Source organism: Klebsiella sp. K5-204, from assembly GCF_030128585.1.
GTDB classification, from domain to species: Bacteria; Pseudomonadota; Gammaproteobacteria; order Enterobacterales; family Enterobacteriaceae; genus Klebsiella; species Klebsiella quasipneumoniae.
In genome coordinates, this window is sequence record NZ_JAKUZS010000005.1 from 169917 (window position 1) to 284567 (window position 114651).

General features: G+C 58.2%; 109 protein-coding genes, 1 other RNA gene, 1 pseudogene and 1 other annotated feature (2 of these 112 running past the window's edge). Of the genes and pseudogenes, 56 read left to right on the plus strand and 55 right to left on the minus strand.

Annotation, left to right across the window (positions count from 1 at the left end; genetic code table 11):
* On the plus strand, positions 1-282 hold the 3' portion of the coding sequence (locus tag MKR05_RS14695; RefSeq protein WP_016160371.1) for a VOC family protein. 84 nt of this gene lie to the left of the window's left edge; only the last 282 of its 366 coding nucleotides appear in the window; its start codon lies beyond the left edge, outside the window; its stop codon occupies positions 280-282.
* 24 nt (positions 283-306) lie between these two features.
* On the plus strand, positions 307-1002 hold the full coding sequence (locus tag MKR05_RS14700) for a YafY family protein (protein WP_060591746.1): 696 nt from the start codon (positions 307-309) through the stop codon (positions 1000-1002).
* A 42-nt stretch (positions 1003-1044) separates the two neighbouring features.
* Here MKR05_RS14700 and MKR05_RS14705 read toward each other — a convergent pair whose 3' ends face one another.
* Both MKR05_RS14705 and MKR05_RS14710 read right to left on the minus strand, forming a co-directional pair.
* Positions 1045-1929, minus strand: a complete 885-nt coding sequence (locus MKR05_RS14705) for a nucleoside-specific channel-forming protein Tsx (protein WP_004204836.1) — start codon at positions 1927-1929, stop codon at positions 1045-1047.
* A 300-nt stretch (positions 1930-2229) separates the two neighbouring features.
* Complete coding sequence (locus MKR05_RS14710) at positions 2230-2769, minus strand: DUF3251 domain-containing protein (protein ID WP_023288595.1); 540 nt, start codon at positions 2767-2769, stop codon at positions 2230-2232.
* Between the two features lie 147 nt (positions 2770-2916).
* Here MKR05_RS14710 and nrdR point away from each other — a divergent pair, with 147 nt between their 5' ends.
* From nrdR to pgpA, 6 genes are all read left to right on the plus strand, one after another.
* Entirely contained in the window at positions 2917-3366 is a 450-nt protein-coding gene (gene nrdR / locus MKR05_RS14715) for a transcriptional regulator NrdR (RefSeq protein WP_002890417.1), read from the plus strand.
* Between the two features lie 3 nt (positions 3367-3369).
* The gene (ribD, locus tag MKR05_RS14720) at positions 3370-4473 is read left to right on the plus strand and encodes a bifunctional diaminohydroxyphosphoribosylaminopyrimidine deaminase/5-amino-6-(5-phosphoribosylamino)uracil reductase RibD (RefSeq protein WP_072413915.1); all 1104 of its coding nucleotides are present in this window, start codon (positions 3370-3372) and stop codon (positions 4471-4473) included.
* 87 nt (positions 4474-4560) lie between these two features.
* Complete coding sequence (ribE, locus tag MKR05_RS14725) at positions 4561-5031, plus strand: 6,7-dimethyl-8-ribityllumazine synthase (protein ID WP_001021161.1); 471 nt, start codon at positions 4561-4563, stop codon at positions 5029-5031.
* Positions 5032-5050: 19 nt separating this feature from the next.
* Positions 5051-5470, plus strand: a complete 420-nt coding sequence (gene nusB / locus MKR05_RS14730; RefSeq protein WP_284118276.1) for a transcription antitermination factor NusB — start codon at positions 5051-5053, stop codon at positions 5468-5470.
* Positions 5471-5541: 71 nt separating this feature from the next.
* Positions 5542-6513 (plus strand): thiamine-phosphate kinase, encoded by a 972-nt coding sequence (gene thiL / locus MKR05_RS14735; protein ID WP_023288597.1) that lies wholly within the window; start codon positions 5542-5544, stop codon positions 6511-6513.
* Positions 6506-7009: a phosphatidylglycerophosphatase A gene (pgpA, locus tag MKR05_RS14740; RefSeq protein ID WP_082225973.1), complete on the plus strand. Its 504-nt coding sequence runs from the start codon at positions 6506-6508 to the stop codon at positions 7007-7009. Before thiL ends, pgpA begins: the two co-directional genes overlap by 8 nt.
* 45 nt (positions 7010-7054) lie before the next feature.
* Here pgpA and MKR05_RS14745 read toward each other — a convergent pair whose 3' ends face one another.
* From MKR05_RS14745 to xseB, 4 genes are read right to left on the minus strand one after another with little or no spacing between them, the layout of a single operon-like run.
* Positions 7055-8029 (minus strand): aldo/keto reductase, encoded by a 975-nt coding sequence (locus MKR05_RS14745; protein WP_023288598.1) that lies wholly within the window; start codon positions 8027-8029, stop codon positions 7055-7057.
* A 60-nt stretch (positions 8030-8089) separates the two neighbouring features.
* Positions 8090-9952 carry a 1-deoxy-D-xylulose-5-phosphate synthase gene (dxs, locus tag MKR05_RS14750; protein ID WP_284118277.1) on the minus strand — a complete coding sequence of 621 codons (1863 nt, stop codon included), beginning with the start codon at positions 9950-9952 and terminating at the stop codon, positions 8090-8092.
* A gap of 18 nt (positions 9953-9970) precedes the next feature.
* A complete protein-coding gene (gene ispA / locus MKR05_RS14755) occupies positions 9971-10870 on the minus strand; it encodes a (2E,6E)-farnesyl diphosphate synthase (protein ID WP_004204826.1) in 900 nt (299 codons plus the stop codon).
* Positions 10871-11113, minus strand: coding sequence for an exodeoxyribonuclease VII small subunit (gene xseB, locus MKR05_RS14760; protein ID WP_004204824.1), 243 nt, complete (start codon positions 11111-11113; stop codon positions 10871-10873).
* A gap of 181 nt (positions 11114-11294) precedes the next feature.
* On the opposite strand from xseB, the gene thiI reads away from it, so the two are divergent.
* Positions 11295-12743, plus strand: a complete 1449-nt coding sequence (thiI, locus tag MKR05_RS14765) for a tRNA uracil 4-sulfurtransferase ThiI (RefSeq protein ID WP_004151340.1) — start codon at positions 11295-11297, stop codon at positions 12741-12743.
* A 66-nt stretch (positions 12744-12809) separates the two neighbouring features.
* On the opposite strand, the gene MKR05_RS14770 is transcribed toward thiI, so the two are convergent.
* Genes MKR05_RS14770 through panE form a run of 3 tightly spaced genes read right to left on the minus strand, consistent with a single transcriptional unit; the run spans position 12810 to position 14805 of the window.
* Positions 12810-13286: an SRPBCC family protein gene (locus MKR05_RS14770; RefSeq protein WP_060591754.1), complete on the minus strand. Its 477-nt coding sequence runs from the start codon at positions 13284-13286 to the stop codon at positions 12810-12812.
* Positions 13287-13337: 51 nt separating this feature from the next.
* Positions 13338-13931, minus strand: a complete 594-nt coding sequence (gene yajL / locus MKR05_RS14775; protein WP_023288601.1) for a protein deglycase YajL — start codon at positions 13929-13931, stop codon at positions 13338-13340.
* Positions 13894-14805, minus strand: a complete 912-nt coding sequence (gene panE, locus MKR05_RS14780) for a 2-dehydropantoate 2-reductase (protein ID WP_023288602.1) — start codon at positions 14803-14805, stop codon at positions 13894-13896. Before panE ends, yajL begins: the two co-directional genes overlap by 38 nt.
* Before the next feature lie 218 nt (positions 14806-15023).
* On the opposite strand from panE, the gene MKR05_RS14785 reads away from it, so the two are divergent.
* Complete coding sequence (locus MKR05_RS14785; protein WP_002891465.1) at positions 15024-15515, plus strand: YajQ family cyclic di-GMP-binding protein; 492 nt, start codon at positions 15024-15026, stop codon at positions 15513-15515.
* Between the two features lie 43 nt (positions 15516-15558).
* Here the strand turns inward: MKR05_RS14785 and MKR05_RS14790 are convergent, their stop codons facing one another.
* The 8 genes from MKR05_RS14790 to MKR05_RS14825 all read right to left on the minus strand — a co-directional run bounded on the left by MKR05_RS14790 (position 15559) and on the right by MKR05_RS14825 (position 25374).
* Positions 15559-16923 (minus strand): MFS transporter, encoded by a 1365-nt coding sequence (locus tag MKR05_RS14790; protein WP_238875296.1) that lies wholly within the window; start codon positions 16921-16923, stop codon positions 15559-15561.
* Positions 16924-17082: 159 nt separating this feature from the next.
* On the minus strand, positions 17083-18261 hold the full coding sequence (locus MKR05_RS14795; protein ID WP_023288604.1) for a Gfo/Idh/MocA family protein: 1179 nt from the start codon (positions 18259-18261) through the stop codon (positions 17083-17085).
* Between the two features lie 333 nt (positions 18262-18594).
* Positions 18595-19956 carry an aromatic acid/H+ symport family MFS transporter gene (locus MKR05_RS14800; protein ID WP_017898923.1) on the minus strand — a complete coding sequence of 454 codons (1362 nt, stop codon included), beginning with the start codon at positions 19954-19956 and terminating at the stop codon, positions 18595-18597.
* 10 nt (positions 19957-19966) lie between these two features.
* On the minus strand, positions 19967-20785 hold the full coding sequence (locus MKR05_RS14805; RefSeq protein WP_064155200.1) for a sugar phosphate isomerase/epimerase: 819 nt from the start codon (positions 20783-20785) through the stop codon (positions 19967-19969).
* A 58-nt stretch (positions 20786-20843) separates the two neighbouring features.
* Positions 20844-22535, minus strand: coding sequence for an FAD-dependent oxidoreductase (locus tag MKR05_RS14810; RefSeq protein ID WP_238875294.1), 1692 nt, complete (start codon positions 22533-22535; stop codon positions 20844-20846).
* A gap of 10 nt (positions 22536-22545) precedes the next feature.
* Complete coding sequence (locus MKR05_RS14815) at positions 22546-22866, minus strand: NIPSNAP family protein (RefSeq protein WP_004204812.1); 321 nt, start codon at positions 22864-22866, stop codon at positions 22546-22548.
* Between the two features lie 13 nt (positions 22867-22879).
* A complete protein-coding gene (locus MKR05_RS14820) occupies positions 22880-24556 on the minus strand; it encodes an FAD-dependent oxidoreductase (protein WP_064157829.1) in 1677 nt (558 codons plus the stop codon).
* On the minus strand, positions 24553-25374 hold the full coding sequence (locus tag MKR05_RS14825; RefSeq protein ID WP_044521259.1) for a shikimate dehydrogenase: 822 nt from the start codon (positions 25372-25374) through the stop codon (positions 24553-24555). The genes MKR05_RS14820 and MKR05_RS14825 overlap by 4 nt, the downstream gene beginning before the upstream one ends.
* 152 nt (positions 25375-25526) lie before the next feature.
* Between MKR05_RS14825 and MKR05_RS14830 the strand changes: the two genes are divergently transcribed.
* Entirely contained in the window at positions 25527-26285 is a 759-nt protein-coding gene (locus MKR05_RS14830; protein ID WP_023288610.1) for an IclR family transcriptional regulator C-terminal domain-containing protein, read from the plus strand.
* Between the two features lie 38 nt (positions 26286-26323).
* On the opposite strand, the gene MKR05_RS14835 is transcribed toward MKR05_RS14830, so the two are convergent.
* The 8 genes from MKR05_RS14835 to MKR05_RS14870 all read right to left on the minus strand — a co-directional run bounded on the left by MKR05_RS14835 (position 26324) and on the right by MKR05_RS14870 (position 34267).
* Complete coding sequence (locus MKR05_RS14835) at positions 26324-26656, minus strand: hypothetical protein (RefSeq protein WP_049013793.1); 333 nt, start codon at positions 26654-26656, stop codon at positions 26324-26326.
* A 249-nt stretch (positions 26657-26905) separates the two neighbouring features.
* Positions 26906-27793: a heme o synthase gene (gene cyoE, locus MKR05_RS14840; RefSeq protein WP_002891629.1), complete on the minus strand. Its 888-nt coding sequence runs from the start codon at positions 27791-27793 to the stop codon at positions 26906-26908.
* An 11-nt stretch (positions 27794-27804) separates the two neighbouring features.
* A complete protein-coding gene (locus tag MKR05_RS14845) occupies positions 27805-28134 on the minus strand; it encodes a cytochrome o ubiquinol oxidase subunit IV (protein ID WP_002891634.1) in 330 nt (109 codons plus the stop codon).
* Positions 28134-28745, minus strand: a complete 612-nt coding sequence (locus tag MKR05_RS14850) for a cytochrome o ubiquinol oxidase subunit III (RefSeq protein ID WP_002891635.1) — start codon at positions 28743-28745, stop codon at positions 28134-28136. Before MKR05_RS14850 ends, MKR05_RS14845 begins: the two co-directional genes overlap by 1 nt.
* The gene (gene cyoB / locus MKR05_RS14855; protein WP_004204804.1) at positions 28735-30726 is read right to left on the minus strand and encodes a cytochrome o ubiquinol oxidase subunit I; all 1992 of its coding nucleotides are present in this window, start codon (positions 30724-30726) and stop codon (positions 28735-28737) included. Before cyoB ends, MKR05_RS14850 begins: the two co-directional genes overlap by 11 nt.
* 19 nt (positions 30727-30745) lie before the next feature.
* A complete protein-coding gene (gene cyoA, locus MKR05_RS14860; protein ID WP_004204802.1) occupies positions 30746-31690 on the minus strand; it encodes a cytochrome o ubiquinol oxidase subunit II in 945 nt (314 codons plus the stop codon).
* Between the two features lie 479 nt (positions 31691-32169).
* Positions 32170-33645 carry a muropeptide MFS transporter AmpG gene (gene ampG / locus MKR05_RS14865; RefSeq protein WP_032453853.1) on the minus strand — a complete coding sequence of 492 codons (1476 nt, stop codon included), beginning with the start codon at positions 33643-33645 and terminating at the stop codon, positions 32170-32172.
* 43 nt (positions 33646-33688) lie between these two features.
* The gene (locus MKR05_RS14870) at positions 33689-34267 is read right to left on the minus strand and encodes a lipoprotein (RefSeq protein WP_004204800.1); all 579 of its coding nucleotides are present in this window, start codon (positions 34265-34267) and stop codon (positions 33689-33691) included.
* Positions 34268-34569: 302 nt separating this feature from the next.
* On the opposite strand from MKR05_RS14870, the gene bolA reads away from it, so the two are divergent.
* The 9 genes from bolA to MKR05_RS14915 all read left to right on the plus strand — a co-directional run bounded on the left by bolA (position 34570) and on the right by MKR05_RS14915 (position 45142).
* Positions 34570-34887, plus strand: coding sequence for a transcriptional regulator BolA (gene bolA, locus MKR05_RS14875; protein ID WP_002891649.1), 318 nt, complete (start codon positions 34570-34572; stop codon positions 34885-34887).
* Between the two features lie 345 nt (positions 34888-35232).
* Positions 35233-36531 carry a trigger factor gene (gene tig, locus MKR05_RS14880; protein WP_023288613.1) on the plus strand — a complete coding sequence of 433 codons (1299 nt, stop codon included), beginning with the start codon at positions 35233-35235 and terminating at the stop codon, positions 36529-36531.
* A gap of 309 nt (positions 36532-36840) precedes the next feature.
* Entirely contained in the window at positions 36841-37464 is a 624-nt protein-coding gene (clpP, locus tag MKR05_RS14885; protein WP_002891804.1) for an ATP-dependent Clp endopeptidase proteolytic subunit ClpP, read from the plus strand.
* A gap of 249 nt (positions 37465-37713) precedes the next feature.
* Positions 37714-38988: an ATP-dependent protease ATP-binding subunit ClpX gene (clpX, locus tag MKR05_RS14890; protein ID WP_002891807.1), complete on the plus strand. Its 1275-nt coding sequence runs from the start codon at positions 37714-37716 to the stop codon at positions 38986-38988.
* Between the two features lie 183 nt (positions 38989-39171).
* Positions 39172-41526: an endopeptidase La gene (gene lon / locus MKR05_RS14895; RefSeq protein WP_023288614.1), complete on the plus strand. Its 2355-nt coding sequence runs from the start codon at positions 39172-39174 to the stop codon at positions 41524-41526.
* 209 nt (positions 41527-41735) lie between these two features.
* A complete protein-coding gene (hupB, locus tag MKR05_RS14900; protein WP_002444653.1) occupies positions 41736-42008 on the plus strand; it encodes a nucleoid-associated protein HU-beta in 273 nt (90 codons plus the stop codon).
* 214 nt (positions 42009-42222) lie between these two features.
* Entirely contained in the window at positions 42223-44097 is a 1875-nt protein-coding gene (gene ppiD / locus MKR05_RS14905; protein WP_032453854.1) for a peptidylprolyl isomerase, read from the plus strand.
* A gap of 148 nt (positions 44098-44245) precedes the next feature.
* Positions 44246-44629 (plus strand): helix-hairpin-helix domain-containing protein, encoded by a 384-nt coding sequence (locus MKR05_RS14910; RefSeq protein ID WP_087824775.1) that lies wholly within the window; start codon positions 44246-44248, stop codon positions 44627-44629.
* Between the two features lie 111 nt (positions 44630-44740).
* Positions 44741-45142: a YbgC/FadM family acyl-CoA thioesterase gene (locus MKR05_RS14915; RefSeq protein ID WP_023288617.1), complete on the plus strand. Its 402-nt coding sequence runs from the start codon at positions 44741-44743 to the stop codon at positions 45140-45142.
* Positions 45143-45270: 128 nt separating this feature from the next.
* On the opposite strand, the gene queC is transcribed toward MKR05_RS14915, so the two are convergent.
* On the minus strand, positions 45271-45972 hold the full coding sequence (queC, locus tag MKR05_RS14920; protein WP_032421067.1) for a 7-cyano-7-deazaguanine synthase QueC: 702 nt from the start codon (positions 45970-45972) through the stop codon (positions 45271-45273).
* Between the two features lie 66 nt (positions 45973-46038).
* Positions 46039-47736, minus strand: coding sequence for an SgrR family transcriptional regulator (locus tag MKR05_RS14925; protein ID WP_048296861.1), 1698 nt, complete (start codon positions 47734-47736; stop codon positions 46039-46041).
* A 127-nt stretch (positions 47737-47863) separates the two neighbouring features.
* Here MKR05_RS14925 and cof point away from each other — a divergent pair, with 127 nt between their 5' ends.
* The gene (cof, locus tag MKR05_RS14930; protein WP_044521268.1) at positions 47864-48682 is read left to right on the plus strand and encodes an HMP-PP phosphatase; all 819 of its coding nucleotides are present in this window, start codon (positions 47864-47866) and stop codon (positions 48680-48682) included.
* 44 nt (positions 48683-48726) lie between these two features.
* Here cof and MKR05_RS14935 read toward each other — a convergent pair whose 3' ends face one another.
* Positions 48727-49779 carry a PLP-dependent cysteine synthase family protein gene (locus MKR05_RS14935; RefSeq protein ID WP_117133904.1) on the minus strand — a complete coding sequence of 351 codons (1053 nt, stop codon included), beginning with the start codon at positions 49777-49779 and terminating at the stop codon, positions 48727-48729.
* Positions 49780-49894: 115 nt separating this feature from the next.
* On the opposite strand from MKR05_RS14935, the gene MKR05_RS14940 reads away from it, so the two are divergent.
* The 5 genes from MKR05_RS14940 (at position 49895) to amtB (ending at position 55842) form a co-directional block, all read left to right on the plus strand.
* The gene (locus tag MKR05_RS14940; RefSeq protein ID WP_004204786.1) at positions 49895-50353 is read left to right on the plus strand and encodes an Lrp/AsnC family transcriptional regulator; all 459 of its coding nucleotides are present in this window, start codon (positions 49895-49897) and stop codon (positions 50351-50353) included.
* Positions 50354-50396: 43 nt separating this feature from the next.
* Positions 50397-52169, plus strand: a complete 1773-nt coding sequence (locus MKR05_RS14945) for a SmdA family multidrug ABC transporter permease/ATP-binding protein (RefSeq protein WP_238875293.1) — start codon at positions 50397-50399, stop codon at positions 52167-52169.
* A complete protein-coding gene (locus tag MKR05_RS14950; protein WP_023288623.1) occupies positions 52162-53940 on the plus strand; it encodes a SmdB family multidrug efflux ABC transporter permease/ATP-binding protein in 1779 nt (592 codons plus the stop codon). Before MKR05_RS14945 ends, MKR05_RS14950 begins: the two co-directional genes overlap by 8 nt.
* Before the next feature lie 243 nt (positions 53941-54183).
* Entirely contained in the window at positions 54184-54522 is a 339-nt protein-coding gene (gene glnK, locus MKR05_RS14955) for a P-II family nitrogen regulator (protein WP_002891893.1), read from the plus strand.
* A 33-nt stretch (positions 54523-54555) separates the two neighbouring features.
* Positions 54556-55842: an ammonium transporter AmtB gene (gene amtB, locus MKR05_RS14960; protein ID WP_004204781.1), complete on the plus strand. Its 1287-nt coding sequence runs from the start codon at positions 54556-54558 to the stop codon at positions 55840-55842.
* Positions 55843-55892: 50 nt separating this feature from the next.
* On the opposite strand, the gene tesB is transcribed toward amtB, so the two are convergent.
* Positions 55893-56756 carry an acyl-CoA thioesterase II gene (gene tesB, locus MKR05_RS14965; RefSeq protein WP_032453859.1) on the minus strand — a complete coding sequence of 288 codons (864 nt, stop codon included), beginning with the start codon at positions 56754-56756 and terminating at the stop codon, positions 55893-55895.
* Between the two features lie 216 nt (positions 56757-56972).
* On the opposite strand from tesB, the gene MKR05_RS14970 reads away from it, so the two are divergent.
* Positions 56973-57464 carry a YbaY family lipoprotein gene (locus MKR05_RS14970; RefSeq protein WP_023288625.1) on the plus strand — a complete coding sequence of 164 codons (492 nt, stop codon included), beginning with the start codon at positions 56973-56975 and terminating at the stop codon, positions 57462-57464.
* A 37-nt stretch (positions 57465-57501) separates the two neighbouring features.
* Here MKR05_RS14970 and MKR05_RS14975 read toward each other — a convergent pair whose 3' ends face one another.
* Positions 57502-57813, minus strand: a complete 312-nt coding sequence (locus MKR05_RS14975) for an MGMT family protein (RefSeq protein WP_023288626.1) — start codon at positions 57811-57813, stop codon at positions 57502-57504.
* A gap of 65 nt (positions 57814-57878) precedes the next feature.
* Positions 57879-58286: a hypothetical protein gene (locus tag MKR05_RS14980; RefSeq protein WP_017898905.1), complete on the minus strand. Its 408-nt coding sequence runs from the start codon at positions 58284-58286 to the stop codon at positions 57879-57881.
* Between the two features lie 241 nt (positions 58287-58527).
* On the opposite strand from MKR05_RS14980, the gene ffs reads away from it, so the two are divergent.
* The 3 genes from ffs to MKR05_RS14995 all read left to right on the plus strand — a co-directional run bounded on the left by ffs (position 58528) and on the right by MKR05_RS14995 (position 59402).
* Positions 58528-58624: signal recognition particle sRNA small type (gene ffs, locus MKR05_RS14985), an RNA gene on the plus strand.
* A 308-nt stretch (positions 58625-58932) separates the two neighbouring features.
* The gene (locus MKR05_RS14990; RefSeq protein WP_023288627.1) at positions 58933-59190 is read left to right on the plus strand and encodes a hypothetical protein; all 258 of its coding nucleotides are present in this window, start codon (positions 58933-58935) and stop codon (positions 59188-59190) included.
* Entirely contained in the window at positions 59187-59402 is a 216-nt protein-coding gene (locus MKR05_RS14995) for a hypothetical protein (RefSeq protein WP_004142688.1), read from the plus strand. Before MKR05_RS14990 ends, MKR05_RS14995 begins: the two co-directional genes overlap by 4 nt.
* Positions 59403-59536: 134 nt before the next feature.
* Here the strand turns inward: MKR05_RS14995 and MKR05_RS15000 are convergent, their stop codons facing one another.
* Positions 59537-60964, minus strand: coding sequence for a PLP-dependent aminotransferase family protein (locus tag MKR05_RS15000; protein WP_044521273.1), 1428 nt, complete (start codon positions 60962-60964; stop codon positions 59537-59539).
* Positions 60965-61052: 88 nt separating this feature from the next.
* Here MKR05_RS15000 and MKR05_RS15005 point away from each other — a divergent pair, with 88 nt between their 5' ends.
* Complete coding sequence (locus MKR05_RS15005) at positions 61053-61667, plus strand: YitT family protein (protein WP_032453862.1); 615 nt, start codon at positions 61053-61055, stop codon at positions 61665-61667.
* A 44-nt stretch (positions 61668-61711) separates the two neighbouring features.
* Here MKR05_RS15005 and MKR05_RS15010 read toward each other — a convergent pair whose 3' ends face one another.
* Positions 61712-62548 (minus strand): nickel/cobalt efflux protein RcnA, encoded by an 837-nt coding sequence (locus tag MKR05_RS15010; RefSeq protein WP_044521274.1) that lies wholly within the window; start codon positions 62546-62548, stop codon positions 61712-61714.
* Between the two features lie 164 nt (positions 62549-62712).
* On the opposite strand from MKR05_RS15010, the gene MKR05_RS15015 reads away from it, so the two are divergent.
* Positions 62713-62985, plus strand: coding sequence for a metal-sensing transcriptional repressor (locus tag MKR05_RS15015; protein ID WP_004204767.1), 273 nt, complete (start codon positions 62713-62715; stop codon positions 62983-62985).
* A gap of 62 nt (positions 62986-63047) precedes the next feature.
* On the opposite strand, the gene MKR05_RS15020 is transcribed toward MKR05_RS15015, so the two are convergent.
* Both MKR05_RS15020 and MKR05_RS15025 read right to left on the minus strand, forming a co-directional pair.
* Complete coding sequence (locus MKR05_RS15020; protein WP_284118281.1) at positions 63048-64607, minus strand: EAL domain-containing protein; 1560 nt, start codon at positions 64605-64607, stop codon at positions 63048-63050.
* Between the two features lie 235 nt (positions 64608-64842).
* Entirely contained in the window at positions 64843-65952 is a 1110-nt protein-coding gene (locus tag MKR05_RS15025) for an ABC transporter ATP-binding protein (RefSeq protein WP_023288632.1), read from the minus strand.
* A gap of 354 nt (positions 65953-66306) precedes the next feature.
* Between MKR05_RS15025 and MKR05_RS15030 the strand changes: the two genes are divergently transcribed.
* The 6 genes from MKR05_RS15030 (at position 66307) to MKR05_RS15055 (ending at position 73445) form a co-directional block, all read left to right on the plus strand.
* On the plus strand, positions 66307-67539 hold the full coding sequence (locus MKR05_RS15030; protein WP_044521281.1) for a maltodextrin ABC transporter substrate-binding protein: 1233 nt from the start codon (positions 66307-66309) through the stop codon (positions 67537-67539).
* A 62-nt stretch (positions 67540-67601) separates the two neighbouring features.
* Entirely contained in the window at positions 67602-68909 is a 1308-nt protein-coding gene (locus MKR05_RS15035; protein ID WP_017898898.1) for a carbohydrate ABC transporter permease, read from the plus strand.
* Positions 68910-68919: 10 nt separating this feature from the next.
* The gene (locus tag MKR05_RS15040; protein WP_004204761.1) at positions 68920-69771 is read left to right on the plus strand and encodes a sugar ABC transporter permease; all 852 of its coding nucleotides are present in this window, start codon (positions 68920-68922) and stop codon (positions 69769-69771) included.
* Between the two features lie 4 nt (positions 69772-69775).
* A complete protein-coding gene (locus tag MKR05_RS15045) occupies positions 69776-70978 on the plus strand; it encodes an arabinogalactan endo-beta-1,4-galactanase (RefSeq protein ID WP_044521284.1) in 1203 nt (400 codons plus the stop codon).
* Positions 70979-71008: 30 nt separating this feature from the next.
* Complete coding sequence (locus MKR05_RS15050) at positions 71009-73066, plus strand: beta-galactosidase (protein ID WP_131096093.1); 2058 nt, start codon at positions 71009-71011, stop codon at positions 73064-73066.
* A 64-nt stretch (positions 73067-73130) separates the two neighbouring features.
* The gene (locus MKR05_RS15055) at positions 73131-73445 is read left to right on the plus strand and encodes a glucose PTS transporter subunit EIIB (protein ID WP_023288637.1); all 315 of its coding nucleotides are present in this window, start codon (positions 73131-73133) and stop codon (positions 73443-73445) included.
* Between the two features lie 136 nt (positions 73446-73581).
* On the opposite strand, the gene MKR05_RS15060 is transcribed toward MKR05_RS15055, so the two are convergent.
* Entirely contained in the window at positions 73582-74853 is a 1272-nt protein-coding gene (locus tag MKR05_RS15060; protein ID WP_023288638.1) for a maltoporin, read from the minus strand.
* A 270-nt stretch (positions 74854-75123) separates the two neighbouring features.
* On the opposite strand from MKR05_RS15060, the gene MKR05_RS15065 reads away from it, so the two are divergent.
* The 3 genes from MKR05_RS15065 to ykgO all read left to right on the plus strand — a co-directional run bounded on the left by MKR05_RS15065 (position 75124) and on the right by ykgO (position 76714).
* A complete protein-coding gene (locus MKR05_RS15065) occupies positions 75124-76194 on the plus strand; it encodes a LacI family DNA-binding transcriptional regulator (RefSeq protein WP_023288639.1) in 1071 nt (356 codons plus the stop codon).
* A gap of 116 nt (positions 76195-76310) precedes the next feature.
* Entirely contained in the window at positions 76311-76574 is a 264-nt protein-coding gene (locus MKR05_RS15070; protein WP_004204754.1) for a type B 50S ribosomal protein L31, read from the plus strand.
* The gene (gene ykgO / locus MKR05_RS15075) at positions 76574-76714 is read left to right on the plus strand and encodes a type B 50S ribosomal protein L36 (RefSeq protein WP_002892018.1); all 141 of its coding nucleotides are present in this window, start codon (positions 76574-76576) and stop codon (positions 76712-76714) included. The genes MKR05_RS15070 and ykgO overlap by 1 nt, the downstream gene beginning before the upstream one ends.
* Here ykgO and MKR05_RS15080 read toward each other — a convergent pair.
* Positions 76711-77409 carry a GNAT family N-acetyltransferase gene (locus MKR05_RS15080; RefSeq protein ID WP_117128677.1) on the minus strand — a complete coding sequence of 233 codons (699 nt, stop codon included), beginning with the start codon at positions 77407-77409 and terminating at the stop codon, positions 76711-76713. The genes ykgO and MKR05_RS15080 overlap by 4 nt on opposite strands.
* Before the next feature lie 100 nt (positions 77410-77509).
* Here MKR05_RS15080 and MKR05_RS15085 point away from each other — a divergent pair.
* A pseudogene (locus MKR05_RS15085) lies at positions 77510-78967 on the plus strand (PLP-dependent aminotransferase family protein).
* On the opposite strand, the gene MKR05_RS15090 reads toward MKR05_RS15085, so the two are convergent.
* Positions 78936-79406, minus strand: coding sequence for a YlaC family protein (locus tag MKR05_RS15090; RefSeq protein ID WP_064155186.1), 471 nt, complete (start codon positions 79404-79406; stop codon positions 78936-78938). The pseudogene MKR05_RS15085 and the gene MKR05_RS15090 overlap by 32 nt on opposite strands.
* A gap of 33 nt (positions 79407-79439) precedes the next feature.
* On the opposite strand from MKR05_RS15090, the gene MKR05_RS15095 reads away from it, so the two are divergent.
* Entirely contained in the window at positions 79440-79571 is a 132-nt protein-coding gene (locus MKR05_RS15095) for a hypothetical protein (RefSeq protein ID WP_162543094.1), read from the plus strand.
* On the opposite strand, the gene maa is transcribed toward MKR05_RS15095, so the two are convergent.
* The 5 genes from maa to acrA form a co-directional block, all read right to left on the minus strand.
* Positions 79543-80109 carry a maltose O-acetyltransferase gene (gene maa, locus MKR05_RS15100; protein WP_023288643.1) on the minus strand — a complete coding sequence of 189 codons (567 nt, stop codon included), beginning with the start codon at positions 80107-80109 and terminating at the stop codon, positions 79543-79545. The two genes, MKR05_RS15095 and maa, sit on opposite strands and share 29 nt — an antisense overlap.
* A gap of 158 nt (positions 80110-80267) precedes the next feature.
* The gene (locus MKR05_RS15105) at positions 80268-80486 is read right to left on the minus strand and encodes an HHA domain-containing protein (RefSeq protein WP_002892050.1); all 219 of its coding nucleotides are present in this window, start codon (positions 80484-80486) and stop codon (positions 80268-80270) included.
* 26 nt (positions 80487-80512) lie between these two features.
* A complete protein-coding gene (tomB, locus tag MKR05_RS15110) occupies positions 80513-80887 on the minus strand; it encodes an Hha toxicity modulator TomB (protein WP_002892066.1) in 375 nt (124 codons plus the stop codon).
* Between the two features lie 484 nt (positions 80888-81371).
* Entirely contained in the window at positions 81372-84518 is a 3147-nt protein-coding gene (gene acrB / locus MKR05_RS15115; RefSeq protein ID WP_023288644.1) for a multidrug efflux RND transporter permease subunit AcrB, read from the minus strand.
* A 22-nt stretch (positions 84519-84540) separates the two neighbouring features.
* Positions 84541-85734 (minus strand): multidrug efflux RND transporter periplasmic adaptor subunit AcrA, encoded by a 1194-nt coding sequence (gene acrA / locus MKR05_RS15120; RefSeq protein WP_023288645.1) that lies wholly within the window; start codon positions 85732-85734, stop codon positions 84541-84543.
* 142 nt (positions 85735-85876) lie between these two features.
* Here acrA and acrR point away from each other — a divergent pair, with 142 nt between their 5' ends.
* On the plus strand, positions 85877-86527 hold the full coding sequence (gene acrR, locus MKR05_RS15125; RefSeq protein ID WP_023288646.1) for a multidrug efflux transporter transcriptional repressor AcrR: 651 nt from the start codon (positions 85877-85879) through the stop codon (positions 86525-86527).
* 129 nt (positions 86528-86656) lie between these two features.
* A complete protein-coding gene (gene mscK / locus MKR05_RS15130; RefSeq protein WP_044521298.1) occupies positions 86657-90004 on the plus strand; it encodes a mechanosensitive channel MscK in 3348 nt (1115 codons plus the stop codon).
* Between the two features lie 35 nt (positions 90005-90039).
* On the opposite strand, the gene MKR05_RS15135 is transcribed toward mscK, so the two are convergent.
* The 3 genes from MKR05_RS15135 to priC all read right to left on the minus strand — a co-directional run bounded on the left by MKR05_RS15135 (position 90040) and on the right by priC (position 91720).
* The gene (locus MKR05_RS15135; protein ID WP_032454012.1) at positions 90040-90939 is read right to left on the minus strand and encodes an Rpn family recombination-promoting nuclease/putative transposase; all 900 of its coding nucleotides are present in this window, start codon (positions 90937-90939) and stop codon (positions 90040-90042) included.
* Between the two features lie 67 nt (positions 90940-91006).
* Positions 91007-91180, minus strand: coding sequence for a pleiotropic regulatory protein RsmS (rsmS, locus tag MKR05_RS15140; RefSeq protein WP_044521303.1), 174 nt, complete (start codon positions 91178-91180; stop codon positions 91007-91009).
* A gap of 12 nt (positions 91181-91192) precedes the next feature.
* A complete protein-coding gene (priC, locus tag MKR05_RS15145) occupies positions 91193-91720 on the minus strand; it encodes a primosomal replication protein N'' (RefSeq protein WP_065812397.1) in 528 nt (175 codons plus the stop codon).
* A gap of 69 nt (positions 91721-91789) precedes the next feature.
* On the opposite strand from priC, the gene MKR05_RS15150 reads away from it, so the two are divergent.
* The 9 genes from MKR05_RS15150 to MKR05_RS15190 all read left to right on the plus strand — a co-directional run bounded on the left by MKR05_RS15150 (position 91790) and on the right by MKR05_RS15190 (position 101176).
* Positions 91790-92167 carry a DUF454 family protein gene (locus MKR05_RS15150; RefSeq protein WP_087824766.1) on the plus strand — a complete coding sequence of 126 codons (378 nt, stop codon included), beginning with the start codon at positions 91790-91792 and terminating at the stop codon, positions 92165-92167.
* A 150-nt stretch (positions 92168-92317) separates the two neighbouring features.
* Positions 92318-92869: an adenine phosphoribosyltransferase gene (gene apt / locus MKR05_RS15155; RefSeq protein ID WP_023288650.1), complete on the plus strand. Its 552-nt coding sequence runs from the start codon at positions 92318-92320 to the stop codon at positions 92867-92869.
* 92 nt (positions 92870-92961) lie between these two features.
* Positions 92962-94869, plus strand: coding sequence for a DNA polymerase III subunit gamma/tau (gene dnaX, locus MKR05_RS15160; protein ID WP_101866625.1), 1908 nt, complete (start codon positions 92962-92964; stop codon positions 94867-94869).
* Positions 94202-94266, plus strand: a sequence feature (DnaX frameshifting element). Its footprint overlaps the gene before it by 65 nt.
* A 57-nt stretch (positions 94870-94926) precedes the next feature.
* Positions 94927-95259, plus strand: a complete 333-nt coding sequence (locus MKR05_RS15165; protein ID WP_008805448.1) for a YbaB/EbfC family nucleoid-associated protein — start codon at positions 94927-94929, stop codon at positions 95257-95259.
* The gene (gene recR / locus MKR05_RS15170; RefSeq protein ID WP_002892177.1) at positions 95259-95864 is read left to right on the plus strand and encodes a recombination mediator RecR; all 606 of its coding nucleotides are present in this window, start codon (positions 95259-95261) and stop codon (positions 95862-95864) included. Before MKR05_RS15165 ends, recR begins: the two co-directional genes overlap by 1 nt.
* Before the next feature lie 111 nt (positions 95865-95975).
* A complete protein-coding gene (gene htpG / locus MKR05_RS15175; protein WP_023288652.1) occupies positions 95976-97850 on the plus strand; it encodes a molecular chaperone HtpG in 1875 nt (624 codons plus the stop codon).
* Positions 97851-98072: 222 nt separating this feature from the next.
* On the plus strand, positions 98073-98717 hold the full coding sequence (gene adk, locus MKR05_RS15180) for an adenylate kinase (RefSeq protein ID WP_002892184.1): 645 nt from the start codon (positions 98073-98075) through the stop codon (positions 98715-98717).
* A gap of 128 nt (positions 98718-98845) precedes the next feature.
* The gene (gene hemH, locus MKR05_RS15185; protein ID WP_023288653.1) at positions 98846-99808 is read left to right on the plus strand and encodes a ferrochelatase; all 963 of its coding nucleotides are present in this window, start codon (positions 98846-98848) and stop codon (positions 99806-99808) included.
* Positions 99809-99871: 63 nt separating this feature from the next.
* A complete protein-coding gene (locus MKR05_RS15190; protein WP_032454205.1) occupies positions 99872-101176 on the plus strand; it encodes an inosine/guanosine kinase in 1305 nt (434 codons plus the stop codon).
* A gap of 34 nt (positions 101177-101210) precedes the next feature.
* Here the strand turns inward: MKR05_RS15190 and ybaL are convergent, their stop codons facing one another.
* Positions 101211-102887 carry a YbaL family putative K(+) efflux transporter gene (gene ybaL / locus MKR05_RS15195; protein ID WP_023288655.1) on the minus strand — a complete coding sequence of 559 codons (1677 nt, stop codon included), beginning with the start codon at positions 102885-102887 and terminating at the stop codon, positions 101211-101213.
* A gap of 225 nt (positions 102888-103112) precedes the next feature.
* Positions 103113-104333 (minus strand): MFS transporter, encoded by a 1221-nt coding sequence (locus tag MKR05_RS15200; RefSeq protein ID WP_023288656.1) that lies wholly within the window; start codon positions 104331-104333, stop codon positions 103113-103115.
* Between the two features lie 369 nt (positions 104334-104702).
* Between MKR05_RS15200 and ushA the strand changes: the two genes are divergently transcribed.
* Entirely contained in the window at positions 104703-106355 is a 1653-nt protein-coding gene (gene ushA / locus MKR05_RS15205; protein WP_049014633.1) for a bifunctional UDP-sugar hydrolase/5'-nucleotidase UshA, read from the plus strand.
* A gap of 87 nt (positions 106356-106442) precedes the next feature.
* Here ushA and ybaK read toward each other — a convergent pair whose 3' ends face one another.
* The 3 genes from ybaK to copA all read right to left on the minus strand — a co-directional run bounded on the left by ybaK (position 106443) and on the right by copA (position 110550).
* Positions 106443-106922 carry a Cys-tRNA(Pro)/Cys-tRNA(Cys) deacylase YbaK gene (ybaK, locus tag MKR05_RS15210; RefSeq protein WP_004204728.1) on the minus strand — a complete coding sequence of 160 codons (480 nt, stop codon included), beginning with the start codon at positions 106920-106922 and terminating at the stop codon, positions 106443-106445.
* Between the two features lie 201 nt (positions 106923-107123).
* Positions 107124-107918, minus strand: a complete 795-nt coding sequence (locus MKR05_RS15215; protein WP_023288658.1) for a TraB/GumN family protein — start codon at positions 107916-107918, stop codon at positions 107124-107126.
* 130 nt (positions 107919-108048) lie between these two features.
* Positions 108049-110550 carry a copper-exporting P-type ATPase CopA gene (gene copA / locus MKR05_RS15220; RefSeq protein ID WP_023288659.1) on the minus strand — a complete coding sequence of 834 codons (2502 nt, stop codon included), beginning with the start codon at positions 110548-110550 and terminating at the stop codon, positions 108049-108051.
* A 106-nt stretch (positions 110551-110656) separates the two neighbouring features.
* Between copA and cueR the strand changes: the two genes are divergently transcribed.
* Positions 110657-111067 (plus strand): Cu(I)-responsive transcriptional regulator, encoded by a 411-nt coding sequence (gene cueR / locus MKR05_RS15225; protein ID WP_004204725.1) that lies wholly within the window; start codon positions 110657-110659, stop codon positions 111065-111067.
* On the opposite strand, the gene MKR05_RS15230 is transcribed toward cueR, so the two are convergent.
* The 4 genes in view from MKR05_RS15230 to MKR05_RS15245 are tightly spaced (at most 21 nt apart) and all read right to left on the minus strand, a layout consistent with a single transcriptional unit that may run on beyond the window.
* Positions 111064-111780, minus strand: coding sequence for a DUF3142 domain-containing protein (locus MKR05_RS15230; RefSeq protein WP_087824763.1), 717 nt, complete (start codon positions 111778-111780; stop codon positions 111064-111066). The genes cueR and MKR05_RS15230 overlap by 4 nt on opposite strands.
* The gene (locus MKR05_RS15235; RefSeq protein ID WP_087824762.1) at positions 111750-113918 is read right to left on the minus strand and encodes a hypothetical protein; all 2169 of its coding nucleotides are present in this window, start codon (positions 113916-113918) and stop codon (positions 111750-111752) included. Before MKR05_RS15235 ends, MKR05_RS15230 begins: the two co-directional genes overlap by 31 nt.
* A gap of 21 nt (positions 113919-113939) precedes the next feature.
* Positions 113940-114398 carry an NfeD family protein gene (locus MKR05_RS15240; protein ID WP_048334208.1) on the minus strand — a complete coding sequence of 153 codons (459 nt, stop codon included), beginning with the start codon at positions 114396-114398 and terminating at the stop codon, positions 113940-113942.
* Positions 114395-114651: the 3' portion of an SPFH domain-containing protein gene (locus MKR05_RS15245; protein WP_004204723.1), read on the minus strand. Its footprint extends 661 nt past the window's final position; only the last 257 of its 918 coding nucleotides appear in the window; its start codon lies off the right edge, out of view; its stop codon occupies positions 114395-114397. Before MKR05_RS15245 ends, MKR05_RS15240 begins: the two co-directional genes overlap by 4 nt.

Below are 114651 nucleotides of genomic sequence, written 5' to 3' on the forward strand. Positions count from 1 at the left end.
ACGCTGCGTCGCGAAACCATGGACTGCGCCGAGCTGGCGGTGTTCCCGCATCAGGATCCGGCCCCCGGCGGCGCGCTGGCCAAATTTGAGGGTATCGCGCCCTCTGCGCAGGGCGCTATTATTTACCTGCATACAGACCATCTTGCCGCCACCCTCGACCGCGTTGCCTCGGCGGGTGGGGCATGTGTTTTCGGGCCGCTGACGCTGCCGAATGATATTGGCACCATCGCGCTGTTTACTGACAGCGAGGGCAACCGCGTCGGCCTGCACCAACCGGCTTAACCTGAACTTTTTGTGAAGTGAGACATGACCCGACGCGCCGACCGTTTATTTCAGATTGTGCAGATCCTGCGCGGCAGGCGGCTCACCACCGCCGCGCTGCTGGCGGAGCGGCTGGGCGTGTCGGAGCGCACCGTGTATCGCGATATTCGCGATCTCTCCCTCTCCGGCGTGCCGGTGGAGGGCGAGGCGGGGAGCGGTTATCGCCTGCTGGCGGGCTACGATCTGCCGCCGCTAATGCTGACCACCAAAGAATCCGAAGCGCTGATCGCCGCGATCCGGCTGCTGAAAACCTGGGGCGGCGAGGCGCTGTCGCAATCGCTGGAGTCTGCCCAGGAGAAGATGCTGGCGATCCTGCCGGAGGCGCGCCGGCGCCAGGCGGAGCAGACCCGCCTGTTTGCCCCCGATCTTGGCGCCCATCGCTATGCCAAAACCTTCTTTGACGTCATTCATCAGGCGGTCTCCGGCCAGCAGGTGCTGGCGCTGCGCTATCAGGATGAGTCCGGTCGGGTGACCGAGCGCGACGTGCTGCCGCTGGGGCTGTTTTTCTGGGGGGAGCGCTGGCTGCTGGTGGCCTGGTGCGAGCTGCGCAATGATTATCGCAACTTTCGCCTCGACCGCTGTCTGACGGTCAGGGCGACCGAGCGTCGATTCAGCGAGTGCGCCGACCGCTCGTTAAGCGATTTTCTGCGCAAGGTCCGCTGCGACGTGTGGGAGAAATAAAAACGCCCGGGTGGCCCGGGCGCTGTCCTGCCGTTTCAGCAATCAGAAGTTGTAACCAACCACAAAGTAACCACCCCAACCGGTTGAGCGGACGCTGAAATCGCCATCGCCGAAGTTCAGTTTGGCATCGTCAGCCCACTGGCCGCCGTTATGGAAGTAACGGGCCACCACCGAGTAGTGCCAGTGCGCGTAGTTCAGCGCCAGGATATGGCTGGAGGCGATGGAGTTGCTGGTGCGCGCGTGCTTCCCGTTCAGATCGTAGAAGTTGTCATCGCCGAGGTCAGAGCCCCAGTCAAAGTTGGTGAAGCCGATGTAGCTCAGCGAACCGCCCCACAGGTCGGTCAGCGGCACAAAGTATTTCACTTTGAAGCGGTAGCCGTCCCACTCGTTTTCGTTGGACGCGCCGTAGTTCTGCCACTGGTATTTGGCGTAGACGTTCAGCGACAGGCTCATCGGCAGGCCGGTGTCGATATCGGTACCCAGACCCATATACCAGGTGCTCTGCTCCTGGGAGTCATTGCGGCCCATATCGTAGATATAGTTGTTCGCGAAATACCACTCTTTGAACGGCCCGAAGCTCAGGTCGGTGTTGGTCAGCTTATCGATAGAGAAGCGCGGTTCGATCTCCATAAACAGCGGGGAGCCGTTGTTCCAGATACCTTTTGCCGTGCTGTTGCCGCCGAAGAATACCGGGGCATCGATATAACCGTAGAAATCAAACCAGTCTTTTTTGGCGAACGCTTCGTATTCCAGGTAGGTATCGTTACGGATCTGCGGTCCAAAACGGGTGTGGTAGCTGCCCACCACGTTAACACTCTGGTGCCACCAGTCAGACAGATACTGCGGTTTGTCGTTTTCTGCCGCGCCCGCGGTAAAAGAAGTGGAGAGCGCCACAACCGCACCCGCTGCCAGTAATGTTTTTTTCATAGTAATGCCACTGTTTAAATTGAGCCTGAAGGCGTTAAAAGAAGTGCCGAAGCGTTTCTAAATATTTCGTGTTTCTGTGGGGGTCTATTATAGGAATCATTGCTCACAAAAATACGTGTTGTTTCACATAACCAGAACATGCGTAATCGATTGCGTTCACGATTCTATGCATTTCTTGACAAAATGCTACTGAAAATCGCGATGCAGAACGATTTCTAATGAACTCTTGCGAAAAGTTGTAAGTGGATAAGAATAACGGGACAGGACGTCGCCGGGCAGGGGGAAGCCCGGCGGCAAGGCTTACTGCGCGGCGGCTGGCTGGATATCGTGGACGCGAATAAAACCGACTTTGTCCGGCGTCACGTTCAGGCGCAGCGGGATATCGACATCGCTGGGGGCGAGAATGCTGGCCGGGGCGCTGATCAATTGATCCTGAACATTCACTTCCTGGTAGCTGTGGGTAGTACCGGTGATCTGTCCGGAGGCGACGGTGGCGGTAAAGGCCGGCAGCGGATCGTTGGATTCGCCCTGAATACGTAAGGTCAGGCGTGACCCGTCGCCATCCGGCGTAATGCTCGCCACCGACATGCGCAGGGTGCCGATCTGGCTCTCCAGCCGCGCCGGGGTTTTCGCCTCCGGCAGCAGATAGACGCCGCGGGTGGATTTCGCGTTCAGCGCGTTTTGCTGGGTAATTTTGATCGTTTGCTGATTGAGCTGGGTCATCTCCTGGCTCAGCGTACTCACGCTCTGGTGCATCTGGCGGATTTCGCTTTGCTGGGCGCAGGCGGTCAGGGTAAACAGGCTGCCCGCGATGGCGAGTTTCAGGTAACGTCTTGTCATGGTCAGGATTCCGTTTGCAGAGGATGCTTAATGGTAGCCAAACCGCCTGACTCTCCCATAGATCCTTTGTCTCAAAAGCTCTTTCTTTGTAGTCAGGTCACTTCGCGGTAAACTACCCTTCAGTTTAACTACCTGTCAGGACGCGCTATGCATTGCCCTTTCTGTTTCGCCGTGGATACCAAAGTGATCGACTCTCGTCTGGTAGGGGAAGGCTCTTCCGTGCGTCGCCGTCGGCAGTGTCTGGTCTGTAATGAGCGCTTTACCACCTTCGAAGTGGCGGAGCTGGTCATGCCGCGGGTGGTGAAGAGTAACGATGTGCGTGAACCCTTCAACGAAGACAAGCTGCGCAGTGGGATGCTGAAAGCGCTGGAGAAACGTCCGGTCAGCGCCGATGACGTCGAAATGGCGGTCAACCATATCAAAACCCATCTGCGCGGCACCGGCGAGCGCGAAGTGGCCAGCAAAATGATCGGCAACCTGGTGATGGAGCAGCTGAAAAAACTGGATAAAGTCGCCTATATTCGCTTCGCGTCGGTCTATCGCAGCTTCGAAGATATCAAAGAATTCGGCGAAGAGATCGCCCGCTTACAGGACTAAGCCATGCAGGACGAAATGTACATGGCGCGTGCGCTCAAGCTCGCCGCCCGCGGTCGTTTTACCACCCATCCTAACCCTAACGTTGGCTGCGTCATTGTTAAAGACGGCGAGATCGTCGGCGAAGGGTTCCACTATCGCGCCGGCGAGCCGCATGCCGAAGTGCACGCCCTGCGGATGGCCGGGGAAAAGGCGCGCGGCGCCACCGCCTACGTCACCCTCGAGCCCTGCAGCCACCACGGTCGTACGCCGCCGTGCTGCGACGCCCTGATTGCCGCCGGCGTCAGCCGCGTGGTCGCCGCGATGCAGGATCCGAACCCGCAGGTGGCGGGGCGCGGCCTGTACCGTCTGCAGCAGGCCGGTATTGACGTCAGCCACGGGCTGATGATGAACGAGGCGGAAGCGCTGAATAAGGGCTTCCTGAAGCGGATGCGCACCGGTTTTCCCTGGGTCCAGCTCAAGCTGGGCGCCTCGCTGGACGGCCGCACGGCGATGGCCAGCGGCGAAAGCCAGTGGATCACCTCCCCGCAGGCGCGACGCGACGTGCAGCGTTTGCGCGCCCAGAGCCATGCTATCCTGACCAGCAGCGCCACCGTGCTGGCGGACGATCCGGCGCTGACAGTGCGCTGGCAGGAGCTGAGCGCCGATACCCAGGCGCTGTATCCCGAAGCGAATTTGCGCCAGCCGCTGCGCGTCGTTATCGACAGCCAGAACCGCGTCACGCCCGAGCATCGTATTGTGCAGCAGGCGGGGGAAACGCTGTTTGCCCGCCTGAGCGCCGATGAGCGCCAGTGGCCGGACAGCGTGCGCACGCTGCTGGTTCCGGAACATAACGGCCATCTCGATCTGGTGCTGCTGATGATGCTGCTCGGCAAACAGCAGATCAACAGCGTCTGGGTGGAGGCGGGGGCCATGCTTGCCGGGGCGCTGCTGCAGGCGGGCCTGGTCGACGAGCTTATCGTCTATATTGCGCCTAAACTGTTAGGCAATGCGGCGCGTGGATTATGCGCGCTGCCGGGGCTTGAAGAACTGAGCCAGGCGCCCCATTTCAAATTCAATGAGATACGTCAGGTTGGCCCGGATGTCTGCCTGCATTTAACCACTGCGTGAGGCTTTCCTGATTATTAGGAAGCAGCGCTCAGAATAATATGATAAAATCCGCCCCCCTTGCGGGGCACATGAACCCGAAGGAAGAGTATGAACATTATTGAAGCTAACGTTGCTACCCCGGACGCTCGCGTCGCCATCACCATTGCGCGTTTCAACAACTTTATCAATGACAGCCTGCTGGAAGGTGCGATTGACGCCCTGAAACGCATTGGTCAGGTAAAAGATGAAAACATCACCGTTGTTTGGGTTCCAGGCGCGTACGAGCTGCCGCTGGCGGCTGGCGCACTGGCGAAAACCGGTAAATATGACGCGGTGATTGCGCTGGGTACGGTGATTCGCGGCGGTACCGCCCACTTTGAATATGTGGCTGGCGGTGCCAGCAATGGCCTGGCGCACGTCGCTCAGGACAGCGAAATCCCGGTAGCCTTTGGTGTTCTGACCACTGAAAGTATTGAACAAGCCATCGAGCGCGCTGGCACCAAAGCCGGTAACAAAGGCGCAGAAGCTGCGCTGACCGCGCTGGAAATGATTAACGTATTGAAAGCCATCAAGGCCTGATTTTTGTAAGGGGAATTCCGTGAAACCTGCTGCTCGTCGCCGCGCCCGTGAGTGTGCCGTTCAGGCGCTCTACTCCTGGCAGTTGTCCCACAACGACATCGTTGATGTCGAATACCAGTTCCTGGCGGAACAGGACGTAAAAGATGTTGATGTTCTGTATTTCCGCGAACTGCTGTCCGGAGTGGCGACTAACAGCGCGTACCTCGACGGCCTGATGAAGCCCTACCTGTCCCGTCAGCTGGAAGAGCTGGGTCAGGTGGAAAAAGCGGTGCTGCGTATCGCGCTGTTTGAGCTATCCAAACGTGATGACGTACCGTATAAAGTGGCCATCAATGAAGCTATCGAACTGGCGAAAACCTTCGGCGCTGAAGATAGCCACAAGTTCGTCAACGGCGTGCTGGACAAAGCGGCTCCGGTAATTCGTCCCCACAAGAAGTAAACTGCAGGCCGGGTTTTGCGAGGGTCGCCTCGCAACCCGGCCTTATTTATTATTTTGCTGAGGCATAACGTATGGCATGTGGCGAATTCTCCCTGATTGCCCGTTATTTTGATCGCGTTAAAAGCGCTCGTCTTGATGTCGAAACCGGTATCGGCGACGACTGCGCTCTCCTGAATATTCCCGAGAAAAAAACGCTGGCAATCAGCACCGACACTCTGGTGGCGGGCAATCACTTCTTACCCGATATCGACCCGGCCGACCTCGCCTATAAAGCGCTGGCGGTAAACCTGAGCGACCTCGCGGCGATGGGCGCGGAGCCGGCGTGGCTCACCCTGGCGCTGACCTTGCCGGAGGTGGATGAAGCCTGGCTGGAAGCCTTCAGCGACAGCCTGTTTGTCCAGCTTGACTACTACGATATGCAGCTGATTGGCGGCGACACCACCCGCGGCCCGCTCGCCATGACCCTGGGTATCCACGGCTTTGTGCCGCCAGGGCGCGCCATGAAACGTTCAGGCGCGAAGCCGGGAGACTGGATCTATGTCACCGGCACCCCGGGGGACAGCGCCGCCGGCCTGGCGCTGTTGCAGAACCGTCTGACGGTGGATGCGCCGACGGATGCCGATTACCTGCTGGCCCGTCACCTGCGTCCGATGCCCCGCGTGCTGCAGGGCCAGGCGCTGCGCGACCTGGCGACGTCGGCCATCGATCTCTCCGACGGCCTGATCTCCGATCTGGGTCATATTCTCAAAGCCAGCGACTGCGGCGCGCGCATCGATCTTGATGCCATGCCGTACTCCGACGCCATGCTGCGCCAGGTTGAGCCCGAGCAGGCGCTGCGCTGGGCGCTCGCCGGTGGAGAAGATTACGAACTGTGCTTTACCGTACCGGAACTGAACCGCGGGGCGTTGGACGTGGCCCTTGGCCATCTAGGCGCGCGTTTTACCTGTATCGGACAGATTGCGCCGGAGAGCGAAGGTTTGCAGTTTATCCGTGACGGTAAGCCGGTCACGCTTGATTTAAAGGGATACGATCACTTTGCGTAGTCGAGACGAGGCGCTTAGCCGCCTGAGTATGCGTAATCCGTGGCATCTGCTGGCGACCGGCTTTGGCAGCGGCTTAAGCCCGGTGGTGCCGGGGACGATGGGCTCGCTGGCGGCGATCCCGTTCTGGTATCTGATGACTTTTCTCCCCTGGCAGCTCTACTCGCTGGTGGTGATGATGAGCATCTGTATCGGAGTCTATCTGTGCCATCGTACGGCCAAAGATATGGGCACCCATGACCACGGCAGCATCGTCTGGGACGAGTTCGTCGGGATGTGGATCACCCTGATGGCGCTGCCGACCCTGGACTGGCAGTGGGTGGCCGCCGGCTTCGCCATTTTCCGTATCTTCGATATGTGGAAACCGTGGCCGATTCGCTGGTTTGACCGCAATATTCACGGCGGAATGGGGATCATGGTGGACGATATCGTCGCCGGCGTGATCTCCGCCGGCGTGCTGTATGTTATTGGCCATCACTGGCCGATCGGTCTGCTTTGACCGCTGCTCCCCGGCAGCGCCATGCTGTCGGGGAAATCACGCCCGTCATTTAAATCCCACCACCGGATGCGGCTGATAGGGCGCCTCCAGTTTGTCGATCTGTTCCGAAGATAGCGTCAAATCCACCGCCTGCAGCAGGTCATCGAGCTGCTCCTGACGCGACGGACCGATAATCGGCGCGGCGACGCCGGGCTTGCTTAATAGCCAGGCGAGGGCGACCTGTGCGCGACTGGCGTCGAGCTCTTCCGCCACGTCCGCGAGATTCCCGGCGATCTGCGCGTCGTTCTCTTCGCTGGTGCTGTAAAGCGATTTGCCGAACTCATCCGAGACCAGCCGGGCGGTGGTCTCACCCCATGGGCGGGTCAGCCTGCCGCGCGCCAGCGGGCTCCACGGGATCACCGCCACGCCGTTACGCTGGCACAGGGGCAGCATCTCATTCTCTTCTTCCCGGTAAATCAGGTTGTAGTGATCCTGCATGGTGACGAAGCGCGCCCAGCCGTTCTGCTGCTGAAGCGCCAGCGCCTGGGCAAACTGCCGGGCATGCATGGACGAGGCGCCGATATAGCGCGCTTTGCCGGCTTTCACCACCTCGTCCAGCGCTTCGAGCGTCTCTTCAATCGGGGTGCTGTAGTCCCAGCGGTGGATCTGCAGCAGGTCGACATAGTCCATCCCGAGACGGCGCAGGCTGTCGTCGATGGAGCGCAGGATCTGCGCCCGGGAAAGCCCTTCCGCCAGATCGCCGACCTGATGATAGACCTTGGTGGCGACAATCACCTCATCGCGGCGGGCAAAGTCGCGCAGGGCGCGGCCGACGATCTCTTCGCTGCTGCCGTCGGAGTAGCTGTTGGCGGTATCGAAGAAGTTGATGCCGCCTTCAATGGCGTGCTGAATGAGCGGGCGACTGCTCTCTTCCGGAAGCGTCCAGGCGTGCCTGCCGCGGTCCGGCTCGCCGAAGGTCATGCAGCCGAGGCAGAGTCGGGAAACACGTAAGGCAGTATCGCCGAGGGGGATATAGTGCATAGTGCGCTCCTGCTATTCATCAAGGGTATCCCTTAAGCATAGCAGGAGCGGGAGGGGCGATTATGCCAGCCAGTCGAGGATTTTGGCTTCAATGCCGGCGGCATCAAGGCCGAGGTCGGCGCGGATCTCTTCCTGAGTGCCCTGCGGAATAAAGACATCCGGCAGGCCAATATTGAGTACCGGTACCGCCCGGCGATGGGCCATCAGCACTTCATTCACGCCGCTGCCGGCGCCGCCCATAATGGCGTTCTCTTCCAGCGTCACCAGAACGTCGTGCTCGCCTGCCAGCTGCAGGATCAGCGCGGTATCCAGCGGCTTCACAAAGCGCATATCCACCAGGGTGGCGTTGAGTTTGTCCGCCACCGCCGCGGCTTCCGGCAGCAGGGTGCCGAAGTTAAGGATCGCGACCTTCTCGCCCTGGCGCTTCACGACCCCTTTGCCGATCGGCAGCGATGCCAGCGGCTCCAGCGTCGCGCCGGTGCCGCTGCCGCGCGGATAGCGCACCGCGCAGGGTCCGTCGCTGTAGTGGTAGCCGGTGTGCAGCATCTGGCGGCATTCATTTTCATCGCTCGGCGTCATCACCACCATATCCGGAATACAGCGCAGGAAGGAGAGATCGAACGCCCCCTGATGCGTCTGGCCGTCTGCGCCGACAATCCCGGCGCGGTCGATGGCAAACAGCACCGGCAGCTTCTGAATAGCCACATCGTGGATCACCTGATCGTAGGCTCGTTGCAGGAACGTGGAGTAGATGGCGACGACGGGCTTGTAGTCGCCAATCGCCAGTCCGGCGGCGAAAGTGACCGCATGCTGCTCGGCGATGGCGACGTCAAAGTACTGATCGGGGAATTTCTTCGAAAATTCCACCATCCCTGAACCTTCGCGCATCGCCGGGGTGATGGCCATCAGCTTGCTGTCTTTGGCCGCCGTTTCGCACAGCCAGTCGCCGAAGATTTTCGAGTAGGAGGGGAGACCGCCGCTGCTTTTGGGCAGCACACCGCTGGTATGGTCGAACTTCGGCACCGCGTGGAAAGTGATCGGGTCTTTCTCGGCGGGCTCATAGCCGCGGCCTTTTTTGGTCATAATATGCAGGAACTGCGGCCCCTTCAGGTCGCGCATGTTCTTCAGAGTGCTGACCAGACCGAGCACATCGTGGCCATCCACCGGGCCGATATAGTTAAAGCCCAGCTCTTCAAACAGCGTCCCAGGCACCACCATGCCTTTGATATGCTCTTCGGTCCGCTTAAGCAGCTCTTTAATCGGCGGTACGCCGGAGAAGACCTTTTTGCCGCCTTCGCGCAGGGTGGAGTAGAGCTTACCGGAGAGCAGCTGCGCCAGATGATTGTTCAGCGCGCCGACGTTCTCGGAGATCGACATTTCATTGTCATTCAGCACCACCAGCAGATCGGGTTTGATATCCCCGGCGTGGTTCATCGCCTCAAACGCCATGCCGGCGGTGATCGCCCCGTCGCCAATCACGCACACCGCGCGCCGCTGCTTATCCTCTTTCACGGCGGCGATAGCCACCCCGATGCCAGCGGAAATGGAGGTGGAGGAGTGACCGACGCTCAGTACGTCGTACTCGCTCTCACCGCGCCACGGGAAGGGGTGCAGGCCGCCTTTCTGGCGAATGGTGCCGATTTTGTCGCGGCGGCCGGTCAGAATTTTATGCGGGTAGGCCTGGTGGCCGACGTCCCAGATCAGGCGATCGAAGGGCGTGTTATAGACGTAGTGCAGCGCCACGGTCAGTTCCACGGTGCCGAGGCCAGAGGCAAAGTGACCGCTGGAGCGGCTGACGCTGTCCAGCAGGTAGCGCCGCAGCTCATCACACAGCTTCGGCAGGCTCTCTTTTGGCAACAGGCGCAACTCCTGGGTGGAATCTACCAGCGCCAGGGTCGGGTATTTGGCAATATCAAAACTCATCAGAGACTCATTTATTGTTTATTTATCGCGCTGAATAATGTAATTCGCGAGCGCTTCCAGTGCCGAAGTATCCAGAGATTGTGCGGCCAGTTCATCTAACGACCGGCGGGCATCAGCGATCAGGTCGTGCGCTTTCTTCCGGGCTTGCTCAAGGCCCAGGAGGGCGGGATAGGTGCTTTTACCCAATTGCTGGTCGGCACCCTGACGTTTGCCAAGGGTCGCAGTATCCCCTACCACGTCGAGAATGTCATCCTGGACCTGGAAGGCCAGGCCGATATTTTCCGCATAGCGATCCAGCGCGGGAAGGGCGGCGCGCCCACGTTCGCCGGCGCTCAGCGCCCCCATGCGGACGGCGGCGCGGATCAGCGCGCCCGTTTTGTGGCGGTGGATACGCTCCAGCGCCTGCAGATTCACCTGCTGTCCTTCCGCCTGCAGATCCAGCGCCTGGCCGCCGCACATGCCCGCCACGCCGCTGGCCTGCGCCAGTTCGGAAACCATCGCCAGACGATCCCGGTCAGGGACGTCCGTCATCGGCGCATCACTGAGTATAGAAAACGCCAGCGTTTGCAGGGCATCTCCCGCAAGAATTGCGTTGGCTTCGCCAAATTTAATATGGCAGGTCGGCAGTCCGCGACGCAGATCGTCATCATCCATCGCCGGCAAATCATCATGCATCAGGGAATAAGCATGAATGCATTCGACCGCGGCGGCAGGGGCGTCCAGCGTGGTGCGGCTCACGCCGAACATCTCGCCGGTAGCGTAGACAAGGAAGGGACGCAGGCGTTTACCGCCTAAGAGTGCGCCATAATGCATCGCTTCCACCAGCGGAGTGTTCTGAAAGGGCTGCGGCGCGATAAAACGGCGCAGCGCCTCGTTAGCCTGTTCCACACAGGCCTGCAATTGTTGCGGGAAATCCATTTATTCAGCGTCCGGCGTAAAAGGCGTGGTCGGGGAATCTTCACTATCCGCCAGCAGGATCTGCACGCGCTGTTCGGCCTGCTGTAGCTGGCTTTGCCCCTGGCGGGCCAGCTGGACCCCGCGCTCAAATTCGCTGAGCGCTTCTTCTAACGGCAAATCGCCGCTTTCCAGACGGTTAACGATCTGCTCCAGTTCGCCCAGCGCAGTTTCAAAGCTGGCCGGGGCCTCATTTTTCTTTGGCATAGTGAATGTAGACTCTTGTTATGTCGCGACGGCAATACCGGGTATGGTAACGAAGTCACGCGTGTAAGCAAATAACGCGCAATGGTGATATACTCCGCGCCCAGGATGCAGGCACCGGTGTGCGCTGCTTTACAACTTTTGCTTAAAGCCCCGTCGGGCTTGCCAACGAACTATTGTCGCCATGAAGTTTATCATTAAATTGTTCCCGGAAATCACCATCAAAAGCCAATCTGTGCGGTTGCGCTTCATTAAAATCTTAACCGGGAACATTCGTAACGTTCTCAAAAACTATGACGAGACGCTGGCCGTCGTTCGTCATTGGGATCATATCGAAGTTCGCGCGAAAGATGAAAATCAGCGCCCGGCTATTCGCGATGCGCTGACCCGTATTCCCGGCATCCACCATATTCTGGAAGTCGAAGACGTACCGTTCACCTCGCTGCACGATATTTTTGAGCAGACGCTGCCGCTGTGGCGCGAGGCGCTGGAAGGCAAAACCTTCTGCGTGCGGGTGAAGCGTCGCGGCAAACATGAATTCACCTCAATTGAGGTGGAGCGCTACGTCGGCGGCGGCCTGAATCAGCATATTGAAACGGCGCGCGTGAAGCTGACCGACCCGGACGTCACCGTCAATCTTGAGATTGAAAACGATCGCCTGCTGCTGGTGAAAGGCCGCTATGAAGGTATCGGCGGCTTCCCGATCGGCACGCAGGAAGATGTGCTGTCGCTGATTTCCGGCGGCTTTGACTCCGGCGTCTCCAGCTACATGCTGATGCGCCGCGGCTGCCGTGTGCACTACTGCTTCTTTAACCTTGGCGGCGCCGCCCATGAGATTGGCGTCCGCCAGGTCGCGCATTATCTGTGGAACCGCTTCGGCAGCTCGCACCGCGTTCGCTTTGTGGCGATTAACTTTGAGCCGGTGGTCGGCGAAATCCTCGAAAAAGTGGATGACGGTCAGATGGGCGTGGTGCTCAAGCGCATGATGGTCCGCGCCGCGTCAAAGGTCGCGGAACGCTACGGCGTGCAGGCGCTGGTCACCGGCGAAGCGCTGGGCCAGGTCTCCAGTCAGACTCTCACCAACCTGCGCCTGATCGACAACGTCTCCGATACCCTGATCCTGCGTCCGCTGATTTCGCACGATAAAGAGCACATCATCGACCTGGCCCGCGAGATCGGCACGGAAGATTTCGCCCGCACCATGCCGGAGTACTGCGGCGTGATCTCCAAAAGCCCGACCGTGAAGGCGGTGAAGGCGAAGATTGAAGCGGAAGAAGAACACTTCGATTTCAGCATCCTCGATAAAGTGGTGGAAGAGGCGAGCAATATCGATATCCGCGAAATCGCCCAGCAGACGGAAGAGACGGTGGTGGAAGTGGAAACCGTGACCGGCTTTGGCGCCAACGATGCAATCCTCGATATTCGCTCCATCGACGAGCAGGAAGACAAGCCGCTGAAGGTCGAGGGGGTTGAGGTCGTTTCCCTGCCGTTCTACAAGCTGAGCACCAAATTTGGCGATCTCGATCAGAGCAAAACCTGGCTGCTGTGGTGCGAACGCGGGGTGATGAGCCGTCTGCAGGCGCTTTATCTGCGCGAGCAGGGTTTCAGCAACGTAAAAGTTTATCGCCCGTAACAGGTTGTTATGATGCAAAAGGCCTTCCCTGATGGAAGGCCTTTTTACTATTGGCAGGGGCGTGTATTAGCGCAGGGTCAGCGCCAGGTCATTCAGCTGATCGATGACAATATTCCAGCCCTCGAAAAATCCCATCTGCTCATGCTGCTCGCGGGTTTCATCGTCGGCATGCAGCACCGTGGCCGTATAGCGACACCCGCCCTGTTCATCGGCAAAGGTGATGATGGCCGTCATCGCGAAGGGGGAAACGGCGGGACGATAATCCGCCGTCAGCATCGAGGTCATGACGATTTTTTGTTGCGGGATAACCTCAAGAAAACAGCCGGGGTTATCGCTGCGTTCACCGTCAGGGCCGTGCATCACGGTGTGAAAGGCCCCGCCGGCGCGAAAATCAAAGGCCAGCACCTCGGTTTGCCAGGGCTTCGGGCACCACCAGGTTTTGAGTAATGCCGGGTCGGCCCACGCGCGCCACAGGGCAGGGACGGGCGCGCTGAGCTGGCGGCTGATAACAAGATCGCGAGAATCGGTTGCGCTTCGGGACATGCTACGACTCCTCAGGAAAAGGGGGAGCCAGTCCGCGGCGCGGACCGGCTATCAGGCTTCGTAGTAATTATAGATGCCGGCGGCCATCACCAGCTGCGAGGCGACCTCATACGCTTTCTCGCGCCCCACCAGCAGATCGATCATTTTCAGGGCGAAATCAATCGATGTTCCCGGCGCCTGGCTGGTTAACAGATTCACCCGTGGATCCCAGACCACCCGTTTATCCTGCCACTGATCGGCGGGGATATGATCCTTCAGCGCCGGAAAACCGGTCATGTTGCCGATCGGGAACAGCTGATGGGGCACCAGTACGGTCGCCGGGGCGGCACAGATGGCGGCCACAATGCGCCCGGAGAGATGGAACTGTCGGACGGTTTCCACCAGCAACGGGCTGTCGCGGAAGCACTCTGCGCCCTTGATACCGCCCGGGAGGACGATGATATCGAAATCGCCATCGGCCACCTCGACCAGCGGGGCATCCGCCAGCAGTTTGACGCCGCGCGAGCAGACGATGGTCAGGTTGCCGTCGCTGGCGACGCTGGCGGTGGTCACTTTGACTCCGCCGCGGACCAGCAGGTCGATGGTGGTGACCGCTTCGGTCTCTTCGCTACCAGGGGCGAGGCAAATCAGTGCCGACGCGCTCATATTCATTCTCCTTACGCTTGACCAGTTCAAATAAGCGGGCGTTTTCCGGTACGGCAACGCCGTGGGCGCGGGCGCGGTTGAGCAGAAAACCGGTGATATAGTCGATCTCGGTGTGCCGCTGGGCGCGAACGTCCTGCAGCATGGATGAGATATTTTCTGCCGTACTTTCAATCACCTGTTCGACATAAAATAGCAGGTTTTCCGCCGAGGTATGAATACCTTCGCGCTCCATCACTGCCGCCACCTCGCGACAAATGGCCGCAACTTCCTGCGGATAGTCGCGCAGATCGCCGTTTTTACATCCTTTTAGCGCGGTCAGGGGGTTAATCACGCAGTTAACCGCCAGCTTGCGCCAGGTGGCCGAGAAGATATTGTTGTGCCAGGCGACATCCGGCAGCACGCTCTGCAGCACTTCAGCGAGGTAGCTGTAGTCCTCTTCGTAGCTTTTCGCCGGCCCGATATGCGTGGTGCCCTGGGCGACGTGGATGATGACATTCCCGTCGCGGCGCGCCGCCTGGGTGGTGGAGGCCAGCAGCAACGGCTGTTTCACGCTGCGCAGCTCCTCGACGGTTCCCATGCCGTTATGCACCAGCACAATCGGCGTGGTGACCGGCAGGATCGCGGCCAGGTGCTTCACCGCGTTTGAAACCTGCCAGGCTTTTAAGGTGACAATCAGCAGCTCGCTGCTGGCAAGAAAATCGGGGTCGTTGGCCGTCAGCGACTCGTTGAACACCGAGCCGTCGGTTTCAATGACGTTGACGCTACAGAATGGCTGCGGTACGCGTAGCCAGCCCTGGACTTCATGTCCCTGTTTGCACAACGCGGTCAGCCATAGTTGTCCCAGTGCACCGCATCCCAGTACGGTTACTTTCATTGTTCCTCCTCATCTGCCGCTACCCCAGGCGCTGATGGCTAAAGTATATCTCGTCGCTTTTCGCATCGTCGGACGGAAAGGGGGTTTCGGCGTCGTCGGGCAGCATGGGGAGAATAGCGCGAGCGTTGCGTAATCAGCTAAGCTTCCGGGATAACAAGTTGAGTTATGCCGCGTTGCAGGTATTATGCAACGCAAAAGAAACGGAAGGAGAGGAAAAGATGCCATCTTTCGATATTGTCTCTGAAGTTGATCTTCAGGAAGCCCGTAACGCGGTGGACAACGCGAGCCGCGAAGTCGAGTCGCGTTTTGATTTTCGTGGCGTTGAAGCCACGTTTGAATTAAACGACGCCAACAAGACCATTAAAGTGCTGAGCGAGTCTGACTTCCAGGTGAATCAGCTGCTGGATATCCTGCGCGCCAAGCTGCTCAAGCGCGGCATTGAAGGCACCTCCCTCGACGTGCCGGAAGATATCGTACACAGCGGTAAAACCTGGTTTGTTGAAGCGAAGCTGAAGCAGGGCATTGAAAGCGCGGTGCAGAAGAAGATCGTTAAACTGATCAAAGACAGCAAGCTGAAAGTGCAGGCCCAGATTCAGGGCGAAGAGATCCGCGTGACCGGTAAGTCCCGCGACGATCTGCAGTCGGTGATGGCGCTGGTGCGCGGTGGCGATCTGGGACAACCGTTCCAGTTCAAAAACTTCCGCGACTAAGGCGGCCGACAGACAGCAAAAAGCGGGGAATTCCCCGCTTTTTTTATACCCCTTTGATGAGCTGCTCTATCTCGAAGCGGTTGGTGACTTTGCTGTCGATTTTGATATACACCGAACGCTCCTCGGGCACCACCAGCGCCTGATGAACCCCGCTGGCATTCAGCAGAAGCGCCTGCAGCGCGCTGTCGACCACCACGCCGTCCGGTACCTCTACCCGCAGGCTGCTGACGTAGGGCGGCTCGCTCATGGTGCTGGCCACCAGCAGCCACAGCATCGCCAGCAGCGCGCCCAGCAGAAACACGGTCTGTGAATCAAAGAAACCATCGACCCAGCCGCCAAGGGCGCCGCCAATCGCCACCCCGAGGAACTGGCTGGTGGAGTAGACGCCCATCGCGGTGCCTTTATAGCCCGCCGGCGACTCTTTGCTAATCAATGACGGCAGTAGCGCTTCCAGCAGGTTAAACGCCAGGAAGAAGAGCTGCACGCCCGCTACCAGCTCCCAGAAGTAGCCTCCGGCGCCCCAGAGGACAATTTCCGCAATCAGCAGGATGGCCACGCAGAGCAAAAAGACGCGCTTCATCTTGCGCTTCACTTCGGCGTAGATAATAAACGGCACCACCGAGATGAAGGAGATAACCATGGTGACCAGGTAAATCTTCCAGTGCTCGGCGGCCGGGAAGCCGGCAGCCTCCAGCTGTCCGGGCAGCGCGACAAACGTGGACATCAGCATGATGTGCAGGCACATGATGCCAAAGTTGAGCTTCAGCAGGCGCGGCTCCGCCAGCACCTTGCTAAAGCAGCCCTTCACCATCCCGGATTCGCGGTTAAGCACATGATTCTGGCTGTTGGGAACCACCCACAGGGTGAGCAGGATGCCGACGGTCGCCAGGATGGCGATCATCCAGAACAGGGCGTGCAGGCCCAGCTGATGGGTAATAATCGGCCCCAGCACCATGGCGATAGCGAAAGTGACGCCGAAGCTGACGCCAATAAACGCCATCGCTTTGGTGCGGTTCTGTTCGCGGGTGAGATCGGAGAGCAGGGCCATGACCGCGGCGGCGATGGCGCCGGAACCCTGCAGGGCGCGGCCAAGAATGATGCCCCAAATGGAGTCGGTGAGCGCGGCGATGACGCTGCCGAGCACGAAGATAAGCAGGCCGCCGACGATCAACGGCTTACGGCCAATACGGTCAGATAACAGTCCGAAGGGGATCTGGAACACCGCCTGCGCCAGACCGTAGATGCCGATCGCCAGGCCAATCAGCGCTTCACTGGCGCCCTGCAATGCCATGCCATACGTGGTCAGAACCGGCAGGACCATAAACATGCCAAGCATGCGCAGGGAGAATACCGTCCCCAAACCCCAGGTCGCGCGCAGTTCCCCTGGCGTCATTTTGTTATCGTTCATTACCACCTCAATATAAAAACTGCGCCTAGTGTAGCGGCGGGGGGTAAGAAGCGTAAATAAATGTTTGTTTAACAGATATTACGGGGCTGTTGCGCGATGCGACAAGTTGGTAAAAATCAATAAACCAGTGGAGGGGGACTCCACTGGCGAGGGGGAAAATTAAGGTAAAGTAAAGTCAACCCACTGGCTGCCGGCATCAGCCGATTTGACGCACTGCTCGACCCAGTAGACGCCGTGTAGCCCGGCTTCGACGTCCGGATACCAGAAGTCTTGCAGGAAGGCGCGATCGTCACGGTCCGTGGCGTCAATCGCCTGCGCATAGCGGCGATAGAGATTGGCCCAGGCTTCAAACAGCCCTTCCGGGTGGCCGCCGCCGATGCGATCGTCCGCCAGCGCGTTTGCGCTCAGGTAGGGCATCCCGCGTTCCAGAATGCGCGCCGGCTCGCCCTGCACCTCATAGCTGAGCTGGTTAGGATGCTCATCCCACCATTCGATACTCGCCTTTTCGCCGACGATGCGCACTTTTTGCGAGTGCATGGCGCCGCTGTTCACCGCGCTGGTCCACATCGAGCCAACCGCGCCGTTGTCATACTCCATCAGGACAAAGGCGTTATCTTCCAGCGGCGCGCGGGAGGGGACAAAGCTCTGGCGGGAGCACATCAGCCGTTTGATATTGAGCTGCGGCGCCATGGTTTCGGCGACAAACAGGGGATGGGTGGCCAGATCCCCCAGCACATAGCTGGGCCCGGCGAACTTCGGCGTTACGCGCCAGCGGGTGGATTCTGCCTGCAGCTCGACGGCCTGGTTATGAAAGCCGTGGGCGAACTGCATATTGACGATGCGGATCTCGCCGAGCAGCCCATCGGCAATCATCTGCCGCGCCTGCTGGATCATCTGATAGCCGGCGTAGCCGTAGGTGACGCCGACGATTTTGTTCTGTTTTTTGCTCAGGTCCACCAGCTCGCGCGCCTCTTCGGCGGTAAAGCAGAGGGGCTTTTCACAGATGACGTGGAGGCCCGCTTCCAGCGCCGCTTTGGTGATGGCGAAATGGGTATTGTTCGGGGTGGTGACCGAGACGACCTCGATCCCGTCAGGACGGCGGGCTTCTTCACGAAACAGGGTCTGGTAGTCGGCGTAGCAGCGCTCCGGCGCGATGCCCAGCTGCTCACCAAACGCGCGCCCGCGCTCGGCATCAACGTCAAGCGCGCCGGCCAGCAGGGTGTAAACATTGTCACGCAGCGCCGCACAGCGGTGGCTGTAGCCGATCTGGCTGGTTCCCCCGCCGCCGACCATGCCCCAACGCAGGGAACGGGATAAGGGTTTCAGACCGTTTAACATGGTGCTCTCCTTTTTGAAATCATTCGCACTCTGAGGCGCTCAATGCCGACGCCTGCGGCAACGCGCATCCGGATAAACTGACCTAAACTTAAGGAAATGTTTGTTCTGTTTCAATTGTTATGTGGAATTTATTTTTCATATATGCGAAGGGGATCGAATAAGCAGAAGTTTATTTTCTGCTGGCTTGAAAAGAGGAGAGGGGAAACAACGGCAATGGGTGCAGGCCGGACGGTTGCTGAGTACTTTTCGTTACACGGCAAGATGAAATAAATGTTCTTTTTAGCCGCAGCGCGCGGTGCAATCCGCAGATTGCACCGGAGGAAGGATACCGCATTACGCTCCGCGCACAGACGCGGGGGCTGGCGAAGCGGCGGGAGGATTACCAGCGGCGAAGATGCCCTTCGCCGCCAGGCCTGCGACGGTGAGGGCAGCCGGGATGCCGAGGATCAAAAAGACGCTTTCGAAGGGCAGGTTGAGCGCCATCATCTCAGCGCCGGCAAAGGCGCTGAGGATCGCGCCGATCCGCCCGACGCCGTGCATCCAACTGGAGCCGGTCGCCCGCGCCTGCGTGGGGTAGTAACGGGCGGAGAGGGCGTTCATGCCCGTATTGGCGCCGTTCAGGCAGGCGCCGCTGATAAACGCCAGCATGCAGAGCAAGGCAAAGCTGCCCGCGGCGTAGCCCATCGCCATGGTAAACAGGCCGCCGACGGCGTAGATCATTCCCAGCGCGCGATGGGGATTGATGCGGTCCATCAGCCAGCCGGCAAACAGCGAGCCGAGGGTGCCTCCCGCCTGGTAGATCGCCGTCATCACGGCCGCCTGGCTGACGGTAAGCCCGACCTCCTTAACCAGCGTTGGCAGCCAGCTGCCGAGAATATAGACCAGGAACAGCCCCATAAAATAGACCAGCCATAGCATCAACGAGCCAAAGCCGTACTGGCGGGAAAGCACAATGCGCATCGCGTTGCCGGCCGCCGGCTGCGCCGGCAGGATAAACGTCACGTTGTCGCTGATTTGTCCGGGATAAAGACGATTAAGGATGGCGCGAATGCGCGCCGCTGGCGCTTGTTTGATCACCAGAAAACGAACCGATTCCGGCAGCCGCCAGATAAGCAGGGGGGCAAACAGCAGCGGCAGAATGCCGCCGAGCGCCATCAGCGAGTGCCAGCCAAACTGCGGGATCAGCCATGATGCGGTGAATCCTCCGGCCGCCGCGCCGAAGGTGAAGCCGCAGAAGATGACGGTAATAATAAATGAGCGCTGGCGTTCCGGAGCGTATTCCGACACCAGCGTCCCGATGTTCGGCATCGCGGCGCCCAGTCCAAGGCCGGTCATAAAGCGGAAGAACATCATCTGCTCAATGTTGTGCGAGAAGGCGGTGGCGATGGTCCAGAAGCCGAAGAAGAAGACGCTGTTGATGATGATCTTTTTGCGTCCCAGCCAGTCGGCGAGCGGGCCAGAGAAAATAGCGCCCAGCGCGAGGCCGATCAGCGCGGCGCTGATCACCAGGCCCAGCTGGTGGTTGCTTACCCCCCACTCCAGCTTCAGCGTCGGGGCGATAAAGCCCATGATCGCGATATCAAACCCATCGAGAGCGATAACGCAAAAGCCGAGAAAAATAATCTGCTTTTGAAAGCGGCTCAGCGGGTTACGGTTAATTAACTCTCTGACATCCAGGCGTTGAGTCTGTGTCATAGCGGATTCCTTATGCGCAGGAGCGCAGGTAGGGCTGCGCGGCAGTGAACAGTAATTGCGCCCGCTGGAGGGGCGGCAGGGCGCCCTGCTCGCCGTCGAGCGGCACCTCGAGGGAGACCGGCAGCGTCGCCGGCAGAGCCGACATCAGACCGTACAGATCCAAACCGCCTTCCCCCGGCACGTTGCGCGCTGAGCGGGCCTGGCGGATGAGCTCCTGCTCGCTTTCCGGCCGCTGCGCCGCGCCATCGCAGAGCTGCATATAGTTCAGATGATGCGCGGGCAGGCTGGAGAGGGCGGCGAGCGATTCTCCCGCGCGCCAGAAATGAAGGGCGTCCACCAGGATGCCAATATCCTCCCGCCCGCTGGCGGCGATCAGCGCCTGCGCATCGGCGATCGTGCGCAGCTGGGTCCAGGGCATTGGCTCAAGGTTCATGGTCAGGCCAAACGGGCGGCCGGCCGCGGCGAGAGTGGCCAGGTTGTCGGCGCTGCGCTGCAGGTTGTCGTCATTCCCGGCGACTAACACCTGCCCGGCGCCAAGCCGCGCGGCGGTCTCCATAAAGCGCAGCAGCCGATCGTCGAGGGTAAACCCCGGGCTCAGGCGGACGATCTCCACGTCCGAGACGCGGATGCCGGTTTCCATCAGCGCGGCCAGGGTCGCGCGGACGGCGGGGGTATCGCCCAGCATATCGTAGTCCGGGTCGGCGGGGGTGGCGGGCAGCAGCCGCAGACCCACGTGGGTAAAACCGGTTCTGGCCGCTATCCGCACCTGTTCGGGGGGAGAGACATCGAGCAGGCTCAGCGCGGCGAGCGATAGGGTACGCATGTTCATAAATGGCTCCGGTTCAGTTGCAGGTGAAGTTAGCCAGGGGTATTGCCGTCCCTGGCTTTTATTGCTTTGTTTTTATTGTGTTTTCAGCCAGTTTTTTGCCCACCAGGTAGCCGAAGGTCATCGCCGGCCCGAGGGTGATCCCTCCGCTGGGGTAATAGCCGCGCATCACGCTCGACATGTCGTTGCCGATGGCGAACAGGCCCGGTATCGGCTGCTGCTGCCCGTCCAGCACCCGAGCGTGTTCGTCGGTTTGCAATCCGCTGAAGGTGCCCAGCGAGCCGGGCAGAATGCGCACCGCGTAGAACGGCCCTTCGCGCAGCGGTCCGAGCGTCACCTGATGGTCACCCTGCGCGCGGTTATAGGCCGATGCGCCGCGGTGAAAATCGACGTCTTCACCGGTGCTGGCGAAGTGATTAAAGCGTTCAACGGTTTCCGCCAGCGCATCGGTATCGATGGCGCAAAGTTTCGCCAGCTCGGCCAAGGTGTTTCCTCGCAGCAGATAGCCGGTACGCAGCCAGGCGGTAGGGGTGAACGGGAAGGGCCTGGCGTGGCCCAGGCCATAGCGGCGCAGCGCGCGCCGATCGGCCAGCAGCCAGGCCTGCGGCGTGTTGCCCGCGGGCGTCGCCGCCAGCAGGGCGGCGATAAAGTCGTGATAGGAATCGGCCTCGTTAACAAAGCGTTTGCCGTTAGGCAGGACGGCGATCACCCCGGGCTTGGCTCGCTCCACCAGATGGGGAAACATCAGCTGCTGGCCGCTGGCGAGGGTGACGCGGGACACCGGCGCCCAGGCCAGCGGGTGGCGCAGGCGGGTATCGAACTGGCCGCCGATGGATTCGCCAAGGCGGATCCCCTCGCCCTGATTGTCAGGCGGCGCGGCGGAGAAATGGCCGTAGCCCTCCGCGGCGTGAGGCACCACCTGCGCCAGGCGCTGCCGATCGTGGGGAAAACCGCCGCAGGCCAGCACCACGGCGCCCGCTTCGACGTGCATCTCCCCGTCATCACTGCGCAGCACCGCGCCGGACACGCCCTGCGGCCCCTGCAGCAGCCGAACCGCAGGCGCATTGAGTTGAAAGCGCACTCCGGCGTCGAGGGCGGATCGCAGCAGACGGGCGACCAGCGCATTGCCATTGACCAGATGCTGCCCCCGTCCGGCGCGCAGCCGCTGCCAGCCGTGGCGCAGCAGGCGGCGGGCGGCATACAGCGCGGAGCGCGGCGAGCGGGTGGCGTTAAAAAAATGCGCCATGTCCGCGCCGCCGGCGATGCCCATCCCGGCCAGGCTGATGGTCTCCAGCGGCGGCCGCAGTCGGTGGAGCCAGTCGCCGAGCAGGCGGCCATCGTAGGGCTGAGCGGTGACCGACCGCCCACCGTTCGCCGCGCCCGGCGACGCGTGAAAGTCCGGCATGGCGCTGCCCGACAGAAACTTCACCGCCGTCCGCTGATGAAAAAAATCCACCATTTCCGGCCCGTGACGGAGGAAAGTCTGCAGCCGTTCGTCGGCGGCTTCGCCCCCCATCTCATGCTGCAGATAGGTCAGCGGAGCATCGGCCGCTTCGTCGATGCCCTCCGCCCGCGCCAGCGGGTTGCGGGGGATCCACAGCCAGCCGCCGGACCAGGCGCTGGTTCCGCCGAGCACTGACGCCTTCTCCGCCACCATGACGCTGGTGCCGTGCATTGCCGCGGTGACCGCGGCAGAGAGTCCCGCCGCGCCGGAGCCGACCACCAGCACATCTACCTTCACAGGCCCGCTCATGATGGACTCCTTACTGCAATGGTGAAAAAGCGGTGGGGCGCATCAGCACCGACTCGAGGCGCTCCACGGCGGCCAGTTCGCGATTTTTCCGCGAGAAGGTCTGCCAGCGCTCGTCCTGGGCCATCCGCGCGCGGCGTACCAGGCGATCGTCCAGGCTTTCGTAAGCCCAGATGTGCACTACCTGATTGACCACGCCGATCTCGGTAAAGAAGAAGCCGATCAGTTTGCCGAGATGGTCAGTTTGCACCGCCAGGGCATCGCTTTGGTACAGCGCCAGCCAGTCGGCCATTTTCAGCGGATTGATGGTGTAGGTGCGTTTTTCGTAGATCATGATGTTTTCCTGATTAGTGGGTGGCGGGTTGCGCCAGATGGCAGGCGGCGAGGTAGCCAAACGTCAGCCCCGGGCCAAGGGTGATGCCGGGACCCGGGTAGGTGCCGGCCATCAGCGAATCCATGTCGTTTCCTACCGCGTACAGCCCCGCGATAGGCTTTCCTTCGGCGTTGACGACCTGGGCATCGGCGGTGGTGACCAGACCCCGGGAAGTCCCCAGATCGCCGGTATAGAGTTTGATGGCATAGAACGGCGCGCTGAGCAGGGGAGCGTTGCAGGCGTCAGGGTGATGGCCCGGATCGCCCATCGCCCGGTTATAGCTGTTGCCGCCTTTGGCAAACTCACGGTCCACGCCCTGCGCGGCGTCACGATTGTAGCGGGCGACCGTCTCGCTCAGGGTGTGGGCATCCAGCCCAAGCTGCTGCGCCAGCGCGGCCAGGGTGTCGGCTTTGTGCAGATAGCCGGCGGCGATCAGGGCGTCATTGTTCACCGGCGCCGGGCGCGCCAGCCCGAGGCCGTAACGCTTCATCGCCTGGGCGTCGCACAGTAAAAAGCAGGGGGCATTCTCCGCAGCATGCTGCATCGCGCTGGCAAAATGGTGATAGGAGCTGGACTCATTAACGAAGCGTACCGCCCGCTGATTGACGGCAATCACGCCCGGCTTGGCCCGGTCGGTCACCAGGTGGGGGAAGCGCTCCTCGCTGCCGTCGGCCCGGGTCAGCACCGATACCGGCGCCCAGAAAAAGTTGGATGCCCGATCGGCTCCCTCGCGAGCGTTAAGCGCCGCCGCGAGACGCAGCGCGGCGCCATCATTGGCCGGCGGCGACATGGTGAAGTGCTCTCGGGTGTCAGGCCGATAGCGCGCCGCCAGCGCGCCAGCGGCAAAACCGCCTGCGGCCAGCACCACTCCGCGCCGGGCGTGCAGCGTCTCTCTTTGCCCCTGACACTCGATCTCTACCCCGGTGACCGCGCCTTGCGCTTCGCACAGCGCCAGAACATTGACATTCAGCCGCAGGCTCATGCCTTTACGCAGCGCCGTGGTCGCCATGCGGGCAATCAGGGCATTGCCCATCGCCAGGCGGGTGCCGCGAGGGTATGTCACCCGGTCGCGGGCGTAGCGCAGCAGCAGTCGGGTGCAATGGGCCAGGGAGCGCAGCGAGCGACGCATATCGAGAAAATGTTGAATGTCGACGCGGTTGACCATCATTCCGCCAAACAGCAGCATCCCCGGCGGCGGCGAGCGCAGGTCGCGAAACGCGTCACCCAGTTCACGGCCGTCATACTCCACCACCTCCAGCGCCCGACCGACGTCGACGGCGCCGGGCTCATCCGGATAGTAATCAGGTGAGAGTGGGCGCAGGCTATACTTCACCGCCCCCTCGCGCTCCAGAAAGGCGAGGGCCTCTCGCCCGGCGCTGACAAACGCCTCGGCGATATCTTCGCGGTAGTGGGCCTCGCCGATAATGGTTCGCAGATAGGTTTTGATCGCTTCGGCGCTACCGCTTTTGCCCGCGGCGCGCGCCTGGTCGGTATCGTGCAGCCACACGGCGCCGCCAGAGATGGCCGAGGTGCCGCCGAACTGACCGGCTTTCTCCAGCATCAGCACCGACAGCCCTTTGCAGCTGGCGGTGACCGCGGCGGCAAAGCCAGCGGCGCCGCTGCCGATGACGATCACGTCCCAGCTCTTCATGCCGCCGCTCCCTGCGCCGGCGGGATGGCGCCGATAAACTGGCCCATCAGCGTCATCTGCGCCAGCGCCATTTCCGGCCCGGTCTGTACCCGGCAGCCGCGGGCGGCGGCGAAGGTGAGCAACGGCGTCATCACCGGGGCGGTGACAACGTCAGCCACGTGGGTGGCGCTGTCGAGGGTCTCCAGCAGCGCCTGCGGCAGGGGCAGCGCATCAAATCCGGCCATGCCGGCCGGCGAGCCGTTGACCAGCAGATCGACGCCGTGCAGGGTGTCCGGCAGCGCGCTCAGTCGCACCGCCGGAAAGGCTTCAGCCAGAAGGTCGTGCAGGCGTTGCCGGGTGGCGGGGTTTTGATCGTGCAGAGCCAGCTGACGAAGCCCCGCCTCGCACAATCCCCAGGCGATGGCGCTGCCGACGCCGCCGCAACCGGAGAGCAGCGCCTGCTTACCCGCCGGCTGAAAACCCTGTGCCTCGGCGGCGAGCAGAAAGCCGACGCCGTCCAGCATATCGCCCTGTAACCGGCCATCCGCCAGCTTGCGGATCACATTGATGGCGTTGAGTCGGCGGGCGCGCGGCGTAAGCTCGTCGACCAGCGCGGCGGCGCGTTGTTTATGCGGCACCGTCACCAGCACGCCGCTCATGTTCTGCCAGCCGCGCAGGGCGTTGAGATAGGCGGCCACCGCGTCCGGGGCGATATCCACCGGGATCATGACGCTGTCCATGTGCTGTTCGGCAAAGTAGCGGTTGAAGTTATCCGGTGATTTCACCTGGGCAATCGGATGACCAATCACGGCGACAACCTGGGTAGTTCCACTGACCATTGCAAACCTCATTTGTTAAATGAATGTTGTGAAAGTATTTCAGTGGAAGCTGGGAGCGACAACGCAGAATTCGGACATGTCGGTTGTTAATCGCACGATCGCTGCGATAATCGCAGGAAATCGATAATGATGTTGCAAAAATGTGAGCGAATATGCAAAACACCATTCATCCTCGCGATCTGATCGTCGGTTTACAAAAAGGGTTGGCGCTCATCCAGCTTTTTTCTAAAACCTGCCCAAAGCTCACCGTCGCTCAGGCGGCGAAAATGAGCGGCCTGACGCAAAGCGCGGCACGACGTTTTCTGTTGACGCTGCTGCATGAGCGCTATTTGCAAACCGATGGGCGCTATTACTGGCTTACCCCGAAGACGCTGCGGCTTGGTCAGGCCTACGTCGATTCGGCGCAGTTTCCCCGCATGGTGCGGCCGATTGTCGAATACATCGCCAGCCGGACCGAGGAGCACGCCTCGGTGGGGGTGGTGGATGAAGATGAACTGGTCTATATCGCCCGCAGCCGTCACACGCCATTTAACTCCACGTCGGTTCGGCTTGGGGAGCGGGTGCCCATCTTTTGTACCGCCGGGGGGCGGTTATGGCTGGCTTCGCTGCCGGAAGCAGAGTGTGAAGCGGTTCTACAGCGCATTACCCGGGAACAACGCACGCCCTATACGGTGACCGACGTCGCGTCGTTGATGGAGAAGATTGCCCAGGTGCGGCGTCAGGGGTATGCCACTATCGAGCAGGAGTTTGAGATTGGTATGCTGGTGCTGGCGGTACCGTTAACCGACAGGGAAGGGACCTGGTGGGGAGCGTTAAGTCTGACCAGTCATCAATCGCGGACTTCGCTGGACGCGTTATGCCGCGACCACCTTGATCTGCTCTATAGCGCGCAGGCGATGCTGGTGGGTTAAACAGGGCAGCCGATGCGCTGCCCTCGGCGAGACGTCGCTTAGGCTGACGCTTTGTTGAGGAAGCTGCTCCAGTCGCTGGCGGCGTTATCGACAAAGGTGTTCCAGCTGTTGCCGGCGGTATTGACGAAGCTACCCCAGTTTTCCTTACCGGTGGTCACAAAGGTTTCCCAGTTTGTCTGGCCGGTCAGGAAGGAACCAAACGCCATCGCGCTGTCGCCAACGAATGAGGCGAAGGCGGTACCGGAGGTGAGGACAAACGAGGTGAAGCCGACGGCAGAGTTGGCGACAAAGCTGGCGAAGCCGTTGGCCGCGCCGAACAGGTTAAAGCCGCCGGAGATGTACTCCATTTCGTTCAGTGTTAATTCTTTCATTGCGATTCCTTGTAGTGAATATTTCCCAAACGGGTGTAAACCCGAGGCGAAAAGTAGCATCGCGGGCGCGTGCGGCGCGAGCGATACCCGGTTAGCACAAGCTCATTTTTTCCTCATTTTTTGGGCGTGAGATAGCGAAACCGATGCGGGGGAGGGGAGGGGAAGTATGAAATGAGAAAGGAACCAATTTGCAACAGAAAAGAAAAAGCCCCGTCAAAACGGGGCTTTATATCGTACTGGAGAGCGAGATTATCTCACGTAAGCCAGCAGGCTATGTGAATCCGGCACCATAAAGTCAACGGACATCATCACGGACAGCGCAGTGATGGCGACGATGGAAAAGACGAACAGCTTGCGCGCCCAGACTTTGTCATCTGCCACTTTGTAGCCACGCAGCGCCATACCCAGCCACCAGACGCTGACCGCTGCCGCCACGACCAGGTATTTATACCCGGCGTAACCGCCCAGCGAGAGCATCAGGGTCGCAACGGCAAAGGCGACGATGTACAGCGTAATATGGTTTTTGGCGACCGAAATGCCTTTCACCACCGGCAGCACCGGAATATTCGCCGCCTGATAATCCTTAAAGCGGAAAATCGCGATGGCGTAGGAGTGAGGCATCTGCCACAGGCTAAAGATAGCCAGCAGGATCGCCGCACCGCTGTCGAAATCACCGGTGACCGCGCAGTAGCCAATCACCGGCGGCGCGGCGCCGGAGAGTGAGCCAATCAGCGTGCCGTAGACAGAGTGACGTTTCATGTACAGGCTGTAGACGCCGACATAAACCACGAACCCCATCACCCCCAGCCAGCAGGCCAGCGGATTTGCGCCGAACCACAGCAGCATAAAGCCAGCAATACCCAGCAAGGTGGCGTACACCAGCGAAGCTTCTGGCGAGATCAGCCCTTTGACCAGCACCCGGTTTTTCGTCCGTTCCATCTTACGATCGATGTCCCGGTCGATGTAGTTGTTGAATACACAACCCGAGGCGACCACCAGGGATACTCCAAGGAGCGTCCAGACGAACAGCGGATAGTCGATGTGGCCTTTGGAGGCCAGCAGGAAACCGCCGATCACGGAGATCAGGTTGCCAAAAATAATGCCTGGTTTCGTAACTTGCAGGTATTGCTTAAACATACTCGCCGCTCTTAGTGCATCATCATGTTGTAGTTCAGGTTCCACATAATCCAGATGGAGCCGACAACCACGATCGCAATGATGATTACGGTGAAGATAAATGCGGTCAGGTTCCAGCCTTCATCGGACTTGCTGTTCATATGCAGGAAGTACACGAGGTGTACCACGATCTGCACCACAGCGGTCACCAGAATGGTGCCAAGGATAACCGCATGCGAGGCGGAGCCACTCATCACCATGGCGAACGGAATGACCGTCAGGATGATGGACAGGATAAATCCTGTCATGTAGCTCTTCACGCTGCCGTGAGAAGCGCCGCTATGATCGGTAGAATGACTCATTACATCGCCCCCATCAGATAGACAACCGAGAACACGCAGATCCACACGACGTCCAGGAAGTGCCAGAACAGGCTCAGGCACAGGATACGCGTGCGGTTAGTGCTGGTCAGGCCACGACGTGAAACCTGGAACATCAGCACCGCCATCCAGATAAGGCCAGAGGTTACGTGCAGACCGTGGGTGCCGACCAGCGCGAAGAACGCGGACAGGAAGCCACTACGATCCGGACCAAAGCCTTCCATGATCAGGTGATGGAATTCATAGATTTCCATCCCGATAAATCCGGCGCCAAACAGCCAGGTCAACGCCAGCCAGGAAACCACCTGGCTCTTGTTGTTTTTGTACATGGCGATAGCCGCCATGCCGTAGGTGATGGAGCTGAACAGCAGCAGTGCGGTTTCAACCAGAACGAACGGCAGTTCGAAAATATCTTTGCCAGTCGGTCCGCCGGCCGTGCCGTTCACCAGAACGGCATAGGTAGCAAACAGCGTAGCGAAGATAATGCAGTCGCTCATCAGGTAGATCCAGAAACCGAATACCTTCATCGGTCCTGTATCATGGTGCCCGTGTTCATGCGCGTGGGCAGTATGCGCAAGAGTATCAGTTGCCATTTTTCAGCCCTGCTTTGTTAATCTCATCGAAATGCTGTTTTTCCAGTTTTTCGACTTCTGCAACCGGTACGTAGTAATCCACGTCCTCGTCAAAGCTCTTAATAATCCAGGTCGCTACGATGCCGATGAAGCTGGCGATCGCCATCCACCAGATATGCCAGATCATGGCGAAACCAAATACCGTCGCGAAGGCGGCAATGACGATGCCGGCGCCGCTGTTTTTCGGCATATGAATTTCTTCATAGTGAGCAGGCTGTTTGTACGCTTCACCTTTCTCTTTCATTTCCCAGAAGGCGTCACGCTCGTGAACCTGAGGAACGATAGCGAAGTTGTAGAACGGCGGTGGAGAAGAGGTTGCCCACTCCAGCGTACGGCCACCCCACGGGTCACCGGTCAGGTCACGGTTCTGATCGCGGTCGCGAATAGAGACGTAGAACTGAATCAGCTGGCACAGGATACCGCAGGCGATCAGCGCCGCACCGCAAGCTGCAACAACCAGCATCGGGTGGAACTGCGGATCGATCTGCTGGCTCAGACGACGGGTCATCCCCATGAAGCCCAGCACGTACAGCGGCATAAATGCTACGAAGAAGCCGATGATCCAGAACCAGAAAGCGCGTTTGCCCCAGGTTTCGTTCAGGGTGAAGCCAAAGGCTTTCGGCCACCAGTAGGTCAGACCTGCGAAGCAACCGAATACCACGCCGCCGATGATAACGTTATGGAAGTGCGCGATCAGGAACAGGCTGTTGTGCAGAACGAAGTCCGCGCCCGGTACCGCCAGCAGCACGCCGGTCATCCCACCTACGGAGAAGGTCACGATAAAGCCGATAGTCCACATCATCGCCGAGTTGAAGACGATGCGACCCTGATACATGGTGAACAGCCAGTTGAAGATCTTAACCCCGGTCGGGATCGCGATAATCATGGTGGTAATACCGAAGAAGGCGTTTACGTTTGCGCCGGCACCCATGGTGAAGAAGTGGTGCAGCCAAACGATGAACGACAGAACGGTAATACAGACGGTTGCCCACACCAGAGAGGTGTAACCGAACAGACGCTTACGCGAGAAGGTCGCGGCGATTTCGGAGAAGACCCCGAACACCGGCAGAACCAGGATGTACACTTCCGGGTGACCCCAGGCCCAAATCAGGTTGATGTACATCATCATGTTGCCACCCATATCGTTGGTAAAGAAATGGGTGCCCAGGTAACGATCCAGGGTCAGCAGCGCGATGGTGACGGTCAGAATTGGGAAAGAGGCGATAATCAGGATGTTAGCGCACAGAGATGCCCAGGAGAATACCGGCATCTTGAACATGGTCATGCCCGGGGCGCGCATCTTGATAATGGTCACGAAGAAGTTAATACCGGTCAGGGTAGTACCGATACCGGAGAGCTGCAGCGCCCAAATCCAGTAGTCGACCCCTACGCCAGGACTGTACTCAATTCCCGACAGCGGCGGATAGGCCAGCCAACCGGTCTGCGCGAACTCACCGACGCCCAGAGACAGGTTAACCAGAATCACGCCCACAACGGTGAACCAGAAGCTCAGGTTGTTGAGGAACGGGAAGGCTACGTCGCGTGCGCCGAGCTGAAGCGGAACCACCAGGTTCATCAGACCGATAACGAACGGCATCGCCACGAAGAAGATCATGATAACGCCGTGGGCGGTAAAGATCTGATCGTAGTGATGAGGCGGCAGGAAGCCTGCTTCCCCGGCCGAGGCCAGCACCTGCTGGCTACGCATCATGATAGCGTCAGCAAAGCCACGCAGCAGCATGACGATTGCCACGATAACGTACATGATACCGAGACGTTTGTGGTCGACAGAGGTCAGCCACTCGTTCCATAGGTAGGACCACTTACCGAAGTAAGTGATGGCCGCCAGAAGCGCCAGTCCCCCAATGATAATCGCAGCCACCGTTACCACGATAATAGGTTCGTGGTAGGGCACTGCATCCAGTGTAAGTTTTCCGAACATCGTTTTCTTCCTCGGCCCCTTAGTGAGCGGTTTCCGCGTGGCTCATGTCCATGCCTTCCATCCCGTCGTGAGCGGCATGCTCGCCTTCAGGTTTGGACATGTTCATGCTCTCGTGAGACATGAATTTGTTCACAACATCTTTGAACAGATCCGGCTTCACGTTAGAGAAGTATTCCACTTTGTTATATTCGCTAGGCACAGCCACTTTCTCGAACGCGGCCATAGAGTCCATAGCGTTCGGAGACTGTTTCGCTTTTTCAACCCACTGATCGAAAGTTGCACGATCCGGGGTAGCAATCGCTTTGAACTTCATACCAGAGAAGCCCGGGCCACTGTAGCTAGCGGAGATACCGTCATAAGTACCAGCTTCGTCAGCAATGAGGTGCAGCTGAGTCTGCATCCCGGCCATTGCGTAGATCTGGCTGCCTAAGCGCGGAATAAAGAACGAGTTCATCACCGAGTTAGAGGTCACTTTGAAGTGTACCGGTACGTTCGCCGGGAAGGCGATTTCGTTAACGGTAGCAATACCCTGTTCCGGATAGATAAAGAACCATTTCCAGTCCATCGATACGACTTCGATGGTGATTGGTTTCTCGTCATGGACAAGCGGTTTGCTTGGCTCCAGTGCGTGAGTGGTTTTCCAGGTCAGAACGGCCAGGAACAGGATGATCAGAATAGGTACCGTCCAGACCACAGCTTCCACTTTATTGGAGTGTGACCAGTTCGGGCTATACTTCGCATCTTTATTGCTCGCGCGATACTTCCAGGCAAATCCTACTGCCATCAAGACGGCGGGAATAACGACAATCATCATCAGGCCGAAGGCCGTCAGAATCAAAGAGCGTTGCTCCAGTCCAATCTGTCCTTTTGGGTCAAGGAGTGCAGAATCACAACCACTGAGTAATACAGTACCTGCGATTAATGACATCCATCCCAAACTTTTATTGTATTTCCTGAGTCTCATTGAACGACCTCAATTCCACGGGATCTGGTGGCGTTTAAAGTGTACGGGCATTTTACGGTAAGGTTGCATTACTGTAAACATGATTGGATCTCTGTCAGTTCTGTGTTAGCGGCTTCTGCTTGCTTTGTCACATATGTTACGTAGTGTTACGTAATCGCTTGCAAAGCCTGATTTTCGTGGGATCGATAACGAAAGGGATAAGAAAAGGAGTGCTTAGCGGCGAATGGGCATAACCACCCAAAAATTAGAACAATTGTTTAACATTTAATTATCAAATAAAAGACATTGTGGAAACGTAAAATAAAATCGGCTTAGCTGAATCGGTTAAATTATTTAAAGAATCGAATAAAAACTGTCAATAATTTCCAGAAAACAAAAACGCACAAAACAACAAATAGCGCGGCGGGCAATATAAAAGCGTTAATAAGCCGTTATAATTACGTTTCGTAATTACAACGGCTAATAATGATGCAGCGTCCTTAAATCAGGTGGGTTTTACGCAGCGCCAGGTAGTCGAGCAGGCCGCCGAGCAAAATACCGCCAACGGCCGTCAGCGCGGCAACCTCCAGCAGGCCGGACAGGAAGCTGAACGACGTATAATCCAGCGCGTTGAGGATCAGCAGACCCAGCCATACCGCCAGCAGCAGGCAGCCCAGCGTCAGGATCCCCAGCGCCAGCGCATAGGCCTGCGGGTATTCGCTACGCGGTATAAAGCTTGCCGTGCGTTGGGTATGCTCGAGCGTTTGCCGGCACAGCAGCAGCAGCGCGATCCCCGGCACCGCCGCGACCACAGAGAAGAGATAGAAGGTGGACCAGCCGTGGGCCTCGACGAACCAGCCGGCAATCGGCCCGACGTACACGCGGCCAACCGCGGACAGCGCCGAGAGCAGCGCGAACTGGGTGGCGGAGAACGACTTGTTGCACAGCGTCATCAGCAGCGCCACAAACGCCGCCGTGCCCATTCCCCCGCACAGGTTCTCAAAGAATACCGCGGTCGCCATGGAATAGAGGTGCTTATCGGTAATCGACAGCAGCCAGTAGCCGGCGTTGGAGACCCCCTGCAGCAGACCGAAGATCAGCAGCGCCCGGAACAGCGTCAACCGCTGCATCAGGACGCCGCCGTACAGGGCGCCGAGAATGGTGGCGAAGAGGCCTAAGGTTTTGTTCACCATCCCCACTTCACCGGCGTCAAAACCGACGCCGCGGATGAGAAAGGTGGTGGTCAGGCTCATGGCAAACGCATCGCCAAGCTTATAAAGAACGATGAGCAACAGAATAAGCCAGGCGTTGTTACGGCCGAAAAAATCACGCAGCGGCGCAACCACCGCCTGCTCCAGCGATCGGGGAACCGGGATGACGTCGCTCGGCTCGGGCGCCAGCAGCGTGGCGATGATGCAGGGCACCAGCAGCGCCGCCATCAGCCAGTACATCCCCTGCCAGCCGAGATAGCGGTCGGCGAGCCACAGGGCCAGACCGCCGGAGACCAGCATCCCGAGGCGATAGCCCAGCACGCTGATCGCGGCGCCGGCGCCGCGCTCTTCCGCCGGCAGAACGTCGGTTTTCCAGGCGTCAAAGACAATATCCTGCGACGCTGAACAGAAGGCGATCACCACCGCCAGCGCCGCCATCCAGCGCAGCTGGGAGACGGGTTCAAGAAAGCCCATCGCCGCGATGGCCAACAGGAGCAGGATCTGGGTGGTGACCAGCCAGCCGCGACGTCGGCCGAGGAACGGCGGCGTGTAGCGGTCCATCAGCGGGGACCAGAGAAATTTAAAGACATAGGCCTGGCCGACCAGCGAGAAAAAACCGATCGTTTTCAGATCGATATTTTCCACCGTCATCCAGGCCTGCAGGGTACCGGAGGTGAGGGCCAGCGGCAGACCGGAGGCGAAGCCGAGGATCAGCAAAATCGCTGATTTAGGCTGCTGAAAAATGCGTAAGTAATGACTGGACATAGCATAAAGCACGAACCCGGCGGAGGCCGGGTTCGTGGTGGCATTAACGCGCGTTTTGCTTGATGAAATCGTGAATGCTGGTGTCCTGCGCCATATCGGCGATGGTATCGGTCAGGACGCTGTTAACGGCATCAGCGATGTTTTTGTTCGAGGCCTGGAAGGCGCCTTCAACCGAGTAGCTGGCGCGGTAGTTTTTGGTCATCTTCGTGCCGTTTGCCGCGGTGGCGATGATGGCGATATCGGCTTTGGTGGCGATGTTGTAGCGCACGTTGCCCTGGGAGACGTCAGCGTAGAGTTTGTTGACGATGATCTGCAGATCGACTGCGCCGTTCGGGCCAATCATATAGCCGCGCGCGGTCATTTGTTTCTCCAGCACTTCCTGCAGCAGGAAGCGCAGGTCGCGGGAGGCGGTGAGGGTGACCTGTTGGTTGTCGCGCGTCACTTTCGCCAGCGCCTGGTCCGGACGCTGGTCGGCGCCGTTGATGCTGACGGTCACGCCCATCAGGCTCGGATCCTGCTGCGGCAGCGTGATTTTCGGCGATACTTCAATGGTGGTCGGCGGCGTGGCGCATCCTGCCAGCATAAACATGGCGACCAACGGGAAAAGGATCTTCTTAAGCATGTTCAGGTCTCAACGCATGGTGTTGTTATAAGGAAAATTACCGCCATCATAGCATTGCCAACGGCAAGGGGAAGTGGCAACGCGTGTAAATCCATCGCCCTGGCGGTTTTCTGAGCGCCCCGCTACGGTTAATCGCTCTTTCACCGGCGGATCTGGCGACCAGAGCCAGTAAACGTGATACTTTTGAATGAAAATATCAGAACAATGCTAATTTTTTGTTGTTTTCTCCTAATGGAAGCGGTAAAAGCGGCTAACATTTAAAAGGAGTGGCGGCATCTCAGCGTTGTCGGAGGAGAAAATTCATGATGATACGTGAACAGATCGAAGCAAAACTTAGAGCAGCGTTCGACCCGATGTATCTCGAAGTCGTGGATGAAAGTTATCGTCACAACGTCCCTGCGGGCTCTGAAAGTCATTTTAAAGTGGTGTTAGTGAGCGATCGCTTCACTGGCGAGCGTTTCCTTAATCGCCACCGTATGATCTACGGCACGCTAACCGAGGAGCTGTCGAATACGGTGCACGCCCTGGCGTTGCACACCTACACGATTAAAGAATGGGAAGCGCTACAGGATACGGTTTTCGCCTCGCCGCCGTGCCGCGGCGCGGGGAGCATCGCCTAGAAATCCCATTTGCAACCGCTGGCGCTTTTCCAGTATGTTGCTTGCAGATTTAGCAAAAACGGCCTACGGGCCGTTTTGTTTTGCCTGGAAAATGCGCAAAGTCAGCGCTTTTGCGGACAAAATTGAGCGGGAAATGTGAAAAATGCCGCAGCACCAGGCGACAACCGTTCTCGACTCACAAAAGTGATGCCGCTATAATGCCGCGTCTTATATATGAATGTCTTCGGGATGATTCTGACGACAGGGAATGTGTTTCTGATTTGAAGAGGGCATCCCGGTTCTGCGAAGCCACCTACACGCGCTTCCAGAGTTGACCGAGCACTGTGATTTTTTTGAGGTAACAAGATGCAAGTTTCAGTTGAAACCACTCAGGGCCTTGGGCGCCGTGTAACGATTACTATCGCCGCTGACAGCATCGAGAATGCTGTCAAAAGCGAGCTGGTCAACGTAGCGAAAAAAGTTCGCATTGACGGCTTCCGTAAAGGCAAAGTGCCGATGAATGTTGTTGCTCAGCGTTATGGCGCATCCGTTCGCCAGGACGTGCTGGGCGACCTGATGAGCCGTCATTTCGTTGACGCGATCATCAAAGAAAAAATCAATCCGGCCGGCGCGCCGAACTACGTTCCGGGCGAATACAAACTGGGCGAAGACTTCACCTACGCGGTAGAGTTCGAAGTGTACCCGGAAGTTGAACTGCAGGGTCTGGAAGCGATCGAAGTAGAAAAACCGGTTGTTGAAGTGACCGACGCTGACGTTGACACCATGCTGGAAACCCTGCGCAAGCAGCAGGCCACCTGGAAAGACAAAGAAGGCGCAGTTGACGCTGAAGATCGCGTAACCATCGACTTCACCGGTTCCGTAGACGGCGAAGAGTTCGAAGGCGGCAAAGCGTCTGACTTCGTACTGGCGATGGGTCAGGGTCGTATGATCCCGGGCTTCGAAGACGGTATCAAAGGCCACAAAGCGGGTGACGAGTTCACCATCGACGTGACCTTCCCGGAAGAGTACCACGCTGAAAACCTGAAAGGTAAAGCGGCTAAGTTCGTTATCAACCTGAAGAAAGTTGAAGAACGTGAACTGCCGGAGCTGACCGAAGAATTCATCAAACGTTTCGGCGTGGAAGATGGTTCCGTCGCTGGCCTGCGCGCTGAAGTGCGTAAAAACATGGAACGCGAGCTGAAAGGCGCTGTGCGTAACCGCGTGAAGTCTCAGGCTATCGAAGGTCTGGTTAAAGCTAACGAAATCGACGTTCCGGCGGCCCTGATCGACAGCGAAATCGACGTGCTGCGTCGCCAGGCTGCTCAGCGTTTCGGTGGCAACGAGAAACAGGCTCTGGAACTGCCGCGTGAGCTGTTCGAAGAGCAGGCTAAACGCCGCGTAGTGGTTGGCCTGCTGCTGGGCGAAGTGATTCGCACCAACGAGCTGAAAGCTGACGAAGAGCGCGTGAAAGGCCTGATCGAAGAGATGGCTTCTGCTTACGAAGATCCGTCAGAAGTGGTTGAGTTCTACAGCAAGAACAAAGAGCTGATGGACAACATGCGCAACGTGGCGCTGGAAGAGCAGGCTGTTGAAGCCGTGCTGGCGAAAGCCAAAGTGTCTGAAAAAGCCACTTCCTTCAACGAACTGATGAACCAGCAGGCGTAATTTCGTCGCGATGGTTTAAGGTTCGGGCAAAAACCCGTTGCCGAAAGGCGGCGGGTTTTTTTTTAGGATAATGCCAGCCTCAGGCACGGTGCTAAAACGCATTTACCATGATAGCGTTACAGCAAAAGCTTGTTATGCTTGAAATATGGCAACGCCATCCCCATTACCGGGGGAGGCAACTGCATCCGCAATTGCACGCGTGTTGAAGAGGCGGTGACGCGTTCAGCGGATAGAAACTGTGGCTGATAATCCGTCCGTAAGGTTACAATCAGTGCAGCAGGTATTTTAAAATTACTCCAGGAGACGGAAATGTCATACAGTGGCGAACGAGACAACTTTGCACCCCATATGGCCCTGGTGCCGATGGTCATTGAACAGACCTCACGCGGTGAACGTTCTTTTGATATCTACTCCCGTCTGCTTAAGGAACGCGTCATTTTTCTGACCGGCCAGGTCGAAGACCACATGGCAAACCTGATCGTGGCGCAGATGCTGTTTCTGGAAGCGGAAAACCCGGAAAAAGACATTTACCTGTACATTAACTCTCCGGGCGGGGTGATCACCGCCGGGATGTCGATCTATGACACCATGCAGTTCATCAAGCCGGACGTCAGCACCATCTGTATGGGCCAGGCCGCGTCCATGGGCGCGTTCCTGTTGACCGCCGGGGCGAAGGGCAAGCGTTTCTGCCTGCCGAACTCCCGCGTGATGATCCACCAGCCGCTGGGCGGCTATCAGGGGCAGGCGACGGATATTGAGATCCACGCCCGTGAAATCCTGAAGGTGAAAGGACGCATGAATGAGCTGATGGCGCATCATACCGGCCAGTCTCTTGAGCAGATTGAGCGTGACACCGAGCGTGACCGCTTCCTCTCTGCTGCGGAAGCCGTGGAGTACGGACTGGTCGACTCTATTTTGACCCATCGTAATTGATGCCCGAGGCGCAAGGGTGCCGCTTTACGCTGCATCCTTCTCGCCACGTCTGCTAAGCGGTTGGCATTTTTCCGGAGGCTTGCCGGGCAGGCAGGCGGCCGGTAGCTTCGCTACCGCCTCGATGTAGCGCGAAGGATTTTGTGTATATACTAATGAAGGGCGGCACAACGCTATATGGCGGCTTGCGCCTGAGAATGGCATTTGCGTCGTCGTGTGCGGCACAAAGAACTTAAAAAGAGGTTTGGACTCATGACAGATAAACGCAAAGATGGATCGGGCAAATTGTTGTATTGCTCTTTTTGCGGCAAAAGCCAGCATGAAGTGCGTAAGCTGATCGCCGGGCCATCCGTGTATATCTGCGACGAATGCGTTGATTTATGTAACGACATCATTCGCGAAGAGATTAAAGAAGTTGCGCCGCACCGCGAGCGCAGCGCGCTGCCGACGCCGCACGAGATTCGCCACCACCTTGATGACTACGTCATCGGTCAGGAACAGGCGAAAAAAGTGTTGGCGGTCGCGGTATACAACCACTACAAACGTCTGCGCAATGGCGATACCAGCAATGGCGTAGAGCTGGGTAAAAGTAACATTCTGCTGATCGGGCCGACCGGCTCCGGTAAAACGCTGCTGGCGGAAACGCTGGCGCGCCTGCTGGATGTGCCGTTTACCATGGCGGACGCCACCACCCTGACCGAAGCCGGTTATGTGGGTGAGGACGTCGAAAATATCATTCAGAAACTGCTGCAGAAGTGCGACTACGACGTGCAGAAAGCGCAGCGCGGCATCGTCTATATCGACGAAATCGACAAAATTTCGCGTAAATCCGACAACCCGTCGATTACCCGCGACGTCTCCGGCGAAGGCGTGCAGCAGGCGCTGCTGAAGCTTATCGAAGGCACCGTCGCCGCCGTTCCGCCGCAGGGCGGGCGTAAACACCCGCAGCAGGAGTTCCTGCAGGTTGATACCTCCAAGATCCTGTTTATCTGCGGCGGCGCGTTTGCCGGTCTGGATAAAGTGATTTCCCACCGTGTGGAAACCGGCTCCGGCATTGGTTTTGGCGCGACGGTTAAAGCGAAGTCCGACAAAGCGAGCGAAGGCGAACTGCTGGCCCAGGTCGAGCCGGAAGATCTGATCAAGTTTGGTTTGATTCCGGAATTCATTGGCCGTCTGCCGGTAGTGGCAACCCTGAACGAGCTGAGCGAAGAAGCGCTGATCCAGATCCTGAAAGAGCCGAAAAACGCCCTGACCAAGCAGTATCAGGCGCTGTTTAGCCTGGAAGGCGCAGAGCTTGAATTCCGCGACGAAGCGCTGGATGCCATCGCCAAGAAAGCGATGGCGCGTAAAACCGGCGCCCGTGGCCTGCGTTCCATTGTGGAAGCGGCGCTGCTGGACACCATGTATGACCTGCCTTCGATGGAAGATGTCGAAAAAGTGGTCATTGATGAGTCGGTTATCGCCGGGCAGAGCAAACCGCTGCTGATCTACGGCAAACCGGAAGCTCAGCAGGCATCTGGCGAATAATTAGCCATTTCACTCAAGCAGTTAACAAAAAGGGGGGATTTTATCTCCCCTTTTATTTTTCCTGCATTCCCGCCGTTGAATGTGTGGAATACATCCCCATATACTGGATTACATATTAACGACGATGCAGTGGAGTGTGGCGTCGTCGGCTACCTGGCGGACTTTAAACTAAGAGAGAGCTCTATGAATCCTGAGCGTTCTGAACGCATTGAAATCCCCGTATTGCCGTTGCGCGATGTGGTGGTTTATCCGCACATGGTCATACCCCTGTTCGTAGGGCGGGAAAAATCTATCCGTTGCCTCGAAGCGGCCATGGACCATGATAAAAAAATCATGCTGGTTGCGCAGAAAGAAGCGTCGACGGATGAGCCGGGTGTAAACGATCTTTTCACCGTTGGAACCGTGGCGTCTATTTTGCAGATGCTGAAGCTGCCGGACGGCACCGTGAAGGTGCTGGTCGAAGGGCTACAGCGTGCACGCATTTCTGCGCTGTCTGATAATGGCGAACATTTCTCGGCGAAAGCGGAGTATCTCGACTCGCCGGCGATTGACGAACGTGAGCAGGAAGTGCTGGTTCGTACCGCTATCAGCCAGTTTGAAGGCTATATCAAGCTGAATAAAAAGATCCCACCGGAAGTGCTGACGTCGCTGAACAGCATCGACGATCCGGCGCGCCTGGCGGATACCATCGCGGCGCATATGCCGCTGAAGCTGGCGGACAAGCAGTCCGTGCTGGAGATGTCCGACGTCAACGAACGTCTGGAATATCTGATGGCGATGATGGAATCGGAAATCGATCTGCTGCAGGTTGAGAAGCGCATTCGCAACCGCGTCAAAAAGCAGATGGAGAAATCCCAGCGCGAGTACTATCTGAACGAGCAAATGAAAGCGATTCAGAAAGAACTCGGCGAGATGGACGACGCCCCGGACGAAAACGAAGCGCTGAAGCGCAAGATCGACGCGGCGAAAATGCCGAAAGAGGCGAAAGAGAAAACCGAAGCGGAACTGCAGAAGCTGAAGATGATGTCGCCGATGTCTGCGGAAGCGACCGTCGTGCGTGGCTACATCGACTGGATGGTGCAGGTGCCGTGGAATGCGCGCAGTAAGGTCAAAAAAGACCTGCGTCAGGCCCAGGAGATCCTCGATACCGATCACTATGGTCTGGAGCGCGTGAAGGACCGCATCCTTGAGTATCTCGCGGTGCAGAGCCGGGTCAACAAAATCAAGGGGCCGATCCTCTGCCTGGTGGGACCGCCGGGGGTAGGTAAAACCTCATTGGGTCAATCTATCGCCAAAGCGACCGGCCGGAAATACGTCCGCATGGCGCTGGGCGGCGTGCGCGATGAAGCGGAAATTCGCGGGCATCGTCGGACCTATATTGGCTCGATGCCGGGCAAACTGATCCAGAAAATGGCGAAAGTGGGGGTGAAAAACCCGCTGTTCCTGCTGGATGAGATCGACAAAATGTCTTCCGACATGCGCGGCGACCCGGCTTCCGCGTTGCTTGAGGTGCTGGATCCGGAACAGAACGTGGCCTTTAACGACCACTATCTGGAAGTGGATTACGATCTCAGCGACGTGATGTTCGTGGCGACGTCCAACTCCATGAACATTCCGGCGCCGCTGCTGGACCGTATGGAAGTAATTCGCCTCTCGGGTTACACCGAAGATGAAAAACTGAACATCGCCAAGCGTCACCTGCTGCCGAAGCAGATCGAACGCAACGCGCTGAAGAAAGGCGAACTGACCGTCGACGATAGCGCCATTATCGGCATTATTCGTTACTACACCCGTGAAGCGGGCGTTCGTAGCCTGGAGCGTGAAATCTCCAAGCTGTGCCGTAAGGCCGTTAAGCAGCTGTTGCTGGATAAAACGCTGAAACACATCGAAATTAACGGTGAGAATCTGCATGATTATCTCGGCGTGCAGCGCTTCGACTATGGCCGCGCCGATAGTGAGAACCGCGTCGGTCAGGTGACCGGTCTGGCGTGGACGGAAGTGGGCGGCGATCTGCTGACCATCGAAACCGCCTGCGTACCGGGTAAAGGCAAACTGACCTACACCGGCTCGCTTGGCGAGGTGATGCAGGAGTCGATTCAGGCTGCGCTGACCGTGGTACGTTCGCGTGCGGACAAGCTGGGCATTAACGCCGACTTCTACGAGAAGCGTGATATTCACGTCCACGTACCGGAAGGGGCGACGCCGAAGGATGGTCCGAGCGCGGGTATCGCCATGTGTACGGCGCTGGTCTCCTGCCTGACCGGCAACCCGGTACGCGCCGATGTGGCGATGACCGGGGAGATTACGCTGCGTGGTCAGGTGCTGCCGATCGGCGGTCTGAAGGAAAAACTGCTGGCGGCGCATCGCGGCGGTATTAAGACTGTTCTGATTCCTGATGAGAACAAACGCGACCTTGAAGAAATTCCGGATAACGTTATCGCCGATTTGGATATCCATCCGGTGAAACGAATCGAGGAAGTTCTGACACTTGCGCTGCAGAACGAACCGTTCGGCATGCAGGTTGTGACCGCGAAATAGTGATTCTGCGCAAATTGCGCTAATAAAAATAGGGCTGGTAAGTCATTTCGGACTTGCCAGCCTTTTTTTGTGTAGCTAACTTAGATCGCTGGCAGGGGGGTCATCGACAACTGCTGTTGTAAGGGCATGACAGTCCTGATATAACTGCTGCGCGGTCGCACTATGAAGGACTCTGGTGCGATATAAATTATAAAGAGAGGAAGAGAACAGTGAATAAATCTCAACTGATTGACAAAATTGCTGCGGGTGCGGACATTTCTAAAGCTGCAGCTGGACGTGCGTTAGATGCTTTAATCGCTTCTGTTACTGAATCTCTGCAGGCTGGGGATGACGTTGCGCTAGTAGGTTTCGGTACCTTTGCTGTTAAAGAACGTGCCGCCCGTACTGGTCGCAACCCACAAACAGGTAAAGAAATTACTATCGCTGCCGCAAAAGTGCCGGGCTTCCGTGCTGGTAAAGCGCTGAAAGACGCGGTGAACTGATCGGCTTTCCCGTCAGGGAATGTGACGAAGTACAAGGGCGCATCGTGAGATGTGCCTTTTTTATTGCCTTTTCAGACCACTTTATGTGTGTTTATCGCCACTTGTGGGCTGACAATCACCCTGTTTTCTTGTCAAAATACGTCCTCACGCGCGGCGGCCATCACGTGCTATGCTGCGCGAGCTAAAGTCATCTACAGCGGAGCGTTGTTACACCATGATGGACAACCTACGCACGGCCGCCAACAGCGTCGTGCTCAAGATTATTTTCGGTATCATTATCGTCTCGTTCATTTTGACCGGGGTGAGTGGTTACCTGATTGGCGGTGGCAAAAACTATGCCGCAAAAGTGAATGGCCAGGAGATTGGCCGTGGGCAGTTTGAAAACGCCGTCGCCAGCGAACGTAACCGTATGCAGCAGCAGCTTGGCGACCAGTTCTCCGAGCTGGCGGCGAACGAAAACTACATGAAAACCATGCGCCAGCAGGTGCTGAACCGCCTGATCGATGAGTCGCTTCTGGATCAGTATGCCCGCGAGCTGGGCCTCAGCATCAGCGATGAGCAGGTGAAGCAGGCGATCTTCCAGACCCAGGCGTTCCAGACGAACGGTAAGTTCGACAACCAGCGTTTCAGCGGTATTGTCGCCCAGATGGGAATGACCACCGATCAGTACGCCCAGGCGCTGCGTAACCAGCTGACCACGCAGCAGCTGATTAACGCCATTGCGGGTACCGACTTCATGCTGCCGGGTGAGTCCGATCAGCTGGCGGCGCTGGTGTCTCAGCAGCGTGTCGTCCGCGAAGCGACCATCAACGTCAACGCCCTGGCGGCAAAACAGACCGCCAGCGATGAGGAAATCAACGCTTTCTGGCAGCAGAATCAGGCCCGTTTTATGGCGCCGGAGCAGTTCCGCGTGAGCTACATCAAGATGGATGCCGCCAGCATGCAGGAAAACGCCTCTGACGAAGAAATCCAGTCATGGTATGACCAGCATAAAGATCAGTTCACTCAGCCGCAGCGTAATCGCTACAGCGTGATTCAGACTAAAACTGAAGCCGACGCGAAAGCGGTGCTGGCCGAGCTGCAAAAAGGCGCTGATTTCGCCACGCTGGCAAAAGAAAAATCGACCGATATTATCTCTGCCCGCAACGGCGGCGATATGGGGTGGATGGAAGATGCCTCTACCGTGCCTGAGCTGAAAGAGGCCGGCCTGAAAGAGAAAGGCCAGCTCTCCGGGGTGATCAAATCCTCGGTTGGCTTCCTGGTGGCCCGTCTGGACGACGTCCAGCCGGCGCAGGTCAAACCGCTGGCTGACGTGCGCAATGACATTGCGGCGAAAGTGAAGCAGGAGAAAGCGCTAGATGCTTACTATGCGCTGCAGCAGAAGGTGAGCGATGCGGCCAGCAACGATAATGAATCGCTGGCGGGCGCGGCGCAGGTCGCCGGAGTGCAGGTGGTGGAAACCGGCTGGTTTGGCCGCGATAACCTGCCGGAAGAGCTGAACTTTAAACCGGTCGCTGACGCTATCTTCAACGGCGGTCTGGTCGGTGTGAACGGCGCGCCGGGCAGCAACTCTGACATCATTACCGTTGATGGCGATCGCGCTTTTGTTCTGCGTATCAGCGAGCACAAAGCCGAGGCGGTGAAACCGCTGGCCGAAGTGAAGGCGCAGGTCAGCGATATCGTTAAGCACAATAAAGCGGAACAGCAGGCGAAGCTGGATGCCGATAAGCTGCTGGCGGCGCTGAAAGACGGCAAAGGCGATGAGGCGATGAAGGCGGCTGGCCTGAGCTTTGGCGCGCCGCAGACGCTTTCCCGTACCGGCCAGGATCCGCTGAGCCAGCTGGCATTCACTCTGCCGCTGCCGCAGCAGGGCAAACCGGTCTATGGCGTTGGCAGCAACATGCAAGGCGATGTGGTGCTGGTGGCGCTGGATGAAGTGAAAGCAGGCAGCATGCCGGAAGAGCAGAAGAAGGCTATGGTTCAGGGGATTACCCAGAACAATGCCCAAATCGCTTTCGAAGCGCTGATGAGCAACCTGCGCAAGGCGGCGAAAATTAAGCTGGGCGACAGCATCGACCAGCAGCAGTAATTTCGCGTCGTTTCGCAAAAATACGCAACACCATGTAATCCTCAGGGGCCGCTTTCGCGGCCCTTTCCATTTCTGTGATTTGCCTTTTGTCGGCCATCCGCACTGACGCTATCGTAGCCTTGCTGTCTACACACAAGGAGATATCAGCATGAAATATGGAATAAAAGCACTGATGGCCGCGGGCGTTCTGGTTTTCGCGGTAGGCGCACAGGGCGCACAGGGCGCGCTGGCCGCCCCCGCCAGCGGCAAAGCGGTGGTAACCAAAGAGCATGTCCCGGGGTCCTCTTCGGCGAAAGCGAAAGCGAAAGCGGAACCCGGCGAGGCCGACAACGGGGCGACCAAAGTCAGCATTAACCACGCCAGCGCCGAGCAGCTGGCGCAGGCTTTGAATGGCGTGGGGTTGAAAAAAGCCCAGGCGATTGTCAGCTACCGTGAGGAGTATGGGCCATTCAAAACCCTTGATGACCTGAAGCAGGTCCCGGGGATGGGCAGTGCGCTGGTGGAGCGGAATTTAGCCCATCTGACGCTGTAAATTTTATGCCAGCGCTTGCACAGCGGTGATTTTTTGCCAGGATAAAGAGGTTGCATTAAGTGGTGTGACCTCTTACCTCATAAACAACAATAACAGAAAGGCATTGATGCTATGCAGACACAAATTAAAGTTCGCGGCTATCATCTGGACGTCTACCAGCATGTGAATAACGCACGCTACCTGGAGTTCCTTGAGGAAGCCCGCTGGGATGGTCTGGAAAATAGCCCGGCGTTTCAGTGGATGACCGAGAAAAACATCGCCTTCGTGGTGGTGAATATTAATATCAACTACCGCCGTCCGGCGGTCCTGGGCGATGTGCTGACGGTGAGCAGCAAACTGGAGCAACTCAACGGCAAAAGCGGCACGCTCAGCCAGGTGGTCACCCTCAACCCCAATGGCGAGGTGGTGGCCGATGCGCTGATCACCTTCGTCTGTATTGATTTGAAAACCCAGAAGGCGCTGCCGCTGGAAGGGGAACTGCGTGAGAAACTCGACCAGATGAACTTGCGCTGACAACCTTCGCGTGCGTGCCGGGCGGTGGCGCGCCTCGACCTCCTGAAGGTGATGAACCCCTTGCCCCGGTATGCGTAGCGCCACCGGGGAATTTGAACTGAAGCTTCGGGCAGATACCTCTTCGGAGGCTATGCCTGTGTCAAGCCGGTTTTTTGCTTCATCACCGCCATTACCCCGACCTTATCGGCCAGATACTGGTTGAGCCCGTTAGCGCGCAGGTTGCAGGCGGCGCACTGGCCGCAGCCATCGCCCTTAATGCCGTTGTAGCAGGTGAGGGTTTCCCGGCGCACCAGATCCAGCTGACCCCAGTAGTCGGCCAGCGCCCAGGTCTCGGCTTTGTTCAGCCACATCAGCGGGGTTTCAAAGCGAATGTCTTTCGCCATCCCAAGGCTGACGGCGTGGTGCAGCGCTTTGACAAACTCATCGCGGCAGTCCGGGTAGCCGGAGAAATCGGTCTCGCACACGCCGGTGATGATAGCCTCGGCTTTTACCTGATAGGCGTAGATTGCCGTCAGGGTTAAAAACAGAATATTGCGCCCCGGGACAAAAGTATTGGGGATGCCCTCGGCATCAGGCTGATAGTCCGGTACCGGAATGTTATCGCGGGTCAGGCTGCTGACCGCCAGTTCATTGAGCAGGGTAACGTCCAGCACTTTATGCGCGACGGCGCCAAGTTTCAGGGCGAGTTCGCGCGCAACGTCGATTTCCGCGCGGTGGCGTTGGCCATAATCAAAAGTGACGCAATGCACTTCATCATACTGTTGCAGAGCCTGCACCAGACAGGTGGTTGAATCTTGTCCTCCGCTGAAGACAACTACGGCGCGTTTCATGGCAATTCCTGACTTAATGAGTAAAGGCGATATGGTAGCGCCAGACGCCCGCCACCACCAGCTCTCTCACGTCGACGCCGGCAGCCAGGCGCTGGCGAAGTCGAACCAGCCGCGGGCGTTGAGGCGCAAGCCATTGACACCTGGCGGGGCGCTGATCCGATAGTTGTATTTAAACAGCGGCGTCATGATGGCGTCTTCCATCAGGTTGTTAAATACGTTGCGCAGCGCATCGTTGCGGCTGCGGGCTTCCGGCTGCGCCTGTACCGCGTCTAATGTCGCCTGCAGATGGGCATATTGCGCCCCGGTCAGCAAATTGGGCCACAGCATATCGCAGCGCAGCCACTGCTCCAGGGCATACTCTGGCGCTTCGCCGATCAGGCGGTCGCCCATCATCAGGTCGGCCTGCCCCAGATGCTGGCAGCCCTCCCAGTTTTTGGCGTCATGAAACAGAAGCGTCAGCTCGCAGCCCAGCACAGCCAGCCGCTGTCTCAGCTGTTCGGCCATGGCGTGGAGTTCGACCGGCAGATGGTAGAGCAGCGTGAGCCTGGCCGGCAGCGGCACCGCGCTGTTTTCCGGCCCCTGCGGGATGGACCATCCCGGCAACACCTCATGGCTTGGCGTAATCAGATCCTCGTCGAGCGGCAGCGTTTCCAGCAACGACGAGCGGTGAATTATCGATACCAGCCGCTGGGCCTGCGCTTTGCTAAGCCGAGGGCTGTGACGCAGGGTCAGATAGCAGAAGCCAAGACTGATGCTGTTGCTGACCTGACGCAGGTTATGGAGCTCTTCGCGATCGCCAATCGTGATCTGCACCGGGTGGCGGCAGCTGGTCCCGAGATCGCGATCGAAGAGCTGGGGGGTGATCCAGTACTCCACCGCCTGGATCAGCGGATGCCGCAGATGGTAGCGGGGATGGTTCTCCAGGCGGACGAGTTCCGGACTAAACCGCTTCAGGCGGAACGGTCCGCAGCCGATGGCCGGATCGTCAGGATGGGCCAGCACGCTGCAATAGCTGGCGAGGCGGAACGGCAGCCAGTAGTCAGGACGATGCAGCGTGATGGTGAGGCACTGGGCGTGAGTGACATCGATGCGGCTGATGCTGGCGAAGAGGGTCCGCAAGGCGGGCAGATCCAGCAGCAGCAGTAAGCGCTGCCGCAGCTGTGCGGTTTCCACCGCATCGCCGTTGTGCCAGCACAGCGTGGAGCGGATATAAAACTGCCAGCGCAGGCCGTCAGGGGAGACCTGCCAGTGGTGCGCCAGATCGCCGATCGGCATAGTGTCGCCTTCGTCGAAGCGCGTCAGCCCGGCATAGATCTGCCCGGCCAGATGCTGCTCGGCGCGTCCGGGCAGAAAGCCGGGGCGTAGCGGCTCCAGCGGGCGATAGTATGGAATACGCAGCGTCGGGGTATTGTTTTGCCACTGACCGCCCAGAAAGGGGTGGAGCAGGGCTTTCAGCTCCACCGGGGCCAGCTGCGCCAGCTCCAGCGCGTTTTGCTGCTGACCTTTATGCAGCGCCAGCTCCATCATCTCATTGCGCAAACGTTCCGGCGTTTTGTAAAAAGAGAGCAGTCCGCGCTTGCCGCGCCCGGAGCGGGCCTGCCAGCTTAACCATCCGGCCTCTTGCGCCTGACGCAGCAGGGTACGGACATGGCGTTCGCTGCAAAAACAGCGTTCCGCCAGTTCGCCGACGGTGACCTGCTGCGGCGCCCCGGCTGAGGGTTGCCACAGCCGCTGGTACTGATTTAAACGGTGTAAGAGTCGCATAAGCGCTGTCGTCCACCGGGCCGTAATAAACCCGGAACAATTTATATTATCTATTCACTATTACTTCCGTATATCCCAGGTGATACTGCAGCACAAGCGAAGCCCATCACACATTGGGGAAAACACCATGGCAAAACTGGCAGCATTTGATATGGACGGCACCTTGCTGATGCCGGACCATCGTCTCGGAGAAAAGACGCTCACCGCGCTTAAACGGCTGCGGGAACGCGATATCACCCTGACGTTCGCCACCGGCCGCCATGCGCTGGAGATGCACCATGTGATGGGTGAGTTTTCCCTGGACGCCTTTCTGATCACGGGCAACGGGACGCGCATCCACTCGCTGGAAGGGGAGGAGCTGTACCGTCAGGATCTCAATCCCGAGGTAGCGGAAGAAGTGCTGCATAGTCGATGGGATACCCGGGCCAGCATGCACGTGTTTAATGACGGCGGTTGGTTCACCGGCCAGGCAAGGCCAGAGCTGCTGAAGGCGCATGTCTTTAGCGGGTTTCGCTATCAACTGTGCGATCCGAAACGTATGTCGGCGCATCATGTCACCAAGATCTGCTTCTGCGGCGATCATGACGATCTGCGCCGCCTGCGGATCCAACTGAATGAGGCGCTGGGCCAGCGCGCGTTTCTCTGCTTCTCGGCGATGGACTGTCTGGAAGTGCTGCCGGTTGGCTGCAATAAAGGCGCGGCGCTGGCGAGGCTGAGCCAGCACCTGGGCCTCACCCTACAGGAGTGCATGGCCTTCGGCGATGCGATGAACGATCGCGAGATGCTTCGCAGCGTCGGGCGGGGGTTCATCATGGGCAACGCGATGCCGCAGCTGAAAGCCGAGCTGCCGCATCTCCCGGTTATCGGCGACTGCCGGCATCAGGCGGTCTCCCATTTTTTAACGCATTGGCTGGATAATCCTGATCTTCCTTATTCCCCCGAATAGAGAGACCCTTCCAGCAAGCCAGATAGCATTCTATCTGGCTTTTTTTATGTTCTGCCGACCAGCCGGGCGAGCTCCGCCTGCCAGGGGGCGATATCGCCGATGTTGGCCGCCACCCACTGTGGGTTGTAATAGCTTTCCAGATAACGCTCGCCGCTGTCGCACAGCAGGGTCACGAGGGAACCTGTGCGTCCTTCCTCGCGCATCCGCGCGGCCAGCTGCAGCACCCCCCACATATTGGTCCCGGTTGAGGCGCCGACTTTTCGTCCAAGCTGCGTTTCCAGCCACAAAGCAGTGGCCACGCTCGCCGCATCCGGCACGCGCAGCATCTCATCGACAACGTCGGGAATAAATGATGGCTCGACCCGCGGGCGGCCGATGCCTTCAATTTTGCTGCCGACCGGGCTGCGCAGGCTGGCGTCGCGAGTCTGCCAGTAATCGAGGAACACCGAATTTTGCGGGTCGACAACCATCAGCTGCGTCTCGTAGCCCTGGCTGCGAATATAGCGGCCAATGGTCGCTGAGGTGCCGCCGGTGCCGGCGCTCATCACGATCCACGATGGCTGCGGGTGCGGCTCATGGCTCATCTGGCGGAAAATACTGTCGGCGATATTGTTATTGCCGCGCCAGTCGGTGGCCCGCTCGGCGAAGGTAAACTGATCCATATAGTGACCGTTCAGCTCGCGCGCCAGCGTTTCGGAAGCCGCGTAAATTTCGCAGGCGTTCTGCACAAAATGGCAGCGTCCGCCGTAGAACTCGATCTGTTCGATTTTGCGTCTGGCGGTGCAGGAGGGCATCACGGCGATAAACGGCAGCCCCAGCAGGCGGGCGAAATAGGCTTCAGAAACCGCGGTCGAACCCGAAGACGATTCGATAATCGTGGTGCCTTCTTTGATCCAGCCGTTGCACAGGCCATAGAGAAACAGCGACCGCGCCAGACGGTGTTTGAGGCTACCGGTCGGATGCGTACTTTCATCCTTCAGATAAATCGGGATCCCGGGAAAACCAGGCAGCGTCAGGCGAATCAGGTGTGTATCGGCGGAACGCTGATAGTCGGCGTTAATTTCACTAATGGCGTGTTTTACCCAGGCGCTATTCATCTCGGATTCCTGTTTGTCATTTTGTGCCCAGCTTAGCGGATTGTGCGGGAAAAATTGTTGCTATTTAGCCTTTCAATTACAATTGCGGGAGTAAATTATTCTCTCTGGTGGCCTTATGTTAGATAAAATTGACCGTAAGCTGCTGGCGCTGCTGCAGGAAGATTGCACCCTCTCTTTGCAGGCGCTGGCTGATGCCGTTAATCTGACCACGACCCCTTGCTGGAAACGCCTGAAACGACTCGAGGATGAGGGTATTCTCCGCGGGCGCGTCGCCTTACTCGATGCGGAAAAGGTGGGGCTGGGGCTGACGGCGTTTGTCCTGATCAAGACCCAACATCACAGCAGCGACTGGTATTGCCATTTTGTGAGCGAAGTGACGCAGATGGCTGAAGTGCTCGGCTTCTGGCGGATGGCGGGGGAGTATGATTATCTGCTGCGGGTGCAGGTGGCCGATATGAAGCGCTATGACGACTTTTATAAACGTTTGGTGAACAGCGTGCCGGGGCTGTCGGATGTCACTTCGAGTTTTGCCATGGAACAGATAAAATACACCACCGCCTTGCCTGTCGAATAACGGTATTGCGCCGTAACCCATAACAAAATCAGGATCTTACTGCTTGCGATTATTTGCACAACTCAGCTGGTATTTCCGCCGGGAGTGGCGCCGCTATCTTGGCGCCATTGCCCTGCTGGCCATTATTGCCGTCCTGCAGCTTGTTCCGCCGAAGGTGGTGGGCATTGTGGTCGACGGCGTGACGCAACAACATTACACCGCGGAGAAGGTGTGGATGTGGATCGGCGCGCTGGTGCTGATCGCGGTGATGGTTTACCTGCTGCGCTATGTCTGGCGCGTGCTGCTGTTCGGCGCCTCTTACCAGCTGGCGGTTGAACTGCGGGAAGACTTTTACCGGCAGCTGAGCCGCCAGCATCCGGCGTTCTATTTGCGCCATCGCACCGGGGATCTGATCGCCCGCGCCACCAACGACGTGGACCGGGTGGTGTTTGCCGCCGGTGAAGGGGTGTTAACCCTGGTGGATTCCCTGGTGATGGGCTGTGCGGTGTTGATTGTGATGTCGACGCAGATTAGCTGGCAGCTCACCCTGCTGGCGCTGCTGCCGATGCCGCTGATGGCCCTGGCGATCAAACGCAACGGTGATGCCCTTCACGAACGTTTTCGCGTTGCCCAGGCGGCCTTTTCCAGCCTCAACGATCGCACGCAGGAGAGCCTGACCAGCATCCGCATGATTAAGGCGTTCGGGCTGGAGGATCGCCAGTCGGCGCAGTTTGCCGCCGATGCGGCCGATACCGGAGCGAAAAATATGCGCGTGGCGCGCATTGACGCTCGCTTCGACCCTACTATCTATATCGCCATCGGGGCGGCGAATCTGCTGGCCATCGGCGGCGGCAGCTGGATGGTGATCCACGGTAGCCTGACGCTGGGTCAGCTCACCAGCTTTGTGATGTACCTTGGTCTGATGATCTGGCCGATGCTGGCGCTGGCGTGGATGTTTAACATCGTGGAGCGCGGTAGCGCGGCCTATGGTCGTATTCGCACCATGCTCGAAGAGGCGCCGGCGGTGGACGACGGGACCGAGACGGTACCGGCTGGCCGCGGCGTCCTGCAGGTCGCTATCCGCGATTTCATCTATCCGCAGGCGAGCAAGCCTTCGCTGGAACAGGTTAATTTTACCCTGCAGCCGGGGCAAATGCTGGGCATCTGCGGGCCGACGGGCGCTGGCAAAAGCACCATTCTGGCCCTGCTGCAGCGCCATTTTGACGTCACCAGCGGCGAGATCCGCTTTCACGATCTGCCGCTACCGCGTCTGCAGCTCGACAGCTGGCGCGAACGGCTGGCGGTGGTCAATCAGACGCCGTTTTTATTCTCCGATACCGTCGCCAATAATATCGCGCTGGGAAAACCGGACGCGACGCCGGAACAGATTGAGCGGGTGGCGCGGCTGGCCAGCGTGCATGACGACATTCTGCGTCTGCCCCAGGTGTACGATACCGAAGTAGGCGAGCGCGGCGTGATGCTCTCCGGCGGCCAGAAACAGCGCATCTCGATTGCCCGCGCCCTGCTGCTGGAGGCCGAAATTCTGATCCTTGATGATGCTTTATCCGCGGTGGATGGCCGCACCGAACACCAGATCCTGCATAACCTGCGCCAGTGGGGAGAGGGGCGGACGGTGATCATCAGCGCCCACCGCCTGTCGGCGCTGACTGAGGCCAGCGAAATCCTGGTGCTGCAGCATGGGCATGTCGCCCAGCGCGGCCGCCATGAGGCGCTGGCGGTGCAGCCCGGCTGGTACCGCGACATGTATCGGTATCAGCAGCTGGAAGCCGCGCTCGACGAGGTTCCCCAGGAGCAAGAGGAGGCCCTGGATGCGTAGCTTTACCGAACTCTGGCCGACGCTTAAACGCCTGCTGGCCTATGGTTCACCGTGGCGTAAGCCGCTGGCCATCGCGGTGGCGATGATGTGGATCGCGGCGGCGGCGGAGGTGAGCGGCCCGCTGCTTATCAGCTATTTCATCGACAATATGGTGGCGAAACAGACTCTGCCGCTGAAGCTGGTGGCAGGCCTGGCGGCAGCCTATATCGGTCTGCAGCTGCTGGCGGCGCTACTGCATTATAACCAGTCGCTGCTGTTTAACCGCGCCGCGGTCGGCGTGGTCCAGCAGTTACGCAGCGATGTGATGGATGCCGCCCTGCATCAGCCGCTCAGCGAGTTTGATACTCAGCCGGTCGGGCAGCTGATCTCACGCGTGACCAACGATACCGAAGTCATTCGTGACCTGTATGTGACGGTAGTGGCGACGGTGCTCCGCAGCGCGGCGCTGATCGGCGCGATGCTGGTGGCGATGTTTAGCCTCGACTGGCGGATGGCGCTGGTGGCGATCGCGATTTTCCCGGCGGTGCTGATCGTGATGATCATTTATCAGCGCTATAGCACGCCGATCGTGCGCCGGGTGCGCGCCTGGCTTGCCGACATCAACGATGGTTTTAATGAAGTGATCAACGGCATGGGGGTCATCCAGCAGTTCCGCCAGCAGGCGCGCTTTGGCGAACGGATGCGCGAGGCCAGCTACGCCCACTACCTGGCGCGGATGCAGACGCTGCGCCTGGACGGTTTTCTGCTGCGTCCGCTGCTGAGCCTCTTTTCCTCGCTGGTGCTGTGCGGGCTGCTGATGCTGTTCGGCTTTAGCGCGGCGGGCACGATTGAGGTCGGGGTGCTGTACGCGTTTATCAGCTATCTCGGACGCCTCAACGAGCCGCTCATTGAGCTGACCACCCAGCAGTCGATGCTGCAGCAGGCGGTGGTCGCCGGCGAACGCGTTTTCGAACTGATGGACCGTCCGCGCCAGGCGTGGGGCGCCGATGACGCGCCGCTGAGCAGCGGTCGGGTGGAAATCGACCATCTCTCCTTTGCCTACCGCGGGGATCGTCTGGTCCTCCAGGATATCACGCTGGATATACCTTCCCGCAGTTTTGTGGCGCTGGTCGGGCATACCGGCAGTGGGAAGAGTACCCTCGCCAGTCTGATGATGGGCTATTACCCGTTAACCCACGGGGAGATCCGCATCGATGGCCGGCCGCTCTCTTCTCTCAGCCACAGCGCGTTGCGTCGGGGCATCGCGATGGTGCAACAGGATCCGGTGGTGCTGGCGGATACCTTCTACGCCAACGTCGCGCTGGGCCGGGACATCAGCGAAACACAGGTCTGGGAAGCGCTGGAGGCGGTGCAGCTGGCGGCGGTGGCGCGCAGCATGAGCGACGGCCTGTACACCCAGCTAGGCGAGCAGGGCAATAATCTTTCCGTCGGACAGAAGCAGCTGCTGGCGCTGGCGCGCGTGCTGGTGGAGACCCCGCAGGTTCTGATTCTGGATGAGGCGACGGCGAACATCGACTCCGGCACCGAGCAGGCGATCCAGCAGGCGCTGGCGAAGGTTCGCCAGCATACCACCCTGGTGGTTATCGCCCATCGTCTGTCGACCATCGTTGAGGCGGATACCATTCTGGTCCTGCATCGCGGTCAGGCCGTCGAGCGGGGCAACCATCAGCAACTGCTGGCGGCGAAAGGCCGCTACTGGCAGATGTATCAGCTACAGCTGGCTGGTGAAGAGCTGGCGGCCAGCGCCAGAGAAGAGTCGCTCAGCGCCTGATGCACCACCAGCAGGCAGCGAAGGCGGGTCGGCCTGTCGTGGTGCAAAAACGTTACATCAAATGCACCGCCATGGTGCATTTTTGCCCGTTAAACGCCTTTACGCAGGCTAATGCCTGACCTCTCGCCTGTTTTTTGCCATCAAAGGGCCGCTCAGCGGCCTTTTTTCATTTCTGGCATAGCCCTTGCTTTATATCCATCGTGTTAGCTGCGGCCATTACCGAATACTGACTGGAGGGGACTTATGAAGCTGGTTACCGTGGTAATCAAACCATTCAAACTGGAAGACGTGCGTGAAGCCTTGTCTTCCATCGGCATTCAGGGCCTGACGGTCACTGAAGTCAAAGGATTTGGCCGTCAGAAAGGTCATGCGGAGCTCTACCGCGGCGCCGAGTATAGCGTCAACTTTCTGCCAAAAGTGAAGATTGATGTGGCGATCGCCGACGATCAGCTGGATGAAGTTATCGATGTCATCAGCAAAGCGGCTTACACCGGAAAAATTGGCGACGGCAAAATTTTTGTCGCTGAATTGCAGCGCGTCATTCGCATCCGTACCGGCGAAGCTGACGAAGCGGCACTGTAATTTCCAGACCACACAGTGATGGGGAACGAAACAATGAAAATGGCAACAATGAAATCGGGTCTGGGGGCGTTAGCCCTTCTTCCGGGGCTGGCGATGGCCGCGCCTGCGGTGGCGGACAAAGCCGATAATGCGTTTATGATGATTTGCACCGCGCTGGTTCTGTTTATGACTATCCCGGGGATTGCGCTGTTTTACGGCGGGCTGATCCGCGGTAAGAACGTTCTTTCCATGCTGACGCAGGTGATTGTCACCTTTGGCCTCGTCTGCGTACTGTGGGTCATTTATGGCTATACCCTGGCCTTCGGCACCGGCGGCAGCTTCTTCGGCAGCTTTGACTGGGTAATGCTGAAAAATATTGAACTGAAAGCGCTGATGGGCACCTTCTATCAGTATATCCACGTCGCCTTCCAGGGCTCGTTCGCCTGCATCACCGTCGGGCTGATCGTCGGCGCGCTGGCTGAACGTATCCGTTTCTCCGCGGTGCTGATTTTCGTGGTAGTGTGGATGACGCTCTCCTACGTGCCGATTGCGCATATGGTCTGGGGCGGCGGTCTGCTGGCGACCCATGGCGCGCTGGATTTCGCCGGCGGCACCGTTGTGCACATCAACGCCGCGGTCGCCGGGCTGGTGGGCGCCTATATGATGGGCAAACGCGTGGGCTTCGGCAAAGAAGCGTTCAAACCGCATAACCTGCCGATGGTGTTCACCGGCACCGCTATCCTCTATGTGGGCTGGTTCGGCTTCAACGCCGGCTCTGCCAGCGCAGCGAATGAAATCGCGGCCCTGGCGTTCGTTAACACCGTCGTGGCGACCGCCGCGGCTATCCTGGCGTGGACCTTTGGCGAATGGGCTCTGCGCGGCAAACCTTCACTGCTGGGCGCCTGCTCCGGGGCAATTGCCGGTCTGGTTGGCGTTACGCCGGCGTGTGGTTATATCGGTGTCGGCGGCGCGCTGATCGTCGGTATCGCCTCTGGCCTGGCGGGCATCTGGGGCGTGACTGCGCTGAAACGCTGGCTGCGTGTGGATGACCCTTGCGACGTCTTCGGCGTCCACGGCGTCTGCGGCATCGTCGGCTGTATCCTGACCGGTATCTTCGCGGCGACTTCTCTGGGCGGCGTCGGTTATGCGGAAGGCGTCACCATGGGCCATCAGCTGCTGGTGCAGCTGGAAAGTATCGGCATTACCGTGGTCTGGTCCGGCGTCGTCGCTTTCATCGGCTACAAAGTGGCGGATATGACCGTAGGGCTACGCGTACCGGAAGAGCAGGAGCGCGAAGGGCTGGACGTCAACAGCCATGGCGAAAACGCCTACAACGCCTGACAGAAAACCCTTCTCCATGTAGCAAAAAGCCTCCCGTCAGGGAGGCTTTTTTATGCGTTGCGGTTGCGCATCACCCCTTCCTGGACCGTTGAGGCAACCAGCGTGCCATCCTGCGTGTAAAACTCGCCGCGAACGAAGCCGCGGGCGCTGGAGGCCGAGGTGCTTTCAACGCTGTACAGCAGCCACTCATTGATATTAAACGGCCGATGGAACCACATTGAGTGGTCGATGGTGGCGACCTGCATGCCGGGCTCAAGGAAACCAACGCCGTGCGGCTGCAGCGCCACCGGCAGGAAGTTAAAGTCCGAGGCATAGCCCAGCAGATACTGATGAATGCGCAGATCGTCGGGGACGGCGCCGTTGGCGCGCAGCCAGACCTGGCGCGCCGGCTCGGCGATATGGCCTTTCATCGGGTTATGAAATTCCACCGGGCGGATCTCCAGCGGCTTATCGCAGAGGAATTTGTCTTTCACCTGCGGCGGCAGGAGATGCGCCAGCTTGCGGGCGATGTCGGTTTCCGAAGGAAGTCCGTCAGGGGAGGGGGCGTCCGGCATCGCTTTCTGATGCTCATAGCCGTGCTCTGGCGCCTGGAAGGAGGCGGTCATATAGAAGATCGGCTTCCCGTTCTGGATAGCGGCGACCCGGCGGGCGCTAAAGCTGTTGCCGTCGCGCAGGACCTCCACATCGTAGACGATCGGTTTTTGACTGTCGCCGGGGCGCAGAAAGTAGCTGTGAAACGAATGCACCAGACGTTCAACGGGCACGGTCTCTTTTGCGGCATACAGCGCCTGGCCCACCACCTGGCCGCCAAAAACCTGGCGCAATCCCAGGTCTTCGCTCTGTCCACGGAACAACCCTTCCTCAATTTTTTCCAGATCTAATAATGCCAGCAGGTTAGAGAGTGCCTGACTCATACTTATCCTCAATTAACAATGGCGGCGCCGTGCGCGTAATGTGGCAAAGTATAACCTGGAATCGCAAGTGGTCCGATCGGTGTAATAATCTGAATAACAACCGGTCAACAGGAAGAAATCTGAGATCTGTGCCACACTTATTGACGACACGAAAGTTCCTGCCGGCGAAGCGGCGGAACATCCTCCTGGGTATAAAGGGATGATAAGGAGAACATCATGAAATTTGCCTATATGTTTAGTGCCTTAGCCGTCGCCGCGACGCTGACCGCCTGTGCTAATCACCACTCCACCAGTTCTTCCGCTCAGGCAGCCGCACCCGACCCTTACGGTATTGCGACGCTGAGCGTGGCGCAGCAGCAGCCGAGCGTCACGGGGACGATTAATATCCGCCAGAGAATCGCATTACCGCCGGATGCGGTGCTGACGGTGACCCTGTCGGATGCTTCTCTGGCAGATGCGCCAGCCCGCGTATTGTCGCAAAAAGCGGTGCGTACCGAAGGCAAGCAGGCGCCATTTAACTTTGCCCTGCCTTACAACCCGGCAGATATTCAACCGAACGCCCGCATTCTGTTGAGCGCAGCGATTACGGTTAATGGCCAGCTGATGTTCATTACCGATACCGTGCAGACGGTGATCAACCAGGGGGGCACCCATGCCGACCTGACGCTGGTTCCGGTTCAGCAGACCGCCGTGCCTGTCGCACAGTAAGCTCGATGAGCCCCCGGATGGGGGCTTTTTTTTGTCTTCAGTAAACCCAGCGATAGTGCTGGAGATCGATATGGCCGCTGCCGGAGACCTGTACCCCTTCGGCCAGCAATGCCTGACGCTGCCGCTGCAGATCGGGGCCGGTGAGGGAGATATCGCCATGGCGATTGACCACCCGATGCCAGGGCAGAGTGGACCCTTCCGGCAGACGCTTCAGCACACCGCCCACCTGGCGCGCCGCGCGCGGAGAACCGGCCAGCCTGGCGACATCGCCATAGGTCGTGACATACCCTTCCGGTATTGACGCCACAATGTGCCAGACACGTTGGGGAAATGTATCGAGCGGATCCATATTCAGTCCTGTTACCCGAAAAATGCCAGCATAAGCGCTGATCTGCAGGCTGTACAGCCTGCAGATCAGGCGGGCTGTTCGACGGTGAACGTCAGGGCCAGGCCGAGGATCTGCATGCCATGGACATTGTCGGAAGGTGAACTGGCGATGAGGCTCTCCAGGAATTTTAACCGCTGCGAGGTGGCGTTGATGATCAGCTTCGCGCGCAGGCCCGGCATGGTCAGCGACGAGATGGGGTAGACCACCCGACCGCTGATGTAGACCGGTAGCTTGCGCAGTTCCACCTGACGCAGCACGCCAACGGTGGAATAGAGCAGCGCCAGCGGCGTGACCGCCCGCACCGGCGCCTGACTGATAGTCACGAAGTCGAGCATTTTTTCAGGGCGCAGATAATTCACCCCCTGAAAGGCGATGGTCATCCCTTCAATGGCGGGCAAAGGCAGAGTGATGGTCTGTGGTGATGAGTCAGTCATTCGATTACCGTAGAGACAATGCGCTGATGATAAAAGAGAACATAAGGTGGATAAGTATGGTGGATATCCCGGCAGTGTGCTGAGCGCACGCTCTCACTCTCACAGATTGAGCGTGAGTGACTGGTTTTATTCGCGTTATTGCGCAATAAACCAGCAGGCAGTCGGGGCGCGCTTGCAATTCACCAGGTCAGCAGGGATAATGCGCCAGCGCGTTGGGTAACAACGCTCTCAATGGGGGCTCTGTTGGTTCTCCCGCAACGCTACTCTGTTTACCAGGTCAGGTCCGGAAGGAAGCAGCCAGAGCAGACGACGTGTGTGCCGGGATGTAGCTGGCAGGGCCCCCACCCATTTCGCCCTCATGATATATCCCTTATATTTTCCCGGTCTTTATTCCTGCTATATTTAATACCTGATACAGATCACATATTATTTTTTGTTGCTAAAACAACCCGTTTTTATTCCATAATATTGACTTGTCATAAATCTGAAATGCTACTGCAATATTAATGTCATTTTCGTGTCATAAACAAAGCGCATCTTATTGCTGGGAATTTGTTGCCAGATCCATGCTATAAATATATCTCTGGATCAGCATGTTAACTTCGTGTATTAATTATGATGATTTTATTGCACGGGAAGCGTAGCTATGACCACAGTGGTTTTGAATGTAAAAATTGACGCTGAGTTAAAAGAGAAGTTGCGTCATTATGCGGAAGTGAATAACGAGAACCTGGGTACGGCAACGGAAAAGCTGCTGCAGCTGGCTTTTCAGCTGGAGGCATCAGCAGGTGAGGCGGGGGTGACGGAAGAGGACATTGACAGCCAGCATACCGAAGAGGAAGCGACGCCATTAACCCCTAAAGAAATCAAAGCATTAAGAAAACTTCTGAAGAAGAAAAAATGAAACAACAATTCTCTACAGCCAGCAACTATAGCGAAGCCTGCGATATGTTGCGCTCAGGATACGTAAAACACGTCCGCCTGAACTGGAATATCGGTAGTGATGAGTTCTTTCGCATTGCCTCCGACTGGTGTGACACCGGCGCTAAAATTAAAAAAGATGAAGATGGCTTTATTATTTCCCTGAAAGGGTTTCCTATTCCGCGCCAGCATTAATGAAATTGCCTTATTTCCGTCACCGGGTTGCCATAACCAGATGGCAGGATACCCAGGCAATTTTATAAAAACATCTCATATACCTCATGGATGACGGACTTTTGACGGGCTGAAGCCAGCCCGTCGATATTTTCTTATATTATTTTCCGCAAACGCGTATTTTCCCGCTGTTCTGCAAGGCTATGCCACAATGGTTGTAGCGTGGAGAAGGCCTGGCGCAATGCTTCGTCCGGCAAGGTAAACGGCAGACGTAAATAGCGATCGAACGCGCCCTCCAGACCAAACCGCGTCCCGGTGCCGATATGGATCCCCTGGCTTTCCGCCCGCGCAGAGAACAGGGTGGCCAGCATGTCAGGGAGTTCCACCCAAAAAGAGAGTCCGCCTTCCGGTGGCGTAAAGCGCCAGCGGGGAAAATACTCTTTCATCAGCACTTCGCACATGTCCCGGCGCGCCTGCAGCATCTCCCGTCGCGGCGGCAGCAGCGTGGCGGCGTTTGCCAGCAGCCAGCTGCAGGCCAACTGCTCCAGCAGCGGCGTACCCAGGTCCAGAGAGTCGCGGGCCTGAATCAGCGAGGCGATCGTTCGCGCGCTGGCGCGGATCCAGCCGATGCGCAGTCCCCCCCAGAAACTTTTCCCGGCCGAACCGATAGTGATCACCGCGGCGTCGGGATTAAAGCAGGCCAGCGGCGGCGGGGGCGGGGCGTTATACCAGAGGTCGACCATGGTCTCATCGATCACCAGCGTTGTTCGCGTCCTGGCCGCGATGTCCGCGACCCGCTGGCGGGTAGGGGCATCCATACAGCGCCCGGTAGGGTTGTGAAAATCCGGCATCAGCCATGCCAGACGCGGCGCGGTCTGCGCAATGGTCGCCGCTAATCCATCGCAGTCCCATCCCTGCTGGGGGAGTGCGACCCCGACGGGCCGGCAGGAGGCGCCCTGAATGGCGCTGATGGCCATTGGATAGGTCGGGGCGTCAATGACCACCCGGTCACCGGGGCCGGTGAACAGACGCAGGATCAGCGCGAAGGCGCTGAGCGCGCCGTTGACCACCATCACTTCATCGGGCCGCGTCGGCAGGCCACGTTCGCTGTAGCGCCGGGCAATCGCTTCCCGCAGCACCGGGAGCCCCTGCTGATCGTAGCCGGTCTGGGTGAGATAGGGCGGCAGCAGGGTCATGGCGTGCTGGAAGGCCTGATGGACCTCCGGACCGGCGCTGAGGGCAGCGGTAGAGAGATTGATCGTCGAGGGGGTCGCAGAGTGCGGCGGCAGATCGGCAGGGCGTTCCGGCAGGACAATGCGCGACCCGCTCCCCTGGCGGCTATGGAGAAACCCCTCCTCCCGCAGCTGGCCGAGGGCGCTGGCGATGGTCGTCCGGCTGACGTTGAGGGCTGCCGCCAGCTCGCGCTCGCCGGGCAGGCGCGTCTGTAGCGTCAGACGGCCATCGAGGATCAGCAGGCGGAGCGCTTCCGCCAGCTGGCGCCATAGCGGTGTGCGGGAACTGGACTCCTGCCAGTTGCCAAGCAGGCGTACCAGGGACTGTGTTCCAAAGCGTCGGGCTGACATAGCGATCCACTTTTCCAAAACTGGCCATTAATTATCAGTCCATTTTTGCTGATGATGAGGGCATTCGCAATGATGTTGAGGAAAAAATATGCTTCGTCGCCTGCTGCAGTTATATATCGGTCTGGTGCTCTACGGCGTGTCCACGGCGCTCTTCGTGCATGCTAATCTCGGCGCCGATCCGTGGGACGTTTTTCATCTTGGGGTGGCTAAACAGCTGGGGATCAGTTTCGGGACCGTGATTATCCTGACCGGCGCCGCGGTGCTGCTGCTATGGATCCCGATTCGGCAGATGCCGGGGCTCGGCACGGTGAGTAATGTTATCGTGCTGGGGCTGGCGGCGGACGCCACGCTGGCCGTCCTGCCTCCGCTGGAGTCGCTGGTGGCGCGCAGTGCGCTGCTGGTGGTGGCGATTGTGATGAACGCTATCGCCACCGGGATGTACATTGGCGCGGGCTTTGGCCCGGGTCCGCGCGATGGCCTGATGACCGGCCTGCACGCTCGCACCGGCTGGTCATTGCGCGGTATCCGTACGGCGATCGAGCTCTCCGTGTTGCTGATTGGCTGTCTGCTGGGGGGCAAGTTTGGCGTCGGAACCGTCATTTACGCGCTGTCGATTGGGCCGCTGATCCAGCTGTGCCTGCCGTGGTTCAGCCAGCCCGTCCGCCGCCGGGCGGTCAGCACTCCCCGGGAGAGCGTCTCCTGAAGGGAACCCGCGCCCTCGTCGTCAAGAAGAGGGCGCATTGTGGTTTACAGGCCGCTCAGGCCATGAAGCATCATGTAGATCCCCACCACAATAATCAGTAAGCCTGAGATCCAGGGCGCTTTGCGCGAGATGTCGTTAAGCCACGGCCAGCGGCGGGTGGCATGTTTCATGCTCAGGGCGGCGATAGCCCCGGAAGCCACCAGCGTCAGCGCCAGACCGACGCTAAAGCCCAGTACCAGCGTGGCGCCCAGCGAGAATTTCTTCAGCTGTAAACAGATAAGCAGCACGGTAATGGACGCCGGGCAGGGGATCAGCCCGCCGGTCAGGCCAAACATCACAATCTGCCCGGTCGTCACCTGGCGGCCATCGAAGCGCCGGTTAATCTCCTGAGCATGGGCCCGCTGATGCGCGTCCTGCCACTCCTCCGCCACCAGCGGCGCGCCAGGGGAGTGAGAATGATGGTGGTCATGATGTTCATGATGATGATGGTCATGGTCATGGTCGTGCCCGTGCTGAGGATGATGGTGGTGGGCGTGGGGCCGCGATTCGCGCCAGGTGCGCCAGAGCATCCAGCAGGCAATCAACACAATGACAATCCCCGAGATCAGCTGAAACCAGGGCTCAGAAGTCTGGGCGTTCCAGCCGCGGCCAAACCACAGGCCGGCCATGGCGATCAGCCAGACCACCGCGGTATGCGAGACCGTCGCCGCCAGCCCCAACAGAACCGCCTGCTTTAAGGTTCCCCGTACCGCCACGATAAAGGCGGCCATCATCGTTTTTGAGTGGCCGGGTTCGAGGCCGTGCAGCGCGCCGAGCAGTATCGCGCTGGGAATAAACAGCCAGGCATTGCCCTGCTGCAGAAGGGAAGTGAAATCGTTCATATCGGGATCCTTGCCAAAAGTGGTTCTATGCTACTCCCCCCCAGTAGTAAAATACTACCCCCCAGTAGAAAAAGAGGCTGATAAAAGGGATCATGCTATGCTGGCAAGCGTTGCCGGCGTCGAAGGTCGGGCAATGACGGCAGAATAAAACGGTGGATCGCGCAATGTCACACACAGTGAGAGACAAAAAGAAGTTACTGACCCGGCTGAAGAAAATTCAGGGGCAGAGTACCGCATTAGAGAAAATGCTTAATCGCGAGCATGAGTGCGCTGAGGTGCTACAGCAGCTGGCGGCGATCCGCGGCGCGGTCAATGGCATGATGCTGCAGGTTATCCAGGGGCATCTGACCGACCATGTGGTGAAAGAGCCAGATGAGACGCAGCGTGAAGCGGATCTGGAGACGGTGATGCAGGTGATTAAATCCTATCTGAAGTAGCCTCCGGCAGAGGGCGGCGAAGAGGCCGCGCCCGCTGACCTTCTGCGCAGGCTGCCTGCCGCTTAATGCGCATGGAGATTATCTTCCGCCCACTGAATAAATGACTCTTTTGGCAGCGCTTTGCTGTACAGCCATCCCTGGGCGTACTGAACGCCATGCTGTTGCAGCCAGTCGCGCTGGCTTTCGGTTTCCACCCCTTCGGCGACGGTGGTCAGATTGAGCGCCTTGGCCATTTCAATAATGTGCGGCGTCAGCGGCCGGTACTCGAGGGTATCGACAAAGGATTTATCGATTTTCAGCGTGTCGACGTCCAGCTTCTGCAGATAGCTCAGACTGGAGTAGCCGGTACCGAAATCGTCAATCGAGATCCGATGGCCAGCCTGACGGTAGTGAGCGATCACCGGCATGGTGGTCTCCGGGTCGACAAACCCGCGCTCGGTGATCTCAAGGATGATCTGTTCGGCGGCGATCCCCCAGTGCTGCAGCTGATCGTGTAACAGCGTGGGCAGGGTGGGAGAGCGTAAGTCATCCACCGACAGGTTGATGGAGATATGCACTTCCGGCCGCTGCCTCAGCCAGGGGCCCAGATCGGCGAAAATTTTCCTGACGATATCTTCCGTCAGCTGGGTGATCAGCCCGGTCTGCTCGGCCAGGGGAATAAAGATATCCGGCGATAAATAGGTACCGTCGGGTTGCTGCCAGCGCGCCAGCGCTTCGGCTCCGGCGATTTTCCCGTCCTGCAATGAAATAATCGGCTGATAGTGAACCTGAATCGCCTGGGAATGGAGGGCGTCCAGCATACTGTTACGCGGTGAACGCAGGTGTCTCAGCAGGCGCAGCAGCAGCCAGGTGGCAAGCAGGCTGGTGAAGATGCCGGCCGGGAGCCAGAAGATCAACTGCTGTCGTATGTGCTGCTGCAGGGGCAGGGTGGATGACCAGGTCACAATGCCGGATCCCAGCTCGGGAATGCGCTGGATCCGGTAGACCGTATTATCCAGGGTAAGCATATTCAGGTGCGGGTCTTTAATCCGTTGCCAGGCCTTCGCCGGCAGCGGCTGGCTGCTGATCACCATTTTCAGATGGTCCAAACCAAACAGCATGCTATGGATCTTCTCCTCACTGACGGGCGCCACATCAATGAAGGAGATGGGATCGATCATTACCATATGCTGCTGGCTGGCCATGGCCGTCATCTGGTGATTGAGGCCAAGATCGTTAATCGAGGTCAGCCAGGTGCGATAGCCGTCGGAGGCAATGTGGTCCGGTGGCGGGAAGGTCACCGCGACGCTATGGTCTTCCAGGGAGGAGCATTGCGGCACGGAATCCTGCAGCCAGAGCACTTCCTGAACGTAGCGGTGGGTATAGGCGATCCGGCGGAGCATGAGCAGATGTTCAGGGCTACAGGACGAGGCTGTATGTGCATCGGCCTCCCGCAGCGCTTCCCGGGCCTGATCGGCGACCTGCAGCGTGCGGACGACGATGCGGTTGGAATAATCATCCAGTTCACGATAGAACTGCATTTTGGCCTGCCGCGCCGCCTGCCAGATGCTGAGCGAGATGGGCAGGATGATGGCCAGTATCAGCACCCCTGTAAACAGCGCCATCAGATGCCGGGTCCTCATGCCTGTGTCCTTATCGTTCGCCGGGTGTCATCAGTATATGCGAAAGATAAACCGGGCGCAGTGGGAGAAATCGCGCTGTGTGGGGAAAAAAACCGGCATCACAATAGCCTGCGATGCCGGGAGAGAAGGATGATTCCGATGCAGCAGAATAAAAATGAGGGTGTGAATGCCGGGCAGGATGTATTCCGGCATTCAGTCGCAGCATACGCTGCGCAGATGACAGCAATATGTTGGCTTAGTGCGCGTCTGGTGCCGTGATATCGGCGCTGATGCGCAGATCGTTCTCATCAAACACCATGCAGAAGCGGTCATCGAAGGCCAGATTAATCTTCTGCCACGGGCGGAAATGGACGTCGCCGGGCAGCAGAACCTTGACGTTATCGTGACCATAGCACTGGCCGAACAGGTAGGTATTGTTGCCCAGACGTTCCACCACTTCACATTGAAACTCCACCACGGTACCGGTGGAGACTTCAGGCGTGAGGTGCTCTGGCCGGATCCCCAGCGTTACCGCGGCGCCGGGGTTAAGCGGTTGGGTGGCAACGTTCAGGGTGAGCTGATGGTCCTGGGCGAGGGTGACCGTTAAACGCTCTGGCTGCCAGTCGCTGACGGTGGCGGGTAAAAAGTTCATCTTTGGCGAGCCGATAAAACCGGCGACGAATTTGTTGACCGGATTGTAGTAAAGCGCCATCGGCGAACCCATTTGTTCAACCTTTCCGTAGTTCATGACCACGATTTTATCAGCGAGAGTCATCGCCTCCACCTGATCGTGCGTGACATACACCATGGTGGTCTTCAGCTCCTGGTGCAGGCGGGCAATATGCAGGCGCATATCGACGCGCAGTTCCGCGTCGAGGTTAGAAAGCGGCTCATCGAACATAAACACCCGGGGATTACGCACGATAGCGCGGCCAATGGCCACGCGCTGCCGCTGGCCGCCGGAGAGCTGCTTCGGTTTACGGTCCAGCAGGTGAGAGAGCTGCAGCGTTTTGGCCACCATTTCCACCTGGCGACGGATCTCCGCTTTCGGCACTTTATTCACCTTCAGCCCGTAGCCCATATTCTCCGCCACCGTCATGTGCGGGTAGAGCGCGTAGGACTGAAAAACCATCGCCACGCCGCGGCGGGCGGGGACCACATCGTTCATCACCTCATCGCCGATCAGCACTTCCCCGTCGCTAACCTCTTCCAGCCCGGCAATCATACGTAACAGCGTCGATTTTCCACAGCCGGAAGGGCCGACGAAGACTGCAAACTCGCCATCTTCAATATCGAGATTGACCTGGTGCAGCGTCACCGTGCTGCCGAACCTTTTGGTGACATTCCTCAGTCGTATATTGGACATCCACATTCCCCGAAGTGAGTAGCCGTTGTTTGCCGTTGGCGTGTCGCTGAGTTGAGTGAAATTGTATTACGTGTAACAAAGCAGCGTGACGATATTCAACAGCGCTAAAATCATGTCCTGACTATAACTTCCGCGGATTTTGCGCCATACAGCGGCGTTTCATTTCTGCAAGGATGATCACACAACTGGCAGCTTATGGTAGTTTTATCCCTAATCAAAGCGTAGCGTATAACAAAAGCGAATCAGCGTCTGTTTTCTATGTAACAACGCAGTTTGAAATGATTTTTTTTCTAGCTGACAGACGTAATTCAAATAAAAACCATTAAATTGTTATACCTTCACATGAGGTTGATAATGAAAAAGAACACGCTTGCTGCACTGATCCTTACCACCCTCGCGGCGGGGCAACTTACCAGCCTGCAGGCGCAGGCCGCCGGGCAGCTCAACGTTTGGGAAGACATTAAAAAATCCACTGGCATCAAAACCGCGGTCAGCGATTTTGAGAAGCAGTACAACGTGAAGGTCAATCTGCAGGAGATGCCTTATGCCCAGCAGCTGGAAAAGCTGCGCCTCGACGGCCCGGCGGGCATTGGGCCGGACGTGCTGGTGATCCCGAATGACCAGCTCGGCGGCGCCGTCGTTCAGGGGCTTCTCTCGCCGCTCAACGTCGAGCAGGCGAAACAGGATGCCTTTACGCCAGCCTCTATCAATGCCTTCCGCATGGACAACGCGCTGTACGGCATCCCGAAAGCGGTAGAAACCCTGGTGCTTATCTACAACAAGGACCTGATCGACAAGCCGCTGGACAGCCTGCAGGCCTGGCTGGACTACTCGAAGACCCAGCGCGAGCAGAACAAATACGGCCTGCTGGCGAAGTTTGATCAGATCTACTACAGCTGGGGAGCCATTGGCCCGATGGGCGGCTATATCTTCGCGAAGAACGACGGCGGCGGTTTCAACCCGCAGCAGGTGGGGCTCAATACTCCCGGCGCTGTGGAAGCCGTGACCTTCCTGAAAAAATTCTATGCCGAGAAGGCTTTCCCTGCAGGGATCCTCGGCGATAACGGGCTGAACGCCATTGATTCGCTGTTTACCGAGAAAAAAGCGGCAGCGGTGATCAACGGCCCCTGGGCCTTCCAGCCGTATGAAGCCGCCGGTATCAACTATGGCGTGGTGCCGCTGCCGACCCTGCCGGACGGCAAGCCGATGAGCTCCTTCCTCGGCGTTAAGGGCTACGTGGTATCGACCTGGAGTAAAGACAAGGCGCTGGCGCAACAGTTTATCGAGTTCATCAACCAGCCGCAGTATGTAAAAGCCCGCTATGTCGCCACCGGCGAAATCCCGCCGCTGAAGGCGATGATTGACGACCCGGTGATTAAAAATGACGAAAAGGCCAGCGCCGTCGCCGTACAGTCGGCGCGGGCGATGGCCATGCCGGGCATTCCGGAGATGGGGGAAGTGTGGGGGCCGGCTAATGCCGCGCTTGAACTGAGCCTCACCGGCAAGCAGGCGCCGCAGGCCGCGCTCGATAACGCGGTGAAACAGATCAAGATGCAGATCGAAGCGATGCAGGCCAGCAATCAGTAATTTACCGTCACGTGAAGTCACCGAGCGGGAGGGGGACCTCCCGTTTGTAGAAGGAGTCGAGTGTGAGCATCCATTCCAGCGAAAATTTTAGCGACGCGCGCGGGCCCGGGCGCCATGCGTGGTGCGGCCTGCTGCTGGCAATCGTGCCGGGTTTCGGCCAGTTTTATCATCGCCAGTGGCTGAAGGGGCTGGTCTTCCTGGTGTTGTTGAGCAGCTTTCTGGGTATTTTTTATGATTTCCTGCGCGAGGGGCTGTGGGGGCTCTATACCCTGGGTGAAGAGGTGCCCCGGGATAACTCTATCTTCCTGTTAGCGGAGGGGATTATCAGCGTGCTGATCGTCGCTTTTGGCGTGCTGATCTATTTTCTCTCGCTGCGGGACGCGTGGCTGAACGGCAAAAAACGCGATGAGGGGGTCGCGCTGAACAGCGTTCGTAAGCAGTACCAGATGCTGCTGAGCGATGGCTTCCCGTACCTGATGATCACGCCAGGCTTTATTCTGCTGGTCTTTGTGGTGATCTTTCCCATTCTGTTTGGTTTCGCCATCGCCTTCACCAACTATAACTTGTACCACACGCCGCCGGCGAAGCTGGTGGACTGGGTGGGCCTGAAAAACTTCGTCAATATTTTCACCCTCTCCATCTGGCGCTCCACCTTCCTGGATGTGCTGCAGTGGACCGTGGTGTGGACGCTGCTGGCGACCACCCTGCAGTGTACGGTGGGCGTGCTGTTGGCGATTCTGGTGAACCAAAAAGATCTGCGCTTTAAGCCGCTGATCCGCACTATCTTTATTTTGCCGTGGGCGGTGCCGGGGTTTGTCACCATCCTCGTCTTTGCCGGGATGTTCAATGACTCCTTCGGGGTGATTAACAACGCGATCCTGTCATTCTTCGGCATCAGTCCAAAGGCATGGCTGACCGACCCGTTCTGGACCAAAACCGCGCTGATCATGATGCAGACCTGGCTTGGCTTCCCGTTTGTCTTTGCCATGACCACCGGCGTGCTGCAGGCGATCCCGGACGATCTGTATGAAGCGGCGACGATGGACGGCGCCAGCGCCTTTACCCGCCTACGCACCATCACCCTGCCGCTGGTGCTGTACGCGATCGCGCCGATCATCATCACCCAGTACACCTTCAACTTTAATAATTTCAACATCATTTATCTGTTTAACAACGGCGGCCCTGCGGTGGCGGGATCTAACGCCGGCGGGACGGATATTCTGGTGTCGTGGATCTATAAGCTGACGATGTCCTCGTCGCAGTACGCCATCGCGGCGACCATCACTATCCTGCTGTCGATCTTCGTCGTCGGCCTGGCGCTGTGGCAGTTCCGCGCCACCAAATCCTTCAAAAATGACGACATGGCGTAAGGGAAGCAACATGGCTCAATCACCCAGTATTAAACGCGAAAAGTGGATCCGACTCTCTCTCACCTGGCTGGTGGTTATCCTGGTCTCGGTGGTGATTATCTATCCGCTGGTCTGGACCGTCGGGGCGTCGCTGAACGCCGGCAATAGCCTGCTGAGTACCTCGATCATTCCGGAAAATCTGTCGTTCCAGCACTATGCCGATCTGTTCAATGGCAATGTGAATTACCTTACCTGGTACTGGAACTCGATGAAAATCAGCTTCCTGACCATGGTGCTGACCCTGATTAGCGTCAGCTTTACCGCCTACGCCTTCTCCCGCTTCCGCTTTAAAGGGCGGCAGAACGGGCTGATGCTGTTCCTGCTGCTGCAGATGATCCCGCAGTTTTCCGCGCTGATTGCCATCTTTGTGCTGTCGCAACTGCTTGGCCTGATTAACAGCCATCTGGCGCTGGTGCTGATCTACGTCGGGGGAATGATCCCGATGAACACCTGGCTGATGAAGGGGTATCTCGACGCGATCCCCAAAGATCTGGATGAGTCCGCCCGCATGGACGGCGCCAGCAGCTTTCGCATCTTTATCGAGATCATCATGCCGTTGTCGAGGCCGATCCTCGCGGTGGTGGCGCTGTTCTCCTTCACCGGCCCGCTGGGGGATTTCATCCTCTCCAGCACCATCCTGCGTACCCCGGATAAATACACCCTGCCTATCGGTCTGTATAACCTGGTGGCGCAAAAAATGGGGGCCAGCTACACCACCTACGCGGCGGGGGCGGTGCTGATTGCCGTGCCGGTCGCGATCCTCTATCTGGCGTTACAAAAATACTTCGTCTCCGGCCTGACCTCGGGCAGTACTAAAGGATAAGCACATGAAAAGATTTACACCCGCATGGCTTGCGGTTTGTCTGGCATGCAGTTTTTCCCCCCCTTCGCTGGCGGCGGACGCGCTTGAAACCCGCGCCTTTCAGGGCATGCCGGCGGACTTTATTAAAGGCGCGGATATCTCCACGCTGCTGGATGCTGAAAAGCACGGGGCGACCTTCTACGACCAGAATAACCAGCGTAAGGATCCGATCGCCATTCTGAAAGAGAACGGCGTCAACTATGTTCGCCTCCGCCTGTGGGTGGATCCGCAATCGGCAAGCGGCGAGGGCTATGGCGGTGGGAATAACGATCTGGTCACGACCCTGGCGCTGGCGAAACGCGCGAAAGCCCAGGGAATGAAGCTGCTGCTCGACTTTCATTACAGCGATTTCTGGACCGATCCCGGCAAGCAGTTCAAACCGAAGGCCTGGGAAAAGATGGATTACCCGCAGCTGAAAACGGCGATTCATGACTATACCCGGGATACCATCGCCCGCTTTAAGCAGGCGGGCGTCCTGCCGGATATGGTGCAGATCGGCAATGAGATCAATGGCGGTATGCTGTGGCCGGAAGGGAAAAGCTGGGGGCAGGGGGGCGGAGAGTTCGACCGGCTGGCTGGTCTGCTGAACGCGGCCATTGATGGCCTGAAGGCGAACCTGCACAACGGCGAGCAGGTGAAAATCATGCTGCATCTGGCTGAAGGGACCAAAAACGATACCTTCCGCTGGTGGTTTGACGAAATAGAGAAACGCCATGTGCCGTATGACGTGATCGGTTTGTCGATGTACACCTACTGGAACGGGCCGATCAGCGCCATGAAGGCCAATATGGATGACATCAGCAAACGCTATAACAAAGACGTTATTGTCGTCGAGGCGGCCTATGCCTATACCCTGGCCAATTGCGATAACGCGGAAAATAGTTTCCAGGCCAAAGAGGAAAAGGACGGGGGATATCCCGCCAGCGTGCAGGGACAATATCGCTATATCCACGATCTGATGCAGGCTGTCATCGATGTTCCCGACCAGCGCGGCAAAGGGATTTTTTACTGGGAGCCCACGTGGATTGCCGTTCCGGGAAATACCTGGGCCACCCCGGCGGGGATGAAATATATCCATGACGAATGGAAAGAGGGCAATGCGCGTGAAAATCAGGCGCTATTTGATTGCCAGGGAAAAGTATTGCCGTCGGTAAAAGTATTTAATTAATTTTTTGTCGTTCTTTTCAGGAAGTTTATTATGAATAAATTTGCACCTTTACATCCAAAGGTTAATACGCTGCTGCATGGCGCAGATTATAACCCGGAACAATGGGAGAATGACCCCGATATTATTGATAAAGACATTGCCATGATGCAGCAGGCAAAATGTAATGTGATGTCGGTGGGAATATTTAGCTGGGCGAAACTTGAGCCGCGCGAAGGGGTATTTGATTTCGCCTGGCTGGATACTATCCTCGATAAACTGTATGCCGCCGGCATTCATGTTTTTCTGGCCACGCCGAGCGGCGCGCGTCCGGCGTGGATGTCACAGCGCTATCCACAGGTTCTGCGGGTGGGGCGCGATCGGGTGCCAGCCCTGCACGGCGGCCGTCACAACCACTGTATGTCATCGCCGGTGTATCGTGAGAAGACCCTTAAAATCAATACCCTGTTGGCGGAGCGCTATTCTGCGCACCCGGCGGTGCTGGGCTGGCATATTTCCAATGAATATGGCGGCGAATGTCATTGCGAGCGTTGCCAGACTCGCTTTCGCGACTGGCTGAAGGCGCGGTACCAGACCCTGGAGAATCTCAACCAGGCCTGGTGGAGCACTTTCTGGAGCCATACCTACAGCGACTGGTCGCAGATTGAATCGCCTGCGCCGCAGGGCGAGGTGTCGATCCACGGCCTGAATCTGGACTGGCATCGCTTTAATACCGCCCAGGTGACCGATTTCTGCCGCCATGAAATCACCCCGCTGAAGGCGGCGAATGCCGCCCTGCCGGTGACCACCAACTTTATGGAGTATTTTTACGATTACGACTACTGGCAGCTGGCGGAGGTGCTGGACTTTATCTCCTGGGACAGCTATCCGATGTGGCACCGCGACAAAGACGAAACCGCGCTGGCCTGCTATACCGCGATGTATCACGACATGATGCGCAGCCTGAAGGGCGGCCAGCCGTTTGTGCTGATGGAGTCCACGCCGGGCGCCACCAACTGGCAGCCGACCAGCAAACTGAAGAAACCGGGGATGCATATTCTCTCTTCGCTGCAGGCGGTGGCGCATGGCGCCGACTCGGTGCAGTATTTCCAGTGGCGCAAGAGCCGTGGTTCGGTTGAGAAATTCCACGGCGCGGTGGTCGACCACGTTGGGCATATTGATACCCGCATTGGCCGTGAAGTCAGCCAGCTCGGCGAGATCCTCAGCAAGCTGCCGGCGGTGAGGGGGTGTCGCACCGAGGCGAAAGTGGCGATTATCTTCGACCAGCAGAACCGCTGGGCGCTTGATGACGCCCAGGGGCCGCGCAATCTGGGTATGGAGTATGAGAAGACGGTCAATGAGCACTACCGTCCGTTCTGGGAGCAGGGCATCGCCGTCGATGTGATTGACGCCGACGCTGATTTAACGCCGTACCGGCTGGTGATTGCCCCGATGTTATACATGGTGCGCGACGGCTTTGCCGGGCGGGCGGAGGCGTTCGTCGCCAGCGGCGGCCATCTGGTGACTACCTACTGGACCGGCATTGTCAACGAGTCCGATCTCTGCTATCTCGGCGGCTTCCCGGGCCCGCTGCGCAATCTTCTGGGCATCTGGGCGGAAGAGATCGACTGTCTGAATGACGGCGAGTTTAATCTGGTGCAGGGCCTGGCCGGGAATCAGTGCGGTCTTCAGGGCCCCTATCAGGTGCGCCATCTCTGTGAACTGATCCATACCGAAAGCGCGCAGACGCTGGCCACCTACCGGGATGATTTTTATGCCGGAAGGCCAGCGGTGACGGTGAACGGCTTCGGGAAAGGTAAAGCCTGGCATGTGGCCTCCCGCAACGATTTGGCCTTCCAGCGCGACTTTTTTGCCGCCCTGAGCAAGGAGCTGGCGCTGCCGCGGGCGATCGCGGCGGATTTACCGCCCGGAGTGGTGGCCACCGCGCGCACCGACGGTGAGAGTACGTTTGTCTTCCTGCAGAACTACAGCGCGCAAAGCCATACCCTGAGCCTGCCGCCAGGGTATCGGGATTGCCTGACCGACGCGGCGGTGTCGGACCCGCTGACCCTGTCAGCATGGGATTGCCGTATTCTCCGTCGCCACGCGTAATCCTTTTTCTCCACGCCTGCTCTGACGAGCAGGCTTTTTTTTATCTATTACCCTGGAGTTTATGATGGTGAGTTTAAAATCTTTCCTGCACTATTTCTCGCCTGCGCGTCCGGCACAGCCGTTAAGCGAAGCGGAAAAACAGCAAATCGAGGCGCTGATTCAGGCCTTCGGCGGTGAAGCGAATATTACCCAAGTGGACGCCTGTATTACCCGTCTGCGGGTAACGGTTCGTCATCTGGCGGCCGTGGACTCTGACGCATTACAGCAGCAGGGCGCGCTGGGCGTCATTATTCTTGGTCAGCAGGTTCATGCTATTTTCGGTAAGCAGTCCGATGCGCTACGTCAATTGCTGGATGACCATTTTGCCGCGCGGAAATAAATAAAATGGGATAACCTGAAAACAGGTTATCCCGAAAATAAGACAAAGACAGCAGTGGCAATAATGATTACCGGAGGGTAATTAATGACCTTAGCGTTGGAGATATCAATAACGTATTTTTCTTACCAGAGCGATATTACCACCAGGCTTCAACCTGCACGCCGAAATTCCAGGTATTATTCGCCGTCTGGTCTTCAAATGGTTTACCATCTTCGGAATCATTCAGATACGACGCGAAAATACGTAATTCCGGACGTGACATAAAGTCCGGCCCGTCCGCCAGACCCAGCGCAATGGTATATTTCTCACCGGCCTGTTTGTAACTGGTGCCATTGTTGTAGCTGTCTTTCTGATAGAAACCGCCGACTTCGCCAATCAGGCGCACGTAGTCGGTGAACTGATACTGCCCGCGGGCGACCAGCGACAGCATCCGCGTTTTGTCGGTGTAGTCGGTAATATCATCCGCCGAGCCCCAGGTCAGAACGTGGTTGATGGAGAACTTCTCGGTAATGGGGATCAGACCGGTGTTAATCACGCGATAGCCGGTGGCGTCATTCACGTAGTTCCACATATCGTACCAGCCGCCGCCCTGGGAGACCATATTCTGCGCCAGCCCTTTGTTGGCATACTGCAGCACGGTTTTGTTATAGCCGCCCAGCATATCCTGACTGATTTCACCGGTTAGCATCACGCCATTTTCGGCATCGTACAGCCCGCCGTAGCTGTCCTGTTTTTTGGTGGTGTTCGGCATGGCGTAGTCGATGCCGAATTCGGTCCACGACCCGGACCACGGCTTCCATCCCGCATAGCGTAAATCGATATAGTTGATATTGACGTTGCTGTCGCCATCGACGCGATAGTCAACGTCGTTGGCATCGCCGCGGATCCACGCCAGCGAGACGGCGCCCGGGCCAAGGGTGTAGTTTTCCACCCCGGCCCCGGAGCCGGAAATGTTCCAGTATTTGGTATCGATGATGTGCAGATCGTGACGCTGATAGTAACGTTTGCCGCCCCAGATCACCGCATTCGGATCGCCCGGGATCAGCCCTTTGATCTGCAGATTCAGCTGACGTAAGCCGAACTGCGCGTCATCGTTCAGCGTGGTTTCATTATCGTTAGAGCCATCGGAGACCATGCTGACCATGCTGTCGAGATAGAAACTGACATCATCTTTTTTGTAGACCTCGGAGCCCAATTCCAGTTCGCCATAGGTATCCGATTCGTTCCCCAACCGGCCTAGCTTGTTCTTTTGCCATTCCGCTTCGCTACCGTCGCCGGAGACCCCAACCCCGGCGCGCAAATAGCCATGAAAATCAACGGTCGGGATCGCAGCGGTAGCCGCAAAGGCGGAAGGGGTGATTAGCGCAGCGGCTAATGCTGTGGAAAGGGCGCGCAGTGTCGTATTCATCTCTATCCTCTTATTGTTTTGTATTACGTTCACATAACTGATGTCATAAAATGCCTAAATGTAACTTCAGGCAAACGAGATATGATTATTGTGTGACTAAGTGCAAATAATAACGCTGGTTTTTGTTGTGATGAGTGAGGTGATTCACAATTAACCTGGTTGTGAACGTAATACTTTTTGTGGTCTAATTTTGCGATGAGAAGTGGCGGTGAGCGTTTTTTCAAATGGCCCCTGTTACAATCATGGGATAACAACATAAGGAACCGGACCATGAAGTCTAAAAGCGCTACTCTGGAAGACGTCGCACGTCATGCGGGTGTCTCTTACCAGACCGTGTCCAGGGTACTCAACAAATCTGCCAATGTATCCGAAGCGACGCGCCGCAAGGTGGAGAAATCGATAGAGGCTCTACGCTATGTGCCCAACCGGCTGGCGCAGCAGCTGGTGGGGAAGGAGAGCCAGACGGTGGGGCTGGTGACGATTTCGCTGGCCTGGCATGCCCCCTCCCAGGTAGCGGCGGCGGTAAAACGCTATGCCAATCTGGAAGGTTACCAGGTCCTGATTTCGATGATCGATGAGAGCGTCAACCAAAGCATCCAGGATTCCATCAATGAGCTGAAGTCTCAGCGGGTGGATAAGGTCATTATCAACGTGCCGCTGGAGACCGAACAGGCGCAGAAAATCGCCGCTGACAACGATGATATCGTCTGCCTGTTTCTCGATGTTGATCCCTACAGTTCCGTGTTTAACGTTTCGTTTAACCCGGCGGACGGCACCCGGGCCAGCGTCAAATATCTCTACGAGATGGGGCATCGGGAGATCGCGCTGCTGGCGGGGCCGGACAGCTCCGTATCGGCCAAACTGCGGCTGAAAAGCTGGCTGGAGACCCTGGATGGCTACGGCCTGAAGCCGGTGACCGTCCTGCACGGCAACTGGGATGCGCAAAGCGGCTACGCCGGCGCGCTGCAGATGCTGCGTGAAACGCCGAACTTCAGCGCTGTGCTGGTGGGCAATGACCAAATGGCGCTGGGGGTGCTCAGCGCCTTCCATCAGCATCAGGTGGCGGTGCCGGGAGAGAAATCGGTGATTGGCTATGACGATACCTACGAAAGCTCCTTTTTCTATCCGGCATTGAGTACGGTATCGCTGGACCTCGACCTGCAGGGTAAAGAGGCGGTGCGGCGGATCCTCGCCAGTACCAGCGGCGCGGCGCATACCTCATCCATCCTGCCGGCGCGCCTGGTGATTCGCCATTCCAGCGGCGCCAGAGTCGAGCAGGGGAAAGATCTGCAGGCCATCGCGGAGCAACTTCGCGCAATCGCTCACCGTCTGGCGCCCTGAAGCCAAAGGCGAGGAAACTCGCCTCTTTGTTATTACCCCTGATATAACCATGGTTGATCTTTGTCGTGGAACGGCGTAACTTAATTGTTATGTTATAACATAATGACGAGGTCATCATGAAAGCCCATATCCATCCTCCCTATCGCACGGTGGTGTTTCACGACACCAGCGCCAATGAATATTTTAAAGTTGGCTCAACCATCCGCACCGAACGCGTGATTGAGCTCGACGGTGAGACGTATCCGTATGTGACGATCGATGTCTCATCGAAATCGCATCCTTACTACACCGGTAAACAAAAAACGTTCGCCAGCGAGGGTAGCGCGGCCCGTTTCCGCCAGCGCTTCGGCGGCTTTATTGATGCAAAAAGGAAGGCATGATGCAGGTCGTTAACTCATTACGCAGCGCTAAACAGCGCCACCCGGATTGCCAGCTGGTCAAACGCAAAGGGCGGCTGTACGTGATCTGTAAGAGCAACCCCCGCTTTAAAGCGGTGCAGGGGCGCAAAAAACGTCGTTAACGGAAGCTTTCCAGGGGACGGCGCTGCTGGCCGTCGGCGGTAAAATTGTCGGCGGCCAGCCATTGGCGCATGGCGCTATCCAGCTGCGGCCATTCGCCATCAATCACTGAAAACCAGTCCGTGTCCCGGTTGTGTCCTTTGCTCACCAGCGCCTGACGAAAACGTCCTTCGTACTGAAATCCCAGTCGCCTTGCCGCCCGGCCTGACGGCGTATTGAGGCTATTGCATTTCCATTCATAGCGACGGTAGCCGAGCGTCCCGAAAACATACTGCATCAACAGCCAGTGCGCTTCGGTGGCCATAGCCGTTCGGCTCAGCAACGGAGAGAAATGGACATGCCCCACCTCGACCACGCCGTGGTTGGCATCGATGCGCATTAACGCCAGCGACCCGACCGCCGTCCCGCGCTGCTGGTCAACGACGGCGAAATGGATAGGATCGGTCAGCGTCGAAACCTGCGCCACCCAGGTGCTAAATTCAGCCAGACTGGTTTCCGGTTCGCGCAGCAGCCACGTCCAGCTGCGGGCGTCGGGCGCCAGCTGGTGGGCAGCAAACAGATCGCTGGCGTGGGCGAGGGTGAGCGGTTCGAGCCGACAGCGGCTGCCCTGCAGTACCTGCCGCGTTGGCCAGGGGCGGGGTTGCCAGTCGGGCAGCGCGGCGCCGAGCGCCTGTCCAAACTGATTGTATTCACACATTGCGGTTTCCTTACTGGGGATGTACAGGCAGCGTACGCGCTGGCTGGTTCCATAAAAAGTGCCACCAGAGTATGTTCTTATGGATCCACGAGGAGGTGACATGAACATACCGGACGATGCGTTTTATGGATTGGTGACGCAGGGGATGCGGCAGCGAACGGACGAAACCCTGCAGCGCGCCCTTTACCACACTTTGCGCCATGCCATCCTGCAGGGAACCCTGGCGGCCAGCTGCCGTTTGCCAGGATCGCGCGTGATTGCCGGTCGACTGCATCTGTCGCGCAATACGGTGAATGCCGCACTGGAGCAGCTGACGCTGGAAGGATACCTGACGCGAAGCCGTCAGGGGACGCAGGTTGTGCCGCTCGCCGCCAGCCGCCGGCAGGAGGTAAACGCGCCACCCGTTGTGCTGTCTGAGCGGCTGCAGGGGCTGCCAGCCGCTATGCGCCGTGACTCGCCGGCGCTGCCGTTTACCCCTGGCATGCCGGCGGTGAACTATTTCCCGCTGCCGCTGTGGCGGCGGTTAATGGATAAAGCATTGCGCGACGAGGGCAGCATGCTGCTGGGTTACGGTGAGGCCGCGGGCGATCCTCAACTGCGGGAGGCGATCGCTCGCCATCTGGCGCTCTCCCGGGGTATTCAGTGCGATATCCGGTAGATCGTCATCACCGAGGGGGCGCTGGAAGGGGTCAACTTATGCGCCTCGCTGTTGACCAACCCGGGCGACACCGTGTGGCAGGAAGAGCCGGGATACCTGGGCGCCAGGAGTGGTTTCCAGCGGGCGGGGCTGCAGGTCTGTGGGATGGCCGTCGATCATGAAGGGATGTGTATGGCCAACGGCGCGGCAGAGCCACCCCGGCTGATTTTCACCTCTCCCTCTCATCAGTATCCCCTTGGGAGCGTTATGAGCGCCGCTCGGCGTCTGGCGCTGGTGGAGTATGCCCATCGGCACGGCGCGTGGATTGTGGAGGATGACTACGACAGCGAGTTTCGCCACAGCGGAGAGCCGATCCCGGCGATGCTGGGAATGGTCCCGGATGCCCCGGTGGTCTATCTCGGCACCTTCAGCAAAACCCTTTTTCCGGCGCTGCGTATCGGTTTTATGGTAATGCCGCCCGCGCTGGCGGATGCCGCTCAGGAGGCCATTGGCGCGCTGCTGCGCGGAGGGCACCGCGCTGAACAGCGGGCGCTGGCCAGCTTTATCGAGAAGGGGCACTATGCGCGTCATCTGGCGGCGATGCGTCGTCTGTACCGCAAACGTCAGCAGCTGCTGCGCGAGGCGCTGGCGCAAGAGATCACCGTGCCGTGCGAAGTCCTTGGTGGGGAAGGGGGGCTCCATCTGACGCTGGCCATCGAGGGAATCGACGATCGCGCGATAGCGCAGCAGGCGCGTCAGTTTCAGCTGGCGCCCGCTGCGCTAAGTCATTTCTATCTCGACCCGCGGCGGGGGCGGAGCGGGCTGGTGCTGGGGTATGGCAATACTTCTGCTTCCCGCTATCCGCTGGCGCTGCGGACGCTGAATCGTCTTATTGCGCAGTACCGGCTCGGGTCAGCGTAAAGACATCGTAAAAGGAGAGATCGCCTTTGGTGTCGACCATTTTTTTAAGCTGCGCCTTCTGCTCGCTATCGACGTCCGGCGACTGCATAATACGGTCGATCAGCTGTCGGGGGACAAAGCGGGTGTTGTACCATTCGCCGTTGTAACACACGCGAAAGTCGAGGACATCGATATCTTCGTAACGATAGCGTGGATAGACGTCAAAGAAGAAAAAAGCGTTGAACAGGATGAACAGCACCACCAACAACCAGACCGAATCCACCAGTGTTTCAGAGCGCAGCATCACCACCAGCGTCGCCAGAAACGCGGCATACATGGCAACAAACAGGCCCGGATGGTTACGGATAAAACTGATGCTAAAACGCGGGCGATTATCGCGTTTTTCCTGCACGTTCAGTTCGTCAATGGTGTGAGTTAGCAGGCGTTGTATTTCTGTCATCTTGGTCCCCGAATTCTGCAATAAGCCTGCCCCGTGCGCCCGGTGGTTCGGGCGTGGCAGGCTCAGCCTGAAGGCTATTTTATGTTGCAGTATTCTGCGGAGAAAGTAACAGATCGGTTACAGAAAAGCATAACAGTTACGCATTTGGCGGCGGAAGGCGCTTGATGATCTGCGCCGGGTTGCCGCCGACAACGGTACTGGCGGGGACGTCTTTAGTGACCACCGCTCCGGACGCGATGACCGCATTATCGCCAATGGTCACCCCGGGATTGATCACCGCCCGACCGCCAATCCACACATTGTGGCCAATGGTCACCGGTTTGCCATATTCCTGGCCGCTGTTTCGGGCCTCCGCATCCAGCGGATGGGTGGCGGTATAGATATGGACGCCCGGGGCCAGCATGCAGTTATCGCCAATATGGATAGGACAGACGTCCAGCATCACGCAGTCAAAATTGGCGTAAAAACCGGCGCCGAGAAAGATATTGTAGCCGTAGTCGCAGCGAAAGCTTGGCTCGATATACGCATCGCCAGCGCGACCGAGCAGCTCGGCGAGAATACGCTGACGTTCTTCCTGCGCATCCGGGGCGGAATGATTATAACGGTGCAGCAGCTGTCTGGCGCGCAGGCGATCGGCGCGTAGCGTTGGGTCGCCAGATAAATAGAGCTCACCGGCGATCATTTTGCGTTTTTCTTCACTCATTGGTCTTCCTTATACCTGACGTTAGATGGCCGCAGCAGTATAAAAAAGAAACCGATTACAGGTTTGCTGTTGGCTAAATGATGTGATGACTATCACAAAGATACCCTGCTGAGGCTGGCGATTACCGCCCGGTCAGCAGATCGCGTCGGGCGCGGTAATTAGCGGATAAATTTCCAGACGGACGTCGGGATCTTATCGTACAGCTTATTCATGGTCAGTTCAGCCAGACGATGATCGGCGGCTGAGTAAAATACCGCCAGCTCATTATCAGAAAGTTCATATTTGTTTTTTTCAATGACGCGCTCCAGCGTGTCAATTGTCTGGCAACGGCGTAAGCGCATCAAATAGTCTGTTTTAGTTAATGGCTTATCAGACATAATTCCACCTTTTGATTGTAATAATCCTAACACGAAAGACTGGCCGGATTTTCCCGGCTGGCGTTGACAAAACAACGAAATAACCGATTACCGGATTTTTTCCACTTTTGCAAATCCGTAGAGTTAATGCCGTAGTTACTGAACAACGTAAATGTATCGTCCAGATATTCGTCAACCTGAGCGATCAGCTTATTATCCTCAGCGTACTTAATTTTATAATTAAGGGCGAATGTGGCAATGTGCTCGATCAGTTCATTTAACTGGAGATTGACAGCCGATGTCGGGTCGTTGACCCAGCCATGGTTGCTCTCTTCCAGGTTTGCAAGGCAGTCATGATACAGCGTTTCGCAGAGAAAGCGTAGTTGTGCGATATCATGTCTTTTTGGCGAGTATTCGTCCATAACGCATCCCCTTTTGAGTGGTTTAAACGACGACTAACAAACACCGTTGTGGGATGAACACGACTAACTGACCTGACACTAACTGAGTAATCCTGCTGATTTAACTATAATCCACTCTCCAACAGATTTCATCGTGCTATTACGAAAAATTACAATTATCAGAGAGAAATTATCTTAAAAATAGACGAATTAAATTCTCCGACCCGGGCGCGCAGCCTGAAAAATAGAGATGTCTTATCAATCATTGGCTTAAGGCAGGCAGTCGTCGCGTTCAGAAACCGCCGGCCGTGATGATGATATTAGGATTATTCCTGGTAAATGAGCGTAAGAAGATCCTAAGGGCTAAACAGCGTGATAGATATAGCCGGGAACACATCAATATATATTAAATGCAGCGCGAAAAATAAACAATGGCAATATGTGCCCTGTGGGTAATGATCAAAAAAAAGGGCCGCAGTAGCGGCCCTTTGTTCATCAGTGCAGATTAATGATGCTCAACCTGATGGCTGTGCTCAATATCTTCCGATTTCTTACTAAAGCGGCGTCGCACCACCACAAAGAACACCGGCACGAAGAAGATTGCCAGGATCGTCGCGGTCACCATCCCGCCCATTACGCCTGTACCTACGGCGTTCTGCGCACCGGAGCCCGCTCCGGAGCTGATAACCAGCGGCATAACCCCAAGGATAAACGCCAGGGAGGTCATCAGGATTGGACGCAGACGCATACGTACCGCTTCAAGCGTCGCCTCAATCAGCCCTTTGCCCTCTTTCTCCATCAGGTCTTTGGCGAATTCAACGATCAGTATCGCGTTCTTCGCCGACAGGCCGATGGTGGTCAACAGGCCAACCTGGAAGTAAACGTCATTGGTTAAACCGCGGAAGGTGGCGGCTAACAGCGCGCCGACCACACCCAACGGTACGACCAGCATGACCGAGAACGGAATCGACCAGCTCTCATACAGCGCTGCCAGACACAGGAAGACGACAATCAGCGAGATGGCATACAGGGCAGGGGCCTGGTTACCGGACAGCCGCTCCTGATAAGACATCCCGGTCCAGTCGTAGCCAATACCCGACGGCAGTTTACCCGCCAGCTCTTCCATCAGGCTCATCGCCTCACCGGTACTCTTGCCTGGCGCTGCCTGGCCAAGAATTTCCATTGATGGCAGACCGTTGTAGCGTTCCAGACGCGGCGAACCGTATTCCCAACGCGAGGTGGAGAAGGCGGAGAACGGCACCATCTGGCCATCACTGCCGCGAACATACCACTTGCCGATGTCTTCCGGCAGCATACGGTATTTCGCTTCGGACATGATGTACACTTTCTTCACGCGGCCGCGGTCGATAAAGTCGTTGACATAGCTTCCGCCCCAGGCCGCGCCCAGCGTGGTGTTAATGTCGCTGATGGAGACGCCCAGCGCCTGGGCTTTTTCCTGATCGATATCGACTTTGAACTGCGGTGTATCTTCCAGACCGTTAGGACGCACGCCGGTCAGCACGTCAGGATGCTGCGCCACCATGCCAAACAGCTGGTTACGTGCCTGGGTCAGTTTTTCGTGTCCCAGGCCGCCCTGGTCAATCAGCTGGAAGTCAAAGCCGGTCGCGGTACCCAGTTCAACGATAGCCGGCAGGTTAAAGGCGAAGACCATCGCGTCTTTAATCTGCGAGAAATAGCCCATCGCCCGACCGGTGATCGCTTCAACTTTGTTTTCGTCGCCTGGACGCTGACTCCAGTCTTTCAGCGAGACGAACGCGATACCGGTGTTCTGGCCGCGGCCGGCGAAGCCGAAGCCGTTAACCGCAAACACGGATTCCACGTTGTCCTTCTCTTTGGTGAGATAGTAATTCGTCATCTCATCCAGCACTTTCTGCGTGCGCTCCTGGGTGGCGCCGGCAGGCAGCTGGGCCATACTCAGGAACACCCCCTGGTCTTCGTCCGGCAGGAACGAGCTCGGCAGACGAACGAACAGCCACGCCATACCCACCACGATGATCAGATACAGCACCAGATAACGACCGGTGCTGCGCAGAATGTTGCCTACGCTGTCAGTGTAATGGTGCGTGCTCTTATCGAACATGCGGTTAAACCAGCCGAAGAAACCCGTGGTCGCGCCATGGCTGCCTTTCTGAATAGGCTTCAGCATCGTGGCGCACAGCGCCGGCGTCAGGATCAGCGCGACCAGTACCGATAGCGCCATCGCGGAAACGATGGTGATGGAGAACTGGCGATAGATGGCCCCGGTTGAGCCGCCGAAGAACGCCATCGGGATAAATACCGCCGACAGCACCATGGCGATACCTACCAGCGCGCCCTGAATCTGCCCCATCGATTTACGCGTCGCTTCTTTCGGCGGCAGGCCTTCTTCGGCCATGACGCGCTCGACGTTCTCGACCACCACGATGGCGTCATCCACCAGCAGGCCGATGGCGAGCACCATCCCGAACATCGTCAGGGTGTTTATCGAGAAGCCAAACGCCGCCAGCACCGCGAAGGTCCCTAACAGGACCACCGGCACCGCGATGGTCGGGATCAGGGTGGCGCGGAAGTTCTGCAGGAACAGGTACATCACCAGGAAGACCAGGATGATCGCTTCCACCAGCGTTTTAACCACTTCGTGAATAGAGATTTTCACGAACGGGGTGGTGTCATACGGGTAAACGATTTTCATCCCCGACGGGAAAAACGGCTCCATCTTCGCCAGTTCAGCGCGGATCGCGTTGGCGGTATCCAGCGCGTTCGCGCCGGTAGCCAGTTTAATACCCAGACCGGACGCAGGCTGGCCGTTATACTTCGCCACCACGTCATAGCTTTCGCCACCCAGTTCAATTTTGGCGACATCACGCAGACGAACCTGGGAACCATCCTGGTTCACCTTCAGCAGAATGTTGCCAAACTCTTCCGTATTGGTCAGACGCGTCTGTGCGACGATGGAGGCGTTGAGCTGCTGGCCTTTCACCGGCGGCGTACCGCCTAACTGACCAGCGGCTACCTGGGCGTTCTGCGCTTTCAGCGCGCTGATCACGTCCACCGGCGTGAGCTGGAAGTTATTCAGTTTATTCGGATCCATCCAGATACGCATCGCGTACTGGGAACCGAACAGCTGAACGTCGCCGACGCCGCTGGTACGGCTGATCGGGTCCTTCATGTTGGCCGCCACGTAGTCCGAAATGTCGTCCTGGTTCATGGTGCCGTTGGTGTTAATGACGCCGACAACCATCAGGAAGCTGCTGGACGCTTTCTCAACGCTGATCCCTTGCTGCTGTACTTCTTGCGGCAGCAGAGGGGTGGCCAGGGCCAGCTTGTTCTGAACCTGAACCTGGGCGATGTCCGGATCGGTACCGGATTCGAAGGTCAGGGTGATGGTCGCCGTACCGGTGGAGTCGCCATTCGAGGACATGTACATCAGGTGATCGATACCGTTCATATTCTGTTCGATAACCTGAGTCACGGTGTTCTGCACGGTTTCGGCGTCAGCACCGGGGTACATGGCGGTAATGGAAATTGCTGGCGGCGCAATCGTCGGATATTGCGCCACCGGCAATTTGAGGATCGATAATCCCCCAGCCAGCATGATGATGATGGCGATCACCCATGCAAATATGGGGCGATCGATAAAGAAATTAGGCATGTCTTAACGGCTCCTGTTTAAGTTAAGACTTGGTTTGTTCTGATGGCGCGTTGCCTGCGGCTTGCTGTTTATCATCAGAAGCTACTTCCTGCGCTTTTACCTGCACGCCTGGTTTGATTTTTTGCAGGCCGGTGACGATAACGCGATCGCCGGATTTCAGACCGTCAGTGACCAGCCATTTATCGCCAATCGCTTGAGAAGCAGTGACCTGGCGGACTTCGACCTTATCGCCTTCACCCACTACCATGACGCTGGCGTCACCGCGCGGCGTACGGGTCACGCCCTGTTGCGGCACCAGCAGGGCGTCAGGGTTAACCCCTTCTTCCAGACGCGCGCGGACAAACATCCCCGGTAACAGGGTGTGATCCGGGTTGGGGAAAATGGCGCGCAGCGTGATAGAGCCGGTGGTCTGGTCGACGGTCACATCCGAGAACTCCAGGGTGCCGGACTGCGGATACTTAAGACCGTCGTTAGTCACCAGCTCCACTTTCGCTTTACCGTTTTCCTGTTTCAGACGGCCATCGGCCAGCTCCTGTTTCAGGCGCAGGAAATCATTGCTCGACTGGGTGACGTCAACATAGATCGGATCCAGCTGCTGAACGGTTGCCAGAGCGGTTGACTGACCATTCTGCACCAGCGCCCCTTCGGTCACCGCGGATTTACCAATGCGGCCGCTGATCGGCGAGGTGACTTTGGTGTAGGCCAGATTGATGCGCGCGGTTTCCACGGCCGCTTTCGCCGCGACCACGGCCGCATTGCTCTGCTGCGCCGTTGCGACGGCGGTATCGTAGTCTTGTTGACTGATATACTTAGTGCCTAACAGTTTCTGATAACGCTTGACCGTCAGTTGATCCATGTTTGCCGCCGCCTGGGCTTTTGCCAGGTCGCCTTTGGCGCTGTCATAGCTGGCCTGATAGGTGGCTGGATCGATCTGATACAGGGAGACGCCGGCCTGGATATCGCTACCTTCGACGAAGTTACGTTTCAAAATAATGCCACTGACCTGAGGGCGGACTTCCGCAATGCGATAGGCGCTGGTGCGGCCTGGCAGTTCGGTGGTCATTTGTAGAGGTGCGGATTTGAGCGTCACAATACCGACTTCCGGCATGTGCTGGGCTCCCTGTTGAGCCGGTTTATCGTCACATCCTGTTAGCGCTAAGCTGCCTGAGAGCATCAGAACGACCGCCAGAGGCGTTAACCCTCTGTTTTTGTTCATATGTAAACCTCGAGTGTCCAATTTCAAAATGTTCAGTGGCTCAAACAACCACAAACCCACTACAGTCTTTCTATTATGGTCGTGCTATGGTACATACATTCACAAATGTATGTAAACGTAACCTCTGTAAAGTCATTAACCTATGGCACGAAAAACCAAACAACAGGCACGTGAAACCCGGCAACTGATTCTGGATGTTGCTCTGCGTCTGTTTTCGCAGCAAGGCGTATCATCTACCTCGTTGGCAACAATTGCAAAAGCTGCGGGTGTAACGAGGGGGGCTATCTACTGGCATTTCAAGAATAAATCAGATTTATTCAACGAAATTTGGGAGCTGTCAGACGCCAGTATTAGCGATCTCGAAATTGAGTATCGGGCAAAATTCCCTAACGATCCACTCTCAGTTATCAGGGAGATATTAGTCTATGTTCTTGAAGCGACGGTGACAGAGGAGCGCCGTCGGTTGATGATGGAGATTATCTTCCATAAGTGCGAATTCGTCGGTGAAATGACCGTGGTGCAGCAGGCCCAGCGGCAGTTATCCCTGGCGAGCTACGAGCGCATTGAGCAGACCTTGAAAGAGTGCATCGCCGCGAAGCTGTTGCCCGCCAATTTACTCACCCGGCGAGCGGCGATTTTAATGCGCAGCTATCTTTCCGGCCTGATGGAGAACTGGCTGTTTGCCCCCGACTCGTTCGACCTGCATGCGGAAGCGCGCGACTATGTTGCCATCCTGCTGGAGATGTATCAGTTCTGCCCCACGCTGCGCGGCCCGGAGAACCTGTCAGCGTAAACGTCGCGCGCGGGGGGACGTGAATTTTTAGCGCCGTCCGCCGCTATTCGCCAGCGATGAGAAGTGCTATTCTTCGCGCTTGCGACGACCCCCGGTATTCTCCGGCATTTGCATTCATTCATATTAACTATGCTGCACACGATCTCCAGGCAACGCGCCACGTTCATCTTTATCATTATACTGCTCTGTTTTATTGGCCTTTTCAGTCCAGTTCAGGGCCGCGCCGCGGACCTCCCTGACCGGGCGGAGGTGCAGAGTCAGCTCAATACATTAAACAAGCAAAAAGAACTGACTCCGCAGGATAAACTGGTCCAGCAGGATTTGACCCAGACCCTGGAAACGCTGGATAAAATCGATCGCATCAAGAGCGAGACGACGCAGCTCCGCCAGCAGGTCGAGCAAGCCCCGGCGAAGCTGCGCCAGGCGGTGGACAGCCTTAACAATCTGAGCGATGTCCCGAACGACGACGCGACGCGCAAAACGCTGAGCACGCTCTCCCTGCGTCAGCTGGAATCACGCGTCACCCAAACGCTGGACGATCTGCAGAATGCGCAAAACGATCTGGCGACCTACAACAGCCAGTTGGTTTCCCTGCAAACGCAGCCGGAACGCGTGCAAAATGCGATGTACAAAGCCTCCCAGCAGCTGCAGCAGATCCGCAATCGTCTGAATGGCACCTCGGTGGGGGATGAGACTCTGCGTCCGACCCAGCAGGTGCTGCTGCAGGCCCAGCAGGCGTTGCTTAACGCGCAGATCGAGCAGCAGCGCAAGAGCCTCGAAGGCAATACGGTGCTGCAGGATACCCTGCAGAAGCAGCGTGACTACGTCACCGCCTGGAGCAACCGGCTGGAGCATCAGCTGCAGCTGCTGCAGGAGGCGGTGAACAGCAAGCGGCTGACGCTGACTGAGAAAACCGCCCAGGAGGCGGTCACGCCCGACGAAACGGCGCGTATTCAGGCCAACCCGCTGGTCAAGCAGGAGCTGGATATCAACCACCAGCTGAGCGAGAAGCTGATTCAGGCGACGGAGAACGGCAACCAGCTGGTGCAGCGCAATATTCAGGTGAAGAACTGGCTCGACCGCGCCCTGCAGTCTGAGCGGGATATTAAAGAGCAAATTTCCGTGCTCAAGGGCAGCCTGCTGCTGTCGCGCATTCTCTACCAGCAGCAGCAGACGCTGCCGTCGGCGGATGAGCTGCAGGATATGACCAATCGCATTGCCGATCTGCGGCTCGAACAGTTCGAGGTGAATCAGAAACGCGACGCGCTGTTCCAGAGCGATGCCTATGTCGCTAAGCTGGAAGAGGGGCACAGCGCTGAAGTAAACGATGAAGTGCACGCCGCGCTGCTGGAAGTGATCGACATGCGCCGGGAGCTGCTCGACCAGTTCAATAAACAGCTGGGGAATCAGCTGATGATGGCCATCAACCTGCAGATCAACCAGCAGCAGCTGATGAGCGTCTCGAGCAGCCTGAAAGAAATTCTGACCCAGCAAATTTTCTGGGTGAACAGCAATAAACCGATGGACTGGGAGTGGATTAAGGCCTTCCCGGAAGCGCTGAAAGGTCAGTTTAAGGCGATGAAAATCACCGTGAACTGGGAAAAAGCGTGGCCAGCGGTGTTTGTCGCTTTTCTTGCCGGATTACCGCTGCTGCTGATTGCCGGCCTGATCCGCTGGCGTTTGCAGTGGCTCAAGGATTATCAGGCAAAGCTTGCCTCCCAGGTAGGCCAGCTGCGGAATGATACCCAACTGCATACGCCGAAGGCGATCCTTATCGACCTGATCCGCGCCTTACCGGTGGTGCTGGTGATTCTGGCGATTGGCCTGATCTTACTCACCATGCAGCTCAATATCAGTGCTCTACTGTGGGCATACAGTAAAAAGCTGGCGATGTTCTGGCTGGTGTTTGGCCTGTGCTGGAAAGTGCTGGAAAAGAACGGCGTTGCGGTCAGCCACTTTAATATGCCGGCGCAATTGACCAGCCATTGGCGGCGGCAGATTGTTCGCGTCAGCCTGGCGCTGCTGCCGCTGAATTTCTGGTCGGTGATTTCCGAGCTGTCGCCGCTGAACCTGATGGACGACGTGCTGGGGCAGCTGGTGATTTTCTTCAACTTACTGCTGATAGCGGTGCTGGTCTGGCCGATGTGCCGGGAAAGCTGGCGCGATAAAGAGTCGCACAGCCTGCGCCTGCTGACGATCACAGTGCTGTCTATCGTTCCGGTGGCCCTGATGGTGCTAACGGCGACCGGCTACTTCTACACCACGCTGCGCCTGGCGGGACGCTGGATCGAGACCGTCTATCTGGTCATGATCTGGAACCTGCTGTACCAGACTGTGCTGCGCGGCCTGAGCGTGGCGGCGCGGCGCATCGCCTGGCGCCGGGCGCTGGCGCGCCGTCAGCATCTGGTGAAGGAAGGCGCGGAAGGCGCCGAGCCGCAGGAGGAGCCGACTATCGCCCTCGAGCAGGTCAACCAGCAGACGTTACGCATCACCATGCTGGTGATGATCGCGCTGTTCGCGGTCATGTTCTGGGCGATTTGGTCGGATTTGATCACCGTTTTCGCCTATCTCGACAGCATTACCCTCTGGCATTACAACGGCACCGAGGCAGGGGCCAGCGTGGTGCGCAGCGTCACGATGGGCAGCCTGCTGTTTGCCATTGTGGCGTCGATGGTTGCCTGGGCGCTGATCCGCAACCTGCCGGGGCTGCTGGAGGTGCTGGTCCTGTCGCGGCTCAACATGCGCCAGGGGACTTCCTACGCCATTACCACCATTCTTAACTATGCGATTATCGCCATCGGGGCGATGACGGTATTCGGGTCGCTGGGCGTCTCATGGGATAAACTGCAGTGGCTGGCGGCCGCGCTGTCGGTTGGTTTAGGTTTTGGTCTGCAGGAGATCTTCGGTAACTTCGTCTCCGGCCTGATTATTCTGTTCGAACGTCCGGTGCGCATTGGGGATACGGTGACTATCGGCACCTTCTCCGGTACGGTAAGCAAAATCCGTATTCGCGCCACCACCATCACCGACTTCGATCGCAAAGAGGTGATCATCCCGAACAAGGCGTTCGTTACCGAGCGCTTGATCAACTGGTCGCTCTCCGACACCGTGACCCGCGTGGTGATCCGCCTCGGCGTCGCCTACGGTTCCGATCTGGATAAGGTGAAGGAGGTGCTGCTGAAGGTCGCGCACGATCATCCGAAAGTGATGCAGGAGCCAGCGCCAGCGGTCTTCTTCACCACCTTCGGGGCCAGTACCCTGGATCATGAACTGCGTCTGTATGTCCGTGAACTGCGCGATCGCAGCTACACGGTGGATGAGCTCAACCGCGCCATCGACCGTCTGTGCCGGGAGAATGACATCAACATTGCCTTTAACCAGCTGGAAGTCCATCTGCGAAATGAAAAGGGCGACGAGGTCACGGAAGTGAAGCGGGACGGAAAGGGTGACGATTTAGCGCCCTCCGTCGCGTCTTAACTGAAAAGGGGCGGCGCAAAGCCGCCCCTGCTGCATCAGGGCGTCAGCGCGGCGAGCTCTTCGTCGCTAAGCCCGGTGAGTTCCCGCACGATTTGACGTTCGAGGCCGCGCGCCAGCATTCTGGCGGCGATGCTGCGAGTGGCTTCCTGTTCGCCCTCCTGCTGCCCCTGTTTACGGCCTTTCTCTTCCAGCCATTCGGCAATGGTCATCATCAGCTCCTTATGTCTGGGCGACTGCGCCGCCAGCGCGCGGATCAGCGCCCCCGGATGTTCCGTGGTACCCGCCTGCAACATATAGCGCAGCAGCGTATTTAACTGCGCTTCTGTCAGATAGCCTTGCGTCATCAGCGCAATCAGCGGCACCTGCAGCTCGGCCAGATCGCGATGGCGGATATGCTTTTGCAACAGCTCCAGCATGGCCATACGCCGATGACGGACGATCTGATTATCTGGCATAACGGTGAGGTCCACCAGCGGAAAATCACCGCTATAGAGCGCCTTCGCCAGCGCCGGTTCGGCGAATAGCTGTTGCCAGTTGCGGGGCCAGGGCCAGGGGCTGACCTTGCCGTGATAAAACAGAATTGGCACCACCAGCGGCAGCGTGTCGTGGCCAGCGTCCAGATGACGCTGCATGGCGGCCAGCGCGTAGCGCAGCAGGCGAAACGCCATCAGCTTGTCCGGGGTACTCTGGTGCTCAATCAGCGCGTAAACATAGCCCGGTCCGTGGCGGGTGCGCAGTGAGTAAAGGATATCGGAATAGCTGGCGCGCAGGTCCTCTTCAACAAAGCTACCGGAGACCAGCTGCAGTGAATCCAGCTCGCAAATTGCCAGAAACGGCGCGGGCAGATACAGCTGCAGGAAATCCTTCGCCACCGCCTGATGCATCAGCATCTGGCGAAAAACCGCATCGTGCGGGGTTTGACTGACCTTTTCCATCAATATTGCCTCCATCGGCGTCATGCGCAGAGGAGCACTCTGCCAGCACGTCGTCGTGGGCAACATCTTACTTCTGCGGCGTTTGCGAGGCGCTTTCCGCGTTTTTTAACTTGTTTGCATAATCCCGCCTGACAATTTCCAGCGCGTCCAGCACGGTTTGCGCCGGGATCTGATGCGACTCCAGCAACATGATTAAATCGACGGCCAGTTTGACCTCATCGGGGGCTTTTTCCAGCGACATCGGACTCTCCTGTTAGCGCGTCAGCCGCGCCAGTACGTTTTCAATCTTGTCCAGCGCCTGTCGACAGCGCGCCAGCCGTCCGCTGTAGACCTCGACTTCGCTGGCCAGCCGCTGCTGCTCGTCAAGGCTGGTAACCTGCGTCAGCTGGCGCTGGCGTTGGTCGCGCATCGCCAGCAGGCGGCGCTCATACTCCTGATGCTGCAGGCGACGGCGCTGCCAGCGGCTCAGCGTTGGCGAGGCATGGTCCCAACTGCGCAGCGACCAGGTGGCGGTTTCGCGACGCAGCGCGGCGATTTGCGCCGCCAGCCGCTCGGCGATCCAGGCTACCTGCGGCAGCTGCTGGCGCTCGACGGCCTGGCGGAGCTGGCTGAAGTTGTGTTGGGCTTCCGCCAGATAGGCCTGCATCAGCGTGCTGCGGGTGTGGAAGAGCTGGCGGTCAAAGCGCGGGCTGAGGGTCGCGTGCTCCGCCAGCGGCGCCACCAGCGCGGCCAGCTCGCTGAGCTGATTGTTCAGCGTTTGTAAAAGTTGAGCTGTTTTCACCCACCCCCTCCATTTTCCATCAGCCAACTGTGCTACAGTAGCCGTATCTGTTTGATAACGATTCGCATTATGCCACCTGTTATTTTAACCATTATCGGCTGGCTGGCGGTAGCGCTGGGTACGCTGGGCGTTTTCTTACCGTTGCTGCCGACGACGCCGTTTATTCTGCTCGCCGCCTGGTGCTTTGCCCGCTCATCGCCGCGCTTTCACCAGTGGCTGCTGTATCGCTCATGGTTCGGCGGCTATCTTCGCCACTGGCAGCAGTACCGCGCCATGCCCCGCGGCGCCAAACCGCGCGCCATTGCCATGATCGTGGCGACTTTTGCTATTTCACTGTGGCTGGTTAAGCTTGCGTGGGTGCGCATCATGCTGTTGGTCATTCTGGCCTGTCTGCTGATCTTTATGTGGCGCATTCCGGTGGTTGACGCAAAGCAACAAAAGCACTGATGCGCAATAATGCCTGTTGCAATTGTTGCTGACAGCCAGTAAATTCTGGCGTTTTCGAGCGCGGGTAAGCCTGGTCAAAGGTTAAACAAATGTTTCTTTGGCCCCTTTTGCACGCCCGTGGGTAACACCGTTTCAATCAGGCATACACTTATGACCGCAACTGCACAGCAGCTTGAATATCTGAAGAACAGCATCCAGAGTATCGAGGATTATCCAAAACCTGGCATTCTTTTCCGCGATGTCACCAGTTTACTGGAAGACCCGAAAGCTTACGCGCTCAGCATTGAACTGCTGACCGAGCGCTACAAAGACGCGGGAATTACCAAAGTGGTAGGGACTGAGGCGCGTGGCTTCCTTTTCGGCGCACCGGTTGCGCTGGCGCTGGGCGTGGGCTTTGTTCCGGTACGCAAGCCGCGTAAGTTGCCGCGTGAAACCATCGCTGAGAGCTATGAGCTGGAGTACGGCACCGATCAGCTGGAGATCCACGTTGACGCCATCAAACCGGGCGACAAAGTGCTGGTGGTGGACGATCTGCTGGCGACCGGCGGAACCATCGACGCGACGGTCAAACTGATCCGCCGTCTTGGCGGCGAAGTACAGGATGCCGCTTTCATTATCAATCTCTTCGATCTGGGCGGCGAACAGCGCCTGGAGAAGCTGGGGGTCCACTGCTACAGTCTGGTGCCGTTCCCGGGCCACTAAGCAAATCCCTCCACATAGCCTCGCCGATCGGGCGGGGCTGTGATAGCATGACCCCTTCGTGATTTCACCTTCCAGCGTTTCAGAGCCAGCCCATGAGTTATCAGGTCTTAGCCCGTAAATGGCGCCCACAAACCTTTGCTGACGTCGTCGGCCAGGAACATGTGCTGACCGCACTGGCGAACGGCTTGTCGTTAGGGCGCATTCATCACGCTTATCTCTTTTCCGGTACCCGCGGGGTCGGTAAGACATCCATCGCCCGCCTGCTGGCGAAAGGGTTAAACTGTGAAACCGGCATCACCGCCACCCCCTGCGGCGTGTGCGATAACTGCCGGGAAATAGAACAGGGGCGCTTTGTCGATCTGATTGAGATTGACGCCGCCTCGCGAACCAAAGTCGAAGATACTCGCGACCTGCTGGATAACGTCCAGTACGCGCCGGCCCGCGGCCGCTTTAAGGTCTATCTCATCGACGAAGTCCATATGCTGTCGCGCCACAGCTTCAACGCGTTATTAAAGACGCTGGAGGAGCCGCCGGCGCACGTCAAATTCCTGCTGGCGACGACGGATCCGCAGAAGCTGCCGGTGACGATCTTATCCCGCTGCCTGCAGTTCCACCTGAAGGCGCTGGACGTTGAACAGATCCGCCATCAGCTGGAGCATATTCTTGGCGAAGAGCAGATTGCCTTCGAGCCCCGCGCGCTGCAGCTTCTGTCGCGCGCCGCCGACGGCAGTCTGCGTGATGCCTTAAGTCTGACCGATCAGGCTATTGCCAGTGGAGAAGGGCAACTGACGGCGGCGTCGGTGAGCGCCATGCTCGGCACCCTCGATGACGATCAGGCGCTGTCGCTGATTGAAGCCCTGGTCGCCGCCGATGGCGAGCGGGTCATGGCGGGCGTCAATGACGCCGCCGCGCGCGGCGTTGAATGGGAGGCGCTGCTGGTGGAGATGCAGAGCCTGCTGCACCGCATCGCCATGGTTCAGCTATCCCCTTCGGCGCTGGGCGCCGACATGGCCGCGGTCGAAGTGCGAATGCGCGAACTGGCGCGCACCGTACCGCCGGGCGACGTTCAGCTCTACTACCAAACGCTGCTGATTGGCCGCAAAGAGCTGCCCTATGCCCCGGACCGGCGGATGGGCGTCGAAATGACGCTGCTGCGCGCCCTGGCGTTTCATCCGCGTAAGCCGCTGCCCGAGCCGGAGGTGCAGCCGGCACTGGCCGCCGCGCCCGCGCCGCGCCAGCCGGTTTCCCCCGCAGCGACGCCGCCGCAGCCGTCGCAGAGTTTGCCGCCGACCACCAGCCAGGTGCTGGCGGCCCGCAGCCACCTGCAGCGCAGCCAGGGAGCAACCACCCCAAAAAAGAGTGAACCGGCAGCCGCTTCCCGCGCGCGGCCGGTGAATAACGCTGCGCTGGAGCGACTGAGTTCGATTACCGAGCGCGTCCAGGCTCGTCCGGCCGCGGCGGCGCTGGAGCAGGCCCCGGCGAAGAAAGAGGCCTATCGCTGGAAGGCGACGACGGTGGTTGAAGAGACCAAAGTCGAAGTCGCCACGCCTAAAGCGCTGAAAAAAGCGCTGGAGCATGAAAAAACGCCGGAGCTGGCGGCTAAGCTTGCCGTTGAAGCGGTCGAGCGCGACAGCTGGGCGGCGGAAGTGAGCCAGCTGGCGGTACCGAAGCTGGTCGAGCAGGTGGCGCTCAACGCGTGGAAAGAGCAGGAGGGCAATCGCGTCTGTCTGCATCTGCGCCCCAGTCAGCGCCACCTCAATTCCGCCGGCGCGCAGCAAAAGCTGGCTGAAGCGCTGGGGGTGTTGTACGGTACGCCGGTTGAATTGACCATCGTGGAAGACGATAATCCCGCGATGCGCACGCCGCTGGAGTGGCGGCAGGCTATTTATGAAGAGAAGCTCGCGCAGGCGCGCGACGCGATTATTGCGGATAATAACATTCAGACCCTGCGTCGTTTCTTCGACGCCGATCTGGATGAAGAGAGTATCCGCCCCATTTGACTGCAAGTTTGACTTGCAGTCAGTACCTTTAATGATGACTGACTGAGAGAGAAGCCTATGTTTGGTGGAAAAGGCGGCCTGGGTAACCTGATGAAGCAGGCCCAGCAGATGCAAGACAAAATGCAGAAGATGCAGGAAGAGATCGCTCAGCTGGAAGTGACCGGCGAGTCCGGCGCGGGTCTGGTGAAAGTGACCATCAACGGCGCGCACAACTGCCGCCGCGTGGAGATCGACCCAAGCCTGCTGGAAGATGACAAAGAGATGCTGGAAGATCTGGTGGCTGCCGCGTTCAACGACGCCGCGCGCCGTATCGAAGAGACCCAGAAAGAGAAGATGGCTTCCGTCTCTGCCGGTATGCAGCTGCCGCCAGGCTTCAAGATGCCGTTCTGATGCAAACCAGCCCGCTGTTAACTCAGCTTATGGAAGCGCTGCGCTGTCTGCCGGGCGTCGGCCCGAAGTCCGCGCAGCGCATGGCGTTTACCCTGCTGCAGCGCGATCGCAGCGGCGGGATGCGTCTGGCGCAGGCGCTGACGCGCGCGATGTCGGAGATCGGCCACTGCGCCGATTGCCGCACCTTCACCGAGCAGGAGGTGTGCAATATCTGCAGCAACCCGCGTCGCCAGGAAAACGGCCAAATCTGCGTGGTGGAGAGTCCAGCGGACATCTACGCCATTGAGCAGACCGGGCAGTATTCCGGCCGCTACTTCGTGCTGATGGGGCACCTGTCGCCGCTCGACGGCATCGGGCCTGACGACATCGGGCTCGATCGCCTGGAACAACGGCTGGAGGCGGAGTCGATCACCGAGGTGATCCTTGCCACCAACCCGACCGTTGAGGGCGAGGCGACGGCCAACTACATCGCAGAGCTGTGCGCGCAGTATGGCGTCGACGCCAGCCGAATCGCCCACGGCGTGCCGGTGGGCGGCGAGCTGGAGATGGTCGACGGCACTACGCTGTCCCACTCGCTGGCCGGTCGCCACAAGATTACTTTCTGAACAAATGGAGGCGGCCATCGCCGCCTCCGCTTGAAAAATTTCCCCGCAGTCCCCATCTCCCACTCAACGGTTTTTTACCCATTTAAAATGGCATTGTTGAGGTTGAATCAGATGAAAGGACAAGAAACTCGTGGTTTTCAGTCAGAAGTAAAACAGCTTCTGCACCTGATGATCCATTCCCTCTATTCCAACAAAGAAATCTTTCTGCGTGAGCTGATTTCCAACGCCTCTGATGCGGCCGATAAGCTGCGTTTCCGCGCGCTGTCGCAGCCGGATTTGTATGAGGGAGACGGCGAGCTGCGCGTGCGGGTTTCGTTTGATAAAGACAACCGTACCCTGACCATCGCCGATAACGGTATCGGCATGAACCGGGAAGAGGTTATCGATCATCTCGGCACCATCGCCAAATCCGGCACCAAAGCGTTCCTGGAATCCATGGGTTCCGACCAGGCAAAAGATAGCCAGCTGATTGGCCAGTTCGGCGTCGGCTTCTATTCGGCCTTCATCGTGGCGGATAAAGTGACCGTGCGCACCCGTGCGGCAGGCGATAAACCTGAAAACGGCGTGTTCTGGGAATCCGCCGGCGAAGGGGAATATACCGTGGCCGACATCACCAAAGCCGATCGCGGGACCGAAATCACCCTGCATCTGCGCGAAGGTGAGGACGATTTCCTCAACGACTGGCGCGTGCGCTCCATCATCAGCAAGTATTCCGATCATATCGCGCTGCCGGTTGAGATTGAAAAACAGGAAGAGAAAGACGGCGAAACCGTTATCAGCTGGGAAAAAATCAACAAGGCGCAGGCCCTGTGGACCCGCAGCAAGTCTGAAGTTAACGACGACGAGTACAAAGAGTTCTATAAGCACATTGCCCATGACTACAGCGACCCGCTGACCTGGAGCCACAACCGCGTGGAAGGTAAGCAGGAGTACACCAGCCTGCTGTATATCCCGTCGCAGGCGCCGTGGGATATGTGGAACCGCGATCATAAACACGGCCTGAAGCTGTACGTCCAGCGTGTGTTCATTATGGATGACGCCGAGCAGTTTATGCCGAACTACCTGCGCTTCGTACGCGGCCTGATAGACTCCAACGATCTGCCGCTGAACGTCTCCCGTGAAATCCTGCAGGACAGCAGCGTGACCCGTAACCTGCGCACCGCGCTGACCAAACGCGCGCTGCAGATGCTGGATAAGCTGGCGAAAGACGACGCCGAAAAATATCAGACTTTCTGGAAACAGTTCGGCCTGGTGCTGAAAGAGGGCCCGGCGGAAGATCCGAGCAACCAGGAGGCGATCGCCAAACTGCTGCGCTTCGCGACCACCCATACCGACTCCTCCGCTCAGACCGTGTCGCTGGAAGAGTACGTCTCGCGTATGAAAGACGGTCAGGAGAAGATCTACTACATCACAGCCGACAGCTATGCGGCGGCGAAAAGCAGCCCACACCTCGAACTGCTGCGTAAGAAAGGGATCGAAGTGCTGCTGCTCTCCGATCGCATCGACGAGTGGATGATGAGCTACCTGACCGAATTCGACGGCAAAGCGTTCCAGTCTGTCGCTAAAGCCGACGAGTCGCTGGACAAACTGGCGGACGAAGTGGACGAGTCCACCAAAGAAGCCGAAAAAGCGCTGGAGCCGTTCGTTGAGCGTGTGAAAAACCTGCTTGGCGACCGGGTCAAAGAGGTGCGTCTGACCCATCGTCTGACCGACACCCCAGCGATTGTTACCACCGATGCCGACGAGATGAGCACCCAGATGGCGAAGCTGTTCGCGGCTGCGGGCCAGGCGGCGCCAGAAGTGAAATACATCTTCGAACTGAACCCGGCGCATCAGCTGGTGAAACGCGCAGCCGATACCCAGGATGACGCGCAGTTCGGCGAATGGGTGGAACTGCTGCTGGATCAGGCGCTGCTGGCCGAGCGCGGCACGCTGGAAGATCCGAACCAGTTTATCCGCCGTATGAACCAGCTGCTGGCTTCCTGACGCGAACCTGAATGAGTAGCCCGGCCGAGCGACGCGACGCCGGGAACGGGATAAATGCCCCGTCTGAGCGATTTGCTCCGGCGGGGCATTTCACATTGGATGGCATAAAATATCTCACCATTAACCGTTTCAGCCGCACCGCCTTCCTTGAGCCATCGCCGTTCTGGTGGTATGGTTTAGCGTTTTTGAAAAATTGAATCGACTTTTGAGGGGATTTTCGTAATGCGTATTATTCTGCTTGGCGCTCCGGGCGCGGGTAAAGGAACTCAGGCTCAGTTCATCATGGAGAAATACGGTATTCCGCAAATCTCCACCGGCGATATGCTGCGCGCTGCGGTAAAATCCGGCTCTGAGCTCGGTAAGCAGGCGAAAGACATCATGGACGCCGGCAAGCTGGTGACCGATGAGCTGGTTATCGCGCTGGTCAAAGAGCGTATCGCCCAGGAAGATTGCCGTAACGGCTTTCTGCTGGACGGCTTCCCGCGCACTATTCCGCAGGCTGACGCCATGAAAGAAGCGGGCATTACCGTTGATTACGTGCTGGAATTCGATGTGCCGGACGAACTGATCGTCGACCGCATCGTTGGCCGTCGCGTTCACGCGGCATCCGGTCGCGTATACCACATCAAATTTAATCCGCCGAAGGTGGAAGGCAAAGACGACGTGACCGGCGAAGAGCTGACCACCCGTAAAGACGACCAGGAAGAGACCGTGCGTAAGCGTCTGGTGGAATATCATCAGATGACGGCGCCGCTGATCGGCTACTACACCAAAGAAGCGCAGGCGGGCAACACCAAATACGCCAAAGTCGACGGCACCAAAGCGGTGGCTGACGTGCGCGCCGAACTGGAAAAAATCCTCGGCTGATAAAGCCTTTTCTCATCCTGCTGCGGCAGGATGAGAACTCCTCTCATTCCTACCTTTTGCTATGATTGGTTCCGTTTAGCGCCATTTCAGCTACAATTGGCTGCGATTCAAATGGTTAAGAGGCGGTAATGCATCAGACGAAAACAGGTATCTTGCTGGCCAATTTAGGCACTCCCGATGCGCCCACCCCCGGTGCGGTGAAGCGCTATCTGCGACAATTCCTCAGCGACAAACGGGTGGTGGATACGTCTCGTCTGCTATGGTGGCCGCTGCTGCGCGGCGTCATACTGCCGATTCGCTCTCCCCGCGTGGCTAAACTCTATCAGTCCGTCTGGATGGAAGAGGGGTCGCCGCTGATGGTATACAGCCGTCGCCAGCAGCAGGCGCTGGCCGCCAGACTGCCGGATACCCCGGTGGCGCTGGGCATGAGCTATGGATCGCCGTCGCTGGCCAGCGCGGTGGATGATTTACTGGCGCAGGGGGTGGGGCACATCGTAGTGCTGCCGCTGTATCCGCAATATTCCTGCTCGACGGTGGCTGCCGTCTGGGATGAGCTGGCGCGGATCCTCGCGAAGAAACGCGCCATTCCCGGTATCTCGTTTATTCGCGATTACGCCGGGCACCCGGACTATATCCATGCCCTGGCGGCCAGCGTGCGCGCCTCGTTTGCCGTTCATGGGGAACCGGATCTGCTGCTGCTCTCCTATCATGGGATCCCGCAGCGCTATGCCAATCAAGGGGATGATTATCCTCAGCGCTGTCGCGATACCACGCGGGAACTGGTCTCCGCGCTGGGGCTCCCGCCGGAGCGGGTGATGATGACCTTCCAGTCGCGCTTTGGTCGGGAACCCTGGCTGACGCCGTACACCGATGAGACGCTGAAGATGCTCGGCGAGAAAGGGACGAAGCATATTCAGGTGCTGTGCCCGGGGTTTGCCGCCGACTGTCTCGAAACGCTGGAAGAGATCGCCGTCCAGAACCGGGAAATATTCCTCGAAGCGGGCGGAAAGCAATATGAATACATTCCGGCGCTTAACGCGGACGCCGCGCATATTGAGATGATGGTCAACCTGACGGCGCCTTATCGCTGATCGCGCGCAGGGCGGGGAATATGCTACTATTTCCCGCTTGTTCCCTGTTATTTAAGCGCCACTATGAAATTTCCCGGTAAACGCAAATCCAAACACTATTTTCCCGTTAACGCCCGCGACCCGCTGCTGCAGCAAATTCAGCCGGAGAATGAATCCAGCGTCTCCTGGGTGGTGGGTATCGACCAGACGCTGGTGGATATCGAAGCGAAAGTGGATGAGGCGTTTATCGTGCGCTACGGCCTGAGCGCGGGCCACTCGCTGGTGATTGAAGATGACGTCGCCGAGGCGCTGTACCAGGAGCTGGTGCGCAATAATCTTATTACCCATCAGTTTGCCGGCGGCACGATCGGCAATACCATGCACAACTACTCGGTGCTGGCGGACGATCGCTCGGTGCTGCTTGGCGTCATGTGCAGCAATATCGAAATCGGCGGCTATGCCTATCGCTACCTGTGCAATACCTCCAGCCGTACCGATCTGAACTATCTGCAGGGCGTCGACGGCGCCATTGGCCGTTGCTTCACCCTGATCAGCGACAGCGGCGAGCGCACCTTCGCCATCAGCCCGGGACATATGAACAAGCTGCGCCCGGAAAGCATTCCGGAAGCGGTGATCGCCGGCGCCTCGGCGCTGGTGCTGACCTCCTACCTGGTACGCTGCAAGCCGGGCGAGCCGATGCCGGACGCGACGATGAAAGCCATCGAGTATGCCAAAAAGCATGATGTGCCGGTGGTGTTAACTCTTGGAACCAAATACGTGATTGCCGATAACCCGGCGTGGTGGCAGCAGTTCCTGCAGGAGCATGTCTCGATTCTGGCGATGAATGAAGAGGAAGGGGAAGCGCTGACCGGCTTTGCCGATCCGCTGTCGGCGGCGGATAAAGCGCTGGACTGGGTCGACCTGGTGCTGTGCACCGCCGGACCGGCGGGGCTGTATATGGCGGGCTTCACTGAAGAAGAGGCGAAGCGTAAGACCCAGCATCCGCTGCTGCCGGGGGCGATCCCGGAATTTAACCAGTTCGAATTCAGTCGCGCGATGCGTCACCAGGACTGCGTCAATCCGCTGCGGATTTATTCGCACATTGCGCCGTATATGGGCGGCCCGGAGAAGATCATGAACACCAACGGCGCAGGGGACGGCGCGCTGGCGGCGCTGCTGCATGACATCACCGCCAATAACTACCATCGCAATAACGTCCCCAACTCCAGCAAACACAAATGCAAATGGCTGACCTACTCCTCGCTGGCGCAGGTGTGTAAATATGCCAACCGCGTGAGCTATCAGGTGCTGAACCAGCACTCGCCGCGCTTAACCCGCGGCCTGCCGGAACGTGAGGACAGCCTGGAAGAGGCGTACTGGGATCGGTAAGCGAGTCCCTCTCCCGACGGGAGAGGGCAGAACATCAGCCGGTGACCACTTCACCGGCGGGTGGCGTTTCCAGAAGCTGCAGCATGGCGCGGGCAATTTCCCGCTCGCCCATCACCACCTGATTGGCCCCACGGTCGATAATGTAATCCACTTCGTCATCATAATGGGCGCGGGCGATAATCTCGATATGCGGACATTTTTCCCGTGCGGAAGCGACAATCTCGCCGGCCTCATAGCCGTTGGGAATGGTCAGCAGCAGCCAGCGGGCGCAGTCGAGATGCGCCAGCTCCATGATCTCTTCATTGGCGGCATTGCCCAGCACCGCGCTGATCCCGCGCTCGCGTAGCTCATCCACGCGGGTGCGCGAGGTTTCAACCACCACCAGCGGGATCCCCTGGGCCATCAGCTTCTCGCCCAGCAGGCTGCCGACGCGGCCAAAACCGACCAGCAGCGCGTGGTTGCAGATATCGACCGGCACCTGCTTCTCGTCTTCCAGCACCTCTTCCAGGGTCTGCTCGTCGAGGGTTTCGGTTTTATCGAGATATTTCTCCAGCAGAGTGAACAGTACCGGGTTGAGCATAATCGAGATGATCGCTCCGGCCAGCACCAGGTTTTGCCCGGCCTGCGGCAGCAGGTTAAGCGCCATCCCCAGGCCGGCGAGAATAAAGGCAAATTCACCAATCTGCGCCAGGCTGGCGGCAATTGTCAATGCGGTACGCGGCGAGTGGCCAAACATACGCACGAGGAAAAAGGCGGCTGCGGATTTACCAAAGATAATGATCGCCAGCGTCGCCAGCACCGCCAGCGGCTGCTGGACCAGCACCATCGGGTCAAACAGCATGCCGACGGAGACAAAGAACAGCACCGCGAAGGCGTCGCGCAGCGGCAGGGTGTCATGAGCGGCACGGTGGCTCAGCTCGGATTCGTTAAGCACCATGCCGGCAAAGAAGGCGCCGAGGGCGAAGGAGACATCAAACAGCTCCACGGCGCCGAAGGCGATGCCCAGCGCCAGGGCCAGCACCGACAGGGTGAACAGCTCGCGCGAGCCGGTGGCCGCGCTGCGCGACATGATCCACGGCACCAGCCGACGGCCGACCAGCATCATAATGGCGATAAAGGCCACCACTTTGCCAATGGTGATCCCGAGGTCGAGGGCCAGGGAAGCGAAGCCGAGGTTGCCTTTCTCCGCCATACCGGCAACCGCCGGCAGCAGGACCAGCGTCAGGACCATCACCAGGTCTTCCACAATCAGCCAGCCGATGGCGATCTGCCCGCGCTGACTGTCAATCAGCTGTCGTTCCTCCAGGGCGCGCAGCAGCACCACGGTACTGGCGGTGGAGAGGCACAGACCAAAGACGATGCCGGTCATCAGCGACCAGCCAAGGGCGGCGGAGAGCGCCATACCCAACAGCGTCGCCACGGCTATCTGGGCGATGGCCCCGGGAATGGCGATCGACTTTACCGCCATCAGATCCTTGAGGGAGAAATGCAGGCCGACGCCGAACATCAGCAGGATCACGCCGAGCTCCGCCAGTTCCGGAGCCAGTTTGGTGTCAGCAACAAAGCCAGGGGTGAAAGGTCCGGACAGCACGCCCGCTAAGAGATATCCCACCAGAGGAGAAATACGTAGCTTATTGGCAATCATGCCGAGAATAAAGGCGAGCACGAGGCCGCCGACAATGGTGGTGATTAGCGGTGTTGCGTGGTGCATTCCGTCTCCTTTCCAGTGGTGAATCGGTCCATTTTGCTACCCTGTCCGCGTAATAGTTTATGACAAAAACGTTCACTTTGTTTATGAATAATTCTTGAATTGTGCAAAAAAATGCAATTGGCCGCTGAAAAGGCACAGAAGGAAAAATCGAGAGAGGAATGCGCGCATCAGGCCGATGGCGCAAGGGGTAACGGCGGCCAGCGTTACACTTTGGCCGCCGGATAATCAGGCTTTTTGCCGGTTATCAGGAAGAAATATCGTCAGGAATCCCAGCAGTGGCAGGAAGGCGCAGATTTTATATACCAGGTCGATGCTGGTATGGTCCGCCAGCAGGCCCAGCACCGCGGCGCCAAGGCCGCCCATACCAAAGGCGAAGCCGAAAAACAGGCCTGAAACCATGCCGATACGTCCCGGCAGCAGCTCCTGGGCATAGACCAGAATAGCGGAGAAGGCCGAGGCGAGGATAAAACCAATGATCACCGTTAAAATCCCGGTCCATTCAAGGCTGGCATAGGGTAAAACAAGGGTGAAAGGCGCCACGCCGAGGATAGAGCCCCAAATAACATATTTTCGTCCAATCTTATCGCCAACGGGCCCGCCAATCACCGTCCCGGCGGCCACCGCGAACAGGAAGGCAAACAGATGCAGCTGGGCATTTTGCACCGATAAGCCGAACTTATGCATCAGATAAAAGGTGTAATAGCTGCTGATGCTCGCCATATAGAAGTATTTCGAGAAAATCAGCATCAGCAGAATACCTACCGCCAGAATCACCTTATTGCGCGGCAGCGGATTGACGATCGCCGGCTTCGGTTTGCCCTTATTCATCCGGTGCTGCGCGGCGTACCAGCGGCTGATTTGCGACAGCACGACGATAGCCAACAGGGCGGCCAGCACGAACCAGGCGACGTTGCCTTTACCATACGGGGCGATGATCACCGCCGCCAGCAGCGGGCCAAGCGAACTGCCGAAGTTGCCGCCGACCTGGAACAGCGACTGGGCCAGGCCGTGACGGCCGCCGGAGGCCATCCGCGCCACGCGGGATGATTCCGGATGGAAAACCGAGGAGCCGGTACCCACCAGCGCGGCGGCCAGCAGCACCATACCGAAGCTACCGGCCAGCGCCAGCAGGATCAAACCGCAGAGGGTAAAGCACATGCCCACCGGCAGCGACCACGGCATCGATCGTTTATCGGTGATGTAGCCAATCACCGGCTGGAACAGCGATGAGGTGAGCTGGAAGGTGAGGGTGATCATCCCAATCTGCACGAAGGTAAGGGAGAACTCGGCCTGCAGCAGCGGGTAGATAGCGAGTATGAGCGACTGGATCATATCGTTAAGCAAATGGGACAGGCTGATCGCACCTAAGATGCCAAACGAGGTGCGCGCTTTTTGCGGCGGCGCGTCGGTACTGGGTAAGGTCTGAGCGGATTGGTTGGTTGTCATAGGTTCACTTCAGCGAGTTCGATTTGTTGTAGAGAATGCAGGTTGTTACCCTAAATAATTCGAGTTGCAGGCAGGCGGCGACGCAGCGAATCCCCAGGAGCTTACTCTCGTAAGTGACTGGGGTGAGCGAGGACAAATTCGTCAGGAACGAATTTGAACGCAGTTCACTGCGCCCGTAAGGGCGAGGCCCAGGGATGGGCCGAGTTATTGCCAACGCACATGCAACTTGAAGTATGACGGGTAGAATTATTATCCGACTAACATACCTGCAGATAAGGTTTGAAGGAAGTCGCAATTCTGAAAACATATTTGTCAACGCGTCTAACTCGCTATACTTTCGGCACTTGGGATTAAGTCAGGGAGTGAAGCATGCATTATTTCAAACACGGCGTGGCGCTGGCGTTATTCGCCGCTTTATCGCTGGGCAGCCTGTCCGCGCAGGCCTATGAGCAGGATAAAACCTATAAAATTACCATCCTGCACACCAACGATCACCACGGCCATTTCTGGCGCAATGACTACGGCGAATATGGCCTGGCGGCGCAGAAAACGCTGGTGGACGGTATTCGTAAAGAGGTGGCGGCCGAAGGCGGTAGCGTTCTGCTGCTGTCCGGCGGGGATATCAATACCGGGGTGCCGGAGTCTGATTTACAAGATGCAGAGCCCGATTTTCGCGGCATGAACTTGATCGGCTACGACGCGATGGCGGTGGGGAACCATGAGTTTGATAATCCGCTGAGCGTGCTGCGCCAGCAGGAAAAGTGGGCGAAGTTCCCGTTCCTGTCGGCCAATATTTATCAGAAAAGCACCGGCGAACGGCTGTTCAAACCCTGGGCGCTGTTTAAACGCGGCGGGTTAAAAATCGCGGTAATTGGCTTAACCACTGACGATACGGCCAAGATTGGCAATCCGGAATATTTCACCGATATCGAATTCCGCAAACCGGCGGAAGAGGCGAAGCTGGTGATCCAGGAGCTGCAGCAGAATGAAAAGCCGGACGTGATCCTGGCCACCACCCATATGGGCCACTATGACAACGGCAACCACGGCTCTAACGCGCCGGGGGATGTCGAGATGGCACGCAGTTTACCCGCGGGCTCGCTGGCGATGATCGTCGGCGGTCACTCGCAGGATCCGGTGTGCATGGCGTCGGAAAATAAAAAACAGGTCGACTATGTGCCAGGGACGCCGTGCGCCCCGGATCGTCAGAACGGTATCTGGATCGTCCAGGCGCATGAGTGGGGCAAATACGTCGGCCGCGCCGATTTTGAGTTCCGCAACGGTGAGATGAAGCTGGTGCACTATCAGCTGATCCCGGTCAACCTGAAGAAAAAAGTGACATACGATAACGGCCAAAGTGAGCGGGTGCTGTATACGCCGCAGATCGCGGAGAACCCGCAGATGATGTCGCTGCTGACGCCGTTCCAGAACAAAGGTAAGGCGCAACTGCAGGTCAAGATCGGCAGCGTGAATGGTCATCTGGAGGGCGATCGCAGTAAAGTGCGCTTCGTACAGACCAATATGGGCCACCTGCTGCTGGCGGCGCAGATGGCGCGCAGTAACGCGGATTTCGCGGTGATGAGCGGCGGCGGGATCCGCGACTCCATCGAGGCGGGCGATATCACCTACAAGGATGTGATGAAGGTCCAGCCGTTCGGCAATGTGCTGACCTATGTCGATATGAGCGGCAAAGAGGTGGTGGATTACCTGACCGCCGTCGCGCAGATGAAGCCGGATTCCGGCGCCTATCCGCAGTTTGCGAACGTCAGCTTTGTGGCCAAAGACGGCAAGTTGAACGATCTGAAAATCAAAGGCGAACCGGTGGATCCGGCGAAGACCTACCGGATGGCGACGCTGAGCTTTAACGCCACCGGCGGCGATGGCTATCCGAACATCGCCGATAAACCCGGGTATGTGAATACCGGCTTTATCGATGCCGAAGTGCTGAAAGAGTATATCGAGAAGAACTCGCCGCTGGATGCCGCCGCCTATGAGCCGAAAGGCGAGGTGAGCTGGCAGTAACCCTGAGGGGAAGCCCGGATAAAGCGCTGCGTCGCTATCCGGGCGCTTTCCCGGTGGCGCTGCGCTTACCGGGCACGGGGCGCGTCATCAATCGCGGCGGGCGATATCGGCGAACTTCGCATCCAGCAGCTGCGCCAGATCGCTGGCCGCCAGCTCAATATCCAGCCCGCGTTTGCCGCCGGAAATGTAAATGGTGGCAAATTCCTGCGCCGGGGCGTCTATCACCGTCGGCAGACGCTTCTTCTGCCCCAGCGGACTGATACCGCCCACCAGATAGCCGGTGATACGCTGCGCCACCATCGGGTCGGCCATGTCGACTTTCTTGGCGCCCAGCGCTTTCGCCACTTTCTTCAAATCCAGCTGCCCGGCGACCGGGGTGACGGCGACCGCCAGATGCTTCATATCGCCATTTACGGCGACCAGCAGGGTCTTGTATACCTGGTCGGCATTGAGGCCGAGCTTGCGCACCACTTCATCACCGAAGTTGGTCTCATTGGGATCGTGATCGTAACTGTGGATCTGAAAGGGGATTTTGTTTTTTTCGAGTAATTTAACGGCGGGAGTCATAGCTATCCTTCTTACCAACCGGTTTTGCGTGACGTCAGAATACGCCCGCAGGTTGTCTAAAAAATAGTACCATCTTGCGCAATAGTGTTGGCAGTGATGGTCACTTTGAGCGACAATCAGACGATCCGGGATGCAAATCCCGGGATAATAATAATGATGAAATTCCTCTTTGACGGGCCAATAGCAATATTGGCCATTTTTTTATGTCAGCATATCCGGCAGATTCCCTTCGCCATACAGATGCAGCGCGCCGACGGCGACCACGTAGCGGCCCGGCGGCAGGGCCAGCAGCGTCTCGCGCCAGGCGAGATTGCGCTGGTGCATCAGCACATCATATAAAGACTGGCTGAAGGTCGTCGGCAGCGATACCGCGCCGCGCGACGGCGGTTGCTCCAGCCACCAGCCGATCATGACCTGCAGTAAACGGGCGTTGGTGCGCCAGTGGGTCAGCGTATCCTCCAGCAGCGCCATTCCGCCATCGGGCAGGTCGCGCAGCAGCGCGATCTGGCTGTCGGCGCCTTCCAGCTCCATCACCGCTATGTTGCTCTCGCGGGCGGCCATCAGCAACTGATAATCGATACCGTAATCCGGCCGCAGCCCCAGCTTCTGCGCCTGGGTGGCCTGCAGAACCATCGCCACCTGCCACAGCGGCTGGCTGTCGAATAGCGCGACCGACAGGCCGAGTTCACCGGCTCGCGTCTGTAGCTCGCTCAGCTGCGCGTCGCTCAGGCGCTCCGCCAGCGGCGGATAAGCGGGGAGATGGCTAAACGGGGTTTCATTGCCGCTGATATCGGCCTCAACGATTAACGCATCGGCCTGGCGTATTTTTTTCAGCAGCTTCGCTGGCGGCGGCGCCATATCGCGGGTGCCCATATGGATGCTGCCGACGAGGTGCAGATAGCGTTCGCCGGGCAGGACGATATCCATCGCAGGCCAGGAATAAGACGAGCCGACGGCGGCTCGCCACAGCATTTTTATCCGGTTTAACAGGCCCATACGCGCTCCGAAGTGTGAGGCATTCATGCTAGCGCATATGGTGATACACGTCACCCTTCCGGCGGGCTTTTCTTGTCCCGGTAAAAAAGCGGGCGCCGACCCTGTCAGCGCCCGCTTTCCTGGACAGCGCTTACGCTTTTGGTTTAAAGCGCAGCAGGCGGTTAGCGTTACTCACCACGGTAATCGACGACAGCGCCATCGCCGCGCCGGCGACCACCGGATTGAGCAACGTGCCGGTCAGCGGCCAGAGGATCCCGGCGGCAATCGGGATGCCCAGCGAGTTGTAGACAAAGGCCCCCAGCAGGTTCTGCTTCATATTGCGTAAGGTCGCCTTCGAAATCGCCAGCGCATCGGCCACGCCGTGAAGACTATGGCGCATCAGGGTGATCGCCGCCGTTTCAATGGCGACATCGCTGCCGCCGCCCATGGCGATCCCGACATCCGCCTGCGCCAGCGCCGGGGCGTCGTTAATCCCATCGCCCACCATCGCCACTTTGTGCCCCTGGCTCTGCAGACGCTTAATGGCGTCGGCTTTACCGTCCGGCAGCACGCCGGCAATCACTTCATCAATGCCGGCTTCTTTGGCGATAGCATTCGCGGTAGTGGGGTTATCCCCGGTGAGCATCACCAGGCGGTAGCCCTGACGATGCAGGCGCGCCAGAGCGTCGACGCTGTCTTCGCGTAGCGGGTCACGGATGGCGAACAGCGCGGCCGCCTGACCATCTACCGCCAGCAGCACCGGCGTAGCCCCGCGCGAGGCCTGCGCCATCATCTCGCTTTCTATATCGCCGGTGGCGATATGTTGCTCGTTGAGCAGCGCCTGGTTACCGAGCAGCAGGCGATGGCCTTCCGCTTCGCCGCTGACGCCCAGGCCGCGCAGGGTGCGGAAGCCGCTCACTTCCGGCAACGGGCTGTCTCCGGCTTTATCAAGGATCGCTCGCGCCAGCGGATGGCTTGAACCCTGCTCGAGCGCGGCGGCAAGACGCAGCGCGGTCATCTCATCAACGTCTGCGAAAGTTTTCACCGCCACCACCTGCGGCTTGCCTTCGGTCAGGGTGCCGGTTTTATCGAACACCAGGGTGTCGAGTTCACTGGCGCGCTGCAGAGCATCGGCGTCGCGCACCAGTACGCCGTACTCCGCCGCCCGGCCAACGCCGGAGATAATCGACATCGGCGTCGCCAGGCCTAATGCGCACGGACAGGCGATAATCAGTACCGTGGTGGCGATCACCAGGGTATAGACGATCTGCGGCGCCGGGCCGAAGAAGTACCAGATCGCAGCGCTAATCAGCGCAATGGCGACCACCGCCGGGACAAACACCGCGGAGATTTTATCCGCCAGCTGGCCGATCTCCGGCTTGCTGCTCTGCGCCTGGCGCACCATGCGGATAATACGCGCCAGCGTGGTCTGGCTGCCGACGGCGCTGGCGGTGAACAGCACGCTGCCGTCCTGCACTACGGTGCCGGCGTGAATGGTGTCGCCATCGCCTTTTTGCTGCGGTACCGGTTCGCCGGTGAGCATCGCTTCATCAAACCAGGCTTCCCCCTGGCTTATCACGCCGTCGACCGGGACGCGGTCGCCGGTCGTCAGGCGCAGCGTCATGCCGGCCTGAACTTCAGCGAGCGGCAGATCTTTCTCGCCCTCGGGCGTGACGACCCGCGCCGAAGGCGGCGTCAGGTCGAGCAGTTTCTCCAGCGCTTTTGAGGAGCGCTGGCGGGCGCGGGCCTCCAGCATATGGCCGAGGTTAATCAGGCCGATAATCATTGCGCTGGCTTCGTAATAGAGATGGCGGGCTTCCATCGGGAACCACTGTGGCCACAGGTTGACGCTCATCGAGTACAGCCAGGCGACGCCGGTACCGAGCGCCACCAGCGTATCCATGGTGGCAGTGCCGTTTTTCAGGCTTTTCCACGCGCTGCGGTAGAAGTGGCCGCCGGCGAAGACCATCACCGCCAGGGTGACGAGGCCGATGACCAGCCACAGCGAACGGTTGTCGTCGCTGACCATCATGTTATCGCCGATCATGCCCCAGACCATCACCGGCACGCCGACCAGCAGGGCGACAATCGCCTGCCAGCGAAAACGTTTCATGGTGGCGATGGCGGTTTCCTGCTGCCGTTCGCGGCGTTCCAGATCGTCCTCGATCGCCTCCGCGCCGTAGCCCGCTTTCTCCACCGCCTGCACTAATTCTGCGGCGGACGCACTGCCCATCACCAGCGCCGTGCGTTCCGCCAGGTTAACCCGCGCCTGTGAGACGCCCGGCACCGCGGCAAGCGCGTTCTGTACCCGGGAGACGCAGCTGGCGCAGCTCATGCCGTTGATCAGCAGCTGTTGACTGTCATCTTCGTCATGGGCTGCCGGAAGCTCAGGAGTGGCCGCTGTCAGTGCTTCCGACGGGATTGATGATTCTGCCAGCGGTTTAGCCTTTGGGTGGCTGAGCTCCGCGCCGTATCCGGCTTGTTTAACGGTTTCAATCAGCGCTTGTGCGCTGGCGCTGCCCGTCACATGGGCTTCAGTGAGGGTGACTTCCGCTTGCTCAACGTCAGGACGCTGCTCCAGACTCTCTTTCACGCGTTTAACGCAGTGGCCGCAGGAGAGGCCATCCAGCGTCAGGTCGATAGTGTTAGACATAAATAACTCCTGAATAATTTTCCGGTCAACGATTGACCAGAACCACTCTTTCATCGAGTATTAAGAAGGTTAAACCTTCCAGCAAGGGGAAGGTCAAGGAGAAAAAATGAATATCAGCGATGTGGCGAAAAAAACCGGCTTAACCAGCAAAGCGATTCGTTTTTACGAAGAGAAGGGGCTGGTGACGCCGCCGTTGCGGAGCGAAAACGGCTACCGCACCTACGGTCAGCAGCATCTCGATGAGCTCACGCTGCTGCGCCAGGCGCGGCAGGTGGGGTTTAATCTGGAAGAGTGCCGCGAGCTGGTGGCGCTATTCAACGACCCGTCACGGCACAGCGCCGATGTGAAAAAACGCACGCTGGAGAAAGTGGCGGATATCGAGAACCATATCCGCGAGCTGCAAAATATGCGCGCGCACCTGCTGGCGCTGGCTGAATCCTGCCCCGGCGACGACAGCGCGGAGTGCCCGATTATCGATAATCTTTCCGGCTGCTGTCATCGCAAGGCGCAGGCTTAATGCCGGGCTGGGTTGAGCATAAAGACCACCGTACCGCGATAGTAAGGGGAGCGTTGCAACTGGGTTTCCGCCAGTTTGTCGCGCCTACCGTTTTGGACCAGTCCGAGCTTGAACGGGATACGCAATCGGCTGAGCGCGGGCAGATAATCCTGATAATTCGCCACCGTGCGCCGTCCCTGGTAGCTTTGTACCACCAGTTCATCAACCGCCAGCGCATTGAGCGTGGCAATATCGCCGGTTTTGGCCCAGTCCAGCAGGCCAGTTACCCCCAGCGCGAATTCGGGCGGCAGCTGTTGGCGCAGTTGGCGTAAAAAGCGGGCGTAATCGGCGAGCTGATAAGTGCCGGCGTCAAAATCAATTTGCAAGCCAACCACCTGATTGCCCGCCGTCTGCCAACGTTGCATCAGGCGCACAATGCGCGGCACAATCGTCGGCGGCACATCAAGTGTGGTAAAGCGAACGGTAAGCCAGATTGAGGGAAATGTCAGGCGGCTCACCGGTAGGCCGAGGCGTTGAAATACCACCTCGCCCGCTTGCTTGAACACCTCGCCCTGATGCAGGTAGACCGTTTGCGCATTTCGCATTTCGTCACTGGCCTTCACCCCGGACCACAGCCAGAAAGCGGAATGCTGGCACGCATCAACGCGCTCTGCCGCCTGCGCGTACCCGACCAGTAGCGCGATTACCAATAGTATTTGAGTTTTTGCGCCCACTGGCTTCCCGGATATTGCGTTTTCAACTGTGTGAACCAGCCTTTGCGCTGCAGCTTATCGACATCTTCGCCGCCGCACTCGTTGCTACCGGAGGGGGCGTAACAGAGGATCGCCCGGTACAGCGCATAGCTTTTGTCTTCCGGCTCCGCTTTCGGCGAGGTGATAATCTGCTGGTAATAGCTCTGGCGATGGTATTGCCCCAGAGGCTGCTGGCGATCGATGGCGTCCTCCAGTACATCGTTGCCGGCGGCATCTTTCCACAGATCGACATGCGTTTGGGTGGTGCGGAAGAACTCGCCGAGGCAGTTAAGCGCATGGGCATCATCGGCGTTTTTACTCAGTACAGCGACCGTATCATCAAGGCTCCGACAGGCATAACCTGCTTCAGTCGCCTTGCCGTTCCAGTCGAAGCTACTCAGGTTGACGTCGTTAAAGGCCTCGCTGATAACCGGTTGGGTAATGGCGCTGGCGAGCGTTTTGTCTTTCAGCCAGTCGCCAAAGCGATTCTCGGTGAGATCCCGCACCAGCAGCGTGTGCAGAGCGATGGTACGCTCTTCATTATTGGGGCCACTGACGGCCTGCTGGCGTAGCAATTCAGGCGAGGCCTGGGTTTTCAGCACGCGGGAGCGAAAGCGCAGGTTGGTCACCGGGCTATCGGCGGCAAAGATTGCCGCAGCGTTACCGCTGTAGACCAGCGTTGCAGCAAGCTTCGCCTGGATAAACTGTTGCTGTTCGCGGTCCTGGCTGAGTTGGAGCAGTTGCCGCCAAAAATCGACCGCTGCCGGCCACTGCTTTTGCGCCATTAGCGCTTCGCCGTAGAGGACCTGTTCGCTGAAGGCGAGAATATCGTGCGCCGGCAGCGTTTTCGCCGGCGTGACCGCCTGCAGGATGGCGGCATCGTTGCCCGTCACGTTCCATAGCTGCAGCTGTAGATTGCGCCACAGCGGCAGCTTTCCGCTCTTCTCAAACGCCGCTTTGCTGGCGTCCAGCTGCGCCTGGGTTAAGGCCGGTTTACTATCGGCATTCAGGCGCAGGGCGCGCAGAAGCTCGACATAACTAACCTGCGGCGCATCGGGGAATGCCGTCTGAACGGGTTGATCGTAGAACGGCATGCCGAAGACATTATCATATTCACTCACCAGACGACGCAGTTCTCCGGCATCGCTCGCCTGCTGGAAGGCCTGTTCATAAAGACCAGCCAACTGCGGCCACGCCTGCAGATACCAGTTAATGCGGCGCAACATGTTGCGCGCGGAATCGGCATACACCCCTGTTGGCCAGCGCTGCAAGTAAGTTTGCGCCTCTTTTTGCGCCAGGGCGGCATCTTCACGATTGATGCGTGCGATATCAAAATCGCCGTACTGCCCAACGCTGTTCTGGCTACTCTTGTTGAGCGCTGTGCGCATCAGCATATATTGCGCGGTCTCGGCCAGCCAGGGTTGCTTACTTTCCAGCAACAAGGTGAAATCCTGGGTCGCGGCGGTGAAATTGCCGCCATAGAAGTGGGCGATGCCGGAAAGGTAATAAGCGAATAAGTCGGCGTCCGTATCTGCCGGGAAGCTATTGAGAATATCAAGGACTGCGGTGATATTGGCGCCATAAAACAGTTTCAACCGCGCCAGCGCCAGGTCATGACGCTGCTGTGGCGTCACAGAGGGGGCGGCCAGCAGGGCGGTGTTGAACTGGCTGACGGCGGCAAGGGTGTTGCTGACAAAGCGGTTTTCCAGTTCATAGTCGGAGGTTCCCAGCCGTTCAGCCGAATCGGCTGGCATCACCTGTGCGGGATCGATATTCAGCGCCGCCATTTGTCGGGTAAAGGTTTCGTCTTCGCTTTGCGCAGGCGGTGTGGCAGGCGGCGGCGCGCTATCCCACTCAGGATGATAAGCGAAGTAAACCTCGCGTGAGCGGCTGACATCGGCGGGAATGTTCTGAACGGGCAGGGCGAAAGATTTCTCTTCGCTCAGCAGGCGCAGCAGGTTGTCGCGCGAGTCGTTTCCCGGCGTCAATACAGGGTCGCCTTTTAGCAGACACAGCGTGTCGCTCCAGGAGCAATCTTCGATATCAGAAGAAGCAAACGCCTGAGGGGCCGCCACCAGCAGAGCGCACAGTGTAAGATTAAAGGTTGTCTTCCTGACCATAACGGATGTCCTGTGAAATGATTATCGTGAAACGACTCTAATATGGAGCGTAATCCCTTCCACGGCGACCACTTCGACCTGACTGCCCGCGGCGAGGTCCTCGTCAGCCATCACCGGCCAGGAGCTGTCGCCCACGCGCACGTGGCCGCGGCCGTTTACCAGCGGGGTATCCAGCGTCAGACGGCGGCCAATCAGCTGTAGCCCGCGCTGGTTGAGTTGAGCATCGGCAGGACGCTGCAGTTTGACGCGCTTGCGCAGCCACTTCGACCACAGCCACGCCGCCAGCAGAGTGAGGACGGCAAACAGCGTGCCTTGCCATTCCCAGCTCAGCGGCAGGAGCCAGGTCAGGGCGCCGGTCACCACGCCGGCGACGCCGCTCCATAGCAGGTATCCGCTGCCGCCCAGCATCTCGGCCGCCAGCAGCAGCCCGCCGAGGCTTAGCCAGAACAGATGGGGGTGGGCGAGGATCAGGTCGATCATGATTTTTTCCGATCGCCAGCGCCTTCTTTGATCAGCTCGCTGATCCCGGCGATCGATCCCATCAGGCTGCTGGCATCCAGCGGCATCAGCACCACTTTACTGTTGTTGGCGGCGCCAATCTGCTGCAGCGCATCGGTGTATTTCTGCGCCACGAAGTAGTTGATCGCCTGAATATCGCCTGAGGCGATCGCCGAGGAGACCATCTGGGTGGCGCGGGCTTCCGCTTCAGCGGAACGCTCGCGGGCCTCCGCCT

Bases quoted from the DNA above. Each gene is read 5' to 3' on its own strand.
- MKR05_RS14700 (WP_060591746.1), top strand. From the start codon at position 307: ATGACCCGACGCGCCGACCGTTTATTTCAGATTGTGCAGATCCTGCGC.
- MKR05_RS14705 (WP_004204836.1), bottom strand. From the start codon at position 1,929: ATGAAAAAAACATTACTGGCAGCGGGTGCGGTTGTGGCGCTCTCCACT.
- MKR05_RS14710 (WP_023288595.1), bottom strand. From the start codon at position 2,769: ATGACAAGACGTTACCTGAAACTCGCCATCGCGGGCAGCCTGTTTACC.
- nrdR (WP_002890417.1), top strand. From the start codon at position 2,917: ATGCATTGCCCTTTCTGTTTCGCCGTGGATACCAAAGTGATCGACTCT.
- ribD (WP_072413915.1), top strand. From the start codon at position 3,370: ATGCAGGACGAAATGTACATGGCGCGTGCGCTCAAGCTCGCCGCCCGC.
- ribE (WP_001021161.1), top strand. From the start codon at position 4,561: ATGAACATTATTGAAGCTAACGTTGCTACCCCGGACGCTCGCGTCGCC.
- thiL (WP_023288597.1), top strand. From the start codon at position 5,542: ATGGCATGTGGCGAATTCTCCCTGATTGCCCGTTATTTTGATCGCGTT.
- MKR05_RS14745 (WP_023288598.1), bottom strand. From the start codon at position 8,029: ATGCACTATATCCCCCTCGGCGATACTGCCTTACGTGTTTCCCGACTC.
- dxs (WP_284118277.1), bottom strand. From the start codon at position 9,952: ATGAGTTTTGATATTGCCAAATACCCGACCCTGGCGCTGGTAGATTCC.
- ispA (WP_004204826.1), bottom strand. From the start codon at position 10,870: ATGGATTTCCCGCAACAATTGCAGGCCTGTGTGGAACAGGCTAACGAG.
- xseB (WP_004204824.1), bottom strand. From the start codon at position 11,113: ATGCCAAAGAAAAATGAGGCCCCGGCCAGCTTTGAAACTGCGCTGGGC.
- thiI (WP_004151340.1), top strand. From the start codon at position 11,295: ATGAAGTTTATCATTAAATTGTTCCCGGAAATCACCATCAAAAGCCAA.
- MKR05_RS14770 (WP_060591754.1), bottom strand. From the start codon at position 13,286: ATGTCCCGAAGCGCAACCGATTCTCGCGATCTTGTTATCAGCCGCCAG.
- yajL (WP_023288601.1), bottom strand. From the start codon at position 13,931: ATGAGCGCGTCGGCACTGATTTGCCTCGCCCCTGGTAGCGAAGAGACC.
- panE (WP_023288602.1), bottom strand. From the start codon at position 14,805: ATGAAAGTAACCGTACTGGGATGCGGTGCACTGGGACAACTATGGCTG.
- MKR05_RS14785 (WP_002891465.1), top strand. From the start codon at position 15,024: ATGCCATCTTTCGATATTGTCTCTGAAGTTGATCTTCAGGAAGCCCGT.
- MKR05_RS14790 (WP_238875296.1), bottom strand. From the start codon at position 16,923: ATGAACGATAACAAAATGACGCCAGGGGAACTGCGCGCGACCTGGGGT.
- MKR05_RS14795 (WP_023288604.1), bottom strand. From the start codon at position 18,261: ATGTTAAACGGTCTGAAACCCTTATCCCGTTCCCTGCGTTGGGGCATG.
- MKR05_RS14800 (WP_017898923.1), bottom strand. From the start codon at position 19,956: ATGACACAGACTCAACGCCTGGATGTCAGAGAGTTAATTAACCGTAAC.
- MKR05_RS14805 (WP_064155200.1), bottom strand. From the start codon at position 20,785: ATGAACATGCGTACCCTATCGCTCGCCGCGCTGAGCCTGCTCGATGTC.
- MKR05_RS14810 (WP_238875294.1), bottom strand. From the start codon at position 22,535: ATGAGCGGGCCTGTGAAGGTAGATGTGCTGGTGGTCGGCTCCGGCGCG.
- MKR05_RS14815 (WP_004204812.1), bottom strand. From the start codon at position 22,866: ATGATCTACGAAAAACGCACCTACACCATCAATCCGCTGAAAATGGCC.
- MKR05_RS14820 (WP_064157829.1), bottom strand. From the start codon at position 24,556: ATGAAGAGCTGGGACGTGATCGTCATCGGCAGCGGCGCCGCTGGCTTT.
- MKR05_RS14825 (WP_044521259.1), bottom strand. From the start codon at position 25,374: ATGGTCAGTGGAACTACCCAGGTTGTCGCCGTGATTGGTCATCCGATT.
- MKR05_RS14830 (WP_023288610.1), top strand. From the start codon at position 25,527: ATGCAAAACACCATTCATCCTCGCGATCTGATCGTCGGTTTACAAAAA.
- MKR05_RS14835 (WP_049013793.1), bottom strand. From the start codon at position 26,656: ATGAAAGAATTAACACTGAACGAAATGGAGTACATCTCCGGCGGCTTT.
- cyoE (WP_002891629.1), bottom strand. From the start codon at position 27,793: ATGTTTAAGCAATACCTGCAAGTTACGAAACCAGGCATTATTTTTGGC.
- MKR05_RS14845 (WP_002891634.1), bottom strand. From the start codon at position 28,134: ATGAGTCATTCTACCGATCATAGCGGCGCTTCTCACGGCAGCGTGAAG.
- MKR05_RS14850 (WP_002891635.1), bottom strand. From the start codon at position 28,745: ATGGCAACTGATACTCTTGCGCATACTGCCCACGCGCATGAACACGGG.
- cyoB (WP_004204804.1), bottom strand. From the start codon at position 30,726: ATGTTCGGAAAACTTACACTGGATGCAGTGCCCTACCACGAACCTATT.
- cyoA (WP_004204802.1), bottom strand. From the start codon at position 31,690: ATGAGACTCAGGAAATACAATAAAAGTTTGGGATGGATGTCATTAATC.
- ampG (WP_032453853.1), bottom strand. From the start codon at position 33,645: ATGTCCAGTCATTACTTACGCATTTTTCAGCAGCCTAAATCAGCGATT.
- MKR05_RS14870 (WP_004204800.1), bottom strand. From the start codon at position 34,267: ATGCTTAAGAAGATCCTTTTCCCGTTGGTCGCCATGTTTATGCTGGCA.
- bolA (WP_002891649.1), top strand. From the start codon at position 34,570: ATGATGATACGTGAACAGATCGAAGCAAAACTTAGAGCAGCGTTCGAC.
- tig (WP_023288613.1), top strand. From the start codon at position 35,233: ATGCAAGTTTCAGTTGAAACCACTCAGGGCCTTGGGCGCCGTGTAACG.
- clpP (WP_002891804.1), top strand. From the start codon at position 36,841: ATGTCATACAGTGGCGAACGAGACAACTTTGCACCCCATATGGCCCTG.
- clpX (WP_002891807.1), top strand. From the start codon at position 37,714: ATGACAGATAAACGCAAAGATGGATCGGGCAAATTGTTGTATTGCTCT.
- lon (WP_023288614.1), top strand. From the start codon at position 39,172: ATGAATCCTGAGCGTTCTGAACGCATTGAAATCCCCGTATTGCCGTTG.
- ppiD (WP_032453854.1), top strand. From the start codon at position 42,223: ATGATGGACAACCTACGCACGGCCGCCAACAGCGTCGTGCTCAAGATT.
- MKR05_RS14910 (WP_087824775.1), top strand. From the start codon at position 44,246: ATGAAATATGGAATAAAAGCACTGATGGCCGCGGGCGTTCTGGTTTTC.
- MKR05_RS14915 (WP_023288617.1), top strand. From the start codon at position 44,741: ATGCAGACACAAATTAAAGTTCGCGGCTATCATCTGGACGTCTACCAG.
- queC (WP_032421067.1), bottom strand. From the start codon at position 45,972: ATGAAACGCGCCGTAGTTGTCTTCAGCGGAGGACAAGATTCAACCACC.
- MKR05_RS14925 (WP_048296861.1), bottom strand. From the start codon at position 47,736: ATGCGACTCTTACACCGTTTAAATCAGTACCAGCGGCTGTGGCAACCC.
- cof (WP_044521268.1), top strand. From the start codon at position 47,864: ATGGCAAAACTGGCAGCATTTGATATGGACGGCACCTTGCTGATGCCG.
- MKR05_RS14935 (WP_117133904.1), bottom strand. From the start codon at position 49,779: ATGAATAGCGCCTGGGTAAAACACGCCATTAGTGAAATTAACGCCGAC.
- MKR05_RS14940 (WP_004204786.1), top strand. From the start codon at position 49,895: ATGTTAGATAAAATTGACCGTAAGCTGCTGGCGCTGCTGCAGGAAGAT.
- MKR05_RS14950 (WP_023288623.1), top strand. From the start codon at position 52,162: ATGCGTAGCTTTACCGAACTCTGGCCGACGCTTAAACGCCTGCTGGCC.
- glnK (WP_002891893.1), top strand. From the start codon at position 54,184: ATGAAGCTGGTTACCGTGGTAATCAAACCATTCAAACTGGAAGACGTG.
- amtB (WP_004204781.1), top strand. From the start codon at position 54,556: ATGAAAATGGCAACAATGAAATCGGGTCTGGGGGCGTTAGCCCTTCTT.
- tesB (WP_032453859.1), bottom strand. From the start codon at position 56,756: ATGAGTCAGGCACTCTCTAACCTGCTGGCATTATTAGATCTGGAAAAA.
- MKR05_RS14970 (WP_023288625.1), top strand. From the start codon at position 56,973: ATGAAATTTGCCTATATGTTTAGTGCCTTAGCCGTCGCCGCGACGCTG.
- MKR05_RS14975 (WP_023288626.1), bottom strand. From the start codon at position 57,813: ATGGATCCGCTCGATACATTTCCCCAACGTGTCTGGCACATTGTGGCG.
- MKR05_RS14980 (WP_017898905.1), bottom strand. From the start codon at position 58,286: ATGACTGACTCATCACCACAGACCATCACTCTGCCTTTGCCCGCCATT.
- MKR05_RS14990 (WP_023288627.1), top strand. From the start codon at position 58,933: ATGACCACAGTGGTTTTGAATGTAAAAATTGACGCTGAGTTAAAAGAG.
- MKR05_RS14995 (WP_004142688.1), top strand. From the start codon at position 59,187: ATGAAACAACAATTCTCTACAGCCAGCAACTATAGCGAAGCCTGCGAT.
- MKR05_RS15000 (WP_044521273.1), bottom strand. From the start codon at position 60,964: ATGTCAGCCCGACGCTTTGGAACACAGTCCCTGGTACGCCTGCTTGGC.
- MKR05_RS15005 (WP_032453862.1), top strand. From the start codon at position 61,053: ATGCTTCGTCGCCTGCTGCAGTTATATATCGGTCTGGTGCTCTACGGC.
- MKR05_RS15010 (WP_044521274.1), bottom strand. From the start codon at position 62,548: ATGAACGATTTCACTTCCCTTCTGCAGCAGGGCAATGCCTGGCTGTTT.
- MKR05_RS15015 (WP_004204767.1), top strand. From the start codon at position 62,713: ATGTCACACACAGTGAGAGACAAAAAGAAGTTACTGACCCGGCTGAAG.
- MKR05_RS15020 (WP_284118281.1), bottom strand. From the start codon at position 64,607: ATGAGGACCCGGCATCTGATGGCGCTGTTTACAGGGGTGCTGATACTG.
- MKR05_RS15025 (WP_023288632.1), bottom strand. From the start codon at position 65,952: ATGTCCAATATACGACTGAGGAATGTCACCAAAAGGTTCGGCAGCACG.
- MKR05_RS15030 (WP_044521281.1), top strand. From the start codon at position 66,307: ATGAAAAAGAACACGCTTGCTGCACTGATCCTTACCACCCTCGCGGCG.
- MKR05_RS15040 (WP_004204761.1), top strand. From the start codon at position 68,920: ATGGCTCAATCACCCAGTATTAAACGCGAAAAGTGGATCCGACTCTCT.
- MKR05_RS15045 (WP_044521284.1), top strand. From the start codon at position 69,776: ATGAAAAGATTTACACCCGCATGGCTTGCGGTTTGTCTGGCATGCAGT.
- MKR05_RS15050 (WP_131096093.1), top strand. From the start codon at position 71,009: ATGAATAAATTTGCACCTTTACATCCAAAGGTTAATACGCTGCTGCAT.
- MKR05_RS15055 (WP_023288637.1), top strand. From the start codon at position 73,131: ATGGTGAGTTTAAAATCTTTCCTGCACTATTTCTCGCCTGCGCGTCCG.
- MKR05_RS15060 (WP_023288638.1), bottom strand. From the start codon at position 74,853: ATGAATACGACACTGCGCGCCCTTTCCACAGCATTAGCCGCTGCGCTA.
- MKR05_RS15065 (WP_023288639.1), top strand. From the start codon at position 75,124: ATGAAGTCTAAAAGCGCTACTCTGGAAGACGTCGCACGTCATGCGGGT.
- MKR05_RS15070 (WP_004204754.1), top strand. From the start codon at position 76,311: ATGAAAGCCCATATCCATCCTCCCTATCGCACGGTGGTGTTTCACGAC.
- ykgO (WP_002892018.1), top strand. From the start codon at position 76,574: ATGCAGGTCGTTAACTCATTACGCAGCGCTAAACAGCGCCACCCGGAT.
- MKR05_RS15080 (WP_117128677.1), bottom strand. From the start codon at position 77,409: ATGTGTGAATACAATCAGTTTGGACAGGCGCTCGGCGCCGCGCTGCCC.
- MKR05_RS15090 (WP_064155186.1), bottom strand. From the start codon at position 79,406: ATGACAGAAATACAACGCCTGCTAACTCACACCATTGACGAACTGAAC.
- maa (WP_023288643.1), bottom strand. From the start codon at position 80,109: ATGAGTGAAGAAAAACGCAAAATGATCGCCGGTGAGCTCTATTTATCT.
- MKR05_RS15105 (WP_002892050.1), bottom strand. From the start codon at position 80,486: ATGTCTGATAAGCCATTAACTAAAACAGACTATTTGATGCGCTTACGC.
- tomB (WP_002892066.1), bottom strand. From the start codon at position 80,887: ATGGACGAATACTCGCCAAAAAGACATGATATCGCACAACTACGCTTT.
- acrB (WP_023288644.1), bottom strand. From the start codon at position 84,518: ATGCCTAATTTCTTTATCGATCGCCCCATATTTGCATGGGTGATCGCC.
- acrA (WP_023288645.1), bottom strand. From the start codon at position 85,734: ATGAACAAAAACAGAGGGTTAACGCCTCTGGCGGTCGTTCTGATGCTC.
- acrR (WP_023288646.1), top strand. From the start codon at position 85,877: ATGGCACGAAAAACCAAACAACAGGCACGTGAAACCCGGCAACTGATT.
- mscK (WP_044521298.1), top strand. From the start codon at position 86,657: ATGCTGCACACGATCTCCAGGCAACGCGCCACGTTCATCTTTATCATT.
- MKR05_RS15135 (WP_032454012.1), bottom strand. From the start codon at position 90,939: ATGGAAAAGGTCAGTCAAACCCCGCACGATGCGGTTTTTCGCCAGATG.
- rsmS (WP_044521303.1), bottom strand. From the start codon at position 91,180: ATGTCGCTGGAAAAAGCCCCCGATGAGGTCAAACTGGCCGTCGATTTA.
- MKR05_RS15150 (WP_087824766.1), top strand. From the start codon at position 91,790: ATGCCACCTGTTATTTTAACCATTATCGGCTGGCTGGCGGTAGCGCTG.
- apt (WP_023288650.1), top strand. From the start codon at position 92,318: ATGACCGCAACTGCACAGCAGCTTGAATATCTGAAGAACAGCATCCAG.
- dnaX (WP_101866625.1), top strand. From the start codon at position 92,962: ATGAGTTATCAGGTCTTAGCCCGTAAATGGCGCCCACAAACCTTTGCT.
- MKR05_RS15165 (WP_008805448.1), top strand. From the start codon at position 94,927: ATGTTTGGTGGAAAAGGCGGCCTGGGTAACCTGATGAAGCAGGCCCAG.
- recR (WP_002892177.1), top strand. From the start codon at position 95,259: ATGCAAACCAGCCCGCTGTTAACTCAGCTTATGGAAGCGCTGCGCTGT.
- htpG (WP_023288652.1), top strand. From the start codon at position 95,976: ATGAAAGGACAAGAAACTCGTGGTTTTCAGTCAGAAGTAAAACAGCTT.
- adk (WP_002892184.1), top strand. From the start codon at position 98,073: ATGCGTATTATTCTGCTTGGCGCTCCGGGCGCGGGTAAAGGAACTCAG.
- hemH (WP_023288653.1), top strand. From the start codon at position 98,846: ATGCATCAGACGAAAACAGGTATCTTGCTGGCCAATTTAGGCACTCCC.
- MKR05_RS15190 (WP_032454205.1), top strand. From the start codon at position 99,872: ATGAAATTTCCCGGTAAACGCAAATCCAAACACTATTTTCCCGTTAAC.
- ybaL (WP_023288655.1), bottom strand. From the start codon at position 102,887: ATGCACCACGCAACACCGCTAATCACCACCATTGTCGGCGGCCTCGTG.
- MKR05_RS15200 (WP_023288656.1), bottom strand. From the start codon at position 104,333: ATGACAACCAACCAATCCGCTCAGACCTTACCCAGTACCGACGCGCCG.
- ushA (WP_049014633.1), top strand. From the start codon at position 104,703: ATGCATTATTTCAAACACGGCGTGGCGCTGGCGTTATTCGCCGCTTTA.
- ybaK (WP_004204728.1), bottom strand. From the start codon at position 106,922: ATGACTCCCGCCGTTAAATTACTCGAAAAAAACAAAATCCCCTTTCAG.
- MKR05_RS15215 (WP_023288658.1), bottom strand. From the start codon at position 107,918: ATGGGCCTGTTAAACCGGATAAAAATGCTGTGGCGAGCCGCCGTCGGC.
- copA (WP_023288659.1), bottom strand. From the start codon at position 110,550: ATGTCTAACACTATCGACCTGACGCTGGATGGCCTCTCCTGCGGCCAC.
- cueR (WP_004204725.1), top strand. From the start codon at position 110,657: ATGAATATCAGCGATGTGGCGAAAAAAACCGGCTTAACCAGCAAAGCG.
- MKR05_RS15235 (WP_087824762.1), bottom strand. From the start codon at position 113,918: ATGGTCAGGAAGACAACCTTTAATCTTACACTGTGCGCTCTGCTGGTG.
- MKR05_RS15240 (WP_048334208.1), bottom strand. From the start codon at position 114,398: ATGATCGACCTGATCCTCGCCCACCCCCATCTGTTCTGGCTAAGCCTC.